A 91,162-nucleotide genomic window follows, 5' to 3' on the forward strand; every position below is an offset into this window, starting at 1 on the left:
GGCTGCGGGCGGCCGGAGCCGGCGGCGGGGGTGCGGCGCGGGCGGGGGGCGTCGCCGGGCGGGCGGCTCACCGCTGCGCCCCGGCGGACGGGCTGGCGGGCGGGGCCGGGGCCAGGTCGATGCCGGGGTCGGCGGGGGACGCGCCCGCGCCCGGCTGGGCGGACCCGGACGCGGACCCGGAGGCGGTGGGGTCGGCGGTCGGCTCCGCGGCGGGGGCACCGGAGCCGGAGGCGGAAGCGGAGGCGGAGGGGTCGGCGCTGCTGGGGCGCGGCACCGGCGGCTTGTCCTGGGCGGGCTTGGCGGTGCCGGTGACCGTGCCGTCCGGGTTGAGGAAGGCCGGGTCGCCGCCGGGCACCATGCCGAGCGCGCGGGCCCGCTGCTCCAGCGCGTCGGGCGCGGACTGCTCGGCGATCTGCTGCTGGAGGGTCTGCTGCCGGTCGGTGGCCTCGGTGGTCTGCTTCTTGAGCCGGGCGAGCGTGAACGACCCTTCGTTCAGGGCGGTGTTGAGCATCAGCAGCCCGAGCAGCCCGGCCGACAGCAGGGCGACCACCAGCACCGCGAACGGGGTGCGTCCCCGCATCGAGCGCGCCCCGGGCCGGACGGTGATCCGTGCCCTGCCCCCCTGCCCGGGGACGCTCCCCCGGGTCCGCTCGCCGGCCACCGGCACCGCTCCACTCCCCTTCGCTCCGCTGCTCCCGGCGGCTGGCTACCTCCGGGTCCGTCTGATCCTCTCCGCCACCCGCAGCCGCACGGGCGCGGCGCGCCGGTTCTCCTCGATCTCCGCCTCGGTGGCCAGTTCGGCCCCGCGGGTGAGGAGTTTCAGCCAGGGCTGGAGCTCCTCGGGGATCACCGGCAGGCCCGGCGGGGCGGTGGAGGTGGCGCCCGCCTGGAGGTACTGCTTCACCAGGCGGTCCTCCAGCGACTGGTAGGACATCACCACGATCCGGCCGCCCACCGCGAGGGCGTCCAGCGCGCCGGGGATCGCCCGGTCCAGCACCTCCAGCTCGCCGTTGACCTCGATCCGCAGCGCCTGGAAGGTCCGCTTGGCCGGGTTGCCGCCGGTGCGCCGGGTGGCCGCCGGGATGGCGTTGCGGACCAACTCCACAAGACGAGCGCTGTTGGTGAACGGTTCCCGCTCGCGTTCCCGCAGAACGGCGGAGGCAATCCTCCCGGCGAACCGCTCCTCGCCGTAGACCTTGAGGATCCGGGCCAGGTCGCCGTGGCCGTAGGTGTTGAGGACCTCGGCTGCCGAGATGCCGCGGGTCTGGTCCATCCGCATGTCCAGCGGGGCGTCCTGGGCGTAGGCGAAGCCGCGGTCGGCCTCGTCCAGCTGCATCGAGGAGACGCCGAGGTCGAACAGCACGCCCTGCACCTCGGGGACGTCCAACTCGTCGAGGACGCGCGGGATCTCGTCGTACACGGCGTGCACCAGGGTGGCCCGGTCGCCGAACGGGGCGAGCCGCTCGGCGGAGAGCTTCAGGGCCTGCGGGTCGCGGTCGACGGCGATCAGGCGGACGTCCGGGAAGCGGGTCAGCAGGGCCTCGCTGTGGCCGCCCAGGCCCAGGGTGGCGTCCACCACCACGGCGCCGGGCGCCGAGATCGCCGGAGCGAGGGCGTCCAGGCAGCGCTCCAGCATCACCGGGATGTGCCGGGGGGCGGGGCTGTCGGTACTCATACGGGGGCGGGGCCCTTCCTCAGGTGCGGTGTGGCCGGGCCATTCTCGCGCACCGGGCGGGCCGGGCCGCACGCCGCCCGTGGTCCCCGCCCGCTCGCTCGGGGGAAGGAGCGACCGCCCGGCACCGGGGAAGGTGCGCCAGGTGGGCACGGAGCGGGAGGAGGCCGCGGGCTGCGTACGGGGCGGGCCCGGCGCGGAGAGCGGCCGGACCGCCCGATCCCCGGGCGCCGTCCGCCGTGCTCCACTGCGCCTGCAGCCTATCGTCCGCGCCCCGCCAGTCAACGCCCCGCTCCGGCGCACCACCCGGGCGGCCGTACCGGTTCGCGCAGGTCGGGCCGGTGGGCGGGGGTCGGCGGGGCCCGCCGGGGGCGGGGCGCGGGTGGCGGCGGGTGCGCCGGGCGAACCGGGGCGAAGCCGTTCGAACCGCTGTCCGCGGCGGACGGCGGACGGGCGGCTCCGCGGGATTGCCCGCTCCCGCGGCGAACCGCGGGGGCCCGTACCCCGTCCCAAACCGGGACAGCCTTCGCGTGTCGCCCGGGCGGGTGACTTCTGGCCGTGGGACAGGGAAGAATGCGCCAGGTATTCGGGGTGGGCCGGGCTCGAACCAGCCGCCCGGCGACTGTGCAACATGGGAGCTTACGGGTGACGACCATCAACGGGCAGGGCACGGAACAGCCGGAGCCGGGCCGCTACGACCGGCGGGAATCAGCCGGGATGGCGGAACTGGCGGCGGTGGTCGACCGGGTCCGGAAGTCCGTGGAAAGCGTGATCGAGGGCAAGCCGGAGGCGGTCCGGATCGCCCTGACGGTGCTCCTCGCCGAGGGCCACCTGTTGCTGGAGGACGTGCCGGGCGTCGGCAAGACCATGCTCGCCAAGGCGCTGGCCCGCTCGGTGGACTGCACGGTGCGCCGGATCCAGTTCACGCCCGACCTGCTGCCGTCCGACGTGACCGGCACCAACGTGTTCGACCAGCACCAGCGCGACTTCGAGTTCCGGCCGGGCGCGATCTTCGCGCAGATCGTGGTCGGCGACGAGATCAACCGGGCCTCGCCGAAGACCCAGTCCGCGCTGCTGGAGTCGATGGAGGAGCGCCAGGTCACCATCGACGGCACCACCCACGAACTGCCCTCGCCGTTCATGGTGATCGCCACCCAGAACCCGGTCGAGATGGAGGGCACCTACGCCCTTCCGGAGGCCCAGCGGGACCGCTTCATGGCCCGGATCTCGATCGGCTACCCCAGCGCCGAGGCCGAGTTCGCGATGCTCGACCTGCACTCCGCGGCCAACCCGCTGGACGACCTGCAGCCGGTCGCGCACGCCTCCGACCTGCTCAAGCTGATCGACCTGGTGAAGACCGTCTACGTCGCCGACCCGGTCCGCCGCTACGCCGTCGACCTGGTCGCCGCCACCCGCACCAGCCCCGAACTGCGGCTCGGCGCCTCCCCCCGGGCCACCCTGCACCTGGTCCGGGCGGCCCGCGCGCACGCCGCCCTGGAGGGCCGCGACTACGTGCTCCCGGACGACATCCAGGTGCTGGCCGCCCCGGTGCTGGCGCACCGCCTGCTGCCGACCTCGGAGACCCAGCTGAGCCGCCGCACGGTCGAGCAGGTCGTGCTCGACCTGGTGGCCCGACTGCCGATCCCGCGCCCGCAGGGCCGCTGAGGTGGCGCGGCCCACCCGCGCCAACGGGGTCCGCGCCGCGCTGCGCGGACTCACCACCCGGGGGCGCTCCTTCCTGGCGGCCGGCGTGACCGCCGCGCTCTGCGCGTTCGCGTTCGGCCAGGCCGCGCTGTTCCAGGTCGGCGTGCTGCTGGCGGTGCTGCCGCTGGCGGCCGCCGGGATGCTGGTGCGCACCCGCTACCGGGTGGCCTCCGGCCGCCGGCTCAGCCCGCACCGGGCCGCGGCCGGCCAGGAGGCCCGGGTGCACCTGCGGCTGGACAACGTCTCCCGGGTGCCCACCGGCCTGCTGCTGCTGGAGGACAAGGTCCCGTACGTGCTGGGCCCGCGCCCGCGCTTCGTGCTGGACCGGGTCGAGCCGCGCGGCTTCCGCGAGGTGTCCTACCGGGTCCGCTCGGACCTGCGCGGCCGCTACCCGCTGGGCCCGCTGCAGCTGCGGCTGTCCGACCCGTTCGGGATGTGCGAGCTGACCCGCGCGTTCAGCGCCGCCGACGTGCTCACCGTCGTCCCGCAGGTCCAGGACCTGCCGCCGGTCCGGCTGCCCGGCGAGTCCACCGGGCAGGGCGACTCCAACAGCCACACCCTGGCGCTGGCCGGCGACGACGACGTCATCCCGCGCGAGTACCGGCACGGCGACGACCTGCGCCGGGTGCACTGGAAGTCCACCGCCCGCTACGGCGAGCTGATGGTCCGCCGGGAGGAGCAGCCGCTGCAGGCCCGCGCCACCGTGCTGCTGGACACCCGGGAGACCGCGCACCGGGGCTCCGGCCCGGCCTCCTCGTTCGAGTGGGCGGTGTCCTGCGCCGCCTCGGTCGCGGTCGACCTGGTGCAGCGCGGCTACCGCACCCGGCTGCTCACCGACACCGGCCGCTCGGTGCCCGACCCCGGCGTGGGCGGCGGCACCGGTGCCGCCGAGTCCGTCGGCATGCTGCTGGACGCGCTGGCCGTGGTCGAGCTCTCCGACGCCGGCACCCTGGCCCGCGCCGAGGAGGTGCTGCGCCTGGGCGGCGAGGGCCTGCTGGTCGCGGTCGTCGGCGAGCTGGACGAGGAGCAGGTGGAGCGGCTGGCCCGGCTGCGCCGGCGCACCGGCGGCGCCGTCGTCCTGCTGCTGGACACCGGCACCTGGTCCGGCCTGCGGCACCTGCTGCCGGAGACCGCGGACGCGCAGGTCGAGGCCCGGGTGACCAGGCTGCGCGAGTCCGGCTGGACCGTGCTGCCGGTGCGGGCCGGCGACTCGCTGCCCGCCCTGTGGCGGGCCGCCGACCGCACCCAGAACAACTCCGTTCCCTACCGAGACGAGGTCGGCGCTTGACCACCCGGGCCAAGTTGACGCTCTGCGCGGCCCTGGCCACCGCCCTGGCCGCGCTCTGCCTGTCCCCGCTGTTCCAGGACGCCTCCGCGCTGGCCCCGCACTGGCTGCTGATGGTCGCCGTCGCGGCCGGCGCCGGGGCCGGGCTGCGCGCCCTGCCGCTGCCCCGGGCCCTGGTGCCGCCGCTGCAGCTGGTCGTGGTGCTGTACGTGCTGCTGCTCACCAGCGTGCAGTCCTCGATGAGCTTCGGCCTGCTGCCCGGTCCGGGCGCGCTGGACGCGGTCTCCTCGCTGCTGACCCAGGGCGGCACCGACGTCCAGGAGTACGCGATCCCCGCCCCGGCCACCGACGGCCTGCGGCTGATCGTGGTCGGCTCGGTGGCCCTGGTGGCCGTGCTGGTCGACGCGCTGGCGGTCACCTACCGCCGGGCCGCGGCCGCGGGCCTGCCGCTGCTCGCGCTGTACTCGGTGGCCGGCGGCCTGGCCGACTCGCCGGGGAGCCTGTGGCTGTGGTTCCTGCTCGCGGCGGCGGGCTACCTGGGCCTGCTGTACGTCGAGGGCCAGGACCGGCTGACCCGCTGGGGCCGGGTCTTCCACGGCACCGGCCGCTCCGCCGTGGCGCTGTCCAACGGCGGCCGCCGGATCGGCGTGATCGCGCTGGCCGCCGCCGTGCTGCTGCCGGTGTTCGTCCCGGCGGTCGGCACCGGCCTGTTCGGCGACCTGGGCAACCACGACAGCCGGGGCGGCGGCAGCGGGAACGGCGGGAGCGACGAGCGCTCGCTGAACCTGGTCGTCGCGCTCACCGCCAACCTGCGCTCCAGCGACGACACCGAGCTGCTGACCTTCTCCACCGACTCGCCCGACGTCGACCAGCTCTACCTGCGGATCGCCGAGCTCAGCGAGTTCAACGGCGAGGAGTGGCTGACCGGCCGGCAGGACCTGCAGCCGATCCCGACCACCGTGCCGGGCCCCGAGGGCCTGCTGCCGAACCTGCCGACCACCTCGGTCCGCACCACCGTCACGGTCTCCGACCAGCTGAGCACCGCCTGGCTGCCGATGCCCTACCCGATGTCCTGGGTGGAGCTGCCGTCCACCACCGACTGGCGCTTCGACCCGGTCGGACGCACCGTGAGCGGCGTGAACGGCCAGAAGAGCAAGGGGATGACCTACTCGGTCGGCTCGGTGTCGGTCAACGCCACCCCGGCCCAGCTGCGCGCCGCCGGGGCCCCGCCCGCCGACATCAGCAAGCGCTACCTGGGCCTGCCGTCCAACCTGCCGGCGGTGGTCGCCGACACCGCCCGGGACGTCACCAGGGGCAAGACCACCCCGTACGACCAGGCCGTCGCGCTGCAGCAGTACTTCACCAGCGGCGGCTTCACCTACAACACCAAGATCGACTCGCGCACCGGGCCGGACGCCATCGCCAAGTTCCTCCAGGACAAGGAGGGCTTCTGCGTCCACTTCGCCGCCACCATGGCCGCGATGTCCCGCTCGCTGGGCATCCCGTCCCGGGTCGCGATCGGCTTCACCCCGGGCAGCGGCAACGGCAGCGACCGGGTGGTGCGCAGCTCCAACTACCACGCCTGGCCCGAGCTGTACTTCAACGGCTACGGCTGGATGCGCTTCGAGCCGACCCCGACCCGGGGCTCCACCCCGCTGTACTCCGTGCAGCAGACCGCGCCCACCAGCGCGCCGAGCACCGCGCCCAGCAGCGCCGCGCCGAGCGCGCAGCCCTCCGCCCAGCCGTCCGCCTCCAGCAGCTGCCCCCCGCAGCAGCACCAGCTGGGCGACTGCGGCGACGAGAGCGCGGTGGTCGAGCACAAGGCCGTCGAGACGTCCTGGTGGCGGAGCTGGCCGGTCCTGCTGACCGTGCTGGGCGTCCTGGTGGTGCTGGCGGCGCTGTCCTTCCCGATGTTCTGGCGCGCCGGGCTGCGCCGCCGCCGCCTCGGCGCCGGCCGCCACCAGCCCGGCGCCGACGGGCCGCGGCTGACCGACGAGCAGGTGCTCGCCGCCTGGGCCGAACTCGTCGACTCCGCCTGGGACCTGGGCATCCCGCCGGACGAGGCCCGCACCCCGGGCAACGCGGTGCGCCGGCTGGCCGCGGACGTCCGGCTCGACCCGGAATCGGCGGCCGCCGCGGGCCGGGTCGCCCTCGCCACCGAGCGGGTGATGTACGCCCGCGAGTCCGACGCGCCCCCGCACCTGGGGGCCGACGTCCGCACCGCCCGCGAGGCGCTGCTGGTGCGCGCCACCCGGACCCGGCGGCTGCGCGCGCTGCTGCTGCCCGCCTCCGCGGTGCGGCTGTGGTGGCGCGCCCAGGACCGGGCCGCGGCCCGCCGGGAGCGCACGGCCGAACGGGTGGCGGCGGTCCGGGCCGCGCTGGCCGGGCCGTTCCGGCGGCTGCGCCGCAAGAAGCGGGGGTAGCCCCCGGCACGCAGAGATCCGCCCTGGGAGGAGAGCCCCTCCCAGGGCGGATCACGTTCTGCCGGTCACGCGGTGCTGATCACCTGGTGTCGGAGGATCGCTGCTACAGGCCGCTCTGTTCGTCGCGGCGCCGCTGCCAGCGCTGTTCCATTCGGTCCACGACGCCGGACTTCCGGCGTGGCGCTGCCGCCTGTCGTGGGCCGTGCCCGGCCGGGCCGCGGCGCCACGCGGTGACCGCGAGGACCGCACAACCGAGCATCACCAGGAACCCGATCACACTGACCCAGATGACCTGCGCGACCAGGCCGCCCATGAGCAGCGCGATGCCTGCCACGAACCCCGCAACGGCCAGGTAGACCCGCCGACGGGTGTAGGTGTGCAGGCCGGTTCCCTCGAGCGCTGACGCGAACTTGGGATCTTCGGCGTACAGCGCTCGCTCCATCTGCTCGAGCAGTCGCTGCTCGTGCTCCGAGAGCGGCACGGAGTCCTCCTACTCGTCGGTCGCGGGGCGACCGGTCCGCCACCCCTGGCTCGGGCCTGTGTGGTCCATATGCCCCACCGGTCTGGCCGTCATGCTTACCGGCTTTACCCAGATCATACGGTCCACGGCCGCGGTTCGGCGTGGTCAATCAGGCGTGGTGCGGGCCACCGCGTCGGCGGCCCGCACCCCTGCAACGAGCCAGGGGCCCGCTTGGTGCCCCCGCAGGGGGTCAGATCACCTCGGCGAGCAGGTGCAGCTGGGTGGCGACGGCGTGGAAGGCGGGCTGCTCGGCGGCCGCGAGTTCGAGCTTGAGCAGGGCGTCGAGCGCGCCGGGCTCGGTGTCGACCAGGACGCCGGGGACCAGGTCGGCGAAGACCCGGATGCCGTGCACGGAGGTGACCCGCAGCCCGGCGTCGGCGGCCAGCGCGTCCAGCTGCTCGCCGGTGAAGCGGCGGGGCATCGGGTCGCCGGCGCCCCAGCGGCCGTCGGCGGCGCCCAGCGCGGTGCGGGCCTCGGTGAACTGCCCGGCCACCGCGCGGGCCAGCACCGCGCCGTTGCGGTTGGCGGCGAGCAGGCTGACCAGGCCGCCCTCGCCGAGGGTGCCCACCAGGTTGCCGAGCGCCTCGGCGGGGTCGTCGACGACCTCCAGGACGCCGTGGCAGAGCACCGCGTCGACCGACCCGGCCGGAACCAGCTCGGGCAGGGTCTGGGTGTCGCCCTGGACGGCCCGGACCAGCTCGGTGACGCCCGCCTCGGCGGCCCGGCGCTCCAGCGCGAACAGCGCGTCCGGGCTGGGGTCGACCACGGTCACCCGGTGGCCGAGCCTGGCCACCGGCACGGCGAAGTTGCCGGTGCCGCCGCCGGTGTCGACGACCTCCAGGACCGGCCGTCCGAGCGCGGCGGAGCGCCGCTCCAGCGCCTCCCGCACCACCTCCCACACCACGGCGGTACGCAGCGCACTGCGGGGACGAGTCGGATACAAGGCGGCACCCCTCTTGGCAGGTCTTCCGCGTGGCGGTTCTTCCACGGCGGGAACGCCTCCCACCTTAGACCGACCGGTGCCGGCGCAGGGCGCGGCGCCGGGCGGCGGGAGCGGGGTTCAGGGGTGCAGGGCCAGGATCCGCTCCACGATGCGCAGGTACAGGGCGGTGTTGCGGATCAGGTCGTCCGCGTCCCGCTCGCCGGCGGCGCCGGCGATGCCCGCCTCGGCGGCCGCGCGGCGGCGCGCCCCGGCCGCGAAGTAGGCGGCCCACTCGGCGAGTTCGGGAGCAACCTCGGGCAGCAGCTCCCAGGCCGGGCGGATCGCCTGGCGGCGGCGCGGGCCCCCCACCGGGCGGCCGCGGACGGCGAGCACGGCGGCGGTGGCGCGCAGCGCGGCGAGGTGGGCGGTGGCGTAGCGCTCCAGCGGGTCCTGCCGGCCGCGGGCGTGCACCAGGGTGCGGTGCGCGTGCCGGAGCAGTTCGAGCGCGGCCGGCGGGGCGGCGGCGCGGCGCAGCACCGGGTGGGCGTCGGCCCCGCGGGAGGTGGGCAGGGTGGGTTGCTCGACGGCGGGTTGATCGACGGCAGGGCGGGCGACAGGCTCAGGACGGCTGATGGTCATGGGTCTCCCCCGTTCACTCCGGACCTTGCCCGGACCGGTCGGTCCGCGCATGCATCCATCGTGAACGGGGGGTCTGACAAGCCGGGGCCCCCCGACCCCGCTCCGTCGTCCCCCGCGGCCGGCCTCCCCGGAACTCCCCCCTGGGGGAGGGGCCCGGACTCCGCCGCCCCGTGTCGGCGGTGTCCGGGCCCCTCGTTCCGGCCGCTGGTCGCGCTCCGGGCCGTGGTGTCGGCCGTCGCTCCCCCTGACCGGCGGCCTGACCCCGAGCGCTCCGGGCGGCTCCGCCCGGCGGCGGCCTTCCCGGTGCCCCCTACTCTGCCGCCGCGCGGGGCCCGCGGGTATCCGTGCGGGTACTCAACCGGTGATCTGAGTACGGATACTCAGTCCCCCCGTCCGCCCGCCCTCCCCCGCCGCGGGCCGGGCCGGGTACGGTGTGCGCGTCCCGCCCGAGGTCCGGGCGGACGCCTGGAGGGGGGCCGACGTGGGGGCCGTTCCGCTGATCTTCACCAGCGGCTGGGCGAGCGGGATCAACGCCTACGCCGTGGTCCTGCTGCTCGGCCTGTTCGGCCGCTTCGGCGGGGCCGACTCGGTGCCGCCGGTGCTGGGGCGCACCGACGTGCTGCTCGCCGCCGGGCTGCTGTTCCTGTGCGAGGCGGTGCTCGACAAGATCCCGTACGTGGACACCGTCTGGGACGCGGTGCACACCGTGGTCCGTCCGGTCGCGGGCGCGACGGTCGGCGCGCTGCTGGCCGCCCACGACCCGGGCTCGCTGGGCGAGGTCGCCGCGGGCGCGGTCGGCGGGACGACGGCCCTGGTCAGCCACTGCGTCAAGGCGGGCCTGCGGATGGCCGTCAACACCTCGCCCGAACCGGCCTCCAACATCCTGCTGAGCCTCGCCGAGGACCTCTCGGTGGCCGGCCTGGTCACCCTGGCGATCTTCCACCCCTGGCTGGCCGCCTCGGCCGCCGCCGTCCTGCTGGCCCTCGGCGTGCTGGTGGTGTGGTTCGCGGTCACCCGGATCCGGCGGTTCTGGCTGCGCCGCAAGGAGCGCCGGGCGCTCCGGCGGGCCGGGGGCGCGGTGGCGGCGGGCTAGGGGCCGGGCCGGGGACGGTGGCGGCGGGCGGAGCGGTGGGCCCGGGCGCATAGGATCTGCTGCCATGGCTCGGATCATCGTCGTCGGCGCAGGCATGGGCGGTCTGGCCGCCGCTTCCCGGTTGGCCACCCTCGGGCACCGGGTGACGGTGCTGGAGGCGGCCGGGACGCACGGCGGGCAGGTGGGGTCGTACCGGCGGGAGGGGTTCGGGTTCGACACCGGGCCGGGGCTGCTCGCGCTGCCCGCCGTCTACCGGGACCTGGCGCTGAAGACCGGGCGGGAGCCGCTGGAACGGCTGGTCGGGCTGCGGCCGGTGGACCCGGAGAGCCGGCACCTGTTCCCGGACGGCACCGGACTGCTGCTGCCGAACGCCTCCCGGGGCGGGGTCGGCCAGGCGCTGGACGCCGCGTTCGGGGCGGGCAGCGGCGCCCGCTGGGGCGAACTGCTCAACCGGGGCCGCACGGTCTGGGAGGCCACCCGCCGTCCGCTGCTGGAGGAACCGCGCCCGGCGGTCGACCCGGCCGACCCGTACCCGGCCCCGCCGCGCCGCGGCCTGTCCCGGCTGCTGCCGCGCGGTCGGCCGACCCTCGCGGACGCGGCCCGCGAGCTGGGCGGCGGGCCGGGCCCGGCGGCGCTGCTCGGCGAGTACGCGCTGCGCTACGGGCTGGACCCGCGGACCGCGCCCGCCTCGGCGACCGTGCTGCCGTACATGGAGCAGTCGTTCGGCGTCTGGTACGTCGACGGCGGCCTGCGGGCGCTCGCCGACGCGGTGTTCGAGCGGTGCGGCGAGCGCGGCGCGGAGTTCCGCTTCGACACCCCCGTGCGGGCCCTGGAACTCGACGGCGAGCGGGTGGTGGGCGTGCGCACGGACGAGGGGGTGCTGGCCGCGGACGCGGTGCTCTCCGCCGTGCCCGGCCTGGGCGTCACCGCGCCCGCCGACCCCGCGCCGGGCCGGTTCACCGTGCTGCTCGCCCTGGACGGCGCCCGCCCCGCGGGCACCGCGCACCGCACCGTGGTGCACGCCGCGGACCCGGACGCCGAGGCCCGCGCGGTGTTCACCGACCGCGCGCTGCCGCCGCGCCCCACCGTGCAGGTGCTCCGCCCGGACGACCCCGCGCTCGTCCCCGGCCCGGACGCGGAGGCCGCCGTGCTGACCGTCACCGTGCCCGCCGACCTCACCCTCGCCGCGACCGAACAGGACGCCTACGCCGGGGAGTTGCTCGCCCACCTGGCCGCCGCCGGACTCGACCTGCGCCCCCGGCTGCGCTGGCGCGAGACCCGGCTGACCGCCACCGTCCCGCCCCCCTCGCTGGCCGGCGGGCACCTCGCCCAGGCCAACGGGCCGACCCGGCCGGGCCTGTACCTGATCGGCGCGCACGCCCACCCCGGCGGCGGGCTGGCCCGGGTCGGCATGTCCGCCTCGATCACCGCCGGACTGCTCGGCCCGGCCTGACGGGGCGTCAGTACTGCTGCTGGTAGTACCAGTCGTGGTCCTGCTGCGGCTGCGGCTGCGGCTGCTGCGGGACGTACGGCTGCTGGTACTGCTGCTGGGTGTAGGGGTCCTGGTAGACCGGCTGCCCGTACTGGTCGTAGCCGATCAGCTGCAACTGCGGCTGCTGGGGCTGGAGTTGGTGGGGCTGCGGCTGTGGCTGGGCGTACTGCTGCTGGTAGCCGTAGTCCTGCTGGTAGCCGTACTGCGGCTGCGGCGGGACCTGGTAGGCGGCCTGCTCCTGGACGTAGACGCCCGCGTCGAGCTGCTGGAACTCCTCGTACCCGGCCGACTGCGCGTCGTACGGGGAGTAAGGGGCGTACGGGTCGTGGCCGCCGGCGGAGTCGCGGTGGTCGGCGGACTCGTCCTCGACCGGGCCGACCTCGCCGACCGGCGCCACCTGCTGCGCGGCGACGACCTCGGCGGCCGTCCCGCCGGTCGCGGCGGACAGCAGCGGGACCTTCGCCAGCGGGCCGGGCAGCCGGCCGTCGGAGCGGCGCAGCGACCAGCCCACCGGGCGGTCGCGCTTGACCGAGTTGGTCACCATCAGCTGGCCGAGCCCGAACCCGGCGGCACCCGCCACTATCACCGCCACCGAGGAGGAGAGCATCCCGGCGACCACGCCCAGGAAGCCCAGCAGCGCGAGCGCCCGCCAGTGCAGCGGGGCGCGGTTCTGCAGCAGCAGTTCGGCCGTCAGCCAGAGCGCGACCAGGCCGAGCGCGCCGTAGAGGAGCAGGTACCCGATGCCCATCCCCGCAACCTCCAGACGCCACCATCACCGCGCGGTTGCGGGCGACTGTACAGCCTCCGGGCGAACACCACCTCATCCCGGACGCCCCCACGAGCCCCCGCCCCGGGCCCCGCGCAGCGGCCTCCGACCGCCCGAAAGCCCCGCGCAGCGGTCAGCAGGCACGGAGGCGCCCCCGCCCCGCGCAGCGACTCCCGGCGGCGCCCCGCCCGAAAGCCCCGCGCAGCGGGTCAGCGGGTGTGCAGGCCGAGGTTCTGGTAGATCTCCAGCGTCGAGGTGGAGTGGTTCAGCGTGATGAAGTGCAGGCCCGGGGCGCCCTCCGCGAGGAGGCGTTCGGCCATGCTGGTGGCGTGCTCCAGGCCGACGGCGCGGACGGCGGCCGGGTCGTCGACGACGGCCTCCAGCTTGCGGCGGAAGTCGTCCGGGAAGGCGGAGCCGGACAGCTGCGGGAAGCGCACCAGTTGGCGGCTGTTGGTGACCGGCATGATCTCCGGGATGATCGGCGTCTCGCAGCCGGCCGCGGCGACCCGGTCGCGCAGCCGCAGGTAGTCCTCGACCTCGAAGAACATCTGGGTGATCGCGTAGTCGGCGCCGGCCCGGCACTTGGCGACGAAGTGCCGGATGTCGTCGTCCCAGTTCTCCGAGCGCGGGTGCATCTGCGGGAAGGCCGCGACGCCGACGCAGAAGTCGCCGATGCCCTTGATGAGTTCGACGAGTTCGGCGGCGTAGCTGACGCCCTCGGGGTGGCGCACCCACTCGCCCATCGGGTCGCCGGGCGGGTCGCCGCGGACCGCGAGGACGTTGCGCACGTTCTGGTCGGCGTACTGGCCGATGATGTTGCGCAGCTCGGCGACCGAGTGGTCGACGGCGGTGAGGTGGGCGACGGGGGTGAGGGTGGTCTCGGTGGCGATCCGGCCGACCAGGTCGACGGTACGGCCGCGCGAGGAGCCGCCCGCGCCGTACGTCATGCAGACGAAGTTGGGTTCCAGGGATTCGACGCGGCGGATCGCGTCCCAGAGCTTGCGCTCGCCGTCCTCGTTGCGCGGCGGCATGAATTCGAAGGAGAAGGAGCGGTCGCCGGCGGCCAGCAGGTCGCGCACGGTCTGTGCGCGGTCGCTTCTGGTGGAGGGGATCCCGAGTGCCATGCAGGAAGGTTATCCGTCGGCGGCTCGGCGCGGACAAACGCCGTCCACCGGCTGAGACGCCACTTGAGATTTTCGGCCGGACGGTTCAGGGCCGCCGGGCGGCGGGTGGAACGGGCCACCCCGGCCGGAGCGTTAATCTGACTGTCAGCCCCCTCGATCCGGAGTCTCAGGTGCCCTCCTCCATCCGTCTTCCCCGCAACCCCGTCGACGCGGAGGACGTGCGCGACCGCGTGAACCGCACCCTCGGCACGTTCATGGTCGAGCGGACGGCCCTGCTCTCCGGGATCTCCGACCAGCTCGGCCCGGTCGCCGACGCGCTGCGCGACTTCCTGCTCGACGGCGGCAAGCGGCTGCGCCCGGCGTTCTGCTATTGGGGGTGGCGGGCGGCCGGCGGCGCCGCCGACGAGCCCGGGATCGAGCGCGCGGCGGCGGCGCTGGAGCTGCTGCAGGCCAGCGCCCTGGTGCACGACGACCTGATGGACCGCAGCGACACCCGGCGCGGCCTGCCCGCCGTCCACCGCCGCTTCGAGAACCTGCACCGGGCCGGCGGCTGGCGCGGCGACCGCGAGCAGTACGGGGCGTCCGCCGCGGTGCTGCTCGGCGACCTGCTGCTGATCTGGTGCGACGAGCTGTTCCAGCGCTCGGGGCTGCCGGTGGCCGCCGTGTCGGCCGCCAAGCCCGCCTTCGACCTGATGCGCACCGAGGTCATGCTCGGCCAGTACCTGGACGTGCTGGAGCCGGTCGCGGGCGACTCCGCCGACGACGGGGCGGTCCACCGGGCCCGGACCGTCCTGCACTACAAGTCCGCGAAGTACACCATCGAGCGGCCGCTCCAGGTCGGCGCGCTGCTGGCCGGGGCCGCCCCCGGCCTGGTCGACGCCCTCGGGAACTTCGGCCTGCCGCTGGGCGAGGCGTTCCAGCTCCGCGACGACCTGCTGGGCGTCTTCGGCGACCCCGCCGTCACCGGCAAGCCGGCCGGCGACGACCTGCGCGAGGGCAAGCGCACCCTGCTGGTCGCGCACGCCGTGCGCGGCCTGGGCCCGGCCGACGCCGCGCACCTGGACGCCCGGCTCGGCGCCCCCGGCCTGGACGCCGACGAGATCGCCGAACTGCGCGACCTGATCACCCTCAGCGGCGCCCCCGACCTGGTCGAGGCCCGGATCGACGCGCTGCTCACCGAGGCGCTGGACGCCCTGGACGCGGCCCCGGTCGCCGACGGCCCGACCCGCGAGGTGCTCCGGGCGCTGGCCGACGCCGCGACGGTCCGCAAGTACTGACGGAGGGCCCGGGTCAGGCCCTCCGCCACCAGCGGCGCGCGGCCAGCGCGGCCAGCGCCGCCCCGCCCGCGTTCAGCAGCACGTCGTCGACCGAGGAGACCCGGTCCAGCCGCAGCGCGTACTGGGCCGCCTCCACCAGCACCGAGCAGGCCGCGCCGAGCGCCAGCACCCGCCACACCGAGGCGAACGCCGCGAACCGCACCGGGAGCAGGAAGCCCAGCGCCGCGAACACCAGCATGTTGCCGACGATCTGGGCCGCCGCGGTGGCGGGCGGGCCGGCGGCGACGATCTCCGCGACGTCGTGCAGCGGCACCAGGTTGACCCGGCGGCGCGGGCCGCCCGGGTCGACGCCCGGCAGCAGGATCATCCACACCCAGGGCGCCGTCCCGTAGAGCGTGCCGACCTCGGCCAGCGCCGAGCGCCGCGCCCACCCCGGCTCCGCCCCGGCCGCCCGGCGGCGGCGGGCCAGCGCCCAGACCGCCAGCACCGCCACCGGCAGGGCGGCCGCGGCCAGGAAGACGATCCCGTTGACCGTGCCGACCCAGCCGTTCCACCCGGCGCGGTGGCCGCCCAGCGGGCGCTGGGCCAGGAAGGCGACGACGGCGGCGCCGAGCAGCGCCGGAACGAGCAGGGCCGCCCGGCGGGCCCGGCGGGCGGGCGCGGTGAGGTTCATGCCTGCACGGAGTGCGAACCGCCCGCGTACGGTTCCCGCCCGGAGGGTCTAGCGCAGGCGGGCGGCCAGGGCGGCGGCCGCCGCGGCCGGGTCCTCGGCGGCGGTGAGGGCGCGGACCACGACGATCCGGGTGGCGCCCGCGTCGAGGACCTGCTGGAGGTTGTCCTGGTCGATGCCGCCGATGGCGAACCAGGGGCGCTCGGGGCGCCGCGCGGCGGCGTAGCGGACCAGGTCGAGGCCGGGGGCGTGGCGGCCGGGCTTGGTCGGGGTGGGCCAGACCGGGCCGGTGCAGAAGTAGTCGACGCCGGGTTCGGTGAGCGCGGTGTCGACCTCGCCCTCGGCGTGGCAGGAGCGGCCGATCAGCACGTCCTCGCCGAGGATGCGCCGGGCGACGGCCACCGGGAGGTCGTCCTGGCCGAGGTGCAGCACGTCGGGGCGGGCCCCGTACGCGACGTCGGCGCGGTCGTTGACGGCGAGCAGCTTGCCGTGGCGGCGGGCCGCGTCGGCGAAGACCTCCAGGTGCGCCAGCTCCTGCTTGGCCTCCAGGCCCTTGTCGCGGAGCTGGACGATGTCGACGCCGCCGCCGAGCACCGCGTCCAGGAACTCGGGCAGGTCGCCCTGCTCGCGGCGGGCGTCGGTGCAGAGGTAGAGCCGGGCGTCCGCCAGGCGCTCCCGGGCCGTCACAGGGCCATGGCCTGGGCGCGGCGCTTGACCTCGGTGCCGCGGTTCTCGCGCAGGGCCTGGATCGGGCTGCCGGGCAGGGAGTCGTCCTCGGTGAACATCCACTCCAGGATCTCCTGGTCGGAGAACCCGCAGTCGCGCAGCACGGTGAGGGTGCCGACCAGGTGCTTGACCGGGCCGTCGTCCTCGATGAAGTCGGCGGGGACCTGGAGGGACTTGTTGGGGCCGCGGCGGACGGCCAGCAGGGTGCGGTTGCGCACCATGTCACGGACCTCGGTGATCACCACGCCCCACCGCTCCGAGATGTCGGGCAGGTACAGCCAGGCGGGGACCAGGGCGTCAATCTTGGGATCAATCTCGCTCACGCCCCCAGCCTAGGCGCTACCGGGCGGCGGCCTTCAACTGGACGGCCGGGTCGGCGGCGCGGGCCGGGTCGAGCGCGCCGCCGCGTTCGATCAGGCGGCGGCCCTGGGCCAGGTCGCGCGGCCGGTCGACGGCGAGCAGCGCGACCAGGGCGCCGTCGCGCAGCCAGAGCACCGTCCAGTCCGGGTCGGACGGGGAGCCGCGCCACAGCAGGTGGTCGGCCCCGGCGTGCCGCCCGGCGTACTGGACCATCCGGCCGAACTGCTCGGACCAGAAGTACGGGACGGGGTCGTACGGGGTGTCGAGGGTGCCGAGCAGGGAGGCCGCGGCGGCGGCGCCGGAGTGCAGGGCGTGGTCCCAGTGCTGGACGGCGAGCCGGGTGCCGGAGCGGGCGGAGGGGTAGGCGGCGCAGTCGCCGGCCGCCAGGACGCCGGGCAGGGCGGTGCGCAGCCGGTCGTCGACCGGGAGCGTGCCGTCGGGGTCGGGGACGAGCGGGCCGCCGAGCAGCCAGTCGGTGGCGGGGCGGGCGCCGATGCCGACCACGACCTCGTCGGCGGGCAGGTGGGTGCCGTCGGTGAGCAGCACCCCGCCGTCGGCGGCGCCGGCCACCGCGGCGCCGCAGCGCAGGTCGACCCCGGCGGCGGCGTACCAGTCGGCCATCAGGGCGCCGAGTTCGGCGGGCAGCGCGCCGGCCAGCGGGGTGGCGGCGGCCTCCACCACCGTGACCTCGCAGCCGAGTCCGCGGGCGACGGTGGCGGTCTCGGCGCCGATCCAGCCCGCGCCGACCAGCACGATCCGGCGGCCGGGGGTGAGCGCGGCGCGCAGCGCGTGGGCGTCGTCGACGGTGCGCAGGGTGCGGGCGCCGGGCAGGCCGGGGAGGGTGCGGGCGGTGGCGCCGGTGGCGATCACCAGGGCGTCGTAGGGCAGTTCGCCGCGGTCGGTGCGCAGGACGCCGTCGGCGAGGCCGGTGGCGCGGCGGCCGGTGAGCAGGTCGACGCCGAGCCCGTGCCAGTCGATCTCGAAGGCGGTGGCGTCGGCCTTGCCGAGCAGCACGTCCTTGGAGAGCGGGGGCCGGTCGTAGGGCAGGTGCAGTTCCTCGCCGACCAGGGCGAGCGGGCCCTGCCAGCCGCCCTGCCGCAGCCCGAGGGCGGCCTGGGCGCCCGCCATGCCCGCGCCGACCACGACGACCCGGTCCGTTGCCTTCAGCTCAGCCACGGCGTCCACCCTACCCACGCGCCTTCGGGGGCGGACGGACCCGGCGTTAAGCTGGGGCTACTACGTCACACGGGAGCCCGGCGCACCGGGCTGAGAGGCGGGCTGCGGCGGCCCGCGACCGTCCGAACCTGATCCGGGTCATGCCGGCGAAGGGAGATCCAACCGCTGTGGCACATTCCCGTGCGCTGGACGTACTGGTGGTCGGCGGGGGCATCATCGGGCTCGGTGTCGCCTGGCGCGCCGCGCAGCGCGGCCTGTCGGTCGCGGTGGTCGACCCGCACCCGGGCGGCGGCGCGGCGCGGGTCGCCGCGGGCATGCTCGCCCCCGTCACCGAACTGCAGTACGGCGAGGAGCCGTTGCTGCGGCTGGGGATGGCGTCGAACGAGCGCTACGCCGCCTTCGCCGCCGAGCTGACCGAGCTCACCGGCCTGGACACCGGCTACCGGGCCACCGGCACGCTGGCGGTCGCGCTGGACTCCGACGACCGCGCGGAGCTGCGCGAACTGCACGCCTTCCACCGCCGGTTGGGCCTGGCGTCCGAGTGGCTGACCGGCCGCGAGTGCCGCCGGCTGGAGCCGATGCTGGCGCCGGGCGTGCGCGGCGGCCTGCACGTCGCCGACGACCACCAGGTGGACGGCCGCCGGCTGGCCGCCGCGCTGGTCGCCGGCTGCGCGCTGGCGGGCGTGGTGTTCCACCGGGCCGAGGCCGCCGAACTGCTGGTCGAGGACGGCCGGGCGACGGGCGTGCGGCTGTCGACCGGCGAGCGGGTGGCGGCGGGACGCACCGTGCTGGCCGCCGGTTCGCGCAGCCACCTGCTGCCGGGCCTGCCGGCGGGGGTGCTGCCGGCCGTCCGCCCGGTCAAGGGGCAGGTGCTGCGGCTGCGGATGCCCACCGCGCACGGGCCGTTCCTGTCGCGGAACGTGCGGGCGGTGGTGCGCGGGCAGCACCTGTACCTGGTGCCGCGGGCCGACGGCGAGCTGGTGGTCGGCGCGACCACCGAGGAGCTGGGCCACGACACCACCGTCACCGCGGGCGGCGTCTACGAGCTGCTCCGGGACGCGCACGAGCTGGTGCCCGGCATCACCGAACTGCCGCTGGTGGAGACCGGTGCGGGCCTGCGCCCGGGCTCCCCGGACAACGCGCCGCTGCTCGGCCCGACCGCACTGGACGGGCTGGCCGCCGCCACCGGGCACTACCGCAACGGCGTACTGCTCACCCCGGTCACCGCCGACCTGCTCGCCGACTACCTGGCCGACGGCGAACTCCCGCCGCTGGCCCGCGACTTCACCCCTGACCGCTTCACCCCCAAGGTCCCCGCATGAACACCATCGCCCTGACCGTCAACGGCGAGCCGCGCACCCTGCCCGCCGCCACCACGCTGGACGTGGTGGTCGCCGAGGTGTCGGCCGCCAACACCGGCGTCGCCGCCGCCGTCAACGAGGCGGTGGTGCCGCGCAGTTCGTGGCCCGCCACCGCGCTCGGCGAGGGCGACCGGGTCGAGATCCTCACCGCCGTCCAGGGAGGCTGAACCATGGCTGACGACACCACGGCCACCGCAGCCACCGCAGCCACCGCCACGGTCGACGACGCGCTCGTCATCGGCGGCACCGTCTTCGGCTCCCGCCTGATCATGGGCACCGGCGGCGCGCCCAGCCTGGAGGTGCTGGAGCAGGCGCTGCGGGCGTCCGGCACCGAGCTGACCACGGTGGCGATGCGCCGGGTCGACACCACCACCCGGGGCTCGGTCCTGGAGGTGCTGTCCCGCAACGGCATCCGGGTGCTGCCGAACACGGCGGGCTGCTACACCGCGGGCGAGGCGGTGCTGACCGCCCGGCTGGCCCGGGAGGCGCTCGGCACCGACTGGGTGAAGCTGGAGGTGATCGCCGACGAGCGGACCCTGCTGCCCGACCCGATCGAACTGCTGGACGCCGCCGAGACGCTGGTCGACGACGGTTTCACCGTGCTGCCGTACACCAACGACGACCCGGTGCTGGCCCGCAAGCTGGAGGACGTCGGCTGCGCGGCGATCATGCCGCTGGGTTCGCCGATCGGCTCCGGCCTGGGCATCCGCAACCCGCACAACTTCCAGCTGATCGTGGAGTCCGCGAACGTCCCGGTGGTGCTGGACGCGGGCGCGGGCACCGCGAGCGACGTCGCGCTGGCGATGGAACTCGGCTGCTCCGCCGTCATGCTGGCCTCCGCGGTGACCCGCGCCCAGGAGCCGGTGCTGATGGCGGAGGCGATGCGCCGGGCCGTCGAGGCGGGTCGGCTGGCCCACCGCGCGGGCCGGATCCCGCGCCGCTACTACGCCGAGGCGTCCTCCCCCACCGCCGGCCTGGCCGACACCCGCGAGCGCCCCGCGTTCTGAGGGCGCCGCCCGCGGCATGTCCCGGTTCGGGAACGGTTCGCCCGGGAACCGTGCCCGGGCCGCGGGCGGGCTGCCACCATGGCAGCGCCGTACGGGAACCGGGGGGATCTTCATGGTGGAGGCGGGCCGCCGCGAGGCGGACGTGCTGGGCGCGGTGCTGACCTGCGGGCCGGTGGTGCTGGTGGACGGCCTGCTGCTGGCCTCCGCCGGACCGCTGGTGCTGCTGCCGCTGGTGCCGGTGCTGATCGGCGCCGCGATCGGCGCGGGCACCGCCCCGCTGGGTGCGTCGACCTCGGTGCGGCTGTACCGGGCGGGGCTCGGCGCCCTGATCGCGCACCTCCTGCTGCTGCTCCTGCTGTTGGTGCTGCTCCAGCTGTACCCGCCGCGCATCCCCTGGTGACCGGCCCGCCGACGGGCCGCTCCGAATACCCAACCCCTAGACTCCTCGGGTGGACATGACCCTCGACGACCCCCTGTACGGCGTGCTCCTCGACGGCCGCTACCGGGTCGAGCAGCGGATCGCGGTCGGCGGCATGTCGACCGTCTACCGGGGCACCGACACCCGGCTGGACCGGACGGTGGCGCTGAAGGTGATGCACCCCTCGCTGGCGGGGGACGGCGACTTCACGGCGCGCTTCATCCGGGAGGCCAAGGCGGTGGCCCGGCTCGCCCACCCGAACGTGGTGAACGTGCTGGACCAGGGCGCCGACCCGCGGGCCGTGTTCATGGCGATGGAGTACGTGCCCGGCCGCAACCTGCGCGACGTGCTGCGCGACCGCGGGGCGCTGTCGGTGCGGGCCGCGCTGGACGTGCTGGAGCCGGTGCTGGCGGCGCTCGGCGCGGCGCACCGGGCCGGTCTGGTGCACCGGGACGTCAAGCCGGAGAACGTGCTGATCACCGACACCGGCCTGGTGAAGGTCGCCGACTTCGGCCTGGTCCGGGTGCTGGAGGGCGCGGACTCCACCGCCACCTCGGCCACCGAGACCGGCCAACTGATGGGCACCGTCGCCTACCTGGCGCCGGAGCAGATCCGCCAGGAGCCCACCGACCAGCGGGTGGACGTCTACGCGGCGGGCATCCTGCTGTACGAGATGCTGACCGGCGCCCGGCCGCACACCGGGGAGAACGCCGCCCAGGTGATGTACCGGCACCTGCACGAGGACGTCCCGCCGCCGTCCCGCACCGCCCCCGCGGTGGGCCCGGAGCTGGACGCGATAGTGGCGGCGGCGACCGCCCGCGACCCGCGGGCCCGGCCGTGGGACGCGGTGGAGCTGCTGGCCTCGGTGCAGCGGGCCCGCCGTTCGCTGCCCGCCGCGCAGCTGGACGCCGAGCCGCCCGCCTCGACCCGGCCCACCCCGGTGCACAGCCCGGGCGAGGCCACCGCGGTGATCGAGCGGGTTCCGGCGCTGGACCGCACCAGCGTGCTGGAGGTCCCGCCGGAGCTGCTGCCGCCGGTGCGCCCGGCGGTCAACGACGATCCGCCGCGCGGCCTGCCGGGCCCCTCCCGCCGTTCGCCGTTCGGCCGCCGCCCGCTGATCTGGTCGGCGGTGCTGGTGGCGCTGCTGCTGCTGGTGGGCGGCGTGACGTACGCGCTGTCCAACGCGGTGTACGCGACGGTGCCGAGCGTGCTGGGGCAGAGCCGGGAGCAGGCGGCGGCGACGCTGGACGAGGACGGGCTGCACGGCTCGTACAGCGAGCAGTTCAGCGAGTCGGTGCAGGCCGGGCAGGTGATCTCGACCGATCCGGGCGTGGGCACCAAGGTCCGCAAGAGCGACGCGGTGAAGGTGGTGCTCTCGCGCGGCCCGGAGCGGGTGCCGGTGCCGGACGTGACCGGCCGGTCGGCGGCGGACGCCGCCAAGGCGCTGGCCGACGCCCGGCTGACGGCGGGGGCGAGCACCGAGGTGTTCAGCGACACCGTGCCGAAGGGCTCGGTGGTCTCCACCGAGCCGGCGGCCGGCGGCAGGCTGTCGCCCGGCTCGCCGGTGGCGCTGACCGTCTCCAAGGGCATGCACCTGGTGCCGGACGTGAAGGGGATGAGCAAGGAGGACGCCTCGCGGGCGCTCCAGGACGCCGGGTTCGTGCCGGAGATCGCCGGCCTGATCCCGATCGGCAAGGTGTCCGGCCAGTCCCCCGCGGCGAACACCCCGGCGAGGCAGGGCGCCACCGTGACGATCACCGTCAGCCTGTTCTGAGCCCGCGGCCGGGCCCGCCGCCTCAGCGCAGCGGGCCCTCGCCGGGCTGCTCCTGGTAGGAGTAGCGCTGCTCGCGCCACGGGTCGGCGAGGTTGTGGTAGCCGCGCTCCTCCCAGAAGCCGCGCCGGTCGGCCCGCATGTACTCGACGGCGCGCACCCACTTGGGGCCCTTCCAGGCGTACAGGTGGGGCACCACCAGGCGGACCGGGAAGCCGTGTTCGAGGGTGAGCGTGCGGCCGTCGTGGTGGGTGGCGAAGACGGTGGCCGGGTCGGCGAAGTCGGCCAGCCGCAGGTTGGCGCTGTAGCCGTACTCGGCCCAGACCATCACGTGGGTGACGGTGGGGTCGGGCGGGACGAGGTCCAGGACGGTCCGGGCGGCGACGCCGGTCCACTCGTTGCCGAGCATCGAGAACTTGGTGACGCAGTGGAAGTCGCCGCGGACGGTGGTCTTGGGCAGGGCGTGGAAGGCGGGGAAGTCCCAACTGGTCTTCTCGGCGTCGGCGGTGGCCCCGAACACCTGGAAGTCCCAGCTCTGCGGCTTGAACCGGGGCACCGGCCCGTAGTGCAGGACCGGCCAGCCGCGCTGCGGCCGCTGCCCCGGGGGGAGCCTCGGGTCAGTCGGCGGCTGCTGTTCCGGTTCGTGCTGACCCATGTCCCCCATGGTGACAGACGGCGGGCGGTGAATCGCGCGCGCCCCCTTCGCGCGCCCCCTTCCCGGGCACCCGGGAATGCGCCGCGGCGGAGGGGGGAAACGCGGGGCGAAACCGCGCGGGCGTTCGGGTGAGATACCCCCGAACGGCCCAATGAGCTCGGCATCACCGCAGTTCAGCGCGGTGCGGACGGCCGGAAAAAGTCGATCACCGGGGCGGCTGTAAGCGTGAACTTACTGGAAGCGCACCTGTTCAGCTGCCACGATGCGGGACATCCGGACACCGACCGGAATGCGCACAGGAAGGCAGGCCATGCAGGGCGACCCCGAGGTCATCGAGTTCCTCAACGAGCAGTTGACCGCCGAACTCACCGCCATCAACCAGTACTTCCTGCACGCGAAGATGCAGGAGAACTTCGGCTGGACCAAGCTCGCCAAGTACACCCGGCACGAGTCCTTCGACGAGATGAAGCACGCCGAGGTGCTGACCGACCGGATCCTCTTCCTGGACGGCCTGCCGAACTACCAGCGGCTGTTCCACGTCCGGATCGGGCAGACCGTCAAGGAGATGTTCGAGGCCGACCGGCAGGTCGAGGTGGAGGCGATCGACCGGCTGCGGCGCGGGATCGTGGTGATGCGGGCCAAGAACGACGTCACCTCGGCGAACATCTTCGAGTCGATCCTCGCCGACGAGGAGCACCACATCGACTACCTGGACACCCAGCTGGAGCTGCTGGACAAGCTCGGCGAGGCGCTCTACATCGCGCAGCTGATCGAGCAGCCCGAGAGCAGCTGAGGCCGCCGCGGCTCAGGCCGCCTTCGGGGCGCCGACCGCCGGGTCGGCGGCCAGGCCGAGCCGTTCGGCCAGCCGGGCGGTCGGGCAGGGGCGGGCGCCGTGCTCGCCGAGCAGCGCCTGGATGCGGCGCACGCAGGAACCGCAGTCGGTGCCGGCCTTGCAGCCCTGGGCTATCTGGCGCGGGGTGCTGGCCCCCTCGTCGATCTTCTGCTTGACCTGGGCCTCGGTGACCGCGTGGCACATGCACACGTACATGTGCGGCCCCTTCCACGATTGGTGCGGTTTACTGAGCCTTACCTTACCTGGTGCTCCGGGTACGAAGAAGGCCCCTCCGCCTCGGATCGCCCGAGAACGGAGGGGCCTTCGTCACACCTACCGCGGGTGCCTCACTGGTCGCGGTACATCTCGGCGACCAGGAAGGCCAGGTCGAGCGACTGGCTGCGGTTGAGCCGCGGGTCGCAGGCCGTCTCGTACCGCTGGTGCAGGTCGTCGACCAGCACCTCGTCGCCGCCGCCGACGCACTCGGTGACGTCGTCGCCGGTCAGCTCCACGTGGATGCCGCCCGGGTGGGTGCCGAGCGCGCGGTGCACCTCGAAGAAGCCCCGGACCTCGTCCAGCACGTCGTCGAACTTGCGGGTCTTGTGGCCGCTGGAGGCCTCGTAGGTGTTGCCGTGCATCGGGTCGGTGATCCACACCACCTGGGCGCCGGACGCGGTGACCTTCTCCACCAGGGTGGGCAGGTGGTCGCGGATCTTGCCCGCGCCCATCCGGGTGATGAAGGTGAGCCGGCCGGGCTCGCGCTCCGGGTCGAGCCGGTCGATCAGGGTCAGCGCGTCGTCCACCGTGGTGGTCGGGCCGAGCTTGACGCCGATCGGGTTGCGGATCCTGGACGCGAACTCGATGTGCGCGTGGTCCAGCTGGCGGGTGCGCTCGCCGATCCACACCATGTGGCCGGAGACGTCGTACAGCTCGCCGGTGCGCGAGTCGGTGCGGGTCAGCGCCGTCTCGTAGTCCAGGATCAGCGCCTCGTGCGAGGAGAAGAACTCGACCGTCTTGAACTCCTCCGGGGCCACCCCGCAGGCGTTCATGAAGGCCAGCGCCTGGTCGATCTCCCGGGCCAGCTGCTCGTAGCGCTGCCCCGCCGGGGAGTTGCGCACGAAGTCCTGGTTCCAGGCGTGCACCTGGCGCAGGTCGGCGTAGCCGCCGGTGGTGAAGGCGCGCACCAGGTTGAGCGTCGCGGCGGAGGCGTTGTACATCCGCTTGAGGCGCTCCGGGTCCGGGATCCGGGCCTCGGCGGTGAACTCGAAGCCGTTGACCGAGTCGCCGCGGTAGGTCGGCAGGGTCACGCCGTCGCGGGTCTCGGTGCCCTTGGAGCGGGGCTTGGAGTACTGGCCGGCGATCCGGCCGACCTTGACCACCGGGACGGACGCGGCGTACGTGAGCACGGCGGCCATCTGGAGCAGGGTCTTCAGCTTGTTGCGGATGTGGTCGGCCGACACGGCGTCGAACGCCTCGGCGCAGTCGCCGCCCTGGAGCAGGAACGCCTCACCACGCGCGACGGCCGCGAGCCGGGCGCGCAGCTGGTCGCACTCGCCGGCGAAGACGAGGGGCGGATAGGAGGCCAGCTCCGCAAGGGTCTTGCGCAGAGCCTCTTGGTCCGGCCATTCAGGCTGCTGCGCCGCGGGCAGGGACTGCCAGGAGTGGTTAGTCACGGTCACAGGGCAAGGCTACGGGGTGGCACAAGCGGATTGGGGGTGCCGCCCGGTGGGTGAGACGGGAAGTGGACATCGCCGCGATCCCTCCCCGCGCCGCCCGCCGGTGGGCTATGGTCTGCTCCGTGACCGCGACGCACACCTTCTCCTGGTGGTGGGCCAGCCCGTTGGGCGGCCCACTGATCGCGCGTCCCTAGCGACGAACGACGGCCGCCCTCCGGGGCGGCCGTCGGCGCGTGTGTGCAGCGTCACGGCCTCCCGGAGGCGGCGGAACCCCCGCAGCACCCTCCCGGAAGGAACACCGCAGCCGTGACCACCACCGCCGCCGCAGCCGACCTGCTCGCCCGGCTCACCGCCCCCGGCGCCCCGGCCTTCGCCCTGCTGCACCGCCGCGCGCCCAGGCTCGCCCCCGACACCGTCGAACTGCTGATCGGCGGGGTCACCGACCACGCGGCGCTGGCCGACCTGCCCGTCCCGGACGGCGTCCCCGCCGGCGGCCCGCGGCACGACCTGCTGGCCCTCGTCCCGTACGCGCAGATCCGCGAGCGCGGCTTCGCCGCCCGGCAGGACGGCACCCCGCTGCGGGCGCTGTCCGTCGACGAGCAGTACGCGCTGCCGCTGGCGGCGGTGCTGGCCGCGCTGCCCGACGCGCCGGTGGAGCTGCGCGGCGGGGAGTTCGACATCGACGACGAGGAGTACGCGGAGATCGTCCGCCGGGTCATCCGGGACGAGATCGGCCGCGGCGAGGGCGCCAACTTCGTGATCCGGCGCGACTTCCGGGCCGAGCTGGCCGGGTACTCCACCGCCACCGCGCTCACCCTGTTCCGGCGGCTGCTGGAGCACGAGCGCGGCGCCTACTGGACCTTCCTGGTGCACACCGGCGACCGGGTGCTGGTCGGCGCCTCCCCCGAGGTCCACGTCCGGCAGTCCGGCGGCACCGTGGTGATGAACCCGATCTCCGGCACCTACCGCTACCCGGCCGGCGGCCCGACCGCCGACTCGCTGCTGGAGTTCCTGCGCGACCCCAAGGAGCTGGAGGAGCTCACCATGGTGGTCGACGAGGAGCTGAAGATGATGTGCGCGGTCGGCGACCTCGGCGGGCAGGTGCTCGGCCCGCGCCTGAAGGAGATGTCGCACCTCGCGCACACCGAGTACGAACTGCGCGGCCGCACCTCGCTGGACGTCCGCGAGGTGCTGCGGGAGACCATGTTCGCCGCCACCGTCACCGGCAGCCCGGTGCAGAACGCCACCCGGGTGATCGACCGGTACGAGCGCGGCGGCCGCGGCTACTACTCCGGCGCGCTCGCCCTGATCGGCCGCTCGGCCAGCGGCGGCCAGCAGCTGGACTCGCCGATCTGCATCCGGGCCGCCGACATCGACCCCGCCGACGGCTCGCTGGTCGTCCGGGTCGGCGCCACCCTGGTCCGGCACTCCGACCCGCGCTCCGAGGTCGCCGAGACGCACGCCAAGGCCGCCGGGGTGCTCTCCGCGATCGGCGCCCGCCCGGCCCGCTCCGCCAAGGAGGCCGCCGCCCGGCCCCGGCTCGCCGAGGACCACCGGGTGCAGGCCGCCCTCGACTCCCGCCGGGCCGGGCTCGCCCCGTTCTGGCTGCGGATGCAGCAGCCCGCCGCGCCGCTGCCCGGCGCCGACACCCTGGTGGTGGACGGCGAGGACACCTTCACCGCGATGCTCGCCCACCTGCTGCGCTCGCTCGGCCACACCGTCACCGTGCTCCGCTACGACGCCCCCGGACTGCGCGAGCGGGCCGCCGCGCACCCCGGCCCGCTGGTGCTCGGCCCCGGCCCCGGCGACCCGGCCGACCCGGCCGACCCGAAGATGGCGCTGCTGCGCCCGGTGGTCGCCGACGCGCTGGCCGCCGTCCGCTCCGGGGCGCGCACCGCGCCGCTGCTCGCGGTCTGCCTCAGCCACCAGCTGCTCTCCGCGCGGCTGGGGCTGGAGCTGGCCCGCAAGGCGGTGCCGTACCAGGGTGCCCAGGAGGCCGTCGACCTGTTCGGCACCCGCCGCACCGTCGGCTTCTACAACACCTTCACCGCCCGCTGCGACGCGGCGGCGGCCGAGCGGCTGGCCGCCGAGGGCGTCGAGGTCGCCCGGGACGCCCGCACCGGCGACGTGCACGCGCTGCGCGGGCCCGGCTTCGCCAGCCTGCAGTTCCACCCCGAGTCGGTGCTCACCCGGGAGGGCGTGGAGATCGTCGCCGAACTGCTGGGCGCCGCCGCGGCCGTGCGCGGCTGAAACCGGCCGCCCGGGCCGCTCCCCCGCCCACCGCCCGGGCTTCCGGAAAGGTCTGGATCTCTCCCCAGCTGACTGGTATTCATATCCTGCTCGCCGGTCATGAGTTGGGGGATGCATGACGAACGCACCGGTGCCCGGCACCGTGGAGATCGCCCTGGACGACGGCACCGTCCTGCACGCCGCCGTCCGCCAGGGACCGGGCCGCCCGGCGGGGGACGCGGGGGCGGCCACCGCGGCCGTCACCCACAGCCTCGGCGAGGTGCGGCGCACCGTCCGCGCGGTCGGGCGCTGGGCCCGCGAGACGGCGCGCGAGGCGGGCGACCCGGACGGCTTCGAGGTGGAGTTCGGCCTCACCCTCGGGGTGAAGTCCGGCCGCCTGATCGGCGTGCTCGCGGAAGCCTCCGGCCAGGCGAGCCTGGTGGTCCGGCTGAGCTGGAAGCGGCCGGACGACCGCCCCGCCGCGTGAGCCCGGACGCCGCCGCGGTCCGCCTCGCGGACCCGGCCGGGGCCTTCCTCGGCAGCGGCTTCCACCTCGGCGCGGGCCTGCTGGTCAGCTGCGCGCACGTGGTGCACGGCCACCCCGGGCTCACCGCGGCCCGGCACGGCGGGGACGCCCACCCGGTGCGCACCGCCCGGCTGTTCCCGCCGGACCGGCCGCCCGGCGCGGCCAGCTACCCGCCGCCGGACCTCGCGCTGCTCACCGCGCCCGGCCTGGCCGGCGCCCCGGCGGTGCCGCTCGCCGGGCGCGACCCGGCGGGCGGCGCGGCCGTCCTGGTGCACGGCTTCGCGGTGAACCCGGTGACCGGCGAGGTCGGCCCGGAGTCGGCCCGGCTGACCGTGGCGGGGCCCTCCGGCCTCGGGCTGCGCGTCCAACAGGGCTGGATCCAGCACGGGTTGAGCGGCAGCATGGCGCTCGACGGGGACGGCCGGGTGGTCGGCGTGGTCAAGGCGACCGCGGACGGCGACGACCCGGTGGGCGGCTGGCTGACCCCGCTGTCCGCGCTGCTCCCGCTGCTGCCACCGCTGCCGCCCGCCCCGCCGGCCGGACCGCCCCGGGCGCCCGCGCCGACGGCGGGCGCGGTCGCCCGGCTGCTCGGCGAACCGTCCCTGCTGGAGGACCCGGCGGCCCGGCTGGAGCTGATCAGGGCCGTCAACGAGCGGCTCGGCCCCGGCCAGCAGGTCAGGGTCCCGTACCACGCGCACGCCGCCCTGCACCTGCGCGCCCTCGCCGCGGCCTGCCTGGAGCACCGCAGCCCCGCCGACGCCCTGCGCGCCCTGCTGGCCGGGGCCCGCGAACTGTGCGGCCCGCACCGCGCCCTGGACCGGCTCGGCGCCCTGCTCGACCTCGACCCGGAGGAGTGACCGTGGACCGCTGCACCTGGGAGACCCGGCAGATGCTGCAGCGCATCCTCGCCGAGTGGTTCACCCTGGCGCCCGTGCTGCCCGACCTGGAGCAGCACCTGGCCGAGAGCACCGGCTACCCGGTCCAGGTGCAGCCCCGCCAACTGGCGACGTCCGCCGCCCGGATCGCCGGCTTCCTGGCCGAGGAGCACGGACAGCCGTCCGCCGCGATCGGCCACCTGCACGACTGGCTGGTCGGCTTCGCCGGGGCCAGCCTGCGCGGCGACTGGGTGGCGTTCCTGGCCCAGGTCCAGAGCGCCCCGGGGCTGACCGTGAACGAGCGGGCCGACCTGGTGGTGATCGCGGGCGTGCTGTGCTTCCCGCCGGTGACGCCGGAGCGGACGGACGGCCGGCGGCTGGTCGAGACCGCCCGCCACGCCATGGTAATCGGCAGCCCCGCCCACCTGCTGCGGGACCTGCGCGGCCGGCAGGAGCACCAACTGGCCCGGATCGCCGAGGAGGCGGTGGAGAAGTCCCGCTCCAGGCCGCCGCGGCCGCCCACCGTGCAGCAGCCGCTGCCCCCGGAGCAGCCGCCACCACCGCCACCGCCGCAGCCCGGGGGCAGACGGCGGGTGCTGCTGGCCGTCGGCGCGGCCCTGCTGGCGACGGCCGGCCTGGTGACGGCGGTGGCCTGGCCCGACGACCCGCCGCCACTGCTGGACCAGGAGACCGGCTGGACCCTCCGCACCGTCCAACCCGGCGGCACCACCACCGCCAGGATCAACGTCCCCGAGGGCGCGAAGCGGCTGGAGACCAAACTCCTGCTGAGCGATCCGAACCCGGGCAGCGGCGCCTGCGCCGACGTGACCGCCGAGCTCAGCACCGACCAGGGCGGCAGCAGCGGCCGGCAGCACCCGGGCGCGCTGCTCTCCGTCCCGGTGCCCTCCGGGCGCACCGACCTGCGTCTGACCCTGCTGCTGCACGCCGGGGGCGGCTGCGCCCAGAACGTCGAGATCCAACGCGTCCGGTTCACCCGCTAGGAGGCCCCCGTGCCCGTCCCGCGCCCCGCCGCCCACCTGGCGGCCGGCCTGCTCCTGCTCGCCACCGCCGCGTCCGGCTGCTCCGCCGGCGAGGAGAAGTCCCCGTTCGACAACCTGCCGGTCAAGGTCGGCTTCAAGACCGACCGGCCGGGCATGTCCGAGTTCACCGACAAGGGGGTGTACGACGGCTTCGAGCCGCACCTGACCATGAAGGTGCTCGGCTCCCGGCAGATCGACTACACCTCGCTGACGGTGACCACCGCCAACTGGGAGGACGCCCTCACCGACGGCAAGGCCAACCACAACAAGGTCGACCTGGTGGTCGCCGACATCTCCGAGCGCGACGACCTCAAGCGGGACTACGACCTGGCCGGCCCCTACCTGCAGACCCCGCTGGGCGTGCTGCTGAAGGCCGACGACCCCCGGACGGTCGCCAAGTCCGAGGACCTCAAGCCGCTGCGGGTGTGCGTGTCCGGCGGCACCACCTCCGAGGCGCAGCTCAAGGACATCGGCCCGCAGGTCACCGTCACCGGCGCCAACCTCAAGGAGTGCCTGGAGCGGGTCGACGACGGCACCGCCGACGCCGTGCTCTCCGACTACCTGGTGCTGCAGGGCGTCGCCGCCAACTCCGGCAGCGGCGGTCGACGCGCGTACCGGGTCGCCCGGGACGCCCACATCGGCAAGACCCAGTTCCTGATGATGGTCCTGCCCAAGGGGCACCGGAAGGCGTGCGAGCTGCTCCGCCAGGCCATCAACGACTACCTGCAGGACCCGGACTGGATGAACGCCCTGCGCACCTCCTTCGCCTTCGGCCCGGACTTCACCGACAAGGAGCTGCGCGACGCCTTCAAGCCCGTCACCACCTCGGCCGGCGACCGCTGCTCGGCCTGAACCCCGGGAGCGCTCAGCCCAGTTCCTCGTCCAGCCCCTGCTCGATCGCGTACCGGACCAGCTCGACCCGGTTGTGCAGCTGGAGCTTGCCCAGGGTGTTCTGGACGTGGTTCTGCACGGTGCGGTGCGAGAGCACCAGGCGGTCGGCGATCTGCCGGTAGGACAGGCCCTTGGCGACCAGCCGCAGCACCTCGGTCTCCCGCGGGGTCAGCTGCGGGGCGGCCGGCTCGGCGGCGGTGCCGGGCTCGGCGGCGAGGCGGCGGAACTCGCCGAGCACCAGGCCCGCCAGGCCGGGGGTGAACACCGGGTCGCCGACGGCGGTGCGGCGCACCGCGTCGAGCAGCTCCTCGCGGCCCGCCGACTTCACCAGGTAGCCGGTGGCGCCGGACTTCACCGCCTCCAGCACGTCGGCGTGCTCGCCGCTGGCGGACAGCACCAGCACCCGCACCGCCGGGTCGGCCTCCACCACCCGGCGGCACACCTCGGCGCCGGACAGCGCGGGCAGGTTGAGGTCCAGCACCACCACCTGCGGGGTGCTGGCCCGGGCCCGGCGCACCGCCTCCTCGCCGTCCCCGGCGGTGGCGACCACCGCGAACCCGGCCTCGGCCAGGTCCCGGGCCACCCCGTCGCGCCACATCGGGTGGTCGTCCACCACCATCACGCGCACCGGCTGATCAGTCGTCACGTCCGCTCCTCGGCCACCGCAGTTCCACCTCGACGCCCTGCCCGGGCACCGAGTACAGCTCGGCGCTGCCGCCGAGGTCGAGCATCCGGCCGCGGATCGACTGCGCGACCCCGAGCCGGCCGTCGCGCTGCGCCTCGGCCAGCCGTCCGGCCGGGAAGCCGGGGCCGTCGTCGCGCACCGACACGGTGACCGCCTCCGGTTCGTCCTCGACCAGGATCCAGGCCCGGGCCGCCTCCCCGGCGTGCCGGCGGACGTTGTCCAGCGCGGCGGCGACCGCGGCGGCCAGTTCGGACGCGGCGGCGGCGGGCAGCAGGACGGGCGTGGCGGGCGCGGCGACGGTGATCCGCTCGTCGGCGTGCCGGGAGACCAGCGGGCGCAGGTCCCGCTCGCCGTCCGCGTCGCCGTCGTCCTCGGGCGGCCGCCCGCCGGTCATCAGGGCCCGCAGCGCGCGCTCCTGCTCGCCGGCCAGCCGGCCGAGTTCGGCGGCGTCGCCCTGCTGGCGGTGCACCAGGGCGAGCACCTGCAGCACCCCGTCGTGGATGTCCCGGGAGAGGCGTTCGCGCTCCCGGGTGGCGGCCTCCACCTGGAGCGCCCGGGTGAGCACCGCCTCGCTGGCCCGGGCCAGTTCGATCACGTAGCCGATGGCGCAGCCGGCGAGCAGCAGCAGGACGATGTTGTGCAGGTTGTCGGGGCTGACCCCGCCGTGCCCGAGGATGTTGGCCGCGCCGATCACCGCACCGGCGAACGCGGCGGCCCGCCAGCCGCCCTTGCCGGCGAAGCCGAGCACCGTCCCGGCCGCCCAGATCGTCGGCAGGGTCGGCGCGCCGCCGTGGATCCGGGCCGGGGTGTCGATGATCCCGCTCATCACGATGCCGGTCACCGCGGCCGTCAGGTCGGTGCCGAGCACCAGCCAGGTGCAGCGCTGGGGCCCGGCGAACGCCCGGGTGGAGGCCAGCGTCCACAGGCTCAGCGCGCCCAGGAAGATCCAGCCGGACACCGGGTGCAGGAACTGGTGGTACGAGGTGAGGTAGCGCAGCACCGCGTAGGCCAGCGCGAGCACCCGGAAGTAGCCCATGGCGCGCCACAGCGGCAGCTCCACCGACATGCCGCCGGCCGCCACGGCCGCCACCACCCCGGCCGGCGCCACCCCGGCCGGCCCGGGCCGGGCCGCGGTCGGCGCCCGGTGCGGCACCGCGACGGGTCTGTGGTCCTCCATCGTCCGAACTCCCCCTGCACTCCCCCGTGACGGCCCGTCAGGCCCCGTCGGCCTTCCCGTCCGCGGCGGCCTTCCCGTCCGCGGCGCCGTCGGCCTTCTCCGGCCCGTCGGCCTTGTCCGCCCCGGCGGCCTTCTCCGCCTCCGCCGCTTCGGCCTTCTCGGCCTTCTGCTGCGCCTTGCGGTCGGCGTCCGCGGCCTTCTTCTCCTCGGCGAGCTGCCGCTTGGCGGCGGTCGCGTAGATGTCCACGTACTCCTGGCCGGACAGCCGCATGATCTCGTACATCACCTCGTCGGTGACCGAGCGCAGGATGAACCGGTCGTTCTCCATGCCCTGGTAGCGGGAGAAGTCGAGCGGGCGGCCGATCCGGATGCCGGGCCGGACACCGAAGTTGGGCATCACCTGGCCGGGCGGCTGCACCTTCTCGGTGTCGATCATCGCGACCGGGATCACCGGGGCGCCGGTGGCCAGCGCGACCCGGGCCAGGCCGCCGACCTTGCCGCGGTACAGCTTGCCGTCGGGCGAGCGGGTGCCCTCGGGGTAGACGCCGAAGACCTCGCCGCGCTCGACCACCGCGATGCCGCTGCGGATCGCCGCCTCACCGGCGCCGCGGGCGCCCGAGCGGTCCACCGGCAGCTGGCCGACGCCCTTGAAGAAGGCGGCGGTCAGCCGGCCCTTGATGCCGGGCGTGGTGAAGTACTCGGCCTTCGCGATGAAGGTCACCCGGCGCTTGAGCAGGGCCGGCAGGAAGAACGAGTCGGAGAACGAAAGGTGGTTGCTGGCGAGGATGGCCGGACCCTCGTCCGGAATGTTCTCCTCGCCCTCCATCCACGGCCGGAAGAAGATCCGCAGCAGCGGCGCGACGATCATCTTCATCAGTCGGTAGAACAACCGGAGCCTCCTGAGGTGCGGACCGGACGATCCTAATGCCCCCGCCTGCCGCCCGGTGCACCGGCGAACCGTCCGTCCGCGCACCGGGCCCCTGTACGGGGCATCCCGCCCGTGGGACCATCGAGCCACCCTCACCCTGACCGCACCTCCAGGAGTCCCGCATGCCGCTGTTGCCGGGTGCCGAGCCGTACCGCCGAGCGGGCGGTCCGGTCGGCGTGCTGCTGGTGCACGGTTTCACCGGTTCCCCGCAGTCCATGCGCCCGTGGGCCGAGCACCTCGCCGACGCGGGCCTGACCGTGTCCGTCCCGCTGCTGCCCGGCCACGGCACCCGCTGGCAGGACCTCCAGCCCACCCGCTGGGAGGACTGGTACGCCACCGTGGAGACCGCCTTCGAGGAACTGGCCGCCGAGTGCGGGCGGGTCTTCGTCTGCGCGCTCTCGATGGGCGGTTCGCTGGCCCTGCGGCTGGCCGCGGAGCGGGGCGACCGGGTCTCCGGACTGGTGCTCGTCAACCCCTCGGTGCGTTCCGACAACCCCGCGACGGTGCTTCTTCCGCTCCTGCGCCACCTGCTCCCCTCGCTCCCGGGCGTGGCCGGCGACATCGCCCGGCCCGGCGCCGCCGAGGTCGGCTACGACCGCGTCCCGCTGCACGCCGCCTGGTCACTGGCCCGGCTGTGGAAGGTCGTCCGGGCGGGAATGCCCTCGGTGACCCAGCCGGTTCTGCTGTTGCACAGTCCGCAGGACCACGTGGTCTCGCCGCGCAACTCGGCCACCGTGCTCGCCCGGATATCCTCGACCGATGTGACGGAGTTGCTGCTGGAGCGCAGCTTCCACGTGGCCACGCTGGACCACGACGCCGGTCTGGTCTTCGGGGCGAGCCTCGACTTCGTCCGGCGGCTGGCCCCGGCAGCGGCGGTCGATGCCGGGAACCACTCGGGTTGAAAGGCCGGATGTGAACGAGACCAGCAAGGCGAACGACGACGAGGACCTGCCCCGCGAGGACGCCCAGGCGGCCGAGCCGGCGGCCGCCGGGGCCGCGCCCGCCCCGGTCCCGCGCCGCCCCGCCGCGGGCAGCCAGGCCGAACAGGACGCGATCTTCGCCGCGCTGGTGGCCCAGTTCGACGACCCGGTCGACCTCACCGACCCGGCCTGGCCCGAGGTCGAGAACCTGCGCGCGCAGCACGAGCGGGAGCGCGGGCCCGAGCGGCGCGGGCCGACCGCGCCGACCACCAGCAACGGCGGCCTGGGCGACTTCACCCCGCGCCCGGTCCCCCGCCCGGGCGACGGCCCGCGCGACTACTCGCCCGCCGAGGACCCGGACGAGGGGCACTTCGTCCCGCCGGAGCCGCCGCCGCTGCCCCCCGCCGACACCACCGCCAAGTTCGCCTGGCTGGCCGTCCTGGGCGGCCCCGCGCTGCTGCTGTTCGACGCCGTGGTCTGGCACGAGGTCTCCGGCTGGCCCGCCTGGGTCGGCCTGCTGTCCTTCCTCGGCGGCTTCGGCACCCTGGTGGCCCGGATGAAGGACCGCGACGAGGACGAGCCGGAGGACCCGAACGGCGGCGCCGTCGTCTGAACGGCCGTGCCGCGCCCGGGAGTCGACGGACCGCTCGGCCCCGGGCGGAGGCCGCCAAAGGCCGCTCGGGGCCGCTCAGGCCCGCTCGGGCGCGTTCACTCCGGCGCCGGGATCCGCAGCGCCGCCAGCACCGGCAGGTGGTCGGTGGCGGCCCGCAGGTCCGCCTCCGCGACGCCCGGCAGCGGGTACGGCACGCCGCAGCCGAGCACCTCGACGTCCGGCGTGGCGAACACCCCGTCGATCCGCTGGTAGGGCTGCTTGGGCACCGAGGTGTACGTGCCGCCCCAGGGCGCCTTCGCGTGCGCGTCGGTCAGCTCCGCGGCGAGGCCGCGCCAACCCGGGCCCTCCGGCGGCTCGTTGAAGTCTCCGGCGATCACCCCCGGCTCCCCCGGCCGCAGTTGACCCCGCAGCAGGGCGAACTGCCGCAGCCGCTCGGCCGGTTCGAGGCTCAGGTGGCAGCTGGTCACCGAGAACGGCCGGCTCCCGCCGATCCGCAGCAGCGCGCTCGCGAAGCCGCGCGCGTGCAGCCCCCGGGTCTTCGGCAGCAGCACGTCCCGCAGTTCCAGCAGGTCGACCCGCAGGTTGCCGAGCAGCAGCGGGCCCGCCGCCACCCGCCCGCCCCCGGCGAGGATCACCAGCCCGGTCTTGTGCGCCAGCCAGGCCGCGGCCTTCTCGGTCTTCCAGTACCGCGGCGACTCCTGCACGCACACCACGTCCGGCTCGCAGGCCCGGATCACCCGGGCCACCGCGGCCCGGTCGTCGCGCAGCGACCGCACGTTGTAGCTCAGCACCCGTACCCGTCGCGCCCCGTCCGGCTCCGCCCCGGACGACGCCAACGCAACCCCAGTGTCCGTCACCTGACCGACAGTAACAAACCCGGGGCGCGATTTCAGGGGCCCGGGGAGCGCGCGGCGGGAACGGCAAGGCCGCGACGGGGGCGGTGACTTGCCACCCGTCGCGGCCTCGCGGTGCGTTCTTCAGCCGTGCTGCCCGGCGCCGGGGGTCAGACCCGCGCCAGGTCCGCCGCGCCGGCGATGCCCGCGGCCGAACCCATCGACGCCAGCACCACGTTGGCGACCGGACGGGCCGGGCCGCCGGTCAGGTACTTGTGGAAGCTGTCGGTGACCGGGTCGAGCAGCAGGTTGCCGGAGTCGGAGACGCCGCCGCCGAGGACGAAGACGCCCGGGTCGAACAGCGCGGCGAGGTCGGCCATGCCGCGGCCGAGCCAGTCGGCCAGCTCCGCGTAGCAGGACAGCGCCAGCGCGTCACCCTCCGCGGCGGCCTCGGTGATGTGGATGCCGCGGATGGTCTCGGCGACACCGTCGTTGAGTTCGAGCATCCGCTTGCCGGCGATCGGGTCGGCGGCGGCGCGCTCGCGGCCGTAGCGGCGCAGCGCGCGCCCGGAGCCGTACTGCTCCCAGCAGCCGTGGCCGCCGCAGCCGCACTCCAGGCCGTCGGGAACCATGTTGAGGTGGCCGATCTCGCCCGCCACGCCGAACCGGCCGCGGTGCAGCCGGCCGTCGAGGACGATGCCGCCGCCGATACCGGTGCCGACGGTGATCAGGACCATGTCCTCGTACTCGGCGGCGGCGCCGAACCGGAACTCGGCCCAGGCGGCGCAGTTGGCGTCGTTCTCGACGACGGTCTCCAGGCCGGTGAGCTCCTCGACCCGCTGCTTGAGGGGCTCGTTCTCCCAGGCGATGTTGGGCGCCATCAGGACGGTGGAGCGGTCCCGGTTGACGAACCCGGGGGCGCCGACACCGACCGCCGCGACGTCGGGGTACTGCTCCTTCAACTCCCGTACGCCCTGGGCGATCGCATCGACCGCCCACTGGGGGTCGGCCGGGGTCGGCACCCGGGTCTTGGCCAGAATCTCGCCGGACTCGTCGACCACGCCTGCTGCGATCTTGGTACCGCCGACGTCCACGCCGATGGTCAGAGCCATGTGTCCCTCAGCTATTCACTCGTTCCCGCTCAGCGGAACCGTACCCGCTGAGGGGTCTCCGCGTATACAGCCAGGCGTACATTATTCGAAGGCAATTGCCGACCCATTGGTCATGGTGCCTTCAGAAGTCATACCAACGGTACCGCTCGGTAGTGAGCCGTGACCGTAGCGTGACGCCACTGTCCGGCCGGTTTGATTACTTGTCGGGCCCTTCGGCGGCCCCGTCCAGGTCCACCCGTTCGGCCTCCGCGTGTCGGGGCGCGGACCAGTTCCGCTCGTGCCGGACGACGGCGGCCCGGTAGGCGGCCAGCAACTCCCCGCCCGCGGCCGCGAGGTGGCCGTACACCTCGGGGTTGGACTCGCGCAGCCGGCCGCCGATCTCCACCGCCTTGACGCCCACCGCGGCGGCGAACCTGCGCACCTCCTCGACCAGCGGCGCGAACTCCCCCGCCCCGCCCGGCCGTTCCTGCTCCTGCTGCTGCTCCTGCTGTTCCTGCTGCTGTTCGGTGCTCATCGCGCCACTCCCCATCCGTCCAACCCGTCCGACCCGTCCGACCCGCCCGCCCGGTTACCCGCGCGGCCAGAGCGCGGGGTCGGGCGTGAACCGCACCGACAGCACCCCGTCCGCCAGCCCGGCCCCACTGACCGTGCAACGGCGCAGCGCGGACGGGAGTGCCAGGACCCGCCGGTAACCTCCGACGCCGAGCACCAACTCGTCGCCGCGGCGCAGCAGTTCCAGCTCGCCCCGGTCGGCGCCGGGCAGCGGCAGGTGCCAGAGCAGCTGGTTGTCGGCGGCCAGCCGGTCCTCGACCCGGGGGTCGGCGGGGGCGGGCGGCCGGGGGGCGCCGGTGGCGTAGAGGCGTTCGGCGAGCGCCTCCAGGCCGCCGTCGGGCTGCCGGGCGACCAGCACCGGCACCTCGCCCAGCCGTTCGGCGACGGCGGCGAGCTGCTCGTCCTGCCGGGCGGCCGTCGCGGCCAGCCAGGGGTCCGCGGAGCCGGCCGCGGCGGCGGGCAGCGCGCCGTGCGCGACCACCGCGTCCAGCGGCAGGCCGTGCAGGGCGAGCCCGGCCCGGATCCGGGCCAGTGCGCGGGGCGCGGGGCGGGCGGCGTCCAACACGAGGCGGACGGTGGTGCCGGGGGCGGTGATCGCGGCGGCGGCCTCGGCGAGCGCGGCGGAGGCGGCGGCCCGGGCCTCGAACAGCCGGTCGGTGGGCAGCGGGAGGCCGGCCAGGTTGGCCAGCAGCGGGCGCAGCGCGCGGGCGGCCTGGCGCTGTTCGGGCAGCAGCCGGGCGAGGTAGCGCTCCAGCTGGGCGGGCAGCGCGAGGGTGGCGATCAGTTCGGCGGGCGGCGGCGCGGCGACCACCAGCACCTCGGCCTTGGCCCGGGGCAGCGCGCGCAGCAGGGCGAGGGCGCGGGTGCCGGGGAGCGGGGCGAGTTCCTCGGGGTCGAGCGGCTGGGCGCCGATCAGGTCGAGCGCGGGGGCGAGCCGGTCGCGGTAGCCGTCCAGGGCGGCCCGGAAGGCGGCCTGCTCGTCGAGCCGGGCGGCCTCCAGGTGCCGTTCCAGTTCGACGGGTTCGGGTCCGAGCCGGACGCCGAGCAGGTCGTCCACCGCGCGGTGCGGGTCGTCGGCGGCCAGCAGCAGGGTGTCGCTGCCCTGCCGGGCGTGGTGCAGGGCGGTGGCGGCGGCGATCCGGCCGGACTCCGGGCCGCTGACCAGTACGGTGCGGGTGGCCACGGGCCCGGTCAGCTCTCCACGCGCTTCTTCAGCCCGGCCAGTGCTCGGTCGATGATGACCTTCTCGGCCTTGCGCTTGATCATGCCGAGCATCGGGATCTTGACGTCCACGGCCAGCTGGTAGGTGACCTCGGTGCCCTTCCCGGCGGGGGCGAGCGCGTACGAGCCGTCCAGGGCGCGCAGCATCTGGCTGCTGACCAAGGTCCAGCTGACCTCGCGGTCGCCGTCCCAGGTGTAGGCGAGGGTGTGCTCGTCGCGGATCGCCCCGGCGTCCAGCAGCAGCCGCACCTTGGCGGCGCGGCCGTCGGGCCCGGCCTCCAGGACGTCGATCTCCTTGACCTCGCCGGTCCACTGCGGGTACGCGGCGAAGTCGGCGATCACCGCCATGACCTCGGCCGGGGTGGCGTCGATGACAATGCTCGACCTGGTGTGCTCCGCCATTGCGGCCTCCGCGATCTCCCTGTGCTGCTGTGCGCCCAGCAGAGGCTATCGCGGGCGGGGCCGCCCGCTTCCCGCGCGGGCACCTACCGGCGGGTCACCTCCGGGCTGCCGTAGGGTTCGATTCGGTCGCCCCGCACGTCCGACCTGCGGTGTGACGATCGGAACACCGGGGCCGACCCCTCTGGTCGAACGCGCCTACCCGGCAGTAACGTCCAGTCGTCCCGCAGCGTCGCAGACGAGGAGCAGTCTTGCTCGACGAGTTCAGCCTTCCGGCCCGCTACCAGGTACCGAGCGACGGCAACCTCGCCGACCTGGTCCACCAGAACGCGGAGCGCCACCCGGGCGTCGCTGTGCTCAGCCGCAAGTCCGCCGGGCAGTGGCAGGACCTCACCGCCGCCCAGTTCCTCGTCGAGGTGCACGCCGTCGCCAAGGGCCTGGTCGCCTCCGGCGTCGGCCCCGGCGACCGGGTCGCCGTGATGTCCCGCACCCGCTACGAGTGGACGCTGCTCGACTTCGCGATCTGGACCGCCGGCGCGGTCACCGTCCCGGTGTACGAGACCTCCTCCGCCGAGCAGGTCCGCTGGATCCTCGGCGACTCCGGCGCGCTCGCCGTCGTCACCGAGACCGACCAGCACGCCGCCGTGGTCGACGGGGTCCGCGCCGAACTGCCGGAGCTGAAGCACACCTGGCAGATCGAACGGGACGGCGTCGCCGCCCTCGCCCGGGCCGGCGCCGGCGTGGACGACGCCGTGATCGCCGAACGCCGCCGACTGGCCGGGCCCGACTCGACCGCCACCCTCGTCTACACCTCCGGCACCACCGGCCGCCCCAAGGGCTGCGTGCTCACCCACGGCAACTTCCTCGCCGAACTGGGCAACGTCACCGCCCGGATGCCCGAACTGTTCCGCACCGGCGAGTCCTCCGTCCTGCTGTTCCTGCCGCTCGCCCACGTGCTCGGCCGGATCGCCGAGATCGCCGCCGCCATCGCGCCGGTCCGGCTCGGCCACGTCTCCGACATCAAGAACGTCACCGAGGAGCTCGGCTCCTTCCGGCCGACCCTGATCCTCGGCGTCCCCAGGGTGTTCGAGAAGGTCTACAACACCGCCCGCGCCAAGGCCCAGGCCGACGGCAAGGGCGGGATCTTCGACCGCGCCGCCGACACCGCCGTCGCCTACAGCCGCGCCCTCGACGACGGCGGCCCCTCGCTCGGCCTGCGGATCAAGCACGCGGTCTTCGACAAGCTGGTCTACGGCAAGCTCCGGGGCGCCCTCGGCGGCCGCTGCCGCTACGCCATCTCCGGCGGCGCCCCGCTCGGCGAACGGCTCGGCCACTTCTACCGCGGCATCGGCTTCGTCGTCCTGGAGGGCTACGGCCTCACCGAGTCCTGCGCCGCCACCGCCTTCAACCCCCACGACAAGCCCAAGATCGGCACCGTCGGCCAGCCGCTCCCCGGCTCGGCGATCCGGATCGCCGCGGACGGCGAGGTCCTGCTCAAGGGCCCGCAGGTCTTCACCGGCTACTGGAACAACCCCGCCGCCACCGCCGACGCCCTCCGCGACGGCTGGTTCGCCACCGGCGACCTCGGCACCCTCGACGACGAGGGCTACCTCACCATCACCGGCCGCAAGAAGGAGATCATCGTCACCGCCGGCGGCAAGAACGTCGCCCCCGCCGTGATCGAGGACCGCATCCGCGCCCACGCGATCGTCGGCGAGGTCATGGTGGTCGGCGACCGCAAGCCCTTCATCGCCTGCCTGGTCACCGTCGACGACGAGTTCTTCCCCCGCTGGAAGGCCCTCAACGGCAAGCCCGCCGACGCCACGGTCGAACAGCTCCGCGAGGACCCCGACCTCCTCGCCGCCGTCCAGGCCGCGATCGACGACGGCAACCAGGCCGTCTCGCACGCCGAAGCCGTCAAGAAGTTCCGCCTCCTCACCACCACCTTCACCGAAGCCGGCGGCCACCTCACCCCCTCCCTCAAGCTCAAGCGCAACGTCGTCCTCAAGGACTTCGCCGCCGAGATCGAGAGCCTCTACACCCGCTGACCCCCTCCCGGGAGGGAAATCAGGGGCGCGGGGAACTGCGCGGCCGACCGAGCACGCACAGCCGGATCGCGACGCAGGACACGAACTCGCACCATCCCGCGATCTCGCTGGCGTGCTCCTCCCGCCGAGCGCAGCGCTCAGCGGGCCTGCAGCACCTCCGTGAGCCGTTCCGCGAGCATGTCCCAGCGCCAGGCCGCGTGCACCCACGCGCGGCCCGCCTCGCCCATCCGGCGCCGCAGGCCCTCGTCGCCGAGCAGCCGCACCAGCCGCTCCGCGAGCAGCGTCTCCCCGCCCTTGCCGGGCACCACGTACCCGGTCTCGCCCTCGCGGACCGCGTCCGGGGCCCCGCCGGAGTCCCCGGCGACGACCGGGAGCCCGGTGGCGGAGGCTTCCAGGTAGACGATGCCCAGGCCCTCGACGTCGAGTCCGCCGCGCCGGGTGCGGCAGGGCATCGCGAAGACGTCGCCGGCCCCGTAGTGGGCCGGGAGCTCCTCCCAGGGCACCTCGCCGGTGAGGACCACCGAGGGGCGGACGCCCACCGTGTCGACGAGCTTCTCCAGTTCGGCCCGGTGGGGGCCACCGCCGACGATCAGCAGCACCGCGTCGGGGTGGGCGGCGAGCACCCGCGGCCAGCTGCGGATCAGGGTGTCCTGGCCCTTGCGCGGCACCAGCCGGGACACGCACACCACCACCGGCCGTTCGCTGAGCCCGAGCCGGGCCCGTACGGCGTCGCCGCCGGAGTCCGGCCGGAAGACCGTCTCGTCGACGCCGGGCGGCAGTCGGACCATCCGCCGGGCGGCGTCCGGTCCGACCGCCCGGGCGATCCGGGACCGGGTGTACTCGCCGAGGTAGGTCAGCACGTCGGTGCCGGCCCCGACCCGGCGCAGCAGTTGGGCGGAGAGCGGCAGTTGGGCCCAGGCGGCCTCGTGCCCGTGGGTCATGCCGAGCAGCCGCTGCGCGCCGGCCCGGCGCAGCGCGGGGGCCATCAGTCCGAGCGGGGCGGCGGCGCCGAACCAGACCGAGGTGCAGCCCTCGGCGCGCAGGAGGTCGGCGGCGCGGCGGGTGACCCGCGGGGTGGGGAGCATCATCCTGGTCCGGTCGCGGATCACCGGGAAGGGCTGCCGGGCGTCGAACTCGGCGACCTCGCGGCCGTCGCGCCAGGTGGAGGCGTACACCACGATCGAGCCCGCGGGCTGCCGGACGGCCATGTTGTGGATGAACGTCTGGATGCCGCCGGGCCGGGGCGGGAAGTCGTTGGTGACGATGAGGGTCTTGTGCATGCCTCGGCTCGCTCGGTCGGGGGGTGCTCGGACTACCTGTGGGTGGTCCGTACGATAGGTCACCGTGTCCGTTCACCGGGAACACGGCCCCGCAGTGCGGCGGGGTGCGGCCCGGGCCCCGCAAGGGGGGCTCGGACACGGTTCGGTGAAGGTTGGGACCACCGTCGCAACCTTTCGGGCGGGGCGTCGCTCCTTAACCGGTGAGGCAACCGGTGGGGACCCGGCGTGCCCGGTGTCCCGACGCGCACGCGACGACCCGAAGGAGCGCAGTGGAGTCAGCCCAGGCCGAGGAGGCCGGCGGCGCGGAGCAGGTGGCTCCGTCGTCCCCTGCCGTTGCCGTGCCGAGCCGCCGTCCGCTGTGGGCGCTGGCGGCCGGCTGGGTGGCGACCCGGACGCTGATCGTCCTGATGGTCGTCAACGTCCTGCGGATCGGCGACGTGAGTTCCGACATCTCGGTGATCTACCACAGCTGGTACGAGGTGCTGCGCACCGGCACCTTCCCGCTGGACGACGTGACCTGGCAGTACCCGCCGGGCGCGGCGCTGGTGATCCTGGCGCCGGGGCTGCTGCCCTGGTCGTACCTGGTGTCGTTCTTCGTGATCTGCGGGGTGGTGGACGCGGCCGCGATGGCGCTGCTGATGCGCGCCGGGGTCCGCAGGGGCCGCAGCTACCTGGGCGGCTGGTACTGGGTGGTGGGCGTGCCGCTGCTCGGGCCGACGGCGTACTGCCGCTACGACATCATCGTGACGGCGCTGGCCGTCGCGGGCCTGCTGGTGATGCTGCGGCGCCCGGCGCTGAGCGGGGTGCTGCTGGGCCTGGGCGGGCTGCTGAAGGTGTGGCCGCTGCTGGCGCTGATCGGTTCGCCGCGCGGGCGGCGGACCCGGCGGGTGTGGACCTCGGCGCTGGCGTTCGCGGCCGCGCTGGGCTTCCTGCTGACGGCGGGCATGAACGGGGCGTTCGAGTTCCTGAAGTTCCAGTCGGAGCGCGGCATCGAGATCGAGTCGGTGGGCGCGCTGCCGCTGCACTTCGCCCGGCTGGCCGGGTCCTGGCACGGCACCGTGACGATGAACTACGGCTCGACGGAGTTCCTGGGGCCGTGGGTGCCGGTGATCTCCAAGGTGATGGTCGGGCTGTCGGTGGTGGGCTTCGGCTGGCTGCTGGTGTGGCGGCTGCGGGCGGCCCGCTGGACGTCGGCGACCACCTTCGACGCGGCGCTGTGCGCGCTGCTGATCTTCGTCACGACCAGCCGGGTGATCTCCCCGCAGTACATGATCTGGGTGGTCGGCCTGGTCGCGGTGTGCCTGACGGTGCGGGGCAGCAGCCAGCGGCCGGTGGCGGTGCCGGTCCTGGTGGCGTCGGTGCTGACCACGGTGGAGTTCCCGGTGATGTTCGGCGCGGTGAACCACAGCCAGTTGGGCGGGGTGCTGGTGCTGACCGCCCGCAACCTGCTGCTGGTGGTGTGCACGGTGCTCTCGGCGTACCGGCTGTGGCGCTCCACCCGGCGGGCCGAGGCGCTGACCACGGTGGTGCTGCCGGTCGAGCAGGTCGCCCCGCAGTACCCGGTGCGGCCGGGCATCGCCTACGAGCAGGACCTGCTGGACGACCTGACCCCGGTGGACCGGGCCTGACGGCCGCCCTCCCGCACACCCCCTTGCAAGTTTCTGCAAACCCTTGCAGAGCCGGGCGGGGTGCTGCCACCATCACCGGATGATCGACTACGACATCCTGATCGTCGGCGGCCTCGGCGTGGACACCATCGTGCGGGTGGACCGGCTGGAGGTCCCGCCGGGCCGCGACTCGATCGGCGTCCCCCCGGTGCTGGACTACCCCGCGCACACCGGCAACGGCGTCGCGCTGGCCTGCCTGGCGCTCGGCCTGCGCACCAAGTTCGCCGACTTCCTCGGCGACGACCCGCAGGGCGCCCTGATCCTCGCCGAATACGCCCGCCGCGGCCTGGACTTCAGCCACCTGCCCGCCCCGGCCGGCACCCCGCGCAGCGTCAACCTGGTCGACCGGGACGGCCTGCGGTTCTCCTTCTACGACGGCCGGCACCCGGCGGACGCCCGGCTGCCGCGCGAGTTCTGGCTGCCGCTGCTGGAGCGCTCGGCGCACGTCCACCTGTCGATCACCAACGTCAACCGGGACATGTACCCGGACATCGAGCGGCTGGGCCGCACCAGCTCCACCGACCTGCACGCCTGGGACGGCGCCGCCGAGCACCACCTGCACTACGCGCTCCGCTCGGACCTGGTCTTCCTCTCCGCGGCGGGCCTGGCGAACCGCCCGGAGGCGGTGATGCGCGCGGTGCTGGAGCGGGGCCGGGCCGAGCTGGTGGTGGCCACCGCGGGCGCGGACGGCGCCTTCCTGCTGACCCGCGGCGACGACGCGCCCCGGCACTTCCCGGCCGTCGACCCGGGCGCGCCGGTGGTGGACAGCAACGGCGCGGGCGACGCCTTCGTCTCCGGCTTCCTGCACCACCGGCTGGCGGGCCGCCCGGTGGAGGAGTGCATGCGGGCCGGCGCGGTGGCCGGGGCGCACACCTGCACCGTCGCGGGCACCCACACCGCCTTCCTGGACGCGGCGGGCCTGGAGCGGGCGCTCACCACCGCCTGATCCCGGGGTCAGCCTCCGAGCCTGGCCACCTCGCCCGCCCACGCCTTGGTGAACTCCACCGGGCCGAGCCCGAGTTGGGCCTTCATCGCGCGTTCGAGGCCGCCCTCGCCGGCGGCCCCGACGGCGCGGTAGAACGCCACCAGCCGGTCCTGCCCGTACCGGCGGGCGATCAGGTCGCAGGCCATCCAGGCCTGCTCGTACGCCTGGGCGATGCCCTCCGCGCCCGCCGTGAACGCCGCGTCCTCGGGCAGCGCGGCGGGGGCCCGCCCGGCCCGGACGTCCTTGACCAGTTCGGGGGCGACCTGCCGGGCGGTGCGCCCGGAGCCCAGGTAGCCGGTGTAGTCGGCGACCCCCTCGGAGAGCCACAGCGGCGTCCAGGACCTGGTGTCGGCCCGGGTGGCGACGTGGGTGGCCTCGTGGGTGACCACCACCCGGCGGCCGAGGTCGCTGAGCTGCCGGTAGGCGTCCGGGTTGACCACGATCCGGTCGGCGGGGGTGTGCACGGGGGCGCCGCCGACCGCCAGGGTGACCGCGGCTATGCCCTGGTAGGCGTCCGCGGACACGTCCATCCGACGGGCGAACTGCTGCTCGGTGAGCGGCAGTTCGAGCAGCAGCCGGGTCGCGGACGGGCCCCAGACGGCCTCCACCGCGGGCACCGCGCGGTCGGCGAGCCCCGCCAGCGCGGTCAGCTCGGCGCCCTCGCCGAGGCCGAGCACCAGGCTGTGGGCGCCCTCCACGGCCCGGACGGTGCCCAGGTCCCAGGGCGCGGCCGCGCCGGTCGGCGTCTCCCGGGCCACCCGCCAGCCGCCCTCCTCCCGCACCAGCTCCAGCTGCCGCTCCAGCAGCGCCGGGTAGTCGTCCACCCCGGTCAGCCGGTAGGCCAGCTCGGCGCCGACGGTGAACCGGTCCGTCCCGGCCGGCGGCTCGGTGAACGAGGTCAGCCGCAGCCCGTACGCGGTGAAGCGCAGCCCGGCGGTGCGGGTCAGCAGGTCCCGGTCGGCCTCCTCGGCGCCCCGCGCGGACAGCGCCAGCAGCGCGTCGGCGTCCCGCTCGGCGACGGCCCGGCCGCGCAGCGACAGCACCTGGACGGCGGCCTCCCGCAGCCCGGACGGCGGCCGGTCCGGGTACGCGGCGGCGGCCGGCGGCGGCGGGCCGGGCAGCGCCCGGGGCAGCGACAGCTGGGTGGCCGCGGCGGCGGCCAGCAGCAGGGCGGCGCGTCGGGACAGCGGGGCACCGGCCCGCGGCGGCGGCCCGGGGGCCGGCGGCAGGTCGGTGACCAGGGGTTCGTCGACGAGGCTCAGACCCGCACCACCGTGTTGACCGGCATCGCGTTCACGCTCTCGTACCGGACCCGGGCGCCGGGGTAGGGCGCGTGCACGACGACGCCCCCGCCGGCGTACATGCCGACGTGGTGCCTGTCGCTGTAGAAGATCACCAGGTCTCCGGGCCGGGCTTCGGCGAGGCTCACCCGCCGGCCGGCCGAAGCCTGCGCCTGCGAGGTCCGCGGCAGGGTCACTCCGGCCTGCCGCCACGACCAGTACATCAGACCGGAGCAGTCGAAGGTGCCCGGCCCGGTGGATCCGTAGACGTACGGGGAGCCGATCTTGGAGAGCGCGGCGGCCAGCGCGGTGGCGGCGCGGTCCGAGGAGGGCGGCTGGTCGCCGAGGTCGATCCGGTCGGTGCCGCGGGTGGCGCGCCGCCGGGCCTCGTGGGCGTCGTCGGCGGCCATCCTGGCCCGCTCGGCGGGGGCGAGGCCGTTCAGCAGCTGCTGGGCCCTGGCCAGCCGCTGCCGGACGTCCTCCTTGGCGGCGGACAGCTGCCGCCGGGCCTGCTCCAGCTCGGCGAGCTTGGCGCCGGCCTCGTGCCGCCGCTCCTCCAGCCGGCGCTGCCGCTCGGCGAGCTCGCGCAGGCTCTCGGCCTGCCGGGAGGTGGCCTGTTCGAGCGAGCGGGCGCCGGTCAGGTAGCCGGAGGGGTCCTGGTCGAGCATCAGCCGGACGGTGGGGTCCACGCCCTGGGACCGGTACTGGTCGGCGGCGACGGCGGCCAGGTCGCCGCGCATCCGGTTCAGCTCCTCCTGCCCGGCGGCGACCTGGTCCTGCAGGCTGCCGGCCTCGGCCTGGAGCCGCTGCTGCCGCTCCTGGGCGGCGTTGTACTTCTCGGACGCCTGCTCGGCCTCCTCGTAGAGCTGGTCGACCTGGGTCTTGACCTCGCCGCGGCTCACCGGCTCGGCCGGGCTGAGCGGGGCGGCGGCGGCCCCTCCGACGGTCAGCCCGAGCGCGCCGGTGGCGGCGGCGGTGAGCGCCAGGGCGCGGGCCAGGCGCTGGACGCCGGGCAGCGGGGTGCGACGGTGCACGGACACGTGCGACGGCTCCGTTCTGCGGCCGGCCTCCGCCGCCGTCCGCCGTCGGACGGCCGTCCTCGCGGGGGCCCGGGGGCAGAGGTTAGCGAGTCGGATCGATCCAGTCCAAACCCCGACAGGAACGAATATTTGACCGCGAATCGGACGCCAGGACGAGAACGGCCCGGCACCCCCTGCGGGGTACCGGGCCGGAGGCCGTGCCGGACCGTCAGATCCGGACGATCCGGTTGATCGGCATGACCGTCGCCGACTCGTAGCGGACCTGCGCGCCGGTGTGCGGGGCGTGGACGATCTGCCCGTTGCCGACGTACATGCCGACGTGGTGCTGGTCGCCGTAGTAGATGATCAGGTCGCCCGGGCGGGCGTTGGCGATGTCGGTGCCCAGGTTGGTCCCGGCCCCGGCCTGCGCCTGCGAGGTGCGCGGGATCGACACGCCGGCCTGCTTGTAGGCCCACTGCATCAGGCCGGAGCAGTCGAAGGTGCTCGGACCGGCCGCGCCGTAGGAGTACCAGCTGCCGAGCTTGGAGACCGCCGCGCCGACCGCGTTGCCCGAGAAGCTGGAGGACGCCGGGGCGTTCAGCTCCACCCGGACGGTGTCGCGGGAGGCGCGCTGCGCGGCGTCGGCCTTCGCCTTGGCGTCCGCGGCGGCCTTCGCCTCGGCGGCGGCGAGCTGGTCGCGCTCCTGCTGGGTCAGCGTGTTGAGCAGCTCCTGGGCCTTGGCCAGCTTCGCCTTGACGTCGTCCTTGTCGGCCTGCAGGGCCTTGGTGGTGGTGTCCAGCTCGGCGAGCTTGGACTCGGCCTCCTTGCGCTGGGCGTCGAGCTTGGCCTGCTCGGACTTGAAGGTCTTGAGCAGGTCCGCCTGGGTGGAGCCGACCGCGTTCAGCGTGCCGGCCTCCCCGAGGAACGAGTCCGGGCTGCTGGAGAGCATCAGCTGCATGGTCTGCGGCATGCTGCCGCTGCGGTACTGCTCGGCGGCGATGCCCGCCAGGCCCTCCTGCGCGGTGGTCACCTGCTCCTGCTGCCGGGCGAGCTGGTCCTGGAGCTGGCCGACCTGCTTCTGCAGCTCCTGCTGCTTCTCGACGGAGGCGTTGAGCGCCTCCGTCTTGACCTCGGCCTGCTCGTTGAGCTGGTCGACCTGCTGCTTGACCTGGTCCTTGGTGGGCGCGGGGTCGGCGTGCGCGCCGCCCTGGGCGGACAGCGCCACGGCAGCGGCGGCGGTGGCAGTGAGAATCGAGACCCGGGCACGGCCGACGGGCTTGGGACGGCGATGGGACGCCACGAAGGCGGACTCCTTCTTCCTCACACCGCCTACCGGGTGAGCTGACGGGTTCGGGCCGGAAGAGATGTGCCCTACGACGCCTCACCGACCGCACGCGGCCGTCCCGGCGCCGATTCACCCCGGGGGAACGTGGTTCCCCGGCTCCGTTAGACAGCACCCCCGCAGGGGTATCCCCGTCGGCAGACCCGGTGTTGACGGTCTGCCCGCTGCGTCACGGACTCGGCGGCGACCCCCGCCGCCGCCCCCCTTGGGCGATCGACTCTGCGGTGGTCGAAGCACGACCCTAGTAACCGATCCGTGATCCGTTCAAATCCTTGTCGGAAAAAAATCTGATTCTGAATCAAATACCGCGAGGAATCTGACCGAACGTGATCGATTACTTACACAGAGCGTAATAATTCTCACGATACGGTCGGGAAATGCCTCGCCCGGACGTGTCGCGGATCACAGGGGGATCTCGACCCGTCCGGGCGTGTCACGATGCGTCAGTTGTCGCCCTATGGGGCGTTTGTCCGATTCTTCGGACCGTCAGACCCGGCGGATGGTGGAGATCGGCAGGGTGTCGACCTTCATCGTCTTCACCACGTCACCGGTGCGCGGGGCGTGCACCACCAGGCCGTTGCCGATGTACATGCCGACGTGGTGCCGGTCGCTGTAGTAGACGACCAGGTCGCCGGGCTGCGCGTTGTGCCAGTCGGTGCCCACGTTCACGCCGTAGCTGCCCTGCGACTGCGAGGTGCGCGGCAGCGAGACGCCGGCCTGCTTGTAGGCCCACACCATCAGGCCCGAGCAGTCGAAGGTGCTCGCACCGGTGGCGCCCCAGACGTACGGCGAGCCCTGCTTGCCGAGCGCGGCCGCCACCGCGGTCGCCGCGTAGCCGCTGGCCTGCGGCAGGGTGGACGGGTCGACCCGGGAGGCGCTGCGCGAGGCGGTGCCGCCGCTGCCCTGGAGGATCGCGGCCCGGTCCGCGGCGTTCAGCTTGGAGAGCAGCTTCTGCGCCTCGGCGAGCTTGCTGTTCACGTCGTTCTTGGCGTCGTTGAGCGCCTGGGTCTGGGTGTCCAGCTCGTGCAGGACGGCCGCGGCCTCCTGCTTCTGCTGGTCCAGGCGGCGCTGCTGGTCCTTGAGGGACTTGAGCGTCTCGGCCTGGGTGCTGGCGGCCTGGTCGAAGGAGGACGCCTTGGTCAGGTACTGGTCCGGGTCGGCGGAGAGCATCAGCTGCATCGACGGGTCGACACCGCCCTGCCGGTACTGGTCCCCGGCCACCGCCGCGAGCCCGGAGGCCAGCTCGGTCAACTGCTCCTGGCCGCGGGCCACCTGGTCCTGCAGGTCGCTGGCCTGCTTGCGCAGCTGGTCGGCCCGCTCCTTGGCGCCGTTGTACTTCTCGGCCGCCTGCTCCTGCTCCTCCAGCAGCTTGTCGACCTGCGCCTTGACCTCGTCCTTGTTCGGCTGGGCCGGGGCGGCGTGCGCGCTGGCCTGGGCCGTCAGGGCGACCGCGGTCGCGGCGGCGGCGGTGAACACGGAGATCCGCGCACGGCTCGGCTGCTTGGGACGGCGGTGGGAGGCCAAGGGGGTGCTCCTTCTTCCTGCTGGACTCACCCCAAAGAGTGATGGTCCGGAATATAGGTTTGACGCCAGACCCTAGTGAAGTCCCCACCCCCGCGTCCACTCCCGGGGGGCTTCCGGTCCCGGGCACCCGCCCCCCTTCACCGGACCGTCACACTCCGGTCGCCCCGAGGTCCCCTGACCCCGTCTCAACTGCGCCTCTTCAGCTGCGCGCGAGCCGGTTCAGCAGCAGCACCGAGGCCACCGGCCGGGCACCCGCCTTGCGCACCCCGTCCGCCACCTCCCGGTCGGCGGAGACCACCACCACCGGCCGCCCCTGCGGCTCGGCCCGCACCAGCCGGCGGATCAGCTCGTCCGCGGTCTCCCCGGTCCGGCTGAACCGCACCCGGACGCCGCGCGGCGGGGCCATGATCACCGGCACGTCGAGGTCCTGGCCGTCGAACACGCAGGTCACCTCGGCCTGGGTCCGCTGGGCCAGCATCGCCAGCCCGCCCAGCAGCCTCATCCGCTGCTGCTCCAGCGGCAGTTGGGGGTAGCCGGTCTTGGTCACGTTGTAGCCGTCCACCACCAGGTGGACCTGCGGGATGGCCAGCAGCTGGTCCAGCAGCGCCGGGTCGTCCTCGGCCAGACCGCGCCGGGCCACGTCGTGCGGCGAGGCCGAACCGGGCTCCACCGCCTCCACCAGGTCGGCCGGGCGCAGCGCCGTCACCGGCAGCGCCAGCTCCCGCTGCAGGCCCTGGGCGGACTGCAGCACGGTGTCCAGCAGCAGGCGCAGCCGCATGTCCTCCACGCTGCGGCCCTCGCGGGCGGTGCGCCGCCCGCTCTCCACCGCGGCCTCCAGTTCGGCGACCCGGTGCCGCAGCCGCCGGGCCTCGCTCTCGGCGGTGCTGCGCTCGGCGGCCGCGGCGGCCCTGGCCGCCTCCAGCTCCCCGGCCAGCCGGCGGCTCTCGGCCTGCGCCCGGCGGGTGTCCGCCTCCAGCGAGCGGACCTTCTTGCGCAGCGACTCCGCCTCCTTGCGCACCCCCTCGGCCTCGGCCCGGTGCCGCTCCAGCTCGCCGCGGGCGGCCGACCTGGCCTCCGCCAGCTCCTCCTGGAGCTTCTCGGCCAGCCGGGCCGCCTCGGCGACGGCGCCCTCGGCGTCGACCCGCTCGGCCTGCTCGCCGGCCTCCTCCACCAGCCTGGTCCAGCCGGCCGGGCGCACCAGGTAGGCGGCGGCCGCGACGTCCATCGGGTCGGCGGCGGCCGGGACGGTGCCCGCCTCCAGCGCCTGCACCAGGTCGGGCTGGCCCAACCGCAGCCGCTCGGCTATCCGGACCCGGAACGCCGGGTCCGACTCCAGCGCGGCGGCCAGCGCGGTCGCCGCGTACTTGGCCCGCCGGGCGGGGGTGAACTTGGCGTACGGGCGCAGCGAGGCGGGCAGTTCGCCCGCCGCGATGCCGCCGAGCGCGTCCGAGGCGATGCCGACCACCCGCCGGCGCACGCCCTCCGGCAGGGGGCGCCCGGCCGTCTCCGTGCCGCCGTGCGGCTCCGGGGCCGGGGCGGGCGCGGTCCCGTCCGGGCCCGCGGGCGCGTTCGCTGCCTCCGCCACTGTCCTCGGCTCCGATCCTGGTCCGGGCGGGCCCTCCCGGCGGGTGCCGGGCGGGGCGTTGGTGTCCGCCGCTGCTGCCAATTGTCCCGTCTACCGTGCCGCACCGACAGCACCCCGCCGACGAGTCCGCCCCGCGCCCCCGTCCGGGGCGGACGGGAACGCGGGGCGGTGGGTGCGGTGTCAGCCCTGCTGGGCGTCGCCCTCCGCGGGCTCCTCGGCGCCCGGCCGGGCCACCAGCTCGACCTGGTCGACGGCGTTGCACCAGCGGCAGCGCACCGACTCGATGGTCTCGGACAGCACCTGGGTCTCCTCGACCTTGGACTCGCCGGAGAGGTCGAAGTGCAGGAAGTCGGTCACCCGGGACGAACGGGTGACGTCGAAGCGGGTCAGGTTGCCGCACAGGGTGCAGCGCCAGCGGGTCTCGGCGGTCGGCGCGGCAATGCTCATCAGTGGTCCCTCTCGGCTGGTCCCGGTTCCGGGCCTCCAGCCTATTGCCTGCCGCCGGACGGACGGATCACCGGTCCACAGCCCGGACGCTCACCCGGCCGGAGCAGCGCCCGGTGTCGCGGGTGCGCCCCCGAGGAATGCTGACCGGCATGGTGCTCTCCGCCCCCGCCCGGGCCGGTTCGCCGGCGGCCGAGCGGGCCGTCCGCACCCCGGTCGCCACGTACCTGCTGATCGCGCTGGCCGCACTGGTCATGCTGGCCGGTCCGGCCGGCCTCAACCCGCTGTACGGCAGCGGCGACGCGCGCGCCTGCGCCGAGCAGCGCTACGAGCACCGCTGGGGCGCGGTCCCGGCCGAGCTGCTCGGCGGGCACCCGCTGACGGCGGCCCAGCTGTCGGCGCTCCCCCCGGCGGCGCCCGGCTGCGTGCTGCCCGCCACCCCCGGCAAGATCCCCGAACTGTCGGCGCTGACCGCGCTGTTCGTCCACGCGGGCTGGCTGCACCTGATCGGCAACCTGCTGTTCCTGTTCGTCTTCGGCCCGGCGGTGGAGGCCCGGCTGGGCCGGATCCGCTTCCTGACCGGCTACCTGGCGATCGGCGTGCTGGCCACCTACGGCTACGCGCTGGCCGAGTCGGGCACCCCGGACGCGGTGCGGGCGCTGGTCGGCGCGTCCGGCGCGATCGCGGGGGTGCTGGGCGCGTACCTGCGGCTGTACCCGAGGGGTCGGGTGACCGCGCTGGTGCCGCTGCTGCTGTTCCTGCCGCTGCGCCTCCCGGCCTGGCTGGTGCTCGGCCTGTGGTTCGTCCTGCAGTTCTGGTCGGTCACCTCCGGCGGCGACGGGGTGGCGTACCTGGTGCACGTGATCGGCTTCGTGACGGGCTGGTTGTTCGCCTGGGCCGCCCGTCCGGCGGGCGATACCCTGGGCGCACCTTCTCGAACAGGAGTTGCTCAGTGATCACCGCGATCGTCCTCATCAACACCGACGTCGACCGGATCCCCGAGATCGCCGAGGCGATCGCCGCCATCGAGGGCGTCAGCGAGGTCTACTCCGTCACCGGCACCTACGACCTGGTCGCGATGGTCCGGGTCCGGGGCCACGAGGACCTGGCCGAGGTCATCCCCGGCCGCCTCAACAAGGTCCCGGGCGTCACCAACACCGAGACCCACATCGCCTTCCGCACCTACTCCCAGCACGACCTGGAGGCCGCGTTCTCGCTCGGCCTGGACGGCTGAGCCCCCGGCGGCGCCTCAGTGCTGCTGGGTGTCGACGACGCAGCGGCCGCCCTCGTTGCGGTAGCTCCACTTCGCGCCGTCGCTGACCAGCTCGCGCACGGCGGTCAGGAACCGGTCCAGGTGCTCGACCGGGGTCCCGGCGCCGAAGCTGACCCGGATCGCGTTCAGGCTGCGCTCGCCGGGCAGCGAGGACTCCGGCGCCCCGCACACCGCCTCTTGGTGGGGAGCGGCCCCCGGTTCCCCGCCCAGCAGGGTGCGCACCAGCGGGTGCGCGCAGAACAGCCCGTCCCGGACGCCGATGCCGTACTCGGCGGACAGCGCGGCCGAGAAGTGCGAGCTGTTCCAGCCGCGCACCACGAACGAGACCACGCCGACCCGGTCGGAGCCCTCGCCGAACAGGTTGAGCACCCGCACCTCGGGGATCCCCGCCAGGCCCTCGGTCAGCTTCGCCACCAGCGCCCGCTCCCGGGCCTCCAGCTCCTCGAAGCCCGCCTCGTCCAGCGCCCGGCAGGCCGAGGCGATCGCGTACGCGCCGATCACGTTCGGCGAACCGGCCTCGTGCCGCGCCGGGCCGGTGTGCCACTCGACCGCCACCGAGCCGTCCAGCTCCCGGGCCACCGTCCGGCTCGCCCCGCCGCCGGCCAGGTACGGCTCCGCCGCGTCCAGCCAGTCGGAGCGGCCCGCCAGCACGCCGGCGCCGAACGGCGCGTACAGCTTGTGCCCGGAGAACGCCACCCAGTCGACGCCCGACTCCCGCACCGAGACCCGGTGGTGGGGCGCCAGCTGGGCCGCGTCCAGCACCACCCGGGCGCCGTACCGGTGCGCGACCTCGGTCAGCTCCTTCACCGGCCACAGTTCGCCGGTGACGTTCGACGCCCCGGTCACGCAGAACAGCTTCGGACCCTCGGACGCGCCCAGCAGCGCCTCCTCCAGCGCCGCCACCGCCTCGGCGTGCGAACGCGGCGCCCGCAGGTAACGCACCGCCAGGCCCTCGCGCCGCCACGGCAGCAGCGAGGCGTGGTGCTCGGTCTCGAACGCGAACACCTCGGTCCCGGCCGGGACCGCCCCCGCGAGCAGGTTCAGCGAGTCGGTGGTCGCCCGGGTGAACACCACCTGGTCCCCGTCCCGCAGGTCCAGGAACTCGGCGACGGTCCGCCGGCTCTGCTCGAACAGGTCGGTCGACAGCTGCGACAGGTAGCCGGCCCCGCGGTGCACCGACCCGTAGTACGGCGCGTACGCCGCGACGTCGTCCCACACCCGCTTCAGCGCCGGGGCGCTCGCCGCGTAGTCCAGCGCCGCGTACCCGACCTTCTCGCCGGAGGCCAGCGGAACCTCGACGTCCGCGCCCAGTACCGCCAGCGGCTCGCAGATCTCGGTGGCAACAGACATGGGTGCACTCCTCCACGGGGTCAGGACCCCGGAAGTGCACCCACCGGAAGTCCGCGCTTGCCACGCGGACCTGTCGCCGCGCAGCCCGGTCCTCACCCAGGGCACCCCGCCACGGACGGAGGGTTGCCGGACAGCCAGCTGGGGCTTCGCGCTGTCACTCATGACCTGGCGAAGAGATTACACGACACCCACCCCGTCTCAACACCCGTCCACATGGCGGAACGGCGGGATGCGCAATCAGGGGCCCGGGGGACTGTCGGCAGACGAGCATGCACCACCAGGGGCTCGGGGAACGGCGAGTCCCTGGTGGTCGATCTCCCTGAATGTCCTCAGGCCTGCGTGGCCTCCGCCCAGCGCTTCAGCAGCTCCCCCGCCGCGCCGGAGTCGATCGCCGCCGTGGTGCGCACCATCGCCGCCGCGATCTGCTCGGTGAGCGGCGCCTCGCCCAGCTCCAGCGCGACCAGCGCGGCCGCGCTGTTGAGCAGGACGGCGTCCCGCACCGGCCCGCGCTCGCCGTTCAGCACCCGGCGGGCGACGTCCGCGTTGTACTCGGGGTCCGCGCCGCGCAGCGCCTCGATGCCGACCAGGTCGATCCCGACGTCCCGCGGGTCGAACGCGGTCTCCGTCACCTCGCCGCCGCGGATCACCCAGACGTGGGAGGTGGTGGTGACGGTCAGCTCGTCGAGCCCGTCGTCGCCGCGGAAGACCAGGCCCTGCGCGCCGCGCCGGGCCAGCACGCCGGCGATCAGTCCGGCCAGCCGGGTGTCGAAGCAGCCGACGGCGTGCGAGGTGACCTTCGCCGGGTTGGTGAGCGGGCCGAGGATGTTGAAGACCGTGGGGACGGCCAACTCGGCGCGCGCCTGGGCGGTGTGCCGCATCGAGGGGTGGAACTTGGCGGCGAAGCAGAAGGTCAGGCCGACCTCCTCGGCCGTCGCCGCGACCCGCTCCGCGGAGAGGTCCAGGTTGACGCCGAGCCGCCCGAGCACGTCCGAGGAGCCGGAGGCGGAGGAGGAGGCCCGGTTGCCGTGCTTGACGACCTTGGCGCCGGCCGCGGCCGCGACCACCGCGGACATGGTGGAGATGTTGACGGTCTTGGCCCGGTCGCCGCCGGTGCCGACGATGTCGACGGCCGGCCCGGGGATGTCCAGCGGGAGGGCGTGCGCGTACATCGCCTCGACCAGGCCGGCGATCTCCTCGACCGTCTCGCCCTTGCCGCGCATGGCGATCAGGAAGCCGGCCACCTGCACGGGGCTGGCCTCGCCGCTCATGATCCGGTCCATCGCCCAGGCGGTGTCGGCCTGCGTGAGGTCGTCGCCCCCCAGCAGCGAGCTCAGCAGGTCGGGCCAGGTGCGGACCACCTGCGCGGGGTCGCTACCGCCGTTCGCAGAGTGCGCGTTCACCATGGCTGACTCCAGCTCTCGTCGTCGTCCCGGAGGGATCCCAGAGGAATGGACGTCAGCCTATCGAGCGAGCGGGGACGGCCGCCCGGGGTTGCCGTCCCCTTCTCTCCAGTTGAGACGCGGTGCCGGGACGACCCGCCGCCGGGTCAGCGCCCGGCGGGCGCCCGCCGGGCGAGCCGGGCCCGCAGCAGGGCGGTCGCGGCGTCGGCCAGCGCGACCGGGTCGACGGGGTGCGAGATGGCGGCGTCGGCCCGGCTCCAGGCGGCGAGCCAGGAGTCCTGCGGGCGGCCGATCACGACCAGGACCGGCGGGCAGCCGTAGATCTCGTCCTTCAACTGCCGGGTCAGGCCGAGCCCGCCGACGGGGGCGGCCTCGCCGTCCAGCACGCAGAGGTCGACGCCGCCCTTCTCCAGGGCGCGCAGCACCGCAGGGGCGGTGGCGCACTCCAGGTAGTCGAGGGCGGGGACGTCCGCGGCGGGCCGCCTGCCGAGGGCGAGGGTCACCTGCTCACGGGTGTTGCGGTCGTCGCTGTAGACGAGAACGGTGAGCGTCTCGTCGGAGTGCTGCGCCATGGCCCCTGCTTCCTGGTGCTCGTCCTCTTATATGTGTGCCCACGCCGGGCGGCCCCGACCGAACGGCCCAGTGTGACCCGGACCACGTCCTGGGACGGATGCTACTCCCGCGCGCCCGTCCTGCGGAGACCCCGACGCGATCTCGCTCAAGCCGCCGCGCCCTGGACTCACCCCACCGGCGCAGTGCGCTCACCCGCTCCGAACAACCGTCAGAAAACGGGCGGTGCGCGAGGCGGGCATACCTCACGCACCGGACACTCCGAGGGAGACCCCCCGACGTGAAGACGGAATAAGGGACCGACATAATGTCCGTCGTGGCGACAGCAACAGCAACAGAAACCGGACACGCGCACGGAGCGGTCAACAGGCCGAACCTGGTCAGCGTCGGAACCATTGTCTGGCTGAGCTCGGAGCTGATGTTCTTCGCGGCCCTGTTCGCGATGTACTTCACCCTCCGCTCGGTCAAGGGTGCCGAGTTCTGGCACGAGAAGGCCCATGCCCTCAACGTGCCGTTCTCCTCGGTCAACACCACGATCCTGGTGCTCTCCTCGCTCACCTGCCAGCTCGGCGTGTTCGCCGCCGAGCGCGGTGACGTGAAGAAGCTGCGCTCGTGGTTCACGATCACCTTCGTGATGGGCGCCATCTTCATCGGCGGCCAGATCTTCGAGTACACCGAGCTGGTCAAGAAGGACGGCCTCTCGCTGTCCTCCGACCCGTACGGCACGGTGTTCTACCTGACCACCGGCTTCCACGGACTCCACGTGACGGGTGGTCTGATCGCCTTCCTGCTGGTCCTCGGACGGACCTACGCGGCGCGGCGGTTCACCCACGAGCAGGCAACCGCGGCGATCGTGGTGTCGTACTACTGGCACTTCGTCGACGTCGTGTGGATCGGCCTGTTCGCGACCATCTACCTGATCAAGTAACAGCCGCCCCGCCCCTGACCCGGCGTCACCTCGACGCGTGGGAGTCGGGGGCAGGCTGCTGCCGACCAGATCCTGACACCGGGGTTATTCCGTGAAAAAGCTCTCCGCACGACGGCGCCACCCACTGGCGGCGGTCGTCGTCCTACTTCTCGCCCTGGCGGCCACCGGGGGGCTGTACGCCGCTTTCGCGCCCGCCGGGAAGGCGCAGGCCGACAGCTCCGCGCAGTCGCTCGCCATCGACGAGGGCAAGAAGCTCTTCGCCGTCGGCTGCTCCTCCTGCCACGGCCTGAACGGCCAGGGCACCTCCGACGGCCCGTCGCTGGTCGGCGTCGGCTCGGCCGCGGTCGACTTCCAGGTCGGCACCGGCCGCATGCCGGCCCAGCAGCCGGGCGCCCAGGTCCCGCGCAAGAAGAACATCTACTCGCAGGCCGAGATCGACCAGCTGGCCGCCTACGTGGCCTCGCTCGGCCCCGGCCCGGTCGTCCCGGGCAAGGAGCAGTACGAGCCGTCCACCGACGACGTCACCAACGCCGAGCAGGTCGCCAAGGGTGGCGAGCTGTTCCGCACCAACTGCGCCCAGTGCCACAACTTCGCCGGCAAGGGCGGTGCGCTGACCAACGGCAAGTACGCCCCGTCCCTCGAAGGCGTGGACGCGAAGCACATCTACGAGGCCATGCAGACCGGCCCGCAGAACATGCCCTCCTTCCCCGACACCACCATGCCGGAGGAGCAGAAGCGCGAGATCGTGGCGTTCGTCCGCCACACGAACGACGAGCCCAACCCGGGTGGTCTCGCCCTGGGCAGCCTCGGTCCGGTGACCGAGGGCCTGTTCGGCTGGATCTTCGGTCTCGGCACGCTGATCGCCATCGCGATCTGGGTCGCCGCCCACACCACCAAGGCCAAGAAGTCATGAGCCACGACATGTCAGAGAACCTGCCGGAGGCGCACGGCGCCTCCCACGGCACGGACGTCGTCTCCCACGACGACCCGTTCGCCGACCCGGGCCTGCCGGCCCACGAACCGCGTCGGACCGACATCGACGAGCGGGCCGCCAAGCGGGCCGAGCGCCAGGTGTCGCTGCTGTTCGTGGTCTCGATGCTGGCGACGATCGGCTTCATCGCGTCCTACGCGTCGATCGACGCCGACAAGCTGGTCTACATCTTCCCGCTGGGCAAGGTCAGCGCGCTGAACTTCGCCCTGGGCACGACCCTCGGCCTCGCGCTGTTCTGCATCGGCGCGGGCGCGGTCCACTGGGCCCGCACCCTGATGTCGGACCACGAGCTGCCGGCCGAGCGCCACGCGATCGAGGCCGACGACGACGTCCGCAACGACGTCATCGAGCAGTTCAAGACGGGTGCCGCGGAGTCCGGCTTCGGCCGCCGCAAGATGATCCGCAACACGCTGATCGGCTCGATGGCCCTGGTGCCGCTGGCCGGCGTGGTGCTGCTCCGCGACCTCGGCCCGACGCCGGGCAAGAAGCTGCTGCACACCGGCTGGGTCGACGCGAAGCCGAGCCAGCCGATCAAGCTCGTCAACATGAACACCAACGAGCCGATGAAGCCCGAGGACATCGTCCAGGGCTCGCTGACGTTCGCCAAGCCCGAGGGCCTGGAGGAGTCCGCCGAGGACTTCCAGCAGAAGATCGCCAAGGACGCGCTGATGATCGTCCGGATCGCTCCGGAGGACATCAAGGACAGCGAGTCCCGGGAGAAGGGCTTCGAGGGCATCCTCGCCTACTCGAAGATCTGCACCCACGTCGGCTGCCCGATCTCGCTGTACGAGCAGCAGACCCACCACGCGCTCTGCCCCTGCCACCAGTCGACCTTCGACCTGGCGGACGGCGCTCGCGTCATCTTCGGCCCGGCCGGCCACCCGCTGCCGCAGCTGAAGATCACCACCGATGAGCAGGGCTTCCTGATCGCCACCGGCGACTTCGACGAGCCCGTCGGCCCGAGCTACTGGGAGCGTCCGCGATGAGTTCCGCAAGCGGCACCAAGAACAGTGCCCCCAAGCCGGCCAGCACCCGGGCCAAGCCCGCCAACAAGGCGGAGGCGGCCGCCGACTGGGTCGACGGCCGGCTGGGGATCTACTCCCTGGCCAAGGCCAACCTGCGCAAGATCTTCCCGGACCACTGGTCCTTCATGCTCGGTGAGATCTGCCTCTACAGCTTCATCATCATCATCCTCACGGGTGTGTACCTGACGCTGTTCTTCAAGCCGAGCATGGCGGAGACCGTCTACCACGGTTCCTACCTGCCGCTGAACGGCATCAAGATGTCGGAGGCGTACGCCTCCACGGTGAACATCAGCTTCGAGATCCGCGGCGGTCTGCTGATCCGCCAGATCCACCACTGGGCCGCGCTGGTCTTCGTGGCCGCGATGTTCGTCCACATGATGCGCGTCTTCTTCACCGGCGCGTTCCGCAAGCCGCGCGAGATCAACTGGCTGTTCGGCTTCCTGCTGCTGTGCCTGGGCTTCTTCGACGGCTTCTTCGGCTACTCGCTGCCGGACGACCTGCTGTCGGGCACCGGCATCCGCTTCATGGAGGGCGCGATCCTGGCGGTGCCGATCGTCGGCACCTACATCCAGATGTTCCTGTTCGGCGGCGAGTTCCCGGGCACCGACATCATCCCGCGCTTCTTCACCATCCACGTGCTGCTCATCCCGGGCATCATGCTGGGCCTGCTGGTGGCGCACCTGATCCTGGTCTTCTACCACAAGCACACCCAGTGGGCGGGCCCGGGCAAGACCGAGAAGAACGTCGTCGGCATGCCGCTGATGCCGGTCTACATGGCGAAGGCCGGCGGCTTCTTCTTCCTGGTCTTCGGCATCATCGCGGTGATGTCCGCGGTCGCCACGATCAACCCGGTCTGGGCGTACGGCCCGTACCGTCCGGACCAGGTCTCCACCGACGCGCAGCCCGACTGGTACATGGGCTTCGCCGAGGGCCTGATCCGCTTCATGCCGGGCTGGGAGGTCTCCGTCTGGGGCGGCCACACGCTGAACCTGGGCGTGTTCATCCCGCTGATGATCTTCCCGCTGGTCCTGGTCGCCATCGCGGTGTGGCCGTTCATCGAGTCCTGGGTCACCGGCGACAAGCGCGAGCACCACATCCTGGACCGCCCGCGCAACGCCCCGGTCCGCACCGCGTTCGGCGCGGCCTGGATCGCGCTGTACCTGGTCCTGCTGGTCGGCGGCGGCAACGACCTGTTCGCCACCCACCTGCACATGTCGATCAACACGATCACCTACGCGGTCCGCGTCGGCTTCTTCGTGGTGCCGGTCCTCACCTTCATCGTCACCAAGCGCTGGTGCCTCGGCCTCCAGCGCCGCGACAAGGACAAGGTGCTGCACGGGCGCGAGTCCGGCATCATCAAGCGCCTGCCGCACGGTGAGTTCGTCGAGGTCCACACCCCGCTGGCGCAGAAGGACCTGCACACCCTCACCGCCCACGAGCAGCCCCAGCCGCTGGAGCTGCCCGCCGAGACGGACGAGAACGGGGTGGCCCGCAAGGCCGGCGTGATCACCAAGACCCGGGTGAAGCTCTCCGAGGGCTTCTACGGCGAGGGCAACCAGATCGCCAAGCCCACCTCCGAGGAGTACCACGAGATCACCAGCGGCCACGGCCACCACTGATCCCGTGTAGCTGTCACGCCACGTCAGAACCCCCACCGGCTCCGGCCGGTGGGGGTTCTGGCATACCGGGACGGTTCCGGCCCGGCGCCCTGTTATGTTGGCCGGGTGCACCTGGTGATCGACGCCCAGTCCCCGACCCCGCCCTACGAGCAGATCCGCTCGCAGGTCGCCTCCCTGGCCCGTACGGGTGAACTCCCGGTCGGCCTGAAGCTCCCCACCGTCCGCGCCCTCGCCGAGCAACTGGGCCTCGCCGCGAACACGGTGGCCCGCGCCTACCGCGAGCTGGAGTCCGACGGCGTGGTCGAGACCCACGGCCGGGCCGGCACCACCGTCGCCCCCACCGGCGACACCGCCCACCGGCTGGCCGCCACCGCCGCCGCCGAGTACGCGGCCCGCACCACCCGCCTCGGCCTCGGCCGGGACGAGGCCCTGGCCGCCGTCGTCACCGCGCTCGACGTGGCCCACCGCTGACACGCGTCGGAGCGGCCGCTCCCCCACCGGGGACCGGCCGCTCCCGTCCGTGCGCGCGCCTCACACCGCCCGGTGCGTGACCTCGCCGCCCGAGACCGTCAACAGCACCGGCACGCCCGCCAGTTCGGTGTCCGGCACGGTCAGCGGGTTCTCCGCGAGGACGGTCAGGTCCGCCCGGTGGCCGACCGCCAGCCGTCCGGCCCGGTCCTCCTCCCCCGCCGCCCAGGCCGGGGCCAGGGTGTAGCCGCCCAGCGCCTGGAGCGGCGTCAGCGCCTGCCCGGGCAGGTGCGGGGGCTGCCGCAGGTCGCGGCCGGGGCGGCGGTGCCGGGCGCCGGCCATCACGCCCAGCGGTTCGAACGGGGCGATCGGCCAGTCCGAGCCGAGGACGACCCGGGCCCCGGCGTCGGCCAGGTCGCGGCAGCGGAAGGCCCGGTTGGCGCGCTCCTCGCCGAGCCGCCGGGACCAGTTGTCGGTGTGGTCGGCCCGGGTGTACTCGGTGCAGTGGGTGGGCTGCATCGAGGCGGTGACGCCCAGCGCGGCGAACCGGGCGACGGTGTCGTCGGGCACCGTCTCGACGTGCTCGACCCGGTGCCGGGCGCCCGGGCCGTGCGCGGCCACCGCCCGCTCCACCGCGTCCAGCACGTGCCGGACGGCCGCGTCCCCGATCGCGTGGGTGGCGGTCGGCACCCCGGCCCGGTGCAGTTCGCCGATCACCCGGGTGTACTCGGCCGGGTCGGGCCAGAACGCGCCGGTCGACTCGCCGTGGCAGTCCGGGTGTTCCAGCCAGGCGGTGCCGTTGTCGATGGTGCCGTCCATGAAGAGCTTCGCCCCGTCGACCCGCCAGCGCCGGCCGCCCTCGCCCTGGCGCCGGATCAGCTCGGCCAGTTCCGCCGGGCCCGCGCCGGGCTGCACCCAGGGGGCGATCCGCAGCCGCAGCGGGAGCCGTCCCTGCTCCTCCAGGGCCGCGTAGACGGCCAGGCTCTCGCCGTTGGCGTCCATCGCGTGGCCGCCGGTGAGGCCGGCGGCGGCCATCCGCCGCAGCACCTCGGCGGTGGCCCGGCAGAGCTCCGCGAAGCTCGGACGGGGGGCGACAGCCTCGACGAGTTCGCAGGCGGCGTCCTCCAGCAGCAGGCCGGTGGGGCGGCCGGAGGGGTCGCAGACCACCGCGGCCGAGCCCTGCTCGAAGCGGCGCGGCCCGTCGATCCCGGCCAGTTCCAGCGCCCGGCGGCTGACCAGCATCGAGTGCGCGTCGAACAGGTCGATCGCGGCCGGGATCCCGTCCAGCACCAGGCCGACGGTGTCGGCCGAGACCGGCAGGTCACCGAAGGCGTTCGGGTCCAGGCCCCAGCCGCGCAGCCACTGCCCGTCCTTCAACTCCCGTCGCGCCGAAGCCAGTTCGGCCCGCAGTCCGGCCAGGTCGGTGCAGCCGGAGAGGTCCGCCCCGGCGGTGCGCTCGGCGCCGGAGACGGGGTGCAGGTGGCCGTCCACCAGGCCGGGGACGACCACCGCGCCGTCCAGGTCGAGCACCTCGACGCCCGGGGCGGCCGCCGCCTCGAACCCGGCGATCCGGCCGCCGCTCAGGACGAGCGCGTCCTGCGGCAGGAGGTTCCCGCTGCCGGGGTCGAGCAGCCGGGCGTTGGTCAGGACGAGGTCGGGGTGCACGGGTGGCTCCTCAGCGGTGGTGCGGTGGGTGCGGGGTGCCGAGCGCCCCGGCCGGGAGGCCGAGTTCGCGTTCGGCGAGGGCGTGCGCCATCCCGGTGACCGCCCCGGGTCGTCCGGTGCGGTCGGTGTTGGCGTGCGCCCCCAGGCCGTCCAGGACGACCAGGAGCTGGATCGCGGTGACGTGCGGGTCCGAGGTGCGGAACTCCCCGGACGCGACGCCCTCGCGCAGCAGTGCCGTCAGTCCGTCCCGCCAGAGCGCCTCCTGCTGGCCGACCCGTTCCCGCAGCGCGGGCCGGAACCGGCTGAGGTGGCGGGCGTTCAGCCAGAGCCGGCTCAGCTCGTCGTAGCGCGGCCCCCCGGTGCGTTCGAGGAAGCGGGCCAGCCGCCGGACCGCCGGGAGGGCGGTGTCGGCCTCGGGCAGCAGTTCGGCCAGCTCCCCGGACGCGGCGGCGCCGAAGGCTTCGGCGACCAGTTCCTCGGCGACCGGGAAGTAGTGGCTGATCAGTCCGGGGCGGACGTCCAGTTCCTCGGCGACCCGCCGCATCGTGATGCACTCCAGGCCCTCGGCGAGGGCGATCCGGGCCGCGGTGGCCACGATCTCCGCCCGCCTGGCCTCGGGGTTCTTGCGCACCCGTTTCGGCTGGACGCTTGACGACATGCCCCGCACGTTATTGGATGTGCGACCAATAGACAAGCCGCCTTCCGCATCGGCCGCTCCCGCACCGCCGACCGCACCGGCACCCGTACTCGAAACCTCGGAGGACTCCATGGAATCCACGATTCCAGACCCCCACACGGAGCTCCCCACTCCCCCGCCCACCGCCGACCGGGCCGGGCGGATCGAGGCCCACGGCATCGACCACATCCCCGACTCCGAGCGCCACGGCCGCCCCCGCGACCTGTTCGCGGTCTGGGCCGCCCCCAACGTCAGCTACCTCAACCTGGTGGTCGGCGGCACCCTGGTGCTGATCGGCCTCGACCTGTGGCAGTCGCTCGCGGTCATCCTGGCCGGCAACCTGCTCTGGGCCTGCGTCGGCCTGCTCGCCGTCAGCGGCCCGGCCGCGGGCGCCCCCAGCGAGGTGATCATGCGGGCGATGTTCGGCGTCCGCGGCAACCGGGTGAACGTCGCCGTCACCGGCTGGCTGGTCTCGGTCTGCTACCTCGCCCTCAACTGGGCGGCCGCCTCGCTCGCCGCGTTCGGCCTCGCCGAACGGGCCGGGCTCACCCCCGGCACCCCGCTCAAGGTCCTGCTGATCGTGCTGATCGCGGCCGCCACGCTGGCCATCTCGGTGTACGGCCACGCCACCATCGTCCGGCTGTACGGGCCGTTCACGCTGGTGCTGACGGCGGTCTTCCTGCTGCTCAGCGGCTACCTGCTGACCGGCGGCCACACCGACTGGCACTACCGGCCCGCCGAACCGCTGCACGGCGCCGCCCTGGTCGCCGCGCTGGCCGGCGGCACCGCGCTGATCGCCTCCGCCCCGCTGTCCTACTCCACCAGCGCCGACTTCTCCCGCTACCTCCCGCGCACCTCCTCGCCGCGCGCGGTGGCCGGCTGGACGGCCCTCGGGGCCTTCGTCCCCAGCGTCCTGTTCACCGCGCTGGGCAGCCTCGCCGCCACCACCCTGGACATGACGGACCCGCAGTCCGCCCTCACCGCCGTCCTGCCGGGCTGGTTCCGGCCGCTCTTCCTGCTGGCCATCGTGCTCAGCGCGGTCGCCAACAACGCCATGACCGCGTACTCCTCCGGCCTCGCCCTGCAGGCCGTCGGCCTGCGCATCCGCCGCTCCCGGAGCGTCGCCCTGGACGGGGCGCTCGGCGTCGCGCTCACCCTGTACGCGCTGCTGGTCTCCAACTTCCTGGACACCGTCAACGACGTGCTGGAACTGATGGTCGCGCTGACCGGGCCGGTGATGGCCGTCTACGCCGCCGACCTCCTCTGGCGCCGCAACCGCTACCACGGCCCCGACCTCACCGACGAGCGCCCCGGCTCCCCGCACTGGTACGCGCGGGGCGTCAACCGGGCCGGCGCCACCGCGCTCGTCCTGGGCACCGCCGCCGCGACGCTCTGCCTCTCCACCCGGCTGTTCACCGGCTGGATCGCCGGGGCCCTGGACGGCACCGACCTCTCCCTCCCGGCCGGGATGCTCACCGCCGCCGCGAGCTACTGGCTGCTGATGTCCCGCACGCACCCCCGCCCCGCGTAGCCGCCGCGACGACGGCGAGGTCCGCCCGGCCGGAGCTCCTGGCTCCCCGGGCGGACCTCGCCGCACGTCACCGGTCCGCGACCCGCACCGCCGGCGCCGAGGCATCCGCGCCGGTGCTCGCGCTCGCGCCGGCCGACGGACTCGCCGACGGGCCCGGGGTCGCGTTCACCCCGTCCTCGGGGGCCGCCGTGCTGACCGGCTTGCCCAGCGCGCTGTGCTTCACGTACTCGTCGAAGCTCACGTTCCAGTCGCCGAACCCGTTGCCGAACGGCTCCATCTCGTGGCCCTTGCTGTTGACCACCTGCACGATGTCACCGACCCGGGTGTTGTCGAAGAACCACTTCGCCTCGTCGGTGCTCATCCCGGTGCAGCCGTGGCTGACGTTCTCCTTGCCCTGCGCCCACACCGACCACGGCGCGGCGTGGACGTACTCGCCGCTCCAGGTGACCCGGGTCGCCCACTTCACGTCCAGGTCGTAGGACTCGCTGCTGCCCGCCGCGATCCCGATCGTCTCGCTGCTCATCCGGACGTCCGACTCCTGGCCCAGCACCACCTTGACGCCGTTGCGGGTGTCGAAGCCGGGCTTGCCGGTGGTGACCGGGATGGTCTTCACCACCTCGCCGTTGCGCTTGTAGGTCAGCTGGTCGGTGCCCGCGTCGACCAGCGCCTCGATCCGGTCGCCGGTCCGCAGCGCGAGGCTCTGCTCCTCGCCGCCGTAGACGCCGTCGGATATCCGGATGCCGGGCAGGGCGTAGGCGAGCTTGACGGTGGTGTTGGCGGGCCAGTAGTCCTGCGGCCGGAAGTGCAGGTTCTCGTCGTCGACCCAGTACCAGGCGCCGGTGACGGCGGGCTGCGAGGTGACGGTGAGTCCGCGTTCGATCTGCTGCCGGGCCGCCGGGTCGGTGACCGCCTCGGAGAGCTTGACGGTGAGCGGCTGGCCGACGCCGTAGACGCCGCTGCCCGAGCTGTCGGGGCCGAGTTCGGCGGTGACGACGTGCTGCGCGTCGGCGGTGGTGAAGCTGGAATCGGTCTCGCCGTGGCCGCCCTCGCCGTCCTCGGCCACGACCTTGACGGTGTACGCGGCCCCGGCCCGGAGCGGGTCGGTGGTCTGCCAGTGCTGCTGGTCGGCGGCGAGCTGACCGGCCACCGGCTTCCCGTCGGGACCGGTGACGGTGACGGCGGCGAGCTTGGTGCTGCCGTCCGCGGTGACGCTGAACGCCTTCGCCGGGTCGGCCTTCTCCCCGGCGGCCGAGGTGTGCACCAGCGGGGTCACGTCGATCTGACGGGACGTTTCCTTCTCCTTCGAACCGCCGTCGGCGGAACAGGCCGCGGCCGGGGCCAGGACCAACATGGCGGCCAGCGCGGTGCGGGTGGAGCCGGCTATCCGAGAGCCCTTCAACGGAACCTCCCAGGGGTGTGAACCTGCCTCAGAGCGTAGGAAGGCGTCACCCGGTCGGCACTCCGGGTAACCCGGGCGGGGGACGACGCCCGGTAACCCCGGGAACGGCGGCGGGCCGGACACCCCCGAGGGGAGCCCGGCCCGCCGTGCGGCCTGCGCGATCCGGAACCTACTGGTTCTGGTTCTCGCCGCGGTAGAACTCGAAGACCCAGCCGAACAGGCCGATCAGGATGATCGGGATCGACCAGAACAGCAGCCACCAGCCGAAGATGACGCCCAGGAAGGCCAGCGCGCCACCGATCGCCAACGAGAGCGGCTGCCAGCTGTGCGGGGCGAAGAAGCCCACCTCGCCGGCGTCGTCCGAGACCTGGGCCTCGGGGTTGTCGCCCGCGCCGGTGTCCACCCGCTTCGCGGTGAACGCCAGGTAGAAGCCGATGAAGGCGCACAGCCCGAAGGCCAGGAAGAGCGCGGTGGTGCCGGCGGCCTCCAGGCCGTGGTCCGACTTACCGGTCCAGATCATGTAGGTGATGGCGATCGCCAGCACGAACACGGAGAGACCGGCGAAGATCTTGCCCTGTTCCTTCATCGGGCGTCACCCTCATTCTTGCCCTTGCCCAGCGACGGACGGTCGTACTGCGCGGGGGTCACGCCCTCGAAGTGCTTGGCCGGCTCACCGTGGTTCTCCAGGTAGTCCAGCGCGGCGATCTCCGGGTGGTGCAGGTCGAAGGCCGGGGACTCGGAGCGGATCCGCGGCAGGGTGGTGAAGTTGTGCCGCGGCGGCGGGCAGGAGGTCGCCCACTCCAGCGAGCGGCCGTAGCCCCACGGGTCGTCGACCTCGACCTTCTCGCCGTACTTGGCGGTCTTCCAGACGTTGTAGAGGAACGGCAGGATCGACAGGCCGAGCAGGAACGAGCCGATGGTCGAGACGGTGTTCAGGGTGGTGAAGCCGTCCGAGGCCAGGTAGTCCGCGTAGCGGCGGGGCATGCCCTCCGCGCCCAGCCAGTGCTGGACCAGGAAGGTGGTGTGGAAGCCGATGAACAGCGTCCAGAAGGTGATCTTGCCGAGGCGCTCGTCCAGCATCTTGCCGGTCATCTTCGGCCACCAGAAGTGGAAGCCGGCGAACATCGCGAAGACGACGGTGCCGAACACCACGTAGTGGAAGTGCGCGACGACGAAGTACGAGTCCGAGACGTGGAAGTCGATCGGCGGGGAGGCGAGCAGCACGCCGGTCAGACCGCCGAAGAGGAAGGTGACCAGGAAGCCGACCGTCCAGAGCATCGGGGTCTCGAAGCTCAGCGAGCCCTTCCACATGGTGCCGACCCAGTTGAAGAACTTCACACCGGTCGGGACCGCGATCAGGAAGGTCATGAACGAGAAGAACGGGAGCAGCACCTGCCCGGTCACGTACATGTGGTGCGCCCACACCGTCACCGAGAGGCCGGCGATGGCGATGGTCGCGGCGATCAGACCGGAGTAGCCGAACATCGGCTTGCGGCTGAACACCGGGATGATCTCGGAGACGATGCCGAAGAACGGCAGCGCGATGATGTACACCTCGGGGTGGCCGAAGAACCAGAACAGGTGCTGCCAGAGCAGCGCTCCACCGTTCGTCGGATCGAAGACGTGCGCCCCGAACTTCCGGTCCGCCTCCAGGGCGAACAGCGCGGCCGCGAGGACCGGGAAGGCCAGCAGGACCAGCACGGCGGTCAGCAGGACGTTCCAGACGAAGATCGACATCCGGAACATCGTCATGCCGGGGGCGCGCATGCAGATGATCGTGGTGATGAAGTTGACCGCGCCGAGGATGGTGCCGAAGCCGGAGAAGGCCAGACCCATGATCCACATGTCGGCGCCGATGCCCGGCGAACGGACCGCGTCGCTCAGCGGCGAGTAGGCGAACCAGCCGAAGTCGGCCGCGCCCTGCGGGGTCAGGAAGCCCGCCACCGCGATGATCGAGCCGAACAGGTACAGCCAGTAGGCGAACATGTTCAGGCGCGGGAACGCGACGTCGGGGGCGCCGATCTGGAGCGGCATGATCCAGTTGGCGAAGCCCGCGAACAGCGGGGTGGCGAACATCAGCAGCATGATCGTGCCGTGCATGGTGAACGCCTGGTTGAACTGCTCGTTCGAGAGGATCTGCGTCCCCGGACGGGCCAGCTCGGCACGCATGACCAGGGCGAGCACGCCGCCGATCAGGAAGAAGGCGAACGAGGTCGCCAGGTACATCGTGCCGATCGTCTTGTGGTCAGTGGTGGTGAGCCACTTGATGATCGCGTTGCCCGGCTTGCGCACCCGCGGAGTCCCCGAGGTGACGGCCCCGGCTCCCCCACCGGCCGCGGCGGGCTCGTTGAGGATGGTCACTTCTCTTCACTACTTCCCGTGGTGGGGAGGATGCCTGCGGGAACCGCGCCGGCCTGGCCCTTGTCGCGGAGCTCCTTGAGGTGCTGCTCGTACTCGTCCGCCGACACGACCTTCACGTTGAACAGCATCCGCGAGTGGTCGACGCCGCAGAGCTCGGCACACTTGCCGCGGTAGGTGCCGAGCGCGGTCGGAGTGACCTGGAACTCGTTGACCACACCGGGCACGACGTCCATCTTCATCATGAAGTTGACGGGCCAGAAGTCGTGGATGACGTCGTTGGAGGTCAACCGGAACTTCACGGTCTCGTTGATCGGCAGGTAGAGCGTCGGAGGCTCCTTGGTGCTGCCGACCTCGTACGCGGCGGTGGTGCTCGCCGGGTCCGGGATCTCGGAGTTCTCGTAGTTGAACGCCCAACTCCACTGGAAGCCCACCACGTTGATGGTGTGCTGGGGCTTCGCGTCGACCTTCGTCAGGGCCGACTCGTCGCGGGCGACGAAGTAGAAGAGCACCGAGACGATGACGAGGGGGACCGCGGTGTACAGCGCCTCGATGGGCACGTTGTACCGGGTCTGAGCGGGGATCTCCACCTTGGTGCGGCTGCGCCGGTGGAAGAACACGCTCCAGAGGATCAGACCCCACATCAGTGCGCCAACAATCAGAGCCGCGATCCACGAGCCCTGCCACATGTGAAGGACCAGCGGGCCTTCCTTGGTGACGGGACTGGGGAGGCCAAGCCTGGGCAGGTCGTTGGCCGAGCAGCCGGTGGCGGTCGCGATGACGAGGCCCAGTGCCAGCGCCTGAGGCAGCTTCCGCCGCATCGTGCGCCGCGGCGAGCGGTCGGAGCCGTTGGGACTCACGTAGCGCCTTCCCGAAGTCTCGCCCGCGAACGCACCACCGGGAGGAGACTGTTGTCAGGTCTCCTCGGCGGCCCGGCCACGGGCACGGTTTGAATGCTTATGCGGGCCAAACGCTACTCCATCCTTATGCGGCACTCACGGGCAGCCCCCGGTAACGCGCCGCCCGGCTACCCGATCAGCCCCCGAGGGGTGAACCACCCCTTCGGGACGGACGGAGTCGCAGGTCATGGCGGACATCCGAGCCTCCCACGGCCGAACGGGCGACCGTACTGCGACACGCGGGTGACGGGCCGTCGGCTCCCACTCCGAGCCGGGAGGAATCACCCCGTAAGGGGCACCGCCCGCGTCGTCTACGGTGGCCCGGTGCCCTACTTCGACGCCGCCTCCACCGCCCCGCTGCACCCCGTCGCCCGGCAGGCCCTGCTCGCCGCCCTCGACGAGGGCTGGGCCGACCCCGCCCGCCTGCACCGCTCCGCCCGGCAGGCCCGGATGCTACTGGACGCCGCCCGGGAGACCGTCGCCGAGGTGCTCGGCGCCCGCGCCGACGAGGTCTCCTTCACCGCATCCGGCACCCAGTCCCTCCAGTTGGGCGTCCTCGGCGCCCTGCGCGGCCACCGCCGCCGCGGCTCCCACCTGGTGCACTCCGCCGTCGAGCACTCCGCCGTCCTGCACACCGCCGAGCGCTGGGAGGCCGACGGCGGCGCCGTCACCTCCGTCCCCGTCGACCGCCACGGCCGGGTGTCCGCCGGGGAGTTCGCCGCCGCGCTGCGCCCCGACACCGCGCTCGCCGTGCTGCAGTCCGCCAACCACGAGGTCGGCACCCTGCAGCCGGTCGCCGAGACCGCCGCACTGCTCGGCGACGTCCCGCTGCTGGTCGACGCCGCGCAGAGCGCCGGACGCCTGCCCGTCCCGGCCGGCTGGTCGCTGCTCACCGCCAGTGCCCACAAGTGGGGCGGCCCGGCGGGCGTCGGGGTGCTGGCCGTCCGCAAGGGCGTCCGCTTCTCCTCCGCGCTGCCCGCCGACGACCGCGAGGGCGGCCGGGTGCCCGGCTTCCCCAACGTCCCGGCGATCGTCGCCGCCGCGGCCTCGCTGCGCGCCGTCCGGGCCGGGGCGGAGGCCGAGGACGCGCGGCTGCGCGAGCTCGTCGACCTGATCCGCCACCGCGTCCCGCGGCTCGTCCCCGCCGTCGAGGTGGTCGGCCACCCCGAGCAGCGACTCCCCCACCTGGTGACCTTCTCCTGCCTGTACGTCGACGGCGAGGCGCTGCTCACCGAACTCGACCGGGCGGGCTTCGCGGTGAGCTCCGGCTCCTCCTGCACCTCCAGCACCCTGACCCCCAGCCACGTGCTGGCCGCGATGGGCGTCCTCACCGAGGGCAACCTGCGCGTCTCGCTGCCCGCCGGCACCACCCGCGCCGAGGTGGACGCCTTCCTCGACGTCCTCCCCCGCGTCGTCGCCGACGTCCGCGCCCCGCTCGGCCTCGACCTGGCCCTCCCGGCGGACGGCCCCGCGGACGACCACCCCGCCGGGGCCCTGGTCCTCGACACCCTGGGCCGGCGCTGCCCGATCCCGGTCATCGAACTCGCCAAGCACATCGGCGAGGTCGCCCCCGGTGGCCGGGTCGCCGTCCTCTCCGACGACGAGGCGGCCCGGCACGACATTCCCGCCTGGTGCGAGATGTGCGGCCACACCTACGCGGGCGAGGCCCCCGCCGCGGAGTACGGGGGCAGCCACGGCACGGCCTACCTGGTGCAGAGGTCGTGAACCACCAGGGCTCGGGAAGAACGGCGGGAGGCGAAACCAGGGGCTCGGGGAACGGCGAGGCCCAGGCTGCTGACGGTTCACTGCCGTTGCGCGCATCGGCTTCCGGTTCCCTTAAGAACACGCAGCAGCACGGACCTTCGATGGGCTCCGGCCACCAGCAGCATCGACTCGCCGTTCCCCGAGCCCCTGAAGGGGCTCTTCTCAGAGGGCGATCTTGGCGCTGATCTCCTTGGCCGCCTCGGTGCCGTAGGCCGTCTCGAAGCGCTCCAGGAAGTGGCCGCCGCGCAGCTCGTACTCCTGGGTGCCGACGGTCTCGATGACCAGGGTGGCGAGCATGCAGCCGATCTGGGCGGCGCGCTCCAGGCCGAGGTTCCAGGAGAGGCCGGCCAGGAAGCCGGCGCGGAAGGCGTCGCCGACGCCGGTGGGGTCGGCCTTGCGCTCCTCGGCGGGGCAGCCGACCACGACGTCGGGCTCGCCGCGGCGCTGGATGCGGACGCCCTTGGGGCCGAGGGTGGTGACCCGGGTGCCGACGCGCTCCAGGATCTCGTCCGCGGACCAGCCGGTCTTGGACTCGATCAGGGCGGCCTCGTACTCGTTGGTGAAGAGGTAGGCCGCGCCGTCGACGATCTCCCGGATGTCGTCGCCCTCCAGCCGGGCGAGCTGCTGGGAGGGGTCGGCGGCGAAGGCGTAGCCGCGGGTGCGGCACTCCTGGGTGTGCCGCACCATCGCGGCGGGGTCGTCGGCGCCGATCAGGACCAGGTCGAGGCCGCCGACCCGGTCGGCGATCGGCTTGAGCTCGATGTTGCGGGCCTCGGCCATCGCGCCGGTGTAGAAGGACGCGATCTGGTTGTGGTCCTGGTCGGTGGTGCACATGAAGCGGGCGGTGTGCCGGGTCTCCGAGATGTGCACGGACTCGGTGTCGACGCCGTGCCGGTCGAGCCAGCTGCGGTACTCGGCGAAGTCGCCGCCGGCCGCGCCGACCAGGACCGGGTTGAGGCCCAGGACGCCCATGCCGTAGGCGATGTTGGGGCCCACGCCGCCGCGGCGGATGTCCAGGGTGTCGACGAGGAAGGACAGCGACACCGTGTGCAGCTGCTCGGCGACCAGCTGCTCGGAGAAGCGTCCGGGGAAGGTCGTCAGGTGGTCGGTGGCGATCGAGCCGGCGACGGCGATGCGCACGGGGTCTCCTCTGGCGGCCCGGCGGTGGCCGGAGCTTGGGGGTCAGCAACCCGCCCACGGTACCCGGCCCGGCCGGGTACTACCGAGCGGTAAGGCTGTCTTCCGGACGTGCGTCGGCCTAGGGTCGCCAGTACGGGGGCCGGACGCGGCCCCCGTCCAGTCCGCGGCACCGTGGCCGCGGCAAGGCGATCGGAGCTGGGGACACATGGTCATCGATCACTCGCCCGGATGGACGCCGAGCCGTCGCAGCACCGATCCCGAAGCCGGGACGCTCGCCGAACTGCTGGATTCCTCGCGCCGATTGGGCCGGTTCTGGCCCGTCGCCGGGCCGCTCCCGACGGCCGCCGCGCCGGCCGTCCCGACCGTCCGGGTGCCGGTGGCGGCGCGCCGGGTGGTGGCGGGCATGCCGGAGTACGGCAGCTGACACGGAACCGGTTTCCTCCGGGGCACGTCAAATCGGCGCGGTGCCGCTCACGGCGGCGCCGCACGACCCTCGGGAGGAACGCAGATCATGGACGACAGCAGCGCAGCCGCCCCCGCCAGGACCACCCGCGCCCGCCGGGCCGCCGCCGCACTGGCCGGCGCGGCCCTCGCCGGCGCCCTGCTGACCGCGTGCGGCAGCTCGGGCGCACCCGCCGCGGCCACCGGTTCGCCGGGCGCGACCGCGAGCCCGGCCCCGGTCGGCTCGCCGTCCGCCAGCCCGTCGCCGTCGGCCCCGGCCCCGACCTCGCCGGCCCCGTCCGCGAGCCCGCAGCCCTCGGCGGCGCAGCCGACCACGCCCGGGATAGCCGTGGGCGAGCACCCGCCGACGGCGGTGAAGATCCCGGCGTCCGGGTACCGGCAGGACGGACCGGACCGGTTGACGGTGTTCTTCACCGCCGGGGTCTGCGACAAGTACGGGGTCCGGGTGGAGGAGGACACCCCGCCGGTGGTGAAGCTGCGGGTGGTGATCACCCAGACCGCGGAGCCGGGCAAGGCGTGCCCGCAGCTGGTGAAGGAGCAGCAGGCGAGCGTCACGCTGTCGGGGCCGATGTCCGGCGGCGGCGTGGTGGACACCGCGACGGGCGAGCAGTTGCCGGTGCGCAGCGGCGTCGCGGGCGGCGACCCGCGCTGACCCCGCCCCCGGAACGCCGCGAGGGCGGCTCCCCCGTGCTGGGGGAGCCGCCCTCGTCCGGTCTGTTCAGGGCTTAGCTGAACGAGTCGCCGCAGGCGCAGGAGCCGGTGGCGTTCGGGTTGTCGATCGTGAAGCCCTGCTTCTCGATGGTGTCCACGAAGTCGACGGTGGCGCCGCCCAGGTAGGGGGCGCTCATCCGGTCGGTGACGACCTTGACACCGTTGAAGTCCTTGACGACGTCGCCGTCCAGCGAACGCTCGTCGAAGAACAGCTGGTAGCGCAGGCCCGAGCAGCCGCCGGGCTGCACGGCGACGCGCAGCGAGAGGTCGTCGCGGCCTTCCTGCTCCAGCAGGCCCTTGACCTTGGCCGCGGCGGCATCGGTGAGGAGAATGCCACTCTCGACGGTGGTCTCGTCCTGGACGGTCATGCTTACTCCCGGTCTGTGACGACTGTGATCCGCCAGTGCCAACCAGCGGCCCCCCGGATTCATTTCCGGGAGGTGGTGCGTTCGGGGGACATTTTTCGTCGCCCACTCCCCCACGTACCCCATGCTCGCACACCGGGCCCGGCGGGTCACCGCCCACTTCGGCAAACCGCTACCGCCCGCGCACCGGGCGCAGCAGGATGTGAGGGGTGATCATTCGTCAGCTCAGGGACACCGAAGAGGACGCCGAGGCCGTGGACCGGATCGCCCGGACGGCCTTCCGTGACCTGGACGACCGGCCGCAGGACGACGCGCGGACCCCGGCGGACGAGCGCCGCCGGATCCGCGGCAAGGCCCGCACCCGCCACCTGGCGGTCACCGACCCGGAGGGGTGCTGGATCGCCGAGCAGGACGGCGAGGCGGTCGGGGCGGCCCTGTCGCTGCGCCGCGAGGGGGTGTGGGTGCTGCCGCTGTTCGTGGTGCTGCCCGCCGCGCAGGGGCGGGGGGTGGGCCGGCTGCTGCTGGAGCGGGCCACCGCGTACGGGCGGGGGTGCCTGCGCGGCATGCTGTGCGCCTCGCCGTCCCCGGCGGCGGCGCGGCGCTACCGGCGGGCCGGGTTCACGCTGCACCCGGCGATGCGGCTGACCGGGCAGGTCGACCGGGAGCGGCTGCTGGACCCGGGCGACATCCCGGTGCACGCGGGCAACCCGACGCACCTGCACCTGCTGGACTCGGTCGACCGCCGGGTGCGGGGCGCGGCGCACGGGCCGGACCACGCGTTCATGCTGGCGCACTTCGAGGAGCTGCTGGTCGCGGACACCCTGGCCGGGACGGGCTACTGCTACCGGGACGGCGGCGAGGTGCAGCTGGTCGCCGCGACCTCCAAGCGGATCGCCGTCCGGCTGCTGCGCGAGGCGCTGTCCCGGGTACCGGTGGGGACGGAGGCGAGCGTCTCCTTCCTGACCGCCGAACAGGAGTGGGCGGTGGACGTGGGCCTCGACCTCGGCCTGTCGCTGTCCACCCGCGGCTACCTGGGCCTGCGCGGCATGCGGCCGCCGATGCCGTACGTCCCCAACGGGGGCTACCTGTAACCACCGGGGGCTCGGGGAACGGCGAGGCCGTGGCTGCGGGCGATTCACGGCCGTGGCGCGCGTCTGCTTCCGGTTCTGTTCACTACACGCAGCACAGACCGAGCCGTTCCCCGGGTCCCTGAAATACCCCTACCGCATCGTGTCGAGGATCTCCTGGACCATCTCCATCGTGGTGCCCGGGTGCAGGAAGGCGAAGCGGGCGACCGTCTCGCCGTCCCAGCCGGTGGGGGTGACGAAGCCGGTCTGGTCGGCGAGCAGCTGGCGGGACCAGCGGTAGTAGTCGTCGTGGGTCCAGCCCTTGCGGCGGAAGCAGACGGCGGAGAGCTGCGGGTCGTGCAGGAGTTCGAGGTGCTCGGTGTCGCGGATGAGCTGCGCGGTGGTCCGGGCCAGGCGCAGGCCGGCCTCGATGGCGTCGGTGTAGGCCTGGACGCCGTGGACGGCGAGGGAGAACCAGAGCGGGAGGCCGCGGGCCCGGCGGGTGAGGTGGTAGGCGTAGTCGGTGGGGTTCCACTCGTCGCCCTCGGTGTGCAGGACGTCGAGGTAGGAGGCGTCCTGGGTGTGGACGGCGCGGGCGAGGCGCGGTTCGCGGTAGAGCAGGGCGGCGCAGTCGAACGGGGCGAACAGCCACTTGTGCGGGTCGACGACGAAGCTGTCGGCGTGCTCGATGCCGTCGTAGCGGGCGCGGACGGAGGGGGCGAACAGGCCCGCGCCGCCGTAGGCGCCGTCGACGTGGAACCAGAGGCCGTACTCGCGGGCGGCCTCGGCGATGCCGGCCAGGTCGTCGACGATGCCCTCGTTGGTGGTGCCGGCGGTGCCGACCACGGCGATGACGGTCTCGGGGTGGGGGTCGGCGGCGAGGGCGGCGCGCAGGGCGGGGCCGGTGAGGCGGCGGTCGACGGCGGGCACCGGGAAGGGTTCGACGCCGATGATGTTGAAGGTGTTCTTGACCGAGGAGTGCACCTGGTCGGCGACGGCGATCCGCAGCCGGGCCTCGGGTCCGACCGCCAGGCGGCGCCGGGCGGTGTCCCGGGCGACGACCAGGGCGGAGAGGTTGCCGGCCGAGCCGCCGGAGACGAAGGTGCCGCCGGCGCTCGCGGGCAGGCCGGCCCGGTCCGCTATCAGCCGCAGGACCTGGTTCTCGGCGGCGATCGCGCCGGCCGCCTCCAGCCAGGAGATGCCCTGCAGGGAGGCGCAGGAGACGACCATGTCGAAGAGCAGGGCGGCCTTGGTGGGGGCGCAGGGGACGAAGGAGAGGTAGCGGGGGCTGTCGGCGGAGATGACGGCGCGGGAGAGCTCGTGGTCGTAGAGCTTGAGCACGTCGGCGGGGTGGTTGCCGTGGTCGTTCAGCAGTCCGGCGAGGGCGTCGCGCAGGTGGGCGCCGTCGCCGGGGTGGTCGAGCGGGACGGGGGCGTACCGCAGCCGTTCGCGCATGTAGTCGAAGACGAGGTCGACCAGCTCGTTGTCCGGCTTGTGCATGCGGTCGGGCGCTGCGTACACGGGTGTTCCTCTTCGCTGCGGGCGGTGCTGGGGTCGTGATCAGCGTAGGCAGCGGGGGTGGGCGGGCGCGCGTCGGAACGCGGCCGTCCGGGGCGGGTTTCCTGCGTGTTCGGGCGGGTGCGCGCAGGAAAGCTGCGTCAGATGAGCTGGGAGAGGACCACGGAGGAGCGGCTGCGCTGGACGCCGGGTTCCTTGCGGATGCGTTCGATGACGGCTTCCAGGTGGCGGGTGTCGGCGGCGCGCAGGTGGACCAGGGCGTCGGGTTCGCCGGTGACCGTCCAGGCGGCGGCGACCTCGGGGAACTGGCGCAGCGTGGCGAGCAGTTCCTCGGGCGAGGTGCGGGCGCGGCAGTAGACCTCGACGAAGGCTTCGGTGCGCCAGCCGAGCAGCGCGGGGTCGAGGACGACGGTGAAGCCGCGGACCGCGCCGCGCGCCCGCAGCCGGTCGATCCGGCGGCGGACGGCGGTGGCGGAGAGGTTGGCGCGCAGTCCGATCTCGGCGTAGGAGGCGCGGCCGTCCCGGCTGAGGTGTTCGAGCAGCAGGCGGTCGGTGTCGTCGAGCCCCGCCTGGCCGGGCTCGGGCAGGCGTCGGGTGGTCATGGCGGGGCTCCACGGGTGGTGCGGGCGAGGGTGGCGGGCCGTGCGGGGAACGGCTCCGTGGGGCCATTCTCGCGGACGGCCCGGCTCCGGTCAGTCCACCAGCAGGACGATCTTGCCGCGGGTGCGGCCCTCGGCGTTGAGGGCCTGGGCGGAGGCGGCCTGGCTGAGCGGGAAGGTGGAGGCGATCGGGACGGTGAGCAGGCCCTCCTCGGCGAGCCGGGCGACGGCGGCGAGGTCCTCGGGGTCGGGGCGGGTGAAGACGTAGCGGCCGCCGCGGGCGGTGACGGTGTAGTCGACCACCGAGGCGATCCGGGTCGGGTCCTTGAGCAGGCCGAGGGAGACCTCGACGGCGTCGCCGCCGATCAGGTCGAGCGCGGCGTCGACGCCGTCGGGGGCCAGGGCGCGGACCCGGTCGGCGAGGCCGTCGCCGTACTGGACGGGTTCGACGCCCAGGCCGCGCAGGAAGGTGTGGTTGTGCTCGCCGGAGGTGCCGATGACCCGGGCGCCGAGGGCGGTGGCGACCTGGCAGGCGACGGCGCCGACGCCGCCGGCCGCGTTGTGGACCAGCACGGTCTCGCCGCGGCGCAGGGCGAGCGCGCCGACCAGGGCCTGCCGGGCGGTGAGTCCGGCGGTGGGCAGTCCGCCGGCCTCGGCCCAGTCGAGGGCGGCGGGTTTGCGGGCCAGGGTGCGGACGGGGGCGGCGACGAGTTCGGCGTAGGTGCCGCTCTCGATGACGTCCTTGCGGACGTAGCCGATCACCTCGTCGCCGGGGGCGTACTCGGTGACGGCGCCGCCGACGGCCTGGACGGTGCCGGCCAGGTCGAAGCCCATGACCAGGGGGAAGTGCGCGTCGAGGACGCCGTCGAGGTGTCCTTCGCGGATCTTCCAGTCGACGGGGTTGACGCCGACCGCGCGGGTGCGGACGAGTACGGTGTCGGGGCCGACCTTCGGGTCGGGGAGCTCGGTGTACTCGACCACGTCGGGGCCGCCGTAGCGGTTGATCACGATTGCCTTCATGGTTCCCAGCCAACCGGACGGTGCGGCGGGTCCTCGCGTCGGAAGCCTCCATACCGGTGAGCGGTTCTCGTCACATCGACGCGGTGGCCATCGTCAGGCTGACGACAACCGGTTATCATAGATAGCGTCAGATAGACGAGAAGGCTGGTGTTGATCCGGCCGCACCAGGAGGGCAGCCGCCCGTGACCACCACCACCGAGACCTACGGCACCGACCCCGCGCCCTCGCCGCTCGCCCTGCTGCTGCTCGGCCGGGAGGCCGACCCGAACAGCGAGCGCGGCGTGGAGTGCCCCGGCGACCTGCCCGCCGCCTCCGACCCCGACCTGGTGGCGCGCGCCCGCGCCGCGAAGGAGAAGCTCGGCGACCGGGTCTTCGTCCTCGGCCACCACTACCAGCGCGACGAGGTCATCGAGTTCGCCGACGTCACCGGCGACTCCTTCAAGCTGGCCCGGGACGCGGCCGCCCGCCCCGAGGCCGAGTACATCGTGTTCTGCGGCGTGCACTTCATGGCCGAGTCCGCGGACATCCTCACCTCCGAGCGCCAGCGGGTCGTCCTGCCGGACCTGGCGGCCGGCTGCTCGATGGCCGACATGGCCACCGCCGAGCAGGTCGCCGAGTGCTGGGACGTGCTGACCGAGGCGGGCGTGGCGGACGCCACCGTGCCGGTGTCGTACATGAACTCCTCGGCCGACATCAAGGCGTTCACCGGCAGGCACGGCGGCACCATCTGCACCTCCTCCAACGCGAAGCGGGCCCTGGAGTGGGCCTTCGAGGAAGGGGCGGCGCGAAGCGCCTCGATCGAGGGTGGGGGTGGGCGACGGGTGGGCGAGAAGGTGCTGTTCCTGCCGGACCAGCACCTGGGCCGCAACACCGCGGTGCTGGAGATGGGCATCTCGCTGGACGAGTGCGTGCTCTACAACCCGCACAAGCCGAACGGCGGCCTGACCGCCGAGCAGCTGCGGAACGCGAAGATGATCCTGTGGCGCGGGCACTGCTCGGTGCACGGCCGCTTCAGCGTGGAGTCGGTCAACGAGGTCCGCGAGCGGATCCCGGGCGTGACCGTGCTGGTGCACCCGGAGTGCAAGCACGAGGTGGTCACCGCCGCCGACATGGTGGGCTCGACCGAGTACATCATCAAGGCGCTGGACGCCGCCGAGCCCGGCTCGAAGTGGGCGATCGGCACCGAGCTGAACCTGGTCCGCCGGCTGGCCAAGGCGCACCCGGACAAGGAGGTCGTCTTCCTCGACCGCACCGTGTGCTTCTGCTCGACCATGAACCGGATCGACCTGCCGCACCTGGTGTGGACGCTGGAGTCGCTGGTCGAGGGCCGGGTGCCGAACGTGATCACGGTGGACGCCGAGACCGAGAAGTACGCCAAGGCCGCGCTGGACCGGATGCTGGCCCTGCCGTAACGGTTCTCCCCGCCCCCGGCAGGCCGGGGGCGGACGAGAGGGCGGGCACCCCACCGGGGTGCCCGCCCTCTCGTCACGTGTGGCGCCCGAACTACTCCGGGAGGCCGGGGATCAGACCGTCGCCCTCGTCCCGCAGCAGCTCGCGGACCTGCTCCAGGGACGCCTCGGCGTCCGGCAGGATCAGGTCCGACGGCTCCAGCGACTCCGGCGGGAGCGGCGTGCCGACCTCACGAACGGCCGCGAGCAGGCTGCCGAGCGCGGCCCGGAAGGCCGCCTCGTCGCCCGCCTCGACGGCCTGGAGCAGATCGTCGTCCAGCTGGTTCAGCCGGCTCAGGTCGCCTTCGGCGACCTCGAACTGCCCCTCACCCAAGACCCGCATGATCATGCTGGTGCGTCTCCCCTGCTTCCCGGCGCTTACTTCTGGTAGTTGATGGTGGGCGGCGGGGTGTCGTTCTTCCCCTGCTCGATCGCCTGCGGCTGGGAGGCGGGGCTGCCGCCGGTCAGCTCGGCCTTCATCCGGGCCAGCTCCAGTTCGACGTCGCTGCCGCCGGCCACCCGCTCCAGCTCGGCCTCGATGTCGTCCTTGCGGCCGAGGCCGCTGGCGTCGTCGAGCGCGCCGGAGGCCAGCAGCTCGTCGATCGCGCCCGCGCGGGCCTGCATCTGCGCGGTCTTGTCCTCCGCGCGCTGGATCGCCAGGCCGACGTCGCCCATCTCCTCGGAGATGCCGGAGAAGGACTCGGCGATCCGGGTCTGCGCCTGGGCCGCGGTGTAGGTGGCCTTGATGGTCTCCTTCTTGGTGCGGAAGGCGTCCACCTTGGCCTGGAGGCGCTGGGAGGCGAGCGTGAGCTTCTCCTCCTCGCCCTGCAGGGCCTGGTACTGCGTCTCCAGGTCGGTGATCTGGGTCTGCAGGTTGGCCTTGCGGCTGAGCGCCTCGCGGGCCAGGTCCTCGCGGCCGAGGGAGAGCGCCTTGCGGCCCTGGTCCTCGTACTTCGCGGACTGCTGCTGGAGCTGGGTCAGCTGGAGTTCCAGGCGCTTGCGGGAGGTGGCCACGTCGGCGACGCCCCTGCGCACCTTCTGCAGCAGTTCCAGCTGCTTCTGGTAGGAGTAGTCGAGCGTTTCGCGCGGGTCCTCCGCCCGGTCCAAGGCCTTGTTCGCCTTGGAGCGGAAGATCAGCCCCATACGCTTCATGATTCCGTCGCTCATGGGCCTCGATAGCCCCCTTCTTCGGGCCTGGGTTTGCGTCTCGTGACAGGTCGAGTGTATGCGCGGTGAGGCCACCGGCGCAGTGCACCAGCCTGCAACAATGCTGCTACAGCAAGCGGGCGTTCGGCATCGTCCTCACGATCGATATCGGTTCGCGTCCGGGGTCGCGCCGGAAAGCCCCCGGTCAACCCGTACGCTGGGAGTGTGTTTCGACGCCGCTCTGATGAATCCGCCGCCCCCTCCTCCACCGTCACCTTGACGAAGGAGGACGAGAGGCCGTCCCGCGACCCGCAGGCCCCCAAGGGCCGGCCCACGCCCAAGCGCAGTGAGGCCGAGGCCCACCGGAAGACCCGGGTCACCGTCCCCAAGGACCGCAAGGAGGCCGCCAAGCAGGCCCGGCAGCGGATCCGGGTGGAGCGCGAGAAGCAGCGCACCGCGCTGCTGTCGGGCGACGAGCGCGCCCTGCCGCCGCGCGACAAGGGACCGGTGCGGCGCTACGTCCGCGACTTCATCGACTCCCGGTGGGCCGCCGCCGAGTTCTTCCTGCCGTACGCGGTCGTGGTGCTGGTGCTCAGCATCACCAAGGTGAACTACCTGCAGCTGCTCTCCACGCTGCTGTTCATGGTCTTCTTCGTGGTGGTCATCCTGGACTTCGTCCGGATCGGCTTCCAGCTGCGCAAGGGCCTGGCCCAGCGCTTCCCGAACGAGGACACCCGCGGCGCGGTGATGTACGGCCTGATGCGCACCCTGCAGATGCGCCGGCTGCGGCTGCCGAAGCCGCTGGTCAAGCGGGGCGAGCGGCCCTGACCGCGGAAGCCGTTCCGCCCTACTGGGCCCCGCCCGCGCAGCAGCCGGTCGGGGCCTTCGGCGCACCGGGCGTCCCGCCGCAGCACGGGTACGGCTACCAGCCGCGGGGCCGGCACGGGCGGCTGCCGGCCCGCGGCGGGCCGTACCACAGCGGGGCCGGCGAGTGGCTGGAGCGGCACGGCGGGCTGCACAACCTGGTCCGGCAGGAGCTGGTCACCCGGCAGCTGGCCGAGCAGCTCACCCGCGGCGTCGCGCTGCGGGTGCTGGACGTCGGCTGCGCCGAGGGCGTCCAGGCGCTGCGGCTGGCCCGGGCCGGGCACTTCGTCACCGGCATCGACCCCGACCCGGTCACCCTGGGCATCGCGCACCAGGCGCTGGCGGCCGAGCCGCCGGAGGTCCGCGAACGCGTCCAGCTGCTCACCGGGGACGGCCACCAGGTGGGCCGCTGGTTCGGGCCGCGCAGCTTCGACCTGGTGCTCTGCCACGGCGCCCTGATGTACCTGCCGGACCCGGAGCCGATGCTCGCCTCGGTGGCGCGCATCCTGGCCCCGGGCGGGCTGCTCTCGCTGCTGGTCCGCAACGGCGACGCGCTGGCCATGCGGGCCGGGCTGATGGGCGACTGGCGGGCCTGCCAGGAGTCCTTCGACTCCACCCGCTACACCAACCGGCTGGGCCTGCCCGCCCGTGCCGACCGGCTCGCCGAGCTCTCCGGCACGCTGGCCGGCTTCGCCGTCCCGGTCCGCCACTGGTACGGGGTGCGGGTCTTCACCGACGCCATGCCGGACGAGGCCGCCCCGGTCGACGGCCGGCAGCTCGCCCAGCTGCTGGACTCCGAGGAGCGGGCCGGCAAGCAGGACCCCTACCGGCACGTCGCCGCGCTGCTGCACGTCGTCGCCGAGAAGTGAGCCCGGCCGCCGGCCGGGCCTCCCGGAGGACCGGGGGCGGGGCGCGCTACGCCTCGTGCAGGCTCATCGGGTAGACGTCCCGGCCGTCCTCGACCAGGACCACCCGGTCCGTCCCGTCCTCCAGCAGCGCCTTCCACTCCTCGCCGATCCAGGACTCCGCGTCGCCCTGGCTGGAGAACTCCTCGGCGCCGTTCGCCGGCTCCACCACCGTGCCGTCGTTCTTCTCGTACCGCCAGGTCCACACCATGCCGGGCTCCTCCGCGAGTCGTGCCACTGGGGTTGTGACGGTAGCGTGCCCACCCCGTCCGGGGGCGAAGCTCCGTCCGGCAGGATGATCGCATGGCACTCCCCCGCACCCTGCTCCTCGGCGGCGCCCGCTCCGGCAAGTCCACCCGGGCCGAACTGCTGCTCGCCGACCGCTCCGACGTGCTCTACGTGGCCACCTCCGGCACCCGGGACGACGACGCCGACTGGGCCCGCCGGGTCGACCTGCACCGGGCCCGGCGGCCCGCGTCCTGGCGGACCGCGGAGACCTGCGCGCTGGAGGAGGTGCTGGCCGACCGCTCCGACCCGGCGCCGGTGCTGATCGACTGCCTGGCGCTGTGGCTGACCGCCGTCATGGACGAGTGCGGGGCCTGGGACGACGCGGTGTGGCTGGACGGCGGGCAGGAGGCGGTGGAGGCGCGCTGCGCGGCGCTGGCCGCGGCCTGGGCGGGCACCGCGCGGGAGGCGGTCGCGGTCTCCAACGAGGTCGGCATGGGCGTGGTGCCCGCCACCGCGGCCGGGCGGCGCTTCCGGGACGCCCTCGGGCGGCTCAACATGGCGGTGGCCGACGCCTCCGAGCAGGTGCTCCTGGTGGTCGCCGGACAGGTGCTGACCGTCAAAGGGGTGTCCGTGTAGATTGCCGAGCGATGGACACCACCGTGGATCTCGACACTTTCTCCTCGCTCGTCGAACGGCCCGACGAGGGTGCGCGGCGCGGCGCCGAGGAGCGCTGGCAGCAACTCGCCGTGCCGCGCGGCGGCCTGGGCCGGCTCCAGGAGCTGGGTTCCTGGCTGGCGTCCGCCCGGGGCGAGGCGCCGGCCCGCCCGCTGACCGGTGCCCGGGTGCTGCTGTTCGCCGCCGACCACGGCGTCGCCTCGCTCGGCGTCTCCACCCTGGAGCCGCGCGGCGGGACCGCCGACCGGGTCCGGGCCGTGCTGGACGGCACCGCGCCGGTCGCGGTGCTGGCCCGCCGCTACGGCGCGGACGTCCGGGTGGTCGACGTCGCCGTGGACGCCGACCCGAACGAGTTCCCCGAGGAGGTCGTCCGCCACCGGGTGCGCCGCGGCTCCGGACGGATCGACGTCGAGGACGCGCTGAGCGCCGAGGACGCCGCCCGGGCGTTCCGGGCCGGCATGGCGGTGGCCGACGAGGAGGCCGACGCCGGTACCGACCTGGTGCTGCTCGGCGACCTCGGGGTCGGCTCCACCACGGTGGCCGCCGTGCTGATCGGCGCGCTGTGCGGCACCGACGCCGCCGCCGTCACCGGCCGCGGCTCGGGCGTCGACGACCGCACCTGGATGGTCAAGTGCGCCACCGTCCGGGACGCGCTGCGCCGGGCCCGCCCGGTGCTGGGCGACCAGCTCGCGCTGCTCGCCACCTCGGGCGGCGCCGACTTCGCCGCGATCACCGGCTTCCTGCTGCAGGCCGCCGTCCGCAAGCTCCCGGTCGTCCTGGACGGGGTGGTCTCGGCCGCCTGCGCGCTGGTCGCCCAGCGGATCGCCTTCCGCGCCCCCGAGTGGTGGCGGGCGGCCGCGCTCACCGGCGAGCCCGCCCAGGCCAAGGCGTACGACCGGCTGACCCTGACCCCGCTGCAGGACGCGGGCGTCACCATGGGCGAGGGCGTCGGCGCGGTGCTGGCCCTCCCGTTGCTGCAGGCCGCCGGCGACACCCTCGCCGAACCGGCCGCCGTGCCGAGCGCCAAGCCGCTCCCGCCGCGGGCGCCGGCCAAGCTGCCGACGGCGGCGGACCTGCTCGACCGCTACTGACTCCGTCGGTGCGCGGAATGAACGACGAGCACGCACAGCCGGGGGCCGCCGGGGAGCGGGAAGGGCTCTCGGCGCAGGGCTCGGCGTCGGCGACTTCCGGCCCCGCGCGGTTCCCCGCGCCCCTGGCGGGGCGGGGTACGGGCGACGGGCACGGACAGCCACAGACCGAAGACGCGGAAGGGCTCTCGGCGCAGGGCTCGGCGTCGGCGACTTCCGGCCCCGCGCGGTTCCCCGCACCCCTGGCGGGGTTCGGGTGGGTGGGGGCCGGGCTGCGGTTCGGGTTCGGGACGTTGACGGTGCTGCGGGTGCGGGTGCACCGGTGGGACCGGGCCGCGGGCGGGGCGGCGATGGTGCTGGCCCCGCTGGTGGGGCTGGTCGTGGGGGTGTCGGCCGGGGCCGCGGGGGCGCTGGTGGCGTGGCGCGGCGGGGGGTTGCTGGGCGGGGTGGCCGCGGTGGCGGCGGGGGCGCTGCTGACCCGGGGGCTGCACCTGGACGGGGTGGCGGACGTCGCGGACGGGCTGGGCAGCGGGAAGCCGGCCGGGGACGCGTTGCGGATCATGAAGCAGTCGGACATCGGCCCGTTCGGCGTGCTGACGCTGGTGCTGCTGGTGCTGGCTCAGATCGCGGCGCTGGCCGGGCAGTTCGCGGTGTCGCCGGTCCGCGGGGCGCTGGCGGCGGCGGTGGCCGCGACCGCGGGGCGGGCGGCGCTGGCCTGGGGGTGCCTGCGGTCGGTGCCGGCGGCCCGGCCGGGCGGGCTGGGGGCGGTGGTGGCGGCCACCGTGCGTCCGGCGGCGGCGGTGGCGGTGACGCTGCTGGTGGCCGGCGCGGCGGCGGCGGTGCGCTGGCAGGCGGGGGTCGCGGTGCTGTGCGGGGTGCTGGCCGCGGGCGTGCTGCTGCGACGGTGCGTGCGCCGGTTCGGCGGAGTGACCGGGGACGTGCTGGGCGCGCTGGTGGAGACGGCGGCGACGGCGGCGCTGGTGGCGACCGCCCTGGTGTGAGGGCGCGTCAACTCCCGTCACGTGCACGAACTCACGCACCGTCACGGGCGGCGGCGGTTCGTGCACGGGGCAGGCGGGGGGGCGCGATCCCAGCATGCGGACTACCATGCGGTGAGCACCCTGGCCCTGTGCCCCGTTTCGCCGCGGAGTCTGCCTGGTGTTTTGCCGGTCGGCAACGGAGCCGTCACCGGCTGTGGACCGCGAAAGAACAGGACGCATTTGTCGTGACTGCACTGTCTGTGAGCACCTCTTCCGCCGTGAGCCTGCGGGCCGACGCCGTGGTGGTCGGTGTGGCGAAGGGCCCCAAGGGCCTGGTCGTCGCCCCGGGCGCCGAGGCGGTCGTCGAGGCGTTCGAGGGCAAGCTGGCCGAGGTCCTCACCACCCTGGGTGCCACCGGCGCCGAGGGTGAGGCGGTCAAGCTCCCCGCTCCGGCCGGGGCCAAGGCGCCGCTGGTGCTGGCCGTCGGCCTGGGCGCGGCCCCCGAGGGCGCGTTCGGCGCCGAGGAGCTGCGCCGGGCGGCCGGTGTCGCCGCCCGCACGCTGGCCGGGACGAAGAAGGTCGCGCTGGCCCTGCCCGCGACCGCGGCCGACGAGGTCGAGGCGGTCGCGCTGGGCGGCCTGCTCGGCGCGTACTCCTTCGGCAGCTACAAGGGCGAGGTGGCCAAGGCCCCGGTCGCCGAGCTGGTCGTGCTGGTGGAGCGCAAGGGCTCGAAGGACGCCAAGACCGCCGTGGAGCGCGCCGCGGCGATCGGCGAGGAGATGAACCGGGCCCGCGACCTGATCAACACCGCCCCGAACGACCTGAACCCGAAGTCCTTCGCCGCGATCGCGCAGGCGGCGGGCAAGGAGCACGGCCTGAAGGTCGAGGTGCTGGACGAGAAGGCGCTGGCCAAGGGCGGCTTCGGCGGCATCCTGGGCGTGGGCGTCGGCTCGGCGAACCCGCCCCGGCTGGTGAAGGTGGCGTACACCCACCCGAAGGCGAAGGCCTCGCTGGCCTTCGTCGGCAAGGGCATCACCTACGACTCGGGCGGCATCTCGCTGAAGCCGGCCGGCCACAACGAGACCATGAAGTGCGACATGTCGGGCGCCGCCGCGGTGTTCGCCGCCGTGGTCGCCGCCAAGCGGCTCGGCCTGCAGGTCAACGTGACGGCGTGGCTGGCGCTGGCGGAGAACATGCCCTCCGGCTCGGCGACCCGTCCGGGCGACGTGCTGCGGATGTACGGCGGCAAGACCGTCGAGGTGCTGAACACCGACGCCGAGGGCCGGCTGGTGCTGGCCGACGCGATCGTCCGGGCCGGCGAGGAGCAGCCGGACGTGATCGTCGACGTGGCGACCCTGACCGGCGCGATGGTGCTGGCGCTGGGCACCCGCACCTTCGGCGTGATGGCCAACGACGAGGCGCTGCGCACCCGCCTGCACGAGACCGCGGGCGCGGTGGGCGAGGCGTCCTGGCCGATGCCGCTGCCGGCCGACCTGCGCAAGGGCATGGTCGAGTCGACCGTCGCGGACCTGGCGAACATGGGCGAGCGGATGGGCGGCGGCCTGGTGGCCGGCCTGTTCCTGCAGGAGTTCGTCGCCGAGGGCCTCTCCTGGGCGCACCTGGACATCGCCGGTCCGGCGTTCAACGAGGGCGGCCCGCACGGCTACACCCCCAAGGGCGGCACCGCCAGCGCGGTGCGCACCCTGGTCCGCTTCGCGGAGGACACCGCCGCGGGCAAGTGACCCCGGGCCCCTGAGCCCGGGCGCGTGACCCTGAGCGAGGGGTCCGGCACCGACCGGTGCCGGACCCCTCGCGCACTACCAGCGGGTAGCGGTCGACGCCAATTCGAGGGTGTGTTCGCCTCCGGCGAAAATTGATTCCGCAGGGCGGAACAGGGCCGGTGAAGACCCCCGGACGGAGTACCTCCGGTTGCCGATTTCCCGGCCGTGAGCTGCGACGATACCTCCGAGAACGGGTCATACCGCCGCCGCGCGGGCCGCACCGGGTGCGCCTCGGGGCACCCGCCGACGCCACCTGCCGCCAACAAGTGCAAAGATGTATTTCCGGCACGACTGGGCGCCTTACGAGGGCACTCACCCACCGGACCGCGACCGGCCCGGCGATCCGCACCTTTTGCATGGAGGACGTGACGTGGCGAACGACGCCAGCACCGTTTTCGACGTAGTCATTCTCGGAGGCGGAAGCGGCGGTTACGCCGCGGCGCTCCGTGGCGCCCAGCTCGGCCTGAGCGTCGCGCTGATCGAGAAGGGCGAGCTGGGCGGCACCTGCCTCCACCGCGGCTGCATCCCGACCAAGGCGCTGCTGCACGCCGCCGAGGTCGCCGACGAGACCAAGGAAGCCGCCGAGTTCGGCGTCCTCGCCACCTTCCAGGGCATCGACATCAACGGCGTCCACAAGTACAAGGACGACGTCGTCGCCGGCCTGTACAAGGGTCTGCAGGGCCTGGTCGCCTCGCGCAAGGTCACCTTCATCCAGGGCGAGGGCAAGCTCTCCTCGCAGACCTCGGTGGACGTCAACGGCCAGCGCATCGAGGGCCGCCACATCGTCCTGGCCACCGGCTCCGTGCCGCGCTCGATCCCGGGCCTGGACATCGACGGCAACCGGATCATCTCCTCCGACCACGCGCTGAAGCTCGACTACATCCCGAAGTCGGCGATCATCCTCGGCGGCGGCGTCATCGGCTGCGAGTTCGCCTCGGTCTGGAAGTCCTTCGGCGTCGACGTCACCATCGTCGAGGGCCTCCCCCACCTGGTGCCGCTGGAGGACGAGAACTCCTCCAAGCTGCTGGAGCGCGCCTTCCGCAAGCGCGGCATCAAGTTCGAGCTGAAGTCCCGCTTCTCCGGCGTGGAGTACACCGAGAACGGCGTCCGGGTCTCCACCGAGAACGGCAAGTCCATCGAGGCCGACGTGCTGCTGGTCGCGATCGGCCGCGGCCCGGTCTCGGCCGGCCTGGGCTACGAGGAGCAGGGCGTCGCGATGGACCGCGGCTACGTCCTGGTCGACGAGTACCTGCGCACCAACGTGCCGTCCATCTCCGCCGTCGGCGACCTGGTCCCGACCCTGCAGCTGGCCCACGTCGGCTTCGCCGAGGGCATCCTCGTCGCCGAGCGGATCGCCGGCCTCAAGGTCGTCCCGATCGACTACGACGGCATCCCGCGGGTGACCTACTCCAACCCGGAGGTCGCCTCCGTCGGCCTGACCGAGGCCAAGGCCGTCGAGCAGTACGGCAAGGAGAAGGTCGTCACCCTCAAGTACAACCTGGCCGGCAACGGCAAGAGCAAGATCCTCAAGACCGCCGGCGAGATCAAGCTGGTCCAGGTCAAGGACGGCGCCGTCGTGGGTGTCCACATGGTCGGCGCCCGCATGGGCGAGCAGGTCGGCGAGGCCCAGCTGATCTACAACTGGGAGGCCCTGCCCGCCGAGGTCGCGCAGCTCATCCACGCGCACCCGAGCCAGTCCGAGGCCCTCGGCGAGGCCCACCTCGCGCTGGCCGGCAAGCCGCTGCACGCGCACGACTGATCGCGCCCCCGTCCCCGTTCATTCCTGTACGCAAGACTTGATAGGAGTCGCTGGAACCATGGCGGTCTCAGTAACACTGCCCGCGCTGGGCGAGAGCGTGACCGAAGGCACCGTCACCCGTTGGCTGAAGGCCGAGGGTGAGCGCGTGGAGATCGACGAGCCGCTGCTCGAGGTCTCCACCGACAAGGTCGACACCGAGATCCCGGCGCCGGCCTCCGGCATCCTGGCCTCGATCAAGGTCGGCGAGGACGAGACCGTCGAGGTGGGCGCCGAGCTGGCGATCATCGACGACGGCTCCGGCGCCCCCGCCGCCGCCCCCGCCCCCGCCGCCGAGGCTGCTCCGGCCGCCGCGCCGGCCGCTCCGGCCGCCGAGGAGGCCCCCGCGGCCGCCGCCCCGGCCGCCGAGGCCCCGGCCGCCCCCGCCGCCGCTCCGGCCGGCGACGCCACCCCGGTGCTGCTGCCCGCGCTGGGCGAGAGCGTGACCGAAGGCACCGTCACCCGTTGGCTGAAGGCCGAGGGCGACACCGTCGAGGTCGACGAGCCGCTGCTCGAGGTCTCCACCGACAAGGTCGACACCGAGATCCCCTCCCCCGTGGCGGGCACCCTGGTGAAGATCCTGGTCGGCGAGGACGAGACCGTCGAGGTGGGCGCCGAGCTCGCGCTGATCGGCGCCGCGGGCGCGGTCGCCGCCGTCCGGGCCGCCTACGCGGCCCCGGCCGCCCCGGCCGCCCCGGCCCCGGCCCCGG

89 protein-coding genes and 3 riboswitches are annotated in these 91,162 nt (G+C 73.9%); of the genes, 43 read left to right on the forward strand and 46 right to left on the reverse strand.

The genetic code is table 11. The features are described from left to right. Positions 1–67: 67 nt before the first annotated feature. Both ftsL and rsmH read right to left on the reverse strand, forming a co-directional pair. A complete protein-coding gene (gene ftsL / locus ABD345_RS24110; RefSeq protein ID WP_344554684.1) occupies positions 68–580 on the reverse strand; it encodes a cell division protein FtsL in 513 nt (170 codons plus the stop codon). 126 nt (positions 581–706) lie between these two features. Then, positions 707–1,675, reverse strand: a complete 969-nt coding sequence (gene rsmH, locus ABD345_RS24115; protein WP_344554685.1) for a 16S rRNA (cytosine(1402)-N(4))-methyltransferase RsmH — start codon at positions 1,673–1,675, stop codon at positions 707–709. A gap of 714 nt (positions 1,676–2,389) precedes the next feature. Between rsmH and ABD345_RS24120 the strand changes: the two genes are divergently transcribed. From ABD345_RS24120 to ABD345_RS24130, 3 genes are read left to right on the forward strand one after another with little or no spacing between them, the layout of a single operon-like run. Next, the gene (locus ABD345_RS24120) at positions 2,390–3,337 is read left to right on the forward strand and encodes an AAA family ATPase (protein WP_344554755.1); all 948 of its coding nucleotides are present in this window, start codon (positions 2,390–2,392) and stop codon (positions 3,335–3,337) included. 1 nt (position 3,338) lies between these two features. After that, positions 3,339–4,664 carry a DUF58 domain-containing protein gene (locus ABD345_RS24125; RefSeq protein ID WP_344554686.1) on the forward strand — a complete coding sequence of 442 codons (1,326 nt, stop codon included), beginning with the start codon at positions 3,339–3,341 and terminating at the stop codon, positions 4,662–4,664. Continuing rightward, positions 4,661–7,084: a transglutaminase TgpA family protein gene (locus tag ABD345_RS24130; protein WP_344554687.1), complete on the forward strand. Its 2,424-nt coding sequence runs from the start codon at positions 4,661–4,663 to the stop codon at positions 7,082–7,084. The genes ABD345_RS24125 and ABD345_RS24130 overlap by 4 nt, the downstream gene beginning before the upstream one ends. Positions 7,085–7,187: 103 nt before the next feature. Here the strand turns inward: ABD345_RS24130 and ABD345_RS24135 are convergent, their stop codons facing one another. The 3 genes from ABD345_RS24135 to ABD345_RS24145 form a co-directional block, all read right to left on the reverse strand. Beyond that, positions 7,188–7,565 (reverse strand): DUF3040 domain-containing protein, encoded by a 378-nt coding sequence (locus ABD345_RS24135; protein ID WP_033216855.1) that lies wholly within the window; start codon positions 7,563–7,565, stop codon positions 7,188–7,190. A gap of 229 nt (positions 7,566–7,794) precedes the next feature. Beyond that, entirely contained in the window at positions 7,795–8,547 is a 753-nt protein-coding gene (locus ABD345_RS24140; protein ID WP_344554688.1) for a methyltransferase domain-containing protein, read from the reverse strand. 117 nt (positions 8,548–8,664) lie between these two features. Then, a complete protein-coding gene (locus ABD345_RS24145) occupies positions 8,665–9,165 on the reverse strand; it encodes an SAV_6107 family HEPN domain-containing protein (protein ID WP_344554689.1) in 501 nt (166 codons plus the stop codon). Between the two features lie 481 nt (positions 9,166–9,646). Here ABD345_RS24145 and ABD345_RS24150 point away from each other — a divergent pair, with 481 nt between their 5' ends. Then, positions 9,647–10,258, forward strand: coding sequence for a DUF4126 domain-containing protein (locus ABD345_RS24150; protein ID WP_344554690.1), 612 nt, complete (start codon positions 9,647–9,649; stop codon positions 10,256–10,258). A gap of 64 nt (positions 10,259–10,322) precedes the next feature. Then, on the forward strand, positions 10,323–11,711 hold the full coding sequence (locus ABD345_RS24155; protein WP_344554691.1) for a phytoene desaturase family protein: 1,389 nt from the start codon (positions 10,323–10,325) through the stop codon (positions 11,709–11,711). A gap of 7 nt (positions 11,712–11,718) precedes the next feature. On the opposite strand, the gene ABD345_RS24160 is transcribed toward ABD345_RS24155, so the two are convergent. Both ABD345_RS24160 and metF read right to left on the reverse strand, forming a co-directional pair. Beyond that, positions 11,719–12,498: a hypothetical protein gene (locus ABD345_RS24160; protein ID WP_344554692.1), complete on the reverse strand. Its 780-nt coding sequence runs from the start codon at positions 12,496–12,498 to the stop codon at positions 11,719–11,721. A gap of 227 nt (positions 12,499–12,725) precedes the next feature. Then, positions 12,726–13,640 carry a methylenetetrahydrofolate reductase [NAD(P)H] gene (metF, locus tag ABD345_RS24165; protein WP_344554693.1) on the reverse strand — a complete coding sequence of 305 codons (915 nt, stop codon included), beginning with the start codon at positions 13,638–13,640 and terminating at the stop codon, positions 12,726–12,728. Between the two features lie 170 nt (positions 13,641–13,810). Here metF and ABD345_RS24170 point away from each other — a divergent pair, with 170 nt between their 5' ends. Then, complete coding sequence (locus tag ABD345_RS24170; RefSeq protein WP_344554694.1) at positions 13,811–14,917, forward strand: polyprenyl synthetase family protein; 1,107 nt, start codon at positions 13,811–13,813, stop codon at positions 14,915–14,917. A gap of 13 nt (positions 14,918–14,930) precedes the next feature. Here the strand turns inward: ABD345_RS24170 and ABD345_RS24175 are convergent, their stop codons facing one another. From ABD345_RS24175 to ABD345_RS24190, 4 genes are read right to left on the reverse strand one after another with little or no spacing between them, the layout of a single operon-like run. Beyond that, positions 14,931–15,590 (reverse strand): VanZ family protein, encoded by a 660-nt coding sequence (locus tag ABD345_RS24175; RefSeq protein WP_344554695.1) that lies wholly within the window; start codon positions 15,588–15,590, stop codon positions 14,931–14,933. Between the two features lie 48 nt (positions 15,591–15,638). Beyond that, positions 15,639–16,274: a thiamine phosphate synthase gene (gene thiE, locus ABD345_RS24180; RefSeq protein ID WP_344554696.1), complete on the reverse strand. Its 636-nt coding sequence runs from the start codon at positions 16,272–16,274 to the stop codon at positions 15,639–15,641. After that, positions 16,271–16,636, reverse strand: coding sequence for an Rv2175c family DNA-binding protein (locus ABD345_RS24185; RefSeq protein WP_033216844.1), 366 nt, complete (start codon positions 16,634–16,636; stop codon positions 16,271–16,273). The genes thiE and ABD345_RS24185 overlap by 4 nt, the downstream gene beginning before the upstream one ends. Positions 16,637–16,652: 16 nt before the next feature. Beyond that, a complete protein-coding gene (locus ABD345_RS24190) occupies positions 16,653–17,858 on the reverse strand; it encodes an NAD(P)/FAD-dependent oxidoreductase (RefSeq protein WP_344554697.1) in 1,206 nt (401 codons plus the stop codon). 50 nt (positions 17,859–17,908) lie between these two features. Next, positions 17,909–18,021: riboswitch (TPP riboswitch) on the forward strand. Between ABD345_RS24190 and thiO the strand changes: the two genes are divergently transcribed. The 5 genes from thiO to pknB all read left to right on the forward strand — a co-directional run bounded on the left by thiO (position 18,017) and on the right by pknB (position 22,409). Next, positions 18,017–19,171, forward strand: coding sequence for a glycine oxidase ThiO (gene thiO / locus ABD345_RS24195; RefSeq protein WP_344554698.1), 1,155 nt, complete (start codon positions 18,017–18,019; stop codon positions 19,169–19,171). It overlaps the preceding riboswitch by 5 nt. Then, positions 19,168–19,377 carry a sulfur carrier protein ThiS gene (gene thiS / locus ABD345_RS24200; RefSeq protein ID WP_014135290.1) on the forward strand — a complete coding sequence of 70 codons (210 nt, stop codon included), beginning with the start codon at positions 19,168–19,170 and terminating at the stop codon, positions 19,375–19,377. Before thiO ends, thiS begins: the two co-directional genes overlap by 4 nt. 3 nt (positions 19,378–19,380) lie before the next feature. Continuing rightward, positions 19,381–20,217, forward strand: a complete 837-nt coding sequence (locus tag ABD345_RS24205; protein WP_344554699.1) for a thiazole synthase — start codon at positions 19,381–19,383, stop codon at positions 20,215–20,217. Between the two features lie 112 nt (positions 20,218–20,329). Further along, complete coding sequence (locus ABD345_RS24210) at positions 20,330–20,617, forward strand: hypothetical protein (RefSeq protein ID WP_344554700.1); 288 nt, start codon at positions 20,330–20,332, stop codon at positions 20,615–20,617. 55 nt (positions 20,618–20,672) lie between these two features. Then, the gene (pknB, locus tag ABD345_RS24215) at positions 20,673–22,409 is read left to right on the forward strand and encodes a Stk1 family PASTA domain-containing Ser/Thr kinase (protein WP_344554756.1); all 1,737 of its coding nucleotides are present in this window, start codon (positions 20,673–20,675) and stop codon (positions 22,407–22,409) included. Between the two features lie 22 nt (positions 22,410–22,431). Here the strand turns inward: pknB and ABD345_RS24220 are convergent, their stop codons facing one another. Next, positions 22,432–23,061, reverse strand: coding sequence for a sulfite oxidase-like oxidoreductase (locus tag ABD345_RS24220; RefSeq protein WP_344554701.1), 630 nt, complete (start codon positions 23,059–23,061; stop codon positions 22,432–22,434). A 310-nt stretch (positions 23,062–23,371) separates the two neighbouring features. On the opposite strand from ABD345_RS24220, the gene bfr reads away from it, so the two are divergent. Further along, complete coding sequence (bfr, locus tag ABD345_RS24225) at positions 23,372–23,854, forward strand: bacterioferritin (protein WP_030461011.1); 483 nt, start codon at positions 23,372–23,374, stop codon at positions 23,852–23,854. 12 nt (positions 23,855–23,866) lie between these two features. On the opposite strand, the gene ABD345_RS24230 is transcribed toward bfr, so the two are convergent. Together ABD345_RS24230 and ABD345_RS24235 are read right to left on the reverse strand one after the other, a co-directional pair. Further along, entirely contained in the window at positions 23,867–24,109 is a 243-nt protein-coding gene (locus ABD345_RS24230; protein ID WP_344554702.1) for a (2Fe-2S)-binding protein, read from the reverse strand. Between the two features lie 131 nt (positions 24,110–24,240). Next, on the reverse strand, positions 24,241–25,572 hold the full coding sequence (locus ABD345_RS24235; protein WP_344554703.1) for a class II 3-deoxy-7-phosphoheptulonate synthase: 1,332 nt from the start codon (positions 25,570–25,572) through the stop codon (positions 24,241–24,243). Positions 25,573–25,875: 303 nt separating this feature from the next. Between ABD345_RS24235 and ABD345_RS24240 the strand changes: the two genes are divergently transcribed. The 5 genes from ABD345_RS24240 to ABD345_RS24260 all read left to right on the forward strand — a co-directional run bounded on the left by ABD345_RS24240 (position 25,876) and on the right by ABD345_RS24260 (position 31,091). Beyond that, positions 25,876–27,819 carry an anthranilate synthase family protein gene (locus ABD345_RS24240; protein ID WP_344554704.1) on the forward strand — a complete coding sequence of 648 codons (1,944 nt, stop codon included), beginning with the start codon at positions 25,876–25,878 and terminating at the stop codon, positions 27,817–27,819. Positions 27,820–27,934: 115 nt separating this feature from the next. Continuing rightward, a complete protein-coding gene (locus ABD345_RS24245; RefSeq protein WP_344554705.1) occupies positions 27,935–28,285 on the forward strand; it encodes a CU044_2847 family protein in 351 nt (116 codons plus the stop codon). After that, positions 28,282–29,181 (forward strand): S1 family peptidase, encoded by a 900-nt coding sequence (locus ABD345_RS24250; protein WP_344554706.1) that lies wholly within the window; start codon positions 28,282–28,284, stop codon positions 29,179–29,181. The genes ABD345_RS24245 and ABD345_RS24250 overlap by 4 nt, the downstream gene beginning before the upstream one ends. Positions 29,182–29,183: 2 nt before the next feature. After that, positions 29,184–30,200 carry a hypothetical protein gene (locus ABD345_RS24255; RefSeq protein ID WP_344554707.1) on the forward strand — a complete coding sequence of 339 codons (1,017 nt, stop codon included), beginning with the start codon at positions 29,184–29,186 and terminating at the stop codon, positions 30,198–30,200. A 9-nt stretch (positions 30,201–30,209) separates the two neighbouring features. Beyond that, positions 30,210–31,091 (forward strand): transporter substrate-binding domain-containing protein, encoded by an 882-nt coding sequence (locus ABD345_RS24260; RefSeq protein ID WP_344554708.1) that lies wholly within the window; start codon positions 30,210–30,212, stop codon positions 31,089–31,091. 13 nt (positions 31,092–31,104) lie between these two features. Here the strand turns inward: ABD345_RS24260 and ABD345_RS24265 are convergent, their stop codons facing one another. The 3 genes from ABD345_RS24265 to ABD345_RS24275 all read right to left on the reverse strand — a co-directional run bounded on the left by ABD345_RS24265 (position 31,105) and on the right by ABD345_RS24275 (position 33,866). Then, entirely contained in the window at positions 31,105–31,749 is a 645-nt protein-coding gene (locus ABD345_RS24265; protein ID WP_344554757.1) for a response regulator, read from the reverse strand. 16 nt (positions 31,750–31,765) lie between these two features. Next, entirely contained in the window at positions 31,766–32,881 is a 1,116-nt protein-coding gene (macS, locus tag ABD345_RS24270; protein WP_344554758.1) for a MacS family sensor histidine kinase, read from the reverse strand. Positions 32,882–33,029: 148 nt separating this feature from the next. Beyond that, a complete protein-coding gene (locus ABD345_RS24275) occupies positions 33,030–33,866 on the reverse strand; it encodes a lysophospholipid acyltransferase family protein (RefSeq protein ID WP_344554759.1) in 837 nt (278 codons plus the stop codon). A gap of 176 nt (positions 33,867–34,042) precedes the next feature. Between ABD345_RS24275 and ABD345_RS24280 the strand changes: the two genes are divergently transcribed. Continuing rightward, a complete protein-coding gene (locus ABD345_RS24280) occupies positions 34,043–34,822 on the forward strand; it encodes an alpha/beta hydrolase (protein ID WP_344554709.1) in 780 nt (259 codons plus the stop codon). A gap of 10 nt (positions 34,823–34,832) precedes the next feature. Beyond that, positions 34,833–35,453, forward strand: a complete 621-nt coding sequence (locus tag ABD345_RS24285) for a hypothetical protein (protein WP_344554710.1) — start codon at positions 34,833–34,835, stop codon at positions 35,451–35,453. Positions 35,454–35,548: 95 nt separating this feature from the next. On the opposite strand, the gene ABD345_RS24290 is transcribed toward ABD345_RS24285, so the two are convergent. The 5 genes from ABD345_RS24290 to ABD345_RS24310 all read right to left on the reverse strand — a co-directional run bounded on the left by ABD345_RS24290 (position 35,549) and on the right by ABD345_RS24310 (position 39,573). Beyond that, positions 35,549–36,310 carry an endonuclease/exonuclease/phosphatase family protein gene (locus tag ABD345_RS24290; protein ID WP_344554711.1) on the reverse strand — a complete coding sequence of 254 codons (762 nt, stop codon included), beginning with the start codon at positions 36,308–36,310 and terminating at the stop codon, positions 35,549–35,551. A 146-nt stretch (positions 36,311–36,456) separates the two neighbouring features. Continuing rightward, the gene (locus ABD345_RS24295; protein WP_344554712.1) at positions 36,457–37,398 is read right to left on the reverse strand and encodes an ROK family glucokinase; all 942 of its coding nucleotides are present in this window, start codon (positions 37,396–37,398) and stop codon (positions 36,457–36,459) included. Between the two features lie 196 nt (positions 37,399–37,594). After that, positions 37,595–37,912, reverse strand: a complete 318-nt coding sequence (locus ABD345_RS40340) for a DUF5304 family protein (protein ID WP_380272964.1) — start codon at positions 37,910–37,912, stop codon at positions 37,595–37,597. 54 nt (positions 37,913–37,966) lie between these two features. Further along, positions 37,967–39,133 carry an ArsA family ATPase gene (locus ABD345_RS24305; RefSeq protein WP_344554713.1) on the reverse strand — a complete coding sequence of 389 codons (1,167 nt, stop codon included), beginning with the start codon at positions 39,131–39,133 and terminating at the stop codon, positions 37,967–37,969. A gap of 8 nt (positions 39,134–39,141) precedes the next feature. After that, positions 39,142–39,573 (reverse strand): SRPBCC family protein, encoded by a 432-nt coding sequence (locus tag ABD345_RS24310; RefSeq protein WP_344554714.1) that lies wholly within the window; start codon positions 39,571–39,573, stop codon positions 39,142–39,144. A gap of 248 nt (positions 39,574–39,821) precedes the next feature. On the opposite strand from ABD345_RS24310, the gene ABD345_RS24315 reads away from it, so the two are divergent. Beyond that, positions 39,822–41,618 (forward strand): AMP-dependent synthetase/ligase, encoded by a 1,797-nt coding sequence (locus ABD345_RS24315; protein WP_344554715.1) that lies wholly within the window; start codon positions 39,822–39,824, stop codon positions 41,616–41,618. A 137-nt stretch (positions 41,619–41,755) separates the two neighbouring features. Here the strand turns inward: ABD345_RS24315 and ABD345_RS24320 are convergent, their stop codons facing one another. Next, positions 41,756–42,898 carry a glycosyltransferase family 4 protein gene (locus ABD345_RS24320; protein ID WP_344554716.1) on the reverse strand — a complete coding sequence of 381 codons (1,143 nt, stop codon included), beginning with the start codon at positions 42,896–42,898 and terminating at the stop codon, positions 41,756–41,758. A gap of 269 nt (positions 42,899–43,167) precedes the next feature. Between ABD345_RS24320 and ABD345_RS24325 the strand changes: the two genes are divergently transcribed. Together ABD345_RS24325 and ABD345_RS24330 are read left to right on the forward strand one after the other, a co-directional pair. After that, positions 43,168–44,526 carry a glycosyltransferase 87 family protein gene (locus tag ABD345_RS24325; RefSeq protein ID WP_344554717.1) on the forward strand — a complete coding sequence of 453 codons (1,359 nt, stop codon included), beginning with the start codon at positions 43,168–43,170 and terminating at the stop codon, positions 44,524–44,526. A 79-nt stretch (positions 44,527–44,605) separates the two neighbouring features. After that, positions 44,606–45,511, forward strand: coding sequence for a carbohydrate kinase family protein (locus tag ABD345_RS24330; RefSeq protein WP_344554718.1), 906 nt, complete (start codon positions 44,606–44,608; stop codon positions 45,509–45,511). A gap of 8 nt (positions 45,512–45,519) precedes the next feature. On the opposite strand, the gene ABD345_RS24335 is transcribed toward ABD345_RS24330, so the two are convergent. The 6 genes from ABD345_RS24335 to ABD345_RS24360 form a co-directional block, all read right to left on the reverse strand. Continuing rightward, a complete protein-coding gene (locus ABD345_RS24335) occupies positions 45,520–46,593 on the reverse strand; it encodes a gluzincin family metallopeptidase (protein ID WP_344554719.1) in 1,074 nt (357 codons plus the stop codon). A gap of 215 nt (positions 46,594–46,808) precedes the next feature. Then, the gene (locus tag ABD345_RS24340) at positions 46,809–47,870 is read right to left on the reverse strand and encodes a C40 family peptidase (protein WP_344554720.1); all 1,062 of its coding nucleotides are present in this window, start codon (positions 47,868–47,870) and stop codon (positions 46,809–46,811) included. A gap of 208 nt (positions 47,871–48,078) precedes the next feature. Further along, entirely contained in the window at positions 48,079–49,149 is a 1,071-nt protein-coding gene (locus ABD345_RS24345; RefSeq protein WP_344554721.1) for a C40 family peptidase, read from the reverse strand. Between the two features lie 10 nt (positions 49,150–49,159). Further along, positions 49,160–49,315, reverse strand: a riboswitch (cyclic di-AMP (ydaO/yuaA leader). Between the two features lie 362 nt (positions 49,316–49,677). Next, positions 49,678–50,715 carry a C40 family peptidase gene (locus tag ABD345_RS24350; RefSeq protein WP_344554722.1) on the reverse strand — a complete coding sequence of 346 codons (1,038 nt, stop codon included), beginning with the start codon at positions 50,713–50,715 and terminating at the stop codon, positions 49,678–49,680. A gap of 199 nt (positions 50,716–50,914) precedes the next feature. Then, positions 50,915–52,300 carry an NYN domain-containing protein gene (locus ABD345_RS24355; protein WP_344554723.1) on the reverse strand — a complete coding sequence of 462 codons (1,386 nt, stop codon included), beginning with the start codon at positions 52,298–52,300 and terminating at the stop codon, positions 50,915–50,917. A 180-nt stretch (positions 52,301–52,480) separates the two neighbouring features. Continuing rightward, positions 52,481–52,747: a hypothetical protein gene (locus tag ABD345_RS24360; RefSeq protein WP_123556374.1), complete on the reverse strand. Its 267-nt coding sequence runs from the start codon at positions 52,745–52,747 to the stop codon at positions 52,481–52,483. Positions 52,748–52,896: 149 nt separating this feature from the next. Between ABD345_RS24360 and ABD345_RS24365 the strand changes: the two genes are divergently transcribed. Both ABD345_RS24365 and ABD345_RS24370 read left to right on the forward strand, forming a co-directional pair. Then, complete coding sequence (locus ABD345_RS24365; protein ID WP_344554724.1) at positions 52,897–53,700, forward strand: rhomboid family intramembrane serine protease; 804 nt, start codon at positions 52,897–52,899, stop codon at positions 53,698–53,700. Continuing rightward, the gene (locus ABD345_RS24370; protein WP_176187285.1) at positions 53,697–53,978 is read left to right on the forward strand and encodes an Lrp/AsnC ligand binding domain-containing protein; all 282 of its coding nucleotides are present in this window, start codon (positions 53,697–53,699) and stop codon (positions 53,976–53,978) included. The genes ABD345_RS24365 and ABD345_RS24370 overlap by 4 nt, the downstream gene beginning before the upstream one ends. Positions 53,979–53,993: 15 nt before the next feature. Here the strand turns inward: ABD345_RS24370 and ABD345_RS24375 are convergent, their stop codons facing one another. The 3 genes from ABD345_RS24375 to ABD345_RS24385 all read right to left on the reverse strand — a co-directional run bounded on the left by ABD345_RS24375 (position 53,994) and on the right by ABD345_RS24385 (position 57,339). Continuing rightward, a complete protein-coding gene (locus ABD345_RS24375; protein ID WP_344554725.1) occupies positions 53,994–55,367 on the reverse strand; it encodes an aminotransferase class V-fold PLP-dependent enzyme in 1,374 nt (457 codons plus the stop codon). Positions 55,368–55,415: 48 nt separating this feature from the next. Beyond that, positions 55,416–55,533, reverse strand: a riboswitch (SAM riboswitch). Between the two features lie 163 nt (positions 55,534–55,696). Continuing rightward, the gene (gene trpD / locus ABD345_RS24380) at positions 55,697–56,770 is read right to left on the reverse strand and encodes an anthranilate phosphoribosyltransferase (protein WP_344554726.1); all 1,074 of its coding nucleotides are present in this window, start codon (positions 56,768–56,770) and stop codon (positions 55,697–55,699) included. Between the two features lie 143 nt (positions 56,771–56,913). Then, the gene (locus tag ABD345_RS24385) at positions 56,914–57,339 is read right to left on the reverse strand and encodes a response regulator (RefSeq protein ID WP_344554727.1); all 426 of its coding nucleotides are present in this window, start codon (positions 57,337–57,339) and stop codon (positions 56,914–56,916) included. Positions 57,340–57,644: 305 nt separating this feature from the next. Here ABD345_RS24385 and ctaE point away from each other — a divergent pair, with 305 nt between their 5' ends. The 5 genes from ctaE to ABD345_RS24410 all read left to right on the forward strand — a co-directional run bounded on the left by ctaE (position 57,645) and on the right by ABD345_RS24410 (position 62,371). Continuing rightward, positions 57,645–58,265, forward strand: coding sequence for an aa3-type cytochrome oxidase subunit III (gene ctaE / locus ABD345_RS24390; protein WP_030460978.1), 621 nt, complete (start codon positions 57,645–57,647; stop codon positions 58,263–58,265). A gap of 91 nt (positions 58,266–58,356) precedes the next feature. Then, positions 58,357–59,178 carry a cytochrome bc1 complex diheme cytochrome c subunit gene (qcrC, locus tag ABD345_RS24395; protein ID WP_344554728.1) on the forward strand — a complete coding sequence of 274 codons (822 nt, stop codon included), beginning with the start codon at positions 58,357–58,359 and terminating at the stop codon, positions 59,176–59,178. A gap of 8 nt (positions 59,179–59,186) precedes the next feature. Further along, complete coding sequence (gene qcrA / locus ABD345_RS24400) at positions 59,187–60,242, forward strand: cytochrome bc1 complex Rieske iron-sulfur subunit (protein WP_344554729.1); 1,056 nt, start codon at positions 59,187–59,189, stop codon at positions 60,240–60,242. Further along, positions 60,239–61,900, forward strand: a complete 1,662-nt coding sequence (qcrB, locus tag ABD345_RS24405; RefSeq protein WP_344554730.1) for a cytochrome bc1 complex cytochrome b subunit — start codon at positions 60,239–60,241, stop codon at positions 61,898–61,900. Before qcrA ends, qcrB begins: the two co-directional genes overlap by 4 nt. Before the next feature lie 105 nt (positions 61,901–62,005). After that, entirely contained in the window at positions 62,006–62,371 is a 366-nt protein-coding gene (locus tag ABD345_RS24410) for a GntR family transcriptional regulator (RefSeq protein WP_344554731.1), read from the forward strand. A 60-nt stretch (positions 62,372–62,431) separates the two neighbouring features. Here ABD345_RS24410 and ABD345_RS24415 read toward each other — a convergent pair whose 3' ends face one another. Both ABD345_RS24415 and ABD345_RS24420 read right to left on the reverse strand, forming a co-directional pair. Beyond that, a complete protein-coding gene (locus ABD345_RS24415; protein WP_344554732.1) occupies positions 62,432–64,033 on the reverse strand; it encodes an amidohydrolase in 1,602 nt (533 codons plus the stop codon). A 10-nt stretch (positions 64,034–64,043) separates the two neighbouring features. Continuing rightward, positions 64,044–64,691, reverse strand: coding sequence for a TetR/AcrR family transcriptional regulator (locus tag ABD345_RS24420; protein ID WP_344554733.1), 648 nt, complete (start codon positions 64,689–64,691; stop codon positions 64,044–64,046). 109 nt (positions 64,692–64,800) lie between these two features. On the opposite strand from ABD345_RS24420, the gene ABD345_RS24425 reads away from it, so the two are divergent. Next, on the forward strand, positions 64,801–66,240 hold the full coding sequence (locus tag ABD345_RS24425; protein ID WP_344554734.1) for a purine-cytosine permease family protein: 1,440 nt from the start codon (positions 64,801–64,803) through the stop codon (positions 66,238–66,240). Between the two features lie 67 nt (positions 66,241–66,307). On the opposite strand, the gene ABD345_RS24430 is transcribed toward ABD345_RS24425, so the two are convergent. From ABD345_RS24430 to ctaC, 4 genes are all read right to left on the reverse strand, one after another. Continuing rightward, positions 66,308–67,639 carry a L,D-transpeptidase gene (locus ABD345_RS24430; RefSeq protein ID WP_344554735.1) on the reverse strand — a complete coding sequence of 444 codons (1,332 nt, stop codon included), beginning with the start codon at positions 67,637–67,639 and terminating at the stop codon, positions 66,308–66,310. Between the two features lie 169 nt (positions 67,640–67,808). Continuing rightward, the gene (locus tag ABD345_RS24435) at positions 67,809–68,225 is read right to left on the reverse strand and encodes a cytochrome c oxidase subunit 4 (protein ID WP_033216773.1); all 417 of its coding nucleotides are present in this window, start codon (positions 68,223–68,225) and stop codon (positions 67,809–67,811) included. Then, complete coding sequence (gene ctaD, locus ABD345_RS24440; protein ID WP_380272979.1) at positions 68,222–70,000, reverse strand: aa3-type cytochrome oxidase subunit I; 1,779 nt, start codon at positions 69,998–70,000, stop codon at positions 68,222–68,224. The genes ABD345_RS24435 and ctaD overlap by 4 nt, the downstream gene beginning before the upstream one ends. Next, entirely contained in the window at positions 69,997–70,857 is an 861-nt protein-coding gene (ctaC, locus tag ABD345_RS24445) for an aa3-type cytochrome oxidase subunit II (protein ID WP_344554736.1), read from the reverse strand. The genes ctaD and ctaC overlap by 4 nt, the downstream gene beginning before the upstream one ends. Positions 70,858–71,220: 363 nt before the next feature. On the opposite strand from ctaC, the gene ABD345_RS24450 reads away from it, so the two are divergent. Continuing rightward, the gene (locus tag ABD345_RS24450) at positions 71,221–72,621 is read left to right on the forward strand and encodes a cysteine desulfurase/sulfurtransferase TusA family protein (protein ID WP_344554737.1); all 1,401 of its coding nucleotides are present in this window, start codon (positions 71,221–71,223) and stop codon (positions 72,619–72,621) included. A 201-nt stretch (positions 72,622–72,822) separates the two neighbouring features. On the opposite strand, the gene ABD345_RS24455 is transcribed toward ABD345_RS24450, so the two are convergent. Beyond that, the gene (locus tag ABD345_RS24455) at positions 72,823–73,800 is read right to left on the reverse strand and encodes a carbohydrate kinase family protein (RefSeq protein ID WP_344554738.1); all 978 of its coding nucleotides are present in this window, start codon (positions 73,798–73,800) and stop codon (positions 72,823–72,825) included. Between the two features lie 205 nt (positions 73,801–74,005). On the opposite strand from ABD345_RS24455, the gene ABD345_RS24460 reads away from it, so the two are divergent. Next, positions 74,006–74,224, forward strand: a complete 219-nt coding sequence (locus ABD345_RS24460) for a hypothetical protein (protein WP_344554739.1) — start codon at positions 74,006–74,008, stop codon at positions 74,222–74,224. 87 nt (positions 74,225–74,311) lie between these two features. Then, positions 74,312–74,914 (forward strand): hypothetical protein, encoded by a 603-nt coding sequence (locus ABD345_RS24465; protein WP_344554740.1) that lies wholly within the window; start codon positions 74,312–74,314, stop codon positions 74,912–74,914. 73 nt (positions 74,915–74,987) lie between these two features. On the opposite strand, the gene erpA is transcribed toward ABD345_RS24465, so the two are convergent. Beyond that, positions 74,988–75,341, reverse strand: a complete 354-nt coding sequence (gene erpA, locus ABD345_RS24470) for an iron-sulfur cluster insertion protein ErpA (RefSeq protein ID WP_033219641.1) — start codon at positions 75,339–75,341, stop codon at positions 74,988–74,990. A 206-nt stretch (positions 75,342–75,547) separates the two neighbouring features. Between erpA and ABD345_RS24475 the strand changes: the two genes are divergently transcribed. After that, a complete protein-coding gene (locus tag ABD345_RS24475) occupies positions 75,548–76,429 on the forward strand; it encodes a GNAT family N-acetyltransferase (protein WP_344554741.1) in 882 nt (293 codons plus the stop codon). 129 nt (positions 76,430–76,558) lie between these two features. On the opposite strand, the gene ABD345_RS24480 is transcribed toward ABD345_RS24475, so the two are convergent. The 3 genes from ABD345_RS24480 to ABD345_RS24490 form a co-directional block, all read right to left on the reverse strand. Continuing rightward, positions 76,559–77,926: a pyridoxal phosphate-dependent decarboxylase family protein gene (locus ABD345_RS24480; RefSeq protein ID WP_344554742.1), complete on the reverse strand. Its 1,368-nt coding sequence runs from the start codon at positions 77,924–77,926 to the stop codon at positions 76,559–76,561. A 137-nt stretch (positions 77,927–78,063) separates the two neighbouring features. Beyond that, the gene (locus tag ABD345_RS24485; protein WP_344554743.1) at positions 78,064–78,525 is read right to left on the reverse strand and encodes an Lrp/AsnC family transcriptional regulator; all 462 of its coding nucleotides are present in this window, start codon (positions 78,523–78,525) and stop codon (positions 78,064–78,066) included. 90 nt (positions 78,526–78,615) lie between these two features. After that, complete coding sequence (locus tag ABD345_RS24490; protein ID WP_344554744.1) at positions 78,616–79,542, reverse strand: NADP-dependent oxidoreductase; 927 nt, start codon at positions 79,540–79,542, stop codon at positions 78,616–78,618. Positions 79,543–79,724: 182 nt separating this feature from the next. On the opposite strand from ABD345_RS24490, the gene nadA reads away from it, so the two are divergent. Next, positions 79,725–80,954, forward strand: coding sequence for a quinolinate synthase NadA (nadA, locus tag ABD345_RS24495; RefSeq protein ID WP_344554745.1), 1,230 nt, complete (start codon positions 79,725–79,727; stop codon positions 80,952–80,954). A 91-nt stretch (positions 80,955–81,045) separates the two neighbouring features. On the opposite strand, the gene pspAA is transcribed toward nadA, so the two are convergent. Further along, positions 81,046–81,339 (reverse strand): PspA-associated protein PspAA, encoded by a 294-nt coding sequence (gene pspAA, locus ABD345_RS24500; protein WP_344554746.1) that lies wholly within the window; start codon positions 81,337–81,339, stop codon positions 81,046–81,048. A 29-nt stretch (positions 81,340–81,368) separates the two neighbouring features. Beyond that, positions 81,369–82,157 carry a PspA/IM30 family protein gene (locus tag ABD345_RS24505; protein WP_344554747.1) on the reverse strand — a complete coding sequence of 263 codons (789 nt, stop codon included), beginning with the start codon at positions 82,155–82,157 and terminating at the stop codon, positions 81,369–81,371. A gap of 204 nt (positions 82,158–82,361) precedes the next feature. Here ABD345_RS24505 and ABD345_RS24510 point away from each other — a divergent pair, with 204 nt between their 5' ends. Both ABD345_RS24510 and ABD345_RS24515 read left to right on the forward strand, forming a co-directional pair. Further along, the gene (locus ABD345_RS24510; protein ID WP_425556871.1) at positions 82,362–82,964 is read left to right on the forward strand and encodes a DUF3043 domain-containing protein; all 603 of its coding nucleotides are present in this window, start codon (positions 82,362–82,364) and stop codon (positions 82,962–82,964) included. A 194-nt stretch (positions 82,965–83,158) separates the two neighbouring features. Next, positions 83,159–83,869 carry a class I SAM-dependent methyltransferase gene (locus ABD345_RS24515; RefSeq protein ID WP_425556872.1) on the forward strand — a complete coding sequence of 237 codons (711 nt, stop codon included), beginning with the start codon at positions 83,159–83,161 and terminating at the stop codon, positions 83,867–83,869. A 46-nt stretch (positions 83,870–83,915) separates the two neighbouring features. Here ABD345_RS24515 and ABD345_RS24520 read toward each other — a convergent pair whose 3' ends face one another. Next, positions 83,916–84,116, reverse strand: a complete 201-nt coding sequence (locus tag ABD345_RS24520; protein ID WP_344554762.1) for a hypothetical protein — start codon at positions 84,114–84,116, stop codon at positions 83,916–83,918. 92 nt (positions 84,117–84,208) lie between these two features. Here ABD345_RS24520 and cobU point away from each other — a divergent pair, with 92 nt between their 5' ends. The 6 genes from cobU to ABD345_RS24550 all read left to right on the forward strand — a co-directional run. Continuing rightward, positions 84,209–84,769, forward strand: coding sequence for a bifunctional adenosylcobinamide kinase/adenosylcobinamide-phosphate guanylyltransferase (gene cobU / locus ABD345_RS24525; protein WP_344554749.1), 561 nt, complete (start codon positions 84,209–84,211; stop codon positions 84,767–84,769). A gap of 11 nt (positions 84,770–84,780) precedes the next feature. Next, on the forward strand, positions 84,781–85,899 hold the full coding sequence (locus tag ABD345_RS24530) for a nicotinate-nucleotide--dimethylbenzimidazole phosphoribosyltransferase (protein WP_344554750.1): 1,119 nt from the start codon (positions 84,781–84,783) through the stop codon (positions 85,897–85,899). Positions 85,900–86,156: 257 nt separating this feature from the next. After that, positions 86,157–86,897: an adenosylcobinamide-GDP ribazoletransferase gene (locus ABD345_RS24535; protein WP_344554751.1), complete on the forward strand. Its 741-nt coding sequence runs from the start codon at positions 86,157–86,159 to the stop codon at positions 86,895–86,897. 224 nt (positions 86,898–87,121) lie between these two features. Then, positions 87,122–88,618, forward strand: a complete 1,497-nt coding sequence (locus ABD345_RS24540) for a leucyl aminopeptidase (protein ID WP_344554752.1) — start codon at positions 87,122–87,124, stop codon at positions 88,616–88,618. A 391-nt stretch (positions 88,619–89,009) separates the two neighbouring features. Continuing rightward, entirely contained in the window at positions 89,010–90,416 is a 1,407-nt protein-coding gene (gene lpdA, locus ABD345_RS24545; RefSeq protein ID WP_344554753.1) for a dihydrolipoyl dehydrogenase, read from the forward strand. Between the two features lie 58 nt (positions 90,417–90,474). Next, positions 90,475–91,162, forward strand: a 688-nt coding sequence (locus ABD345_RS24550) for a biotin/lipoyl-containing protein (protein ID WP_344554754.1), incomplete at its 3' end; no start/stop codon positions are given.

Origin of the sequence: Kitasatospora saccharophila, assembly GCF_039529925.1 — a bacterium.
Classification (GTDB): Bacteria; Actinomycetota; Actinomycetes; order Streptomycetales; family Streptomycetaceae; genus Kitasatospora; species Kitasatospora saccharophila.

Bases quoted from the DNA above. Each gene is read 5' to 3' on its own strand.
- pspAA (WP_344554746.1), bottom strand. From the start codon at position 81,339: ATGATCATGCGGGTCTTGGGTGAGGGGCAGTTCGAGGTCGCCGAAGGC.
- ABD345_RS24360 (WP_123556374.1), bottom strand. From the start codon at position 52,747: ATGAGCATTGCCGCGCCGACCGCCGAGACCCGCTGGCGCTGCACCCTG.
- ABD345_RS24160 (WP_344554692.1), bottom strand. From the start codon at position 12,498: ATGGGCATCGGGTACCTGCTCCTCTACGGCGCGCTCGGCCTGGTCGCG.
- ctaE (WP_030460978.1), top strand. From the start codon at position 57,645: ATGTCCGTCGTGGCGACAGCAACAGCAACAGAAACCGGACACGCGCAC.
- ABD345_RS24530 (WP_344554750.1), top strand. From the start codon at position 84,781: ATGGACACCACCGTGGATCTCGACACTTTCTCCTCGCTCGTCGAACGG.
- qcrB (WP_344554730.1), top strand. From the start codon at position 60,239: ATGAGTTCCGCAAGCGGCACCAAGAACAGTGCCCCCAAGCCGGCCAGC.
- ABD345_RS24520 (WP_344554762.1), bottom strand. From the start codon at position 84,116: ATGGTGTGGACCTGGCGGTACGAGAAGAACGACGGCACGGTGGTGGAG.
- ABD345_RS24220 (WP_344554701.1), bottom strand. From the start codon at position 23,061: ATGGGTCAGCACGAACCGGAACAGCAGCCGCCGACTGACCCGAGGCTC.
- ABD345_RS24460 (WP_344554739.1), top strand. From the start codon at position 74,006: ATGGTCATCGATCACTCGCCCGGATGGACGCCGAGCCGTCGCAGCACC.
- ABD345_RS24205 (WP_344554699.1), top strand. From the start codon at position 19,381: ATGGCTGACGACACCACGGCCACCGCAGCCACCGCAGCCACCGCCACG.
- ABD345_RS24505 (WP_344554747.1), bottom strand. From the start codon at position 82,157: ATGAGCGACGGAATCATGAAGCGTATGGGGCTGATCTTCCGCTCCAAG.
- ABD345_RS24175 (WP_344554695.1), bottom strand. From the start codon at position 15,590: ATGAACCTCACCGCGCCCGCCCGCCGGGCCCGCCGGGCGGCCCTGCTC.
- ABD345_RS24265 (WP_344554757.1), bottom strand. From the start codon at position 31,749: ATGGTGGTGGACGACCACCCGATGTGGCGCGACGGGGTGGCCCGGGAC.
- qcrA (WP_344554729.1), top strand. From the start codon at position 59,187: ATGTCAGAGAACCTGCCGGAGGCGCACGGCGCCTCCCACGGCACGGAC.
- ABD345_RS24490 (WP_344554744.1), bottom strand. From the start codon at position 79,542: ATGAAGGCAATCGTGATCAACCGCTACGGCGGCCCCGACGTGGTCGAG.
- ABD345_RS24420 (WP_344554733.1), bottom strand. From the start codon at position 64,691: ATGTCGTCAAGCGTCCAGCCGAAACGGGTGCGCAAGAACCCCGAGGCC.
- ABD345_RS24245 (WP_344554705.1), top strand. From the start codon at position 27,935: ATGACGAACGCACCGGTGCCCGGCACCGTGGAGATCGCCCTGGACGAC.
- ABD345_RS24330 (WP_344554718.1), top strand. From the start codon at position 44,606: ATGATCGACTACGACATCCTGATCGTCGGCGGCCTCGGCGTGGACACC.
- ABD345_RS24230 (WP_344554702.1), bottom strand. From the start codon at position 24,109: ATGTACGTGTGCATGTGCCACGCGGTCACCGAGGCCCAGGTCAAGCAG.
- ABD345_RS24280 (WP_344554709.1), top strand. From the start codon at position 34,043: ATGCCGCTGTTGCCGGGTGCCGAGCCGTACCGCCGAGCGGGCGGTCCG.
- ABD345_RS24485 (WP_344554743.1), bottom strand. From the start codon at position 78,525: ATGACCACCCGACGCCTGCCCGAGCCCGGCCAGGCGGGGCTCGACGAC.
- ABD345_RS24385 (WP_344554727.1), bottom strand. From the start codon at position 57,339: ATGGCGCAGCACTCCGACGAGACGCTCACCGTTCTCGTCTACAGCGAC.
- ABD345_RS24310 (WP_344554714.1), bottom strand. From the start codon at position 39,573: ATGGCGGAGCACACCAGGTCGAGCATTGTCATCGACGCCACCCCGGCC.
- ABD345_RS24365 (WP_344554724.1), top strand. From the start codon at position 52,897: ATGGTGCTCTCCGCCCCCGCCCGGGCCGGTTCGCCGGCGGCCGAGCGG.
- ABD345_RS24155 (WP_344554691.1), top strand. From the start codon at position 10,323: ATGGCTCGGATCATCGTCGTCGGCGCAGGCATGGGCGGTCTGGCCGCC.
- pknB (WP_344554756.1), top strand. From the start codon at position 20,673: ATGACCCTCGACGACCCCCTGTACGGCGTGCTCCTCGACGGCCGCTAC.
- ABD345_RS24275 (WP_344554759.1), bottom strand. From the start codon at position 33,866: ATGAAGATGATCGTCGCGCCGCTGCTGCGGATCTTCTTCCGGCCGTGG.
- ABD345_RS24145 (WP_344554689.1), bottom strand. From the start codon at position 9,165: ATGACCATCAGCCGTCCTGAGCCTGTCGCCCGCCCTGCCGTCGATCAA.
- ABD345_RS24465 (WP_344554740.1), top strand. From the start codon at position 74,312: ATGGACGACAGCAGCGCAGCCGCCCCCGCCAGGACCACCCGCGCCCGC.
- rsmH (WP_344554685.1), bottom strand. From the start codon at position 1,675: ATGAGTACCGACAGCCCCGCCCCCCGGCACATCCCGGTGATGCTGGAG.
- trpD (WP_344554726.1), bottom strand. From the start codon at position 56,770: ATGGTGAACGCGCACTCTGCGAACGGCGGTAGCGACCCCGCGCAGGTG.
- ABD345_RS24375 (WP_344554725.1), bottom strand. From the start codon at position 55,367: ATGTCTGTTGCCACCGAGATCTGCGAGCCGCTGGCGGTACTGGGCGCG.
- ftsL (WP_344554684.1), bottom strand. From the start codon at position 580: ATGCGGGGACGCACCCCGTTCGCGGTGCTGGTGGTCGCCCTGCTGTCG.
- ABD345_RS24120 (WP_344554755.1), top strand. From the start codon at position 2,390: ATGGCGGAACTGGCGGCGGTGGTCGACCGGGTCCGGAAGTCCGTGGAA.
- bfr (WP_030461011.1), top strand. From the start codon at position 23,372: ATGCAGGGCGACCCCGAGGTCATCGAGTTCCTCAACGAGCAGTTGACC.
- ABD345_RS24435 (WP_033216773.1), bottom strand. From the start codon at position 68,225: ATGAAGGAACAGGGCAAGATCTTCGCCGGTCTCTCCGTGTTCGTGCTG.
- macS (WP_344554758.1), bottom strand. From the start codon at position 32,881: ATGTCGGTGGAGCTGCCGCTGTGGCGCGCCATGGGCTACTTCCGGGTG.
- thiS (WP_014135290.1), top strand. From the start codon at position 19,168: ATGAACACCATCGCCCTGACCGTCAACGGCGAGCCGCGCACCCTGCCC.
- ABD345_RS40340 (WP_380272964.1), bottom strand. From the start codon at position 37,912: ATGAGCACCGAACAGCAGCAGGAACAGCAGGAGCAGCAGCAGGAGCAG.
- ABD345_RS24210 (WP_344554700.1), top strand. From the start codon at position 20,330: ATGGTGGAGGCGGGCCGCCGCGAGGCGGACGTGCTGGGCGCGGTGCTG.
- ABD345_RS24425 (WP_344554734.1), top strand. From the start codon at position 64,801: ATGGAATCCACGATTCCAGACCCCCACACGGAGCTCCCCACTCCCCCG.
- ABD345_RS24295 (WP_344554712.1), bottom strand. From the start codon at position 37,398: ATGGCTCTGACCATCGGCGTGGACGTCGGCGGTACCAAGATCGCAGCA.
- erpA (WP_033219641.1), bottom strand. From the start codon at position 75,341: ATGACCGTCCAGGACGAGACCACCGTCGAGAGTGGCATTCTCCTCACC.
- metF (WP_344554693.1), bottom strand. From the start codon at position 13,640: ATGGCACTCGGGATCCCCTCCACCAGAAGCGACCGCGCACAGACCGTG.
- ABD345_RS24320 (WP_344554716.1), bottom strand. From the start codon at position 42,898: ATGCACAAGACCCTCATCGTCACCAACGACTTCCCGCCCCGGCCCGGC.
- cobU (WP_344554749.1), top strand. From the start codon at position 84,209: ATGGCACTCCCCCGCACCCTGCTCCTCGGCGGCGCCCGCTCCGGCAAG.